General features: G+C 45.2%; 91 protein-coding genes, 1 pseudogene, 1 riboswitch and 1 other annotated feature (2 of these 94 cut by a window edge). Of the genes and pseudogenes, 78 read left to right on the top strand and 14 right to left on the bottom strand.

From position 1 onward, the window contains the following. From H8704_RS00985 to recR, 9 genes are all read left to right on the top strand, one after another. A protein-coding gene (locus H8704_RS00985) for a hypothetical protein (RefSeq protein WP_249296947.1) crosses the window boundary here: on the top strand, positions 1-399 show its final stretch. The gene continues 963 nt to the left of window position 1, outside the view; the window shows 399 of its 1,362 coding nt (coding positions 964-1,362); its start codon lies off the left edge, out of view; the stop codon is at positions 397-399. Between the two features lie 131 nt (positions 400-530). Further along, positions 531-1,241, top strand: coding sequence for a zinc metallopeptidase (locus tag H8704_RS00980; protein ID WP_022465149.1), 711 nt, complete (start codon positions 531-533; stop codon positions 1,239-1,241). A gap of 127 nt (positions 1,242-1,368) precedes the next feature. After that, positions 1,369-3,162 (top strand): L-fucose isomerase, encoded by a 1,794-nt coding sequence (locus H8704_RS00975; protein WP_249296946.1) that lies wholly within the window; start codon positions 1,369-1,371, stop codon positions 3,160-3,162. A gap of 181 nt (positions 3,163-3,343) precedes the next feature. Beyond that, positions 3,344-5,584, top strand: coding sequence for a glycogen/starch/alpha-glucan phosphorylase (locus H8704_RS00970; protein ID WP_249296945.1), 2,241 nt, complete (start codon positions 3,344-3,346; stop codon positions 5,582-5,584). Positions 5,585-5,596: 12 nt separating this feature from the next. Beyond that, positions 5,597-5,797, top strand: a complete 201-nt coding sequence (locus H8704_RS00965; protein ID WP_022465146.1) for a hypothetical protein — start codon at positions 5,597-5,599, stop codon at positions 5,795-5,797. 47 nt (positions 5,798-5,844) lie between these two features. After that, positions 5,845-6,918, top strand: coding sequence for a 6-phosphofructokinase (locus H8704_RS00960; protein ID WP_022465145.1), 1,074 nt, complete (start codon positions 5,845-5,847; stop codon positions 6,916-6,918). A gap of 129 nt (positions 6,919-7,047) precedes the next feature. Beyond that, positions 7,048-8,619: a DNA polymerase III subunit gamma/tau gene (gene dnaX, locus H8704_RS00955; RefSeq protein ID WP_249296944.1), complete on the top strand. Its 1,572-nt coding sequence runs from the start codon at positions 7,048-7,050 to the stop codon at positions 8,617-8,619. A 17-nt stretch (positions 8,620-8,636) separates the two neighbouring features. Beyond that, positions 8,637-8,987 carry a YbaB/EbfC family nucleoid-associated protein gene (locus tag H8704_RS00950; RefSeq protein ID WP_249296943.1) on the top strand — a complete coding sequence of 117 codons (351 nt, stop codon included), beginning with the start codon at positions 8,637-8,639 and terminating at the stop codon, positions 8,985-8,987. 36 nt (positions 8,988-9,023) lie between these two features. Beyond that, positions 9,024-9,620 (top strand): recombination mediator RecR, encoded by a 597-nt coding sequence (gene recR / locus H8704_RS00945; RefSeq protein ID WP_118677179.1) that lies wholly within the window; start codon positions 9,024-9,026, stop codon positions 9,618-9,620. Here recR and yyaC read toward each other — a convergent pair. Further along, positions 9,561-10,160 (bottom strand): spore protease YyaC, encoded by a 600-nt coding sequence (gene yyaC, locus H8704_RS00940; protein ID WP_118677177.1) that lies wholly within the window; start codon positions 10,158-10,160, stop codon positions 9,561-9,563. The genes recR and yyaC overlap by 60 nt on opposite strands. Before the next feature lie 197 nt (positions 10,161-10,357). On the opposite strand from yyaC, the gene H8704_RS00935 reads away from it, so the two are divergent. The 18 genes from H8704_RS00935 (at position 10,358) to nrdD (ending at position 36,473) form a co-directional block, all read left to right on the top strand. Further along, on the top strand, positions 10,358-11,578 hold the full coding sequence (locus tag H8704_RS00935; protein ID WP_249296942.1) for a LysM peptidoglycan-binding domain-containing protein: 1,221 nt from the start codon (positions 10,358-10,360) through the stop codon (positions 11,576-11,578). 85 nt (positions 11,579-11,663) lie between these two features. Continuing rightward, entirely contained in the window at positions 11,664-12,827 is a 1,164-nt protein-coding gene (locus H8704_RS00930) for a DUF5711 family protein (protein ID WP_022465139.1), read from the top strand. A 131-nt stretch (positions 12,828-12,958) separates the two neighbouring features. Further along, complete coding sequence (rpsL, locus tag H8704_RS00925) at positions 12,959-13,372, top strand: 30S ribosomal protein S12 (protein ID WP_022305277.1); 414 nt, start codon at positions 12,959-12,961, stop codon at positions 13,370-13,372. A gap of 155 nt (positions 13,373-13,527) precedes the next feature. Then, positions 13,528-13,998, top strand: a complete 471-nt coding sequence (gene rpsG / locus H8704_RS00920) for a 30S ribosomal protein S7 (protein ID WP_022305278.1) — start codon at positions 13,528-13,530, stop codon at positions 13,996-13,998. Between the two features lie 24 nt (positions 13,999-14,022). After that, positions 14,023-16,140 carry an elongation factor G gene (fusA, locus tag H8704_RS00915; RefSeq protein ID WP_022465138.1) on the top strand — a complete coding sequence of 706 codons (2,118 nt, stop codon included), beginning with the start codon at positions 14,023-14,025 and terminating at the stop codon, positions 16,138-16,140. 147 nt (positions 16,141-16,287) lie between these two features. Next, positions 16,288-17,475: an elongation factor Tu gene (tuf, locus tag H8704_RS00910; protein WP_249296941.1), complete on the top strand. Its 1,188-nt coding sequence runs from the start codon at positions 16,288-16,290 to the stop codon at positions 17,473-17,475. Positions 17,476-17,770: 295 nt separating this feature from the next. After that, entirely contained in the window at positions 17,771-22,912 is a 5,142-nt protein-coding gene (locus H8704_RS00905; protein WP_249296940.1) for a leucine-rich repeat protein, read from the top strand. A gap of 276 nt (positions 22,913-23,188) precedes the next feature. Further along, positions 23,189-23,286: riboswitch (SAM riboswitch) on the top strand. A 99-nt stretch (positions 23,287-23,385) separates the two neighbouring features. Next, entirely contained in the window at positions 23,386-24,573 is a 1,188-nt protein-coding gene (gene metK, locus H8704_RS00900; protein WP_022465837.1) for a methionine adenosyltransferase, read from the top strand. Between the two features lie 94 nt (positions 24,574-24,667). Next, positions 24,668-26,233 carry a ribonuclease Y gene (gene rny / locus H8704_RS00895; RefSeq protein WP_022465838.1) on the top strand — a complete coding sequence of 522 codons (1,566 nt, stop codon included), beginning with the start codon at positions 24,668-24,670 and terminating at the stop codon, positions 26,231-26,233. Between the two features lie 134 nt (positions 26,234-26,367). Further along, the gene (locus H8704_RS00890; protein ID WP_249296939.1) at positions 26,368-27,741 is read left to right on the top strand and encodes an ASKHA domain-containing protein; all 1,374 of its coding nucleotides are present in this window, start codon (positions 26,368-26,370) and stop codon (positions 27,739-27,741) included. Positions 27,742-27,775: 34 nt separating this feature from the next. Continuing rightward, entirely contained in the window at positions 27,776-28,567 is a 792-nt protein-coding gene (proC, locus tag H8704_RS00885; protein WP_249296938.1) for a pyrroline-5-carboxylate reductase, read from the top strand. Positions 28,568-28,752: 185 nt separating this feature from the next. Next, a complete protein-coding gene (locus H8704_RS00880; protein ID WP_249296937.1) occupies positions 28,753-29,427 on the top strand; it encodes a M23 family metallopeptidase in 675 nt (224 codons plus the stop codon). Positions 29,428-29,445: 18 nt separating this feature from the next. Continuing rightward, on the top strand, positions 29,446-30,249 hold the full coding sequence (locus H8704_RS00875; protein WP_118677161.1) for a GTP pyrophosphokinase: 804 nt from the start codon (positions 29,446-29,448) through the stop codon (positions 30,247-30,249). 85 nt (positions 30,250-30,334) lie between these two features. Next, entirely contained in the window at positions 30,335-31,843 is a 1,509-nt protein-coding gene (locus H8704_RS00870; RefSeq protein ID WP_022465842.1) for an RsmB/NOP family class I SAM-dependent RNA methyltransferase, read from the top strand. A gap of 24 nt (positions 31,844-31,867) precedes the next feature. Then, entirely contained in the window at positions 31,868-32,437 is a 570-nt protein-coding gene (locus H8704_RS00865; protein ID WP_118677159.1) for a hypothetical protein, read from the top strand. A 22-nt stretch (positions 32,438-32,459) separates the two neighbouring features. Next, entirely contained in the window at positions 32,460-33,449 is a 990-nt protein-coding gene (locus H8704_RS00860; RefSeq protein WP_249296936.1) for an RluA family pseudouridine synthase, read from the top strand. 61 nt (positions 33,450-33,510) lie between these two features. Beyond that, positions 33,511-34,044, top strand: coding sequence for a Holliday junction resolvase RecU (locus H8704_RS00855; RefSeq protein WP_249296935.1), 534 nt, complete (start codon positions 33,511-33,513; stop codon positions 34,042-34,044). Between the two features lie 251 nt (positions 34,045-34,295). Continuing rightward, the gene (gene nrdD, locus H8704_RS00850; RefSeq protein ID WP_249296934.1) at positions 34,296-36,473 is read left to right on the top strand and encodes an anaerobic ribonucleoside-triphosphate reductase; all 2,178 of its coding nucleotides are present in this window, start codon (positions 34,296-34,298) and stop codon (positions 36,471-36,473) included. A 133-nt stretch (positions 36,474-36,606) separates the two neighbouring features. Here the strand turns inward: nrdD and H8704_RS00845 are convergent, their stop codons facing one another. Next, entirely contained in the window at positions 36,607-37,521 is a 915-nt protein-coding gene (locus H8704_RS00845) for a putative ABC transporter permease (protein WP_249296933.1), read from the bottom strand. Between the two features lie 125 nt (positions 37,522-37,646). After that, positions 37,647-37,891 (top strand) — a binding site (T-box leader). Between the two features lie 105 nt (positions 37,892-37,996). Here H8704_RS00845 and H8704_RS00840 point away from each other — a divergent pair. Further along, positions 37,997-39,655 (top strand): annotated as a pseudogene (locus H8704_RS00840) (2-isopropylmalate synthase); the annotation flags it as partial. A 144-nt stretch (positions 39,656-39,799) separates the two neighbouring features. On the opposite strand, the gene H8704_RS00835 reads toward H8704_RS00840, so the two are convergent. Continuing rightward, on the bottom strand, positions 39,800-40,981 hold the full coding sequence (locus H8704_RS00835; protein WP_249296932.1) for an MFS transporter: 1,182 nt from the start codon (positions 40,979-40,981) through the stop codon (positions 39,800-39,802). Positions 40,982-41,641: 660 nt separating this feature from the next. On the opposite strand from H8704_RS00835, the gene galT reads away from it, so the two are divergent. Beyond that, positions 41,642-43,141 (top strand): UDP-glucose--hexose-1-phosphate uridylyltransferase, encoded by a 1,500-nt coding sequence (gene galT, locus H8704_RS00830; protein WP_249296931.1) that lies wholly within the window; start codon positions 41,642-41,644, stop codon positions 43,139-43,141. A 170-nt stretch (positions 43,142-43,311) separates the two neighbouring features. Here the strand turns inward: galT and H8704_RS00825 are convergent, their stop codons facing one another. Together H8704_RS00825 and H8704_RS00820 are read right to left on the bottom strand one after the other, a co-directional pair. After that, entirely contained in the window at positions 43,312-44,037 is a 726-nt protein-coding gene (locus H8704_RS00825) for a LytR/AlgR family response regulator transcription factor (protein ID WP_249296930.1), read from the bottom strand. 1 nt (position 44,038) lies between these two features. Then, positions 44,039-45,373 (bottom strand): ATP-binding protein, encoded by a 1,335-nt coding sequence (locus tag H8704_RS00820; RefSeq protein ID WP_249296929.1) that lies wholly within the window; start codon positions 45,371-45,373, stop codon positions 44,039-44,041. Between the two features lie 276 nt (positions 45,374-45,649). Between H8704_RS00820 and H8704_RS00815 the strand changes: the two genes are divergently transcribed. Genes H8704_RS00815 through H8704_RS00800 form a run of 4 tightly spaced genes read left to right on the top strand, consistent with a single transcriptional unit; the run spans position 45,650 to position 48,821 of the window. Next, on the top strand, positions 45,650-46,438 hold the full coding sequence (locus H8704_RS00815) for a hypothetical protein (protein WP_249296928.1): 789 nt from the start codon (positions 45,650-45,652) through the stop codon (positions 46,436-46,438). Between the two features lie 13 nt (positions 46,439-46,451). Next, the gene (locus H8704_RS00810; protein WP_118677140.1) at positions 46,452-47,369 is read left to right on the top strand and encodes a hypothetical protein; all 918 of its coding nucleotides are present in this window, start codon (positions 46,452-46,454) and stop codon (positions 47,367-47,369) included. A gap of 33 nt (positions 47,370-47,402) precedes the next feature. Then, on the top strand, positions 47,403-48,050 hold the full coding sequence (locus H8704_RS00805; RefSeq protein WP_022465857.1) for an ATP-binding cassette domain-containing protein: 648 nt from the start codon (positions 47,403-47,405) through the stop codon (positions 48,048-48,050). 36 nt (positions 48,051-48,086) lie between these two features. After that, the gene (locus tag H8704_RS00800) at positions 48,087-48,821 is read left to right on the top strand and encodes a hypothetical protein (protein ID WP_022465858.1); all 735 of its coding nucleotides are present in this window, start codon (positions 48,087-48,089) and stop codon (positions 48,819-48,821) included. On the opposite strand, the gene H8704_RS00795 is transcribed toward H8704_RS00800, so the two are convergent. Next, on the bottom strand, positions 48,775-49,476 hold the full coding sequence (locus H8704_RS00795; RefSeq protein WP_249296927.1) for a TMEM165/GDT1 family protein: 702 nt from the start codon (positions 49,474-49,476) through the stop codon (positions 48,775-48,777). The two genes, H8704_RS00800 and H8704_RS00795, sit on opposite strands and share 47 nt — an antisense overlap. Positions 49,477-49,829: 353 nt before the next feature. Beyond that, complete coding sequence (locus H8704_RS00790; protein WP_249296926.1) at positions 49,830-51,047, bottom strand: HD-GYP domain-containing protein; 1,218 nt, start codon at positions 51,045-51,047, stop codon at positions 49,830-49,832. 584 nt (positions 51,048-51,631) lie between these two features. On the opposite strand from H8704_RS00790, the gene H8704_RS00785 reads away from it, so the two are divergent. The 6 genes from H8704_RS00785 (at position 51,632) to H8704_RS00760 (ending at position 58,645) form a co-directional block, all read left to right on the top strand. Continuing rightward, positions 51,632-54,034: a GH36-type glycosyl hydrolase domain-containing protein gene (locus H8704_RS00785; RefSeq protein ID WP_118677130.1), complete on the top strand. Its 2,403-nt coding sequence runs from the start codon at positions 51,632-51,634 to the stop codon at positions 54,032-54,034. A 421-nt stretch (positions 54,035-54,455) separates the two neighbouring features. Next, positions 54,456-54,908 carry a hypothetical protein gene (locus H8704_RS00780; RefSeq protein WP_249296925.1) on the top strand — a complete coding sequence of 151 codons (453 nt, stop codon included), beginning with the start codon at positions 54,456-54,458 and terminating at the stop codon, positions 54,906-54,908. 86 nt (positions 54,909-54,994) lie between these two features. Beyond that, a complete protein-coding gene (locus tag H8704_RS00775) occupies positions 54,995-56,221 on the top strand; it encodes a hypothetical protein (RefSeq protein ID WP_249296924.1) in 1,227 nt (408 codons plus the stop codon). A gap of 15 nt (positions 56,222-56,236) precedes the next feature. Next, positions 56,237-57,109 (top strand): hypothetical protein, encoded by an 873-nt coding sequence (locus H8704_RS00770; protein WP_249296923.1) that lies wholly within the window; start codon positions 56,237-56,239, stop codon positions 57,107-57,109. Between the two features lie 44 nt (positions 57,110-57,153). Beyond that, entirely contained in the window at positions 57,154-57,825 is a 672-nt protein-coding gene (locus H8704_RS00765; protein ID WP_022464929.1) for an ATP-binding cassette domain-containing protein, read from the top strand. Next, positions 57,797-58,645 carry a hypothetical protein gene (locus H8704_RS00760; protein ID WP_249296922.1) on the top strand — a complete coding sequence of 283 codons (849 nt, stop codon included), beginning with the start codon at positions 57,797-57,799 and terminating at the stop codon, positions 58,643-58,645. Before H8704_RS00765 ends, H8704_RS00760 begins: the two co-directional genes overlap by 29 nt. A 120-nt stretch (positions 58,646-58,765) precedes the next feature. Here H8704_RS00760 and H8704_RS00755 read toward each other — a convergent pair whose 3' ends face one another. After that, entirely contained in the window at positions 58,766-59,548 is a 783-nt protein-coding gene (locus tag H8704_RS00755) for a PocR ligand-binding domain-containing protein (RefSeq protein WP_249296921.1), read from the bottom strand. A gap of 186 nt (positions 59,549-59,734) precedes the next feature. Here H8704_RS00755 and galA point away from each other — a divergent pair, with 186 nt between their 5' ends. From galA to H8704_RS00680, 15 genes are all read left to right on the top strand, one after another. Next, a complete protein-coding gene (gene galA / locus H8704_RS00750) occupies positions 59,735-62,491 on the top strand; it encodes a beta-galactosidase GalA (protein ID WP_022464926.1) in 2,757 nt (918 codons plus the stop codon). A 45-nt stretch (positions 62,492-62,536) separates the two neighbouring features. Further along, positions 62,537-63,826, top strand: a complete 1,290-nt coding sequence (locus H8704_RS00745; RefSeq protein ID WP_249296920.1) for an L-aspartate oxidase — start codon at positions 62,537-62,539, stop codon at positions 63,824-63,826. Then, entirely contained in the window at positions 63,819-64,673 is an 855-nt protein-coding gene (gene nadC, locus H8704_RS00740) for a carboxylating nicotinate-nucleotide diphosphorylase (RefSeq protein WP_022464924.1), read from the top strand. Before H8704_RS00745 ends, nadC begins: the two co-directional genes overlap by 8 nt. A 41-nt stretch (positions 64,674-64,714) precedes the next feature. Next, a complete protein-coding gene (gene nadA, locus H8704_RS00735) occupies positions 64,715-65,641 on the top strand; it encodes a quinolinate synthase NadA (RefSeq protein WP_249296919.1) in 927 nt (308 codons plus the stop codon). 23 nt (positions 65,642-65,664) lie between these two features. After that, a complete protein-coding gene (gene hydE / locus H8704_RS00730) occupies positions 65,665-66,735 on the top strand; it encodes a [FeFe] hydrogenase H-cluster radical SAM maturase HydE (RefSeq protein ID WP_249296918.1) in 1,071 nt (356 codons plus the stop codon). A gap of 121 nt (positions 66,736-66,856) precedes the next feature. Next, the gene (uvrA, locus tag H8704_RS00725) at positions 66,857-69,712 is read left to right on the top strand and encodes an excinuclease ABC subunit UvrA (protein WP_249296917.1); all 2,856 of its coding nucleotides are present in this window, start codon (positions 66,857-66,859) and stop codon (positions 69,710-69,712) included. A gap of 12 nt (positions 69,713-69,724) precedes the next feature. Beyond that, a complete protein-coding gene (gene yfbR / locus H8704_RS00720; RefSeq protein ID WP_249296916.1) occupies positions 69,725-70,309 on the top strand; it encodes a 5'-deoxynucleotidase in 585 nt (194 codons plus the stop codon). An 87-nt stretch (positions 70,310-70,396) separates the two neighbouring features. Further along, positions 70,397-71,164 carry a class I SAM-dependent DNA methyltransferase gene (locus H8704_RS00715; protein WP_249296915.1) on the top strand — a complete coding sequence of 256 codons (768 nt, stop codon included), beginning with the start codon at positions 70,397-70,399 and terminating at the stop codon, positions 71,162-71,164. Positions 71,165-71,239: 75 nt separating this feature from the next. Continuing rightward, entirely contained in the window at positions 71,240-72,118 is an 879-nt protein-coding gene (gene hslO, locus H8704_RS00710) for an Hsp33 family molecular chaperone HslO (RefSeq protein WP_022464918.1), read from the top strand. 15 nt (positions 72,119-72,133) lie between these two features. After that, positions 72,134-74,377 carry a hypothetical protein gene (locus tag H8704_RS00705; protein WP_249296914.1) on the top strand — a complete coding sequence of 748 codons (2,244 nt, stop codon included), beginning with the start codon at positions 72,134-72,136 and terminating at the stop codon, positions 74,375-74,377. Positions 74,378-74,415: 38 nt separating this feature from the next. Further along, entirely contained in the window at positions 74,416-75,363 is a 948-nt protein-coding gene (locus H8704_RS00700) for a cohesin domain-containing protein (RefSeq protein WP_249296913.1), read from the top strand. A gap of 17 nt (positions 75,364-75,380) precedes the next feature. Next, positions 75,381-77,822 carry an ATP-dependent Clp protease ATP-binding subunit gene (locus H8704_RS00695; protein ID WP_249296912.1) on the top strand — a complete coding sequence of 814 codons (2,442 nt, stop codon included), beginning with the start codon at positions 75,381-75,383 and terminating at the stop codon, positions 77,820-77,822. Positions 77,823-77,895: 73 nt separating this feature from the next. Then, a complete protein-coding gene (locus tag H8704_RS00690; RefSeq protein ID WP_022464914.1) occupies positions 77,896-78,309 on the top strand; it encodes a hypothetical protein in 414 nt (137 codons plus the stop codon). Positions 78,310-78,312: 3 nt separating this feature from the next. Continuing rightward, on the top strand, positions 78,313-79,686 hold the full coding sequence (gene radA / locus H8704_RS00685; RefSeq protein WP_249296911.1) for a DNA repair protein RadA: 1,374 nt from the start codon (positions 78,313-78,315) through the stop codon (positions 79,684-79,686). A 77-nt stretch (positions 79,687-79,763) separates the two neighbouring features. Beyond that, the gene (locus H8704_RS00680) at positions 79,764-80,111 is read left to right on the top strand and encodes a hypothetical protein (RefSeq protein WP_249296910.1); all 348 of its coding nucleotides are present in this window, start codon (positions 79,764-79,766) and stop codon (positions 80,109-80,111) included. Between the two features lie 80 nt (positions 80,112-80,191). On the opposite strand, the gene H8704_RS00675 is transcribed toward H8704_RS00680, so the two are convergent. Continuing rightward, positions 80,192-81,358, bottom strand: coding sequence for a THUMP domain-containing class I SAM-dependent RNA methyltransferase (locus H8704_RS00675; protein ID WP_249296909.1), 1,167 nt, complete (start codon positions 81,356-81,358; stop codon positions 80,192-80,194). Between the two features lie 126 nt (positions 81,359-81,484). On the opposite strand from H8704_RS00675, the gene H8704_RS00670 reads away from it, so the two are divergent. The 5 genes from H8704_RS00670 to H8704_RS00650 all read left to right on the top strand — a co-directional run bounded on the left by H8704_RS00670 (position 81,485) and on the right by H8704_RS00650 (position 86,973). Then, the gene (locus tag H8704_RS00670) at positions 81,485-82,150 is read left to right on the top strand and encodes a response regulator transcription factor (RefSeq protein ID WP_249296908.1); all 666 of its coding nucleotides are present in this window, start codon (positions 81,485-81,487) and stop codon (positions 82,148-82,150) included. After that, a complete protein-coding gene (locus H8704_RS00665) occupies positions 82,147-83,178 on the top strand; it encodes a sensor histidine kinase (protein WP_249296907.1) in 1,032 nt (343 codons plus the stop codon). The genes H8704_RS00670 and H8704_RS00665 overlap by 4 nt, the downstream gene beginning before the upstream one ends. A 124-nt stretch (positions 83,179-83,302) precedes the next feature. Next, positions 83,303-84,160 carry a CPBP family intramembrane glutamic endopeptidase gene (locus H8704_RS00660; protein WP_249296906.1) on the top strand — a complete coding sequence of 286 codons (858 nt, stop codon included), beginning with the start codon at positions 83,303-83,305 and terminating at the stop codon, positions 84,158-84,160. Beyond that, positions 84,135-84,917, top strand: a complete 783-nt coding sequence (locus H8704_RS00655) for an ABC transporter ATP-binding protein (protein ID WP_118560740.1) — start codon at positions 84,135-84,137, stop codon at positions 84,915-84,917. The genes H8704_RS00660 and H8704_RS00655 overlap by 26 nt, the downstream gene beginning before the upstream one ends. After that, complete coding sequence (locus tag H8704_RS00650) at positions 84,892-86,973, top strand: ABC transporter permease (RefSeq protein WP_249296905.1); 2,082 nt, start codon at positions 84,892-84,894, stop codon at positions 86,971-86,973. Before H8704_RS00655 ends, H8704_RS00650 begins: the two co-directional genes overlap by 26 nt. A 4-nt stretch (positions 86,974-86,977) precedes the next feature. On the opposite strand, the gene rsmH is transcribed toward H8704_RS00650, so the two are convergent. Then, a complete protein-coding gene (gene rsmH, locus H8704_RS00645) occupies positions 86,978-88,036 on the bottom strand; it encodes a 16S rRNA (cytosine(1402)-N(4))-methyltransferase RsmH (RefSeq protein ID WP_249296904.1) in 1,059 nt (352 codons plus the stop codon). A 289-nt stretch (positions 88,037-88,325) separates the two neighbouring features. Between rsmH and H8704_RS00640 the strand changes: the two genes are divergently transcribed. The 3 genes from H8704_RS00640 to H8704_RS00630 all read left to right on the top strand — a co-directional run bounded on the left by H8704_RS00640 (position 88,326) and on the right by H8704_RS00630 (position 90,604). Next, on the top strand, positions 88,326-89,357 hold the full coding sequence (locus H8704_RS00640) for an ATP-binding protein (protein WP_249296903.1): 1,032 nt from the start codon (positions 88,326-88,328) through the stop codon (positions 89,355-89,357). Positions 89,358-89,513: 156 nt separating this feature from the next. After that, positions 89,514-90,095: a ferritin family protein gene (locus H8704_RS00635; protein WP_249296902.1), complete on the top strand. Its 582-nt coding sequence runs from the start codon at positions 89,514-89,516 to the stop codon at positions 90,093-90,095. 122 nt (positions 90,096-90,217) lie between these two features. Further along, positions 90,218-90,604 (top strand): hypothetical protein, encoded by a 387-nt coding sequence (locus tag H8704_RS00630; protein WP_249296901.1) that lies wholly within the window; start codon positions 90,218-90,220, stop codon positions 90,602-90,604. A 251-nt stretch (positions 90,605-90,855) separates the two neighbouring features. Here the strand turns inward: H8704_RS00630 and H8704_RS00625 are convergent, their stop codons facing one another. Beyond that, positions 90,856-92,184: a sensor histidine kinase gene (locus H8704_RS00625; protein ID WP_249296900.1), complete on the bottom strand. Its 1,329-nt coding sequence runs from the start codon at positions 92,182-92,184 to the stop codon at positions 90,856-90,858. Between the two features lie 50 nt (positions 92,185-92,234). Then, positions 92,235-92,906: a response regulator transcription factor gene (locus H8704_RS00620; protein WP_022464901.1), complete on the bottom strand. Its 672-nt coding sequence runs from the start codon at positions 92,904-92,906 to the stop codon at positions 92,235-92,237. A 250-nt stretch (positions 92,907-93,156) separates the two neighbouring features. Between H8704_RS00620 and H8704_RS00615 the strand changes: the two genes are divergently transcribed. The 9 genes from H8704_RS00615 (at position 93,157) to H8704_RS00575 (ending at position 105,160) form a co-directional block, all read left to right on the top strand. After that, positions 93,157-95,415 carry an ABC transporter substrate-binding protein gene (locus tag H8704_RS00615; protein ID WP_249296899.1) on the top strand — a complete coding sequence of 753 codons (2,259 nt, stop codon included), beginning with the start codon at positions 93,157-93,159 and terminating at the stop codon, positions 95,413-95,415. Further along, the gene (locus H8704_RS00610) at positions 95,402-96,334 is read left to right on the top strand and encodes a carbohydrate ABC transporter permease (protein WP_022464899.1); all 933 of its coding nucleotides are present in this window, start codon (positions 95,402-95,404) and stop codon (positions 96,332-96,334) included. Before H8704_RS00615 ends, H8704_RS00610 begins: the two co-directional genes overlap by 14 nt. A 15-nt stretch (positions 96,335-96,349) precedes the next feature. Continuing rightward, a complete protein-coding gene (locus H8704_RS00605) occupies positions 96,350-97,198 on the top strand; it encodes a carbohydrate ABC transporter permease (RefSeq protein WP_249296898.1) in 849 nt (282 codons plus the stop codon). A 4-nt stretch (positions 97,199-97,202) separates the two neighbouring features. Then, the gene (locus H8704_RS00600; protein ID WP_249296897.1) at positions 97,203-98,813 is read left to right on the top strand and encodes an HlyD family efflux transporter periplasmic adaptor subunit; all 1,611 of its coding nucleotides are present in this window, start codon (positions 97,203-97,205) and stop codon (positions 98,811-98,813) included. Next, positions 98,810-99,673, top strand: coding sequence for an ABC transporter permease (locus tag H8704_RS00595; RefSeq protein ID WP_249296896.1), 864 nt, complete (start codon positions 98,810-98,812; stop codon positions 99,671-99,673). The genes H8704_RS00600 and H8704_RS00595 overlap by 4 nt, the downstream gene beginning before the upstream one ends. Before the next feature lie 68 nt (positions 99,674-99,741). Further along, positions 99,742-101,499: an ABC transporter ATP-binding protein gene (locus H8704_RS00590; protein WP_249296895.1), complete on the top strand. Its 1,758-nt coding sequence runs from the start codon at positions 99,742-99,744 to the stop codon at positions 101,497-101,499. Between the two features lie 21 nt (positions 101,500-101,520). Further along, positions 101,521-103,263 carry an ABC transporter ATP-binding protein gene (locus H8704_RS00585; RefSeq protein ID WP_249297096.1) on the top strand — a complete coding sequence of 581 codons (1,743 nt, stop codon included), beginning with the start codon at positions 101,521-101,523 and terminating at the stop codon, positions 103,261-103,263. 25 nt (positions 103,264-103,288) lie between these two features. Further along, positions 103,289-104,131: a Cof-type HAD-IIB family hydrolase gene (locus H8704_RS00580; protein ID WP_249296894.1), complete on the top strand. Its 843-nt coding sequence runs from the start codon at positions 103,289-103,291 to the stop codon at positions 104,129-104,131. A gap of 84 nt (positions 104,132-104,215) precedes the next feature. Continuing rightward, on the top strand, positions 104,216-105,160 hold the full coding sequence (locus H8704_RS00575) for a glycosyl hydrolase (RefSeq protein WP_249296893.1): 945 nt from the start codon (positions 104,216-104,218) through the stop codon (positions 105,158-105,160). A 72-nt stretch (positions 105,161-105,232) separates the two neighbouring features. Here H8704_RS00575 and H8704_RS00570 read toward each other — a convergent pair whose 3' ends face one another. Continuing rightward, positions 105,233-105,973 carry an AraC family transcriptional regulator gene (locus H8704_RS00570; RefSeq protein WP_249296892.1) on the bottom strand — a complete coding sequence of 247 codons (741 nt, stop codon included), beginning with the start codon at positions 105,971-105,973 and terminating at the stop codon, positions 105,233-105,235. A 247-nt stretch (positions 105,974-106,220) separates the two neighbouring features. On the opposite strand from H8704_RS00570, the gene H8704_RS00565 reads away from it, so the two are divergent. Beyond that, the gene (locus H8704_RS00565) at positions 106,221-107,252 is read left to right on the top strand and encodes a glycoside hydrolase family 5 protein (RefSeq protein ID WP_249296891.1); all 1,032 of its coding nucleotides are present in this window, start codon (positions 106,221-106,223) and stop codon (positions 107,250-107,252) included. A 119-nt stretch (positions 107,253-107,371) separates the two neighbouring features. Next, positions 107,372-108,730, top strand: a complete 1,359-nt coding sequence (locus H8704_RS00560) for an MATE family efflux transporter (RefSeq protein WP_249296890.1) — start codon at positions 107,372-107,374, stop codon at positions 108,728-108,730. Positions 108,731-108,903: 173 nt separating this feature from the next. On the opposite strand, the gene H8704_RS00555 is transcribed toward H8704_RS00560, so the two are convergent. Further along, entirely contained in the window at positions 108,904-111,873 is a 2,970-nt protein-coding gene (locus H8704_RS00555) for a sugar-binding domain-containing protein (protein WP_249296889.1), read from the bottom strand. A 215-nt stretch (positions 111,874-112,088) separates the two neighbouring features. Here H8704_RS00555 and H8704_RS00550 point away from each other — a divergent pair, with 215 nt between their 5' ends. The 5 genes from H8704_RS00550 to H8704_RS00530 all read left to right on the top strand — a co-directional run. Next, positions 112,089-113,189, top strand: a complete 1,101-nt coding sequence (locus tag H8704_RS00550; protein WP_249296888.1) for an N-acetylmuramoyl-L-alanine amidase — start codon at positions 112,089-112,091, stop codon at positions 113,187-113,189. A 62-nt stretch (positions 113,190-113,251) separates the two neighbouring features. Further along, positions 113,252-113,854 carry an XTP/dITP diphosphatase gene (locus tag H8704_RS00545; RefSeq protein ID WP_249296887.1) on the top strand — a complete coding sequence of 201 codons (603 nt, stop codon included), beginning with the start codon at positions 113,252-113,254 and terminating at the stop codon, positions 113,852-113,854. A gap of 16 nt (positions 113,855-113,870) precedes the next feature. Next, entirely contained in the window at positions 113,871-114,380 is a 510-nt protein-coding gene (locus H8704_RS00540) for a metallophosphoesterase family protein (protein WP_249296886.1), read from the top strand. A 156-nt stretch (positions 114,381-114,536) separates the two neighbouring features. Beyond that, positions 114,537-115,007 carry a MarR family winged helix-turn-helix transcriptional regulator gene (locus tag H8704_RS00535; RefSeq protein WP_249296885.1) on the top strand — a complete coding sequence of 157 codons (471 nt, stop codon included), beginning with the start codon at positions 114,537-114,539 and terminating at the stop codon, positions 115,005-115,007. 100 nt (positions 115,008-115,107) lie between these two features. Next, positions 115,108-115,343 carry the start of a citrate/2-methylcitrate synthase gene (locus tag H8704_RS00530; protein WP_022464884.1) on the top strand. The gene runs 1,174 nt beyond the window's last position, so the window shows 236 of its 1,410 coding nt (coding positions 1-236); its start codon is at positions 115,108-115,110; its stop codon lies off the right edge, out of view.

Raw genomic sequence — 115,343 nt, 5'->3', positions numbered from 1 at the left:
GCTTCTATGGCAGGACTTGTGGATTATCTGAACAATGATGCTGCCGGGACAGAAATGGCACTGCAGGAAAGATATGTCAGACAGGACTATAATAAGGGACCGATCACTGTGGCGAAGGCTGGCTATGCACAGGAGCTCTGGCAGAAGGTACAGATGGTAAAAGCATCCACGACAGAGCAGGAATGGAAAGAGAAAATAGAGGGCTACTGGAAATCTGAAAAAAACATTTTCAATATTTATCAGATCAAAAGAGAAACGGTATTCAGTGAGCCCTGGGAAGCAGGCTTTGCACACTTTGGACTCCAGACCTTAGAGCAGGTCACGGATTACAATTGTTTTTACTCATTTGCGGAATATGACAAACCCTCAAAATGGTTATACGCCTGGATCCGCAAATGAGAGCCGGAGCGATTTATTTTTTTTTAAGAAAGAATTATAAATTGGTTCTTGTTTTTGGGGGAAGAATATGATAGGGTATATCACAAATTCGATGTACAGATTGTTTTGTTTGAGATAAGGAGGAATGACATATGCCAATGGGAATGGGTTATGGGTATTATTGGGATCCCACATATGTACTGGTGATCATTGGTGCGCTGATCTGCATGATCGCATCTGCCAATGTCAGCGGCACATATAAAAAATATAATCGTGTGAGAAACAGCCGGAATATGACAGGTGCGCAGGTGGCGGCACAGATCCTGCAGGAAGCAGGCTTAAGCAATATCCGCATCGAGCATATCAGCGGAGACCTGACAGATCATTATGATCCTTCAGCCAAGGTTCTTCGATTGTCGGACAGCGTATACGGATCTACGTCTATCGCGGCTGCCGGGGTGGCAGCTCATGAGTGTGGCCATGCGATCCAGGATAAGGTGAATTATATTCCGATCCGTCTGCGCAATGCCATTGTACCGGTAGTGAATCTGGGATCGAAGCTTTCATGGCCGGTGATCATTCTCGGACTGATCCTGGGAAGAGCGGGTCTGCTGCAGATCGGTATTATTTTGTTTGGCCTGACCCTGTTGTTTCAGGTGGTTACTCTTCCGGTAGAGTTTAATGCATCCGGCAGGGCATTGCGGATACTGGACCAGAGAGGAATTCTGGGGCATGAGGAGATGAGAGGAGCCAGAAAGGTACTTGGGGCAGCGGCTATGACATATGTAACTGCAACCATTTCTACTTTGCTGCAGTTGCTGCGTCTCGTTCTTCTGTTTGGAAACCGGTCTGATAATGATTAAATAAAAATGCACAAACTACAAAAAAGTTTGTGCATTTTTTTGTATAATGTTGTACAATAAAAGAGCAGGCGGAAATAACCGCCAAATTTATATCATCAATAAATTATTTTGAAAGGATGGAGATGGAATGGCAGAAAACAGAATGATTGGGGACTATCCTGTAATTGGAATTCGTCCGACGATAGATGGACGAAGAGGACCGTTGAAGGTACGTGAGTCACTGGAGGCTCAGACCATGGGCATGGCAAAAAATGCCGCAAAACTTTTTGAGGAGAACCTGCGTTACTCCAATGGAGAGCCGGTAAAGGTTGTGATCGCAGACACAACGATCGGACGTGTTGCAGAGGCGGCTGCCTGTGCTGACAAATTCCGCAGAGAAGGTGTTGATATTACATTGACAGTAACTCCATGCTGGTGTTATGGCTCTGAGACGATGGATATGGATAAAAATACTATCAAGGCTGTTTGGGGCTTTAATGGTACAGAGAGACCGGGTGCGGTATATCTTGCCGCTGTACTTGCAGCTCATGCACAGAAGGGGCTTCCGGCATTTGGTATTTACGGTAAGGATGTTCAGGAGGCAGATGCCGAGGAGATTCCGGAGGATGTAAAGGGGAAGCTTCTTCGTTTTGGCCGTGCAGCGATCGCAGCGGCAACCATGCGTGGAAAGTCATATCTGCAGATTGGTGCCGTTACCATGGGAATTGCCGGTTCTATTGTGAACTGTGAGTTTATCGAGGAATATCTCGGTATGCGCGTGGAGTCTGTGGATGAAGTAGAGATCATCCGTCGTATGTCAGAGGGAATCTATGATCACGAGGAGTTTGAGAGAGCACTGTCATGGACTGAGTCCCACTGCAGGGAAGGATGGGACAAGAATCCGGATTTCGTAAAGAGAAACGACGAGCAGAAGCAGCGTGACTGGGAGTTCGTTGTAAAAATGATGTGTATCATCAAGGATCTGATGAATGGAAATAAAAATCTTCCGGAAGGCAGAGAAGAGGAGGCGGTTGGACACAATGCCATCGCTGCCGGTTTCCAGGGACAGAGACAGTGGACGGATTTCTATCCGAACGGAGATTTCGCAGAGGCACTCTGCAATTCTTCCTTTGACTGGAACGGTGCAAGAGAACCATACATTCTGGCAACAGAGAATGATACTCTGAATGGTCTTGGTATGCTGTTTATGAAGCTTCTTACCGGTCGTGCACAGATCTTTGCGGATGTTCGTACATACTGGAGTCCGGATGCTGTCAAGAAAGCTACCGGTTATGAGCTGGAAGGTATCGCAAAAGAAGCAGGCGGTTTCCTGCATCTGATCAATTCCGGAGCAGCTTGTCTGGATGCTTGTGGAGAGGTGAAGGACGAGAACGGCAATGGCGTGATCAAGCCATTCTGGGAGATGACAGAAGCGGATCAGAAGGCATGTCTGGAGGCGACCGAGTGGTGTGCTGCTGATAACGGATACTTCCGTGGTGGTGGATTCTCTTCCAGATATCTTACCAGAGCAGAAATGCCTGCAACCATGATCCGTCTGAATCTGGTCAAGGGCTTAGGACCGGTTCTGCAGATCTGCGAAGGTTATACTATCAATCTGCCGGATGAGATATCTGACAAGATCTGGAAGCGTACCGACTATACATGGCCTTGTACATGGTTTGCTCCGCGTGTTACCGGTGAGGGTGCATTCAAGACGGCATACGATGTGATGAACAACTGGGGGGCAAATCACGGTGCCATCAGCTATGGTCATATCGGTGCAGATCTGATCACGCTGGCATCCATTTTGAGAATCCCGGTATGCATGCATAACGTACCGGAGGAGGATATCTTCCGTCCATCTGCATGGAATGCATTCGGTATGGATAAAGAGGGACAGGACTACCGCGCATGTGCCGCATACGGACCTCTTTATAAATAGTTTCAATTTTGACCGTAGAATGAAAGTATGGTATACTTATCTGTACGTGGGACAATATGGCCGGTACAGATGGGTATACCATATTGTTTATTAAGAGAAAATGTGCACATGGCAATTTTTGCCGGGAAATTTATGCCTGCACTCCAGGGTTTGCGGGCAGAGAAAGGAATGTAAGAGGATTATGTTTGAACAGGAGATCGAAAGTATTGCAGCAGGCGGTAGTAATGAGGAGATTTATTACAATCTGCTGAATCTGACCAAAAGAGCCATTGACCAGAAGGGACGGATTGAGGGAAAGAAAAAAGTCTATTACATATCGGCAGAGTTTCTGATCGGAAAGCTTTTATCTAACAATCTGATCAATCTGGGTCTTTATGATCAGGTCAATGAAGCACTGAAAAAGCATGGAAAGACCATGGCTGATATTGAGGAGATTGAGCCGGAGCCATCACTGGGAAATGGCGGACTTGGCCGGCTGGCTGCATGCTTTCTGGATTCCATCGCAACGCTGGGACTGCCGGGAGACGGTGTGGGACTGAACTACCATCTGGGATTGTTTAAACAGGTATTTGAGCAGAATATGCAGAAGGAAACACCAAATCCATGGATTCAGGATCAGAGCTGGCTTCGCCGGACAGATGTAGGATATCCTGTTATTTTTCATAATAAGACAGTCCAGTCTGTTATGTATGAAATCGATGTTACAGGCTATGATAATAAGGTGAACACCCTCAAGCTGTTTGATCTGGACAGTGTGGATGATTCTATTGTTCAGGGAGACGGAATCTGGTTTGACAAGGATGAGATCACAAAGAATCTCACCTTATTCCTTTATCCGGACGACAGCGATGTACAGGGGCAGCTGCTGCGTATTTATCAGCAGTATTTTATGGTCAGCAATGCCGCACAGCTTATTATTGATGAGGCACTGGCAAAGGGAAGTACTCTTTATGATCTGCCGGATTACGCCGTTGTTCAGATCAATGATACCCATCCGACTATGGTTATTCCGGAGCTGATCCGTCTGTTAGTGAATCGTGGAATCGAGATGAACGATGCGATTGGTATTGTATCCCGAATGTGTGCCTATACCAACCATACCATCCTTGCAGAGGCTCTGGAGAAGTGGCCGATGTGGTATCTGGAAAAGGTCGTACCGCAGCTTGTTCCGATCATTAAGATGCTGGATGTAAAGGTAAAGGAGAAATATTCTGATCCAAGAGTTGCCATTATTGATGAGAATAATACCGTTCATATGGCACATATTGACATTCATTACAGCACCAGCGTAAATGGTGTGGCATATCTGCATACGGAGATCCTGAAGAATTCTGAACTGAAGCCGTTCTATGATCTCTATCCGCAGAAGTTTAACAATAAGACAAACGGTATTACATTCCGCCGCTGGCTGCTTCACTGCAACCATCCGCTGACAGATTATATTACAGATAAGATCGGCGCAGACTTTAAGAAGGATGCGTCCAAGCTGGAGGATCTGTTAAAGTATCAGGGTGACCAGAAGGTCCTGGATGATATTTACGAGATCAAGCGCCGGAAAAAGAAAGAGCTGGCAGCATATCTTAAGGAAAAGGAAAACATCACAGTGGATGAAAATTCTGTTTTTGATGTACAGGTAAAACGTCTCCATGAGTACAAGCGTCAGCAGATGAACGCATTGTATGTGATCCACAAATACCTGGATATCAAGGCCGGCAACAAGCCGAAAACACCGGTGACAGTTATTTTTGGAGCAAAGGCGGCACCGGCATATACCATTGCAAAGGACATCATTCATCTGATCCTCTGCCTGTCTGAGCTGATCAATAACGACCCGGAGGTAAGTCCTTATCTGAAGGTTGTTATGCTGGAGAATTATAATGTCTCTTATGCAGAGAAGGTGATCCCGGCAGCAGATATTTCTGAGCAGATCTCTCTGGCATCCAAGGAGGCAAGTGGAACCGGCAATATGAAATTTATGCTGAACGGTGCTATCACTCTCGGTACAGAGGACGGAGCTAATGTCGAGATCCATCAGTTTGTGGGAGATGACAATATCTATATTTTTGGTAAGTCCAGTGAAGAGGTCATTGAGCATTATGCCAAGGCAGACTACAGTGCAGAAGCTATCTACGATGCAGATCCGGAGATCGCAAAGCTTGTGGATTTTATTATCAGCAAGGAAATGTTTGCCGTAGGCAATAAAAAGAGCCTGATCCGTCTGTATATGGAGCTTCTGACAAAGGACTGGTTTATGACATTACTTGATGTAAAAGAATATATTCAGGTGAAAGAAAAAATGCTTGCAGATTATGCAGACAAAAAAGCATGGGAAAAGAAAATGATAGTAAACATTGCGAAGGCAGGATTTTTCTCATCCGATCGTACGATCGCACAGTATAATGAGGATATCTGGCATCTGTAGGAGCAAATAAAAATGATGCTTACGTCGATCATATCTCCGGGCGTAGCAGGTGTTGTACTTTTAGTGGTACTGGCAGGTGGATATCTGATGAACAGGATCATTCAGAAAAAGTACGGCTATACGCCGGAGCGGGAGAAAGAATTGGAAGAGGCAAAGGAAGAGGCTGTCTCTGACGATAGATCACACCCATCGTGTGAAAAGAAACGTTACTGAGGTGAAAGAATTGATGGCGCTATGGGAGCGCAGAATTGGAGGAAAACGTGAAAAGAATTGGTTTTTTGACAAGTGGCGGTGACTGTCAGAGTCTGAATGCAACCATGCGAGGTGTAGCCAAGACATTGTATCAGGCAAATCCGGATGTGGAGATTTATGGTATCTTAGAAGGATATAAGGGACTCATTTATGGCAACCGCCGTAAGATGGAGCCAAAGGATTTCTCAGGAATTTTAACAGAGGGTGGAACTATTATCGGAACCTCCAGACAGCCCTTCAAGAAGATGGGAGAGCCGGATGAGAATGGTCTTGATAAGGTAAAAGCTATGCTGGACAATTATAAAAAATGGAAGCTTGACTGTCTGGTGATCCTGGGAGGAAACGGTACGCATAAAACAGCCAATCTTCTCAGTGAGAAAGGATGCAATGTGGTTACTCTACCAAAGACCATTGACAATGATATCTGGGGAACGGATATTACATTTGGTTTTCAGAGTGCAGTAAATATTGCAACAAATGCCATTGACTGTATCCATACCACGGCAGCTTCCCATGGACGTGTCTTTATTGTGGAAGTAATGGGTCATAAGGTGGGCTGGCTGACACTTCATGCCGGTATTGCAGGAGGCGCAGATATCATTCTCCTGCCGGAGATTCCATATGATATCAATTCGGTGGTAAAGGCTCTGGAGAAAAGAAGTGCCCAGGGCAAGCGTTTCTCTATCCTAGCGGTAGCAGAGGGTGCTATTTCCAAGGAGGATGCAGCACTGAGCAAGAAAGAGCTTAAGGCAAAGAGAAAGAAAATGGCATATCCTTCTATCTCTTATGAGATCGGTGCGCAGATTCAGGAAAAAACAGGCCAGGAAGTACGCATCACGGTTCCGGGCCACATGCAGCGAGGGGGAGAGCCATGTCCTTACGATCGTGTTCTTTCCACACGTCTCGGTGCAGCGGCAGCCCAGTTGATCATAAAGGAGAAGTACGGTTATATGGTAGGCATGGTGAATGGAGAGACCGTACCGGTGCCGCTTTCTGAGGTGGCAGGAAAGCTGAAAATGGTAGATCCAAAGGCTTCCATTATTCAGGAGATTAAAGAAATGGGTATTTGTTTCGGTGACTAGCACAAAAAGAACTTCCAGAGCAGCAAAAAATGCTGCTGGGAAGTTCTAAGGTTTTGTACAGCAAATTTGTCCCCCAGGTACAAATTTGCGGGGCTGTTGCAGTATAGTAACTTTGAATAGGAGACAGTTATGTCATATACGGCATTATATCGGAAGTTCCGGCCATCAGGCTTTGATGAGGTCAAGGGGCAGGATCAGATCGTGACCACACTGCGGAATCAGATCAGGACAGAGAGAATTGGTCATGCATATCTGTTTTGCGGTACTCGCGGAACCGGTAAAACATCGGTGGCAAAGATCATGGCGAAGGCAGTAAACTGTGAATCGCCGGTAGACGGCAGTCCATGTAATCAGTGTGCTATGTGTCAGAAGATCAACAGCCAGACCTCTATGAATGTCATAGAAATTGATGCGGCGTCCAACAACGGTGTGGGAAACATTCGCGATATTATTGATGAGGTGCAGTATTCTCCCACGGAGGGACGTTATAAGGTTTATATTATTGATGAGGTACACATGCTTTCCACAGGAGCGTTTAATGCTCTTTTAAAAACACTGGAGGAGCCTCCGGAATATGTGATCTTTATTCTGGCGACCACAGAGGTACACAAGATTCCGATTACGATCTTGTCCAGATGTCAGCGGTACAATTTTAAACGGATTACCATAGACACCATACAGGCGAGATTAAGGGAACTGGTGGATAAAGAACAGCTGGAAGTCGAGGATAAGGCACTTCGTTATATTGCCAAGACAGCGGATGGTTCTCTGCGTGATGCGCTGAGTCTGCTGGATCAGTGTATTGCCTTCTATCTGGGACAGGCGTTGACCTATGATAAGGCATTGGAAGTGCTGGGAGCTGTGGATACGGCGGTGTACAGCCGGATGTTCCGATATGTGGCAGACTGCAATGCTGTGGGCTGTCTGGAGCTTGTGGAAGAAATGATGGTAAGCGGCAGGGATCTGACGCAGTTCATTAACGAATTTATCTGGTATATCCGGAATCTTTTGTTGATCGGAAGCTCGGAACAGGGAAGTGAGCTGGTAGATGTTTCCAGTGAACAGCTTGCCGGTCTTCAGGAAGAAAGTACCATGTTGTCCCAGGAGACTATGATCCGGTATATCCGGATATTATCGGAACTATCCAACCAGATCCGTTATGCAGTACAAAAAAGAATTCTCATCGAGGTTGCATTGATCAAGCTTTGTAAACCACAGATGGATCACGAGCAGGATCTGACAACGATCCTGAATCGGCTGGAGGTTGTGGAGAAGCAGCTGGAAAACGGAGTGCCGGCAGCAGCTCCGGCGGCACCGGCTGTTGTGGAACAGGCGGCACCGGCAGAGGAAAAGCCGAAGATCTGTCCAAAAGCATTGCCGGAGGACATTCAGGCACTGCTTAAGATATGGCCTCAGGTCTGCAGCCAGTGTGGACCGGTGGAAAGACTGGCGTTGCAAAATGCCAAGAGGACTTTAGGGGACAATGGAGCTCTGGTGCTTCAATTTTCAGATCCTACGGATGGTGGAATATTCCAGCAGGATGATGGAAAACGTCTGGAGGAGCTGGATACCATTATTCAAAATGTTCTTGGAAAACAGGTGGAGCTTCAGATCAGGGTTGTTTCCGAAAAGGTTCAGGAGCAGTACGAGGATATTGGAAGTATTGTTCATTTTGATGGAATAGAAATTATAGATGATTAGAAAGGCAGGAAATAAAAATGGCTAAGAGAGGTGGATTTCCGGGAGGAATGCCGGGAAATATGAATAATCTGATGAAGCAGGCACAGAGAATGCAGCGTCAGATGGAAGAGAAAACAAAGGAATTAGAGGTGAAAGAATTTGAAGCTTCTGCAGGTGGCGGTGTTGTAACGGTAAAGGTTTCCGGCAAAAAAGAAGTTTTATCCGTAAAGCTTTCGGAAGAGGTTGTTGATCCGGACGATATTGAGACATTAGAGGATCTGATCGTTGCAGCAACCAATGAGGCGCTCCGTAAGATGGAAGAGGAAAATGCACAGGTGATGCAGCAGCTGACAGGTGGTCTTGGCGGCATGGGTGGCGGATTATTCTAATACCACAAAAATCATACCGAAGGGAAAGTGACCAAAATGGATGTATACAGCAGTCAGATCACTGCTCTGGTGGAACAATTGTCCAGACTGCCGGGAATCGGTGCCAAATCTGCACAAAGGCTGGCGTTTCATATTTTGAATATGCCTGAGGACCAGGTGACGAGTTTATCCCAGGCTATGACTAATGCCAAGAAGAATGTGCATTATTGTAAAGAATGTTGTACTTATACAGATCAGGAGCTTTGTCCGATCTGTGCCAGTGATAAAAGGAATCATCGTATCATTATGGTGGTAGAAAATCCGAGAGATCTGGCAGCCTATGAGAAGACCGGAAAATATGATGGGGTATATCATGTACTTCATGGAGCGATTTCTCCGATGCTGGGAATTGGCCCGGCAGATATCCGGCTGCGGGAACTGATGGTTCGTCTCCAGCAGGATGTGGATGAAGTCATTGTGGCCACCAATAAAAATCTCGAAGGAGACGCAACCGCTACCTATATCAGTAAGCTGGTGAAACCGACAGGGATCAAGGTGAGCCGGATCGCCAGCGGAGTTCCGGTTGGCGGTGATTTAGAATATATCGATGAAGTGACGCTCCTGCGGGCTCTGGAGGGAAGAACAGACATGTAGTGCGCGGAGAATGCCATGGGAAATGAAGCCGGCAAGCTCGGCAACCGTCAGGAGTTTTGTTGTTTGCAGAGTCAGGTGGTTATTTGTGCTGGAATGATTGACGATTCCGGTGATATGGATATCGCCGGCAGCAGGAAGCTTGTGGCTGACCCCAATGCCGGGACGGAGGCTTCCGGTTCCAAGTGTTACAAAGCCGATATGTTCCGGTACGCCGAGGGAGGCGTCGATCGCAACAATAAAAGGATTTGAATAACGGTTGTATATGGAGGACAGTGTATCCGACAGATTACCGGCATGGACGGTGTGACGGAGACTTCCATATACGGCCGTTTTTTTTGTACAGTGGGAAAGGGACAGAGAAGTGATCAATTGATGCCCTACCAGAGGACCAAGACTGTCCCCTGTTGCGCGGTCTGAACCGATGCACAAAAAAACAACTGGTCTGTTTCCGGTCTGGCAGATCATTTCCTGAAGAGAACTGCAGAATTTATTGAGACTTGTTGCGGCAGAAGGGGCGAAATAAAGTGTTGTATTGGTCATAGCAATTTCCTTTCCTTGTATGTTGTTTGAACTTGTACTATAAGTATGCCCCTGAGCAAAAAAACTAAACCTCCATTTTTAGATTCTCCTGTCGAAATATTTCCGGCGAAAAAGCAGAAGAAGTCACTGCTTCGACAGGAAACATCACTGCGTACATGTTATATTAACCGAAAAATAAGTAGTGAGGTGCGAGGCTGATGGAGGAAACGATCAATGGAACCAAGGAAGAAAAAAACATTTATAAATACAGCGAATTTCCGAAAAATGTTCGCCAGATAGGTGTCCCACTTCCGGGACAGAAGATATATCTGGAGGATTATGTGATTACATATCTGAAGCAGAGCTTTGTCCATGCACAGGAACCGGTTGTTGTTCTCCTGTTAGGAAAGAATGGGGAGGAAAAGGCGGAAAAAGCAGCATTTATATACGGGGCGATCGTACTGGAAGAGACCGGAATATTGGAGAAGGGCGAAATTCCAAAAGAAACGTGGGATCAGGCATATGAGACGATCCGCCGAAATTTTCCCGGGGCTCTGGTTCTTGGATGGGCATGCGGTGTGCCGATGTGGAGCGGTAGTGTGGACAGCCAGGTGCGAAAGCTTCAGAAGGCAGAATTTTCCAAAGAAAACAGTACTTTGTTTTTATGGGATTTAAGTGAAAAGGAAGAAAAGATATTTTTATGGCAGAGAAATATGCTGAAGGAAATGTCCGGGTATTATGTTTATTTTGAAAAAAATCCACAAATGCAGAATTTTATGCTGGATGACAGCAAAGAACCGGAGAGCATTGACGGCGATTATGAAGACACCGTGACAGTGTCTATGCGTCATGTAATAGAAGAAAAGGAAGAACGTAAAAAGAATCTGCAGCTGTTGGCATATTGTGGGGCAGTAGCGGCGGGGATCGCTCTGTTGTTTGGAGTGCATACCATGCTGGACAGCACCGCCAGAATCCAGAAAATGGAACAGACGGTGGATACGTTGACGGAATATGTGGGAAAACAGCAGGAGGATGTAGCCGCTATGTCGAGACAGGCTGCAGATACGGTGCAGCAGATCCCGTTTCAAAGCGCAGAAAACACTACGGATACGCCGAAGCCGTCTGACGCGGGAACTGTGTCAAAACGGAAAACAACCGGACAGGTTCAGCCGGCACAGGAAAAGAAACAGAAAACGTTCCTGCCTTCCAAAGGAAAAACGGGTTCCGGGGAAACAGATGTGAAAAGGGCGGAGCGGACAAGCACACGGACGGAACAACAAAGCTATATTGTGAGAAAAGGGGATACCCTGTCGCAGATCGTATGGAAACAGTATCACGATCTTTCTTATGAAAAGAAGGTTAAAAAAGCAAACGGTCTTAAGGATGCCGATGCAATCTATGAAGGCCAGTGTCTTGTACTCCCGAAATATAAAAAATAAAAGGGGGAGGTTGTATATTCAATAAAAGTTATGTAAAATAAGTGGTAGTCCTATGGACTATCACTTTTTAGATTGGAGCGTAAATATGTCGGAGGAGATAAATACATCAGAGCTTAAAAAGTCCATTTGGCATAACCGGATGTTTATTGTCATCTGTATTGCAAGCGTCATTGTTGCTGTGGGCATTTTTATTCTGCTGGTTAATGGATATATCAATAAACGTTATACGGGGTATGAGGTCCTGAAGGAAGGACAGAGACAGGATGCCGGGGCGGAAAAGTATCTCACCTGTGGGGATAATTTCGTCAAATACAGTAAAGACGGTATTTCCGGGGTTGATATCAATGGAAAAACATTGTGGACCGGAAGCTATGAAATGAGCAATCCGGTGGTTGTTATGCAGGGACAGTATATTCTGGTGGCAGATATCGGAGGAAAGGATGCCGTGATATATAACGGCAAGCATGAGGCAACAGAGCTGTCGGTGGATTATGAGATCAAGCAGGCGGATGTGTCCGGTCAGGGACTTGTTGCTCTTCTGTTAGAAGACACCTCTTCAGATATGATCAATATTTACAATCCTTATGATGTATCCTCAAAGCTGCTGGTGAAAATACCGACGAACGTGGATGACGGTTATACGGTCTGTATGGCGATCTCGCCGGATGGAACCAGCGTGGTAGCTTCTTATATCTGCATTGTGGAAGGCAATGCGGAGAGCAGAGTGGTTTTCTATAATTTTTCCGATGTGGGGAAAAATTCCGATTGTATTGTCGGAGCCAAAAACTATCAGAAGGCATTAGTGACGGATGCACATTTTCTGTCGGACGATCAGGTGGTACTTTTTTCGGATCGGGGCTTTTATGTCTGGAAGGGAATGAAACAGCCCAAGCAGATCATACAGAAAAAGGTGCGTCAGAATATTAAAAGCGTTTTTTACGGCAAGGACAATATCGGAATGGTATTGGAGACCGGAAAGAAAAAAATACCGTACCGGATGGAGATTTATAATCTGAAAGGAACCAGGATTTCCTCCTTTGATTTTGCGGAGGATTACAATGATATCACTTTGTCCGGAAATGAAATTTTATTCCGGTCGGCCAAGGAGTGCGGGATATTCCGGTTAAACGGTGTTCTTCGTTTTCACGCGACCGTAGAGGAAGGAATTGATTACTTTTTCCGCAGTTCAAAAAGGAACCGGTACTATCTCTTCAATGACACGGCGATACAGGAGATCAAACTCAGATAAAATTTTAAAATTACAAAAAATTTGAAGAATAAAGGCTTGACAAACACGCACGGTGATAATATACTTATCAAGTGCGTGTTTTTGCGTACTTTTTTGCGTATTTTAATTATGATCACAGGAGGTGAAAATTAATGCCAACATTTAACCAGTTAGTAAGAAAGGGAAGAAAGGTTTCTTCAAAGAAGTCTAATTCTCCTGCACTTCAGTACACCTACAATTCTTTAAATAAGAAGACTGTAGCTCAGAGCTCTCCACAGAAGAGAGGTGTTTGTACTGCAGTTCGTACTGCTACACCTAAGAAGCCTAACTCAGCTCTTAGAAAGACCGCCAGAGTTCGTCTCTCAAACGGTATCGAGGTTACAACTTATATCCCAGGTGAGGGTCATAACCTTCAGGAGCATAGCGTTGTACTCATCCGTGGTGGAAGAGTAAAGGATTTGCCAGGTACCAGATATCATATTATCCGTGGTACACTCGATACAGCCGGTGTTGCAAACAGAAAGCAGGGCCGTTCTAAGTATGGAGCAAAGAGACCTAAGAAGTAATCATTCACTAATTTGGGGATGTGCCGGATTAATTTTTACTGATTAACCTGGTGCGGACACAGAAATTCGTGAGTACCGATGAATTAATGATGACAATACGCTGATGCAGTGTCGGCTGTGTAGTATTGTCAAATAATATTAAGGAGGGAAGTAACGTGCCACGTAAAGGACATATACAGAAAAGAGATGTATTAGCAGATCCTGTCTACAAGAGCAAGGTTGTTACAAAGCTGATCAACAATATCATGTTAGATGGTAAGAAAGGTGTTGCTCAGAAGATCGTTTATGGTGCATTTGAGCAGATCGCTGAGAAGTCCGGTAAGGACGCTCTCGAAGTATTCGAGGAGGCTATGAATAATATCATGCCACAGCTTGAGGTAAAGGCAAGACGTATTGGTGGTGCTACCTATCAGGTACCTATCGAGGTTAGACCTGACAGAAGACAGGCACTGGCTCTTCGCTGGCTGACTCTGTTCTCACGTAAGAGAGGCGAGAAGACAATGAAGGAAAGACTTGCTAACGAGATTCTTGATGCATCAAACAATACTGGCGCTGCCGTTAAGAGAAAAGAAGATATGCACAAAATGGCAGAGGCAAACAAGGCGTTTGCACATTATCGCTGGTAAGATTCATAGAGGAGGTAAACAACCTTGGCTGGAAGAGAATATCCACTTGACAGAACAAGAAATATCGGTATTATGGCTCATATCGATGCGGGTAAGACCACTTTGACAGAGCGTATTCTTTATTATACCGGTGTAAACTATAAGATTGGTGAGACTCATGATGGTGCGTCTACGATGGACTGGATGGAGCAGGAGAAAGAGAGAGGTATCACAATTACTTCCGCTGCTACCACTTGCCACTGGACACTTGAGGATCATCATAAACCAAAGGCTGGTGCTTTAGAGCATCGTATCAACATCATCGATACTCCGGGCCACGTAGACTTTACTGTAGAGGTAGAGCGTTCTCTGCGTGTACTGGATGGTGCTGTCGGTGTATTTGATGCAAAGGCCGGTGTTGAGCCACAGTCAGAGAATGTATGGCGTCAGGCAGACACATATAATGTACCACGTATGGCGTTCATCAATAAGATGGACAAGATGGGTGCAGACTTTTTCATGTCTGTTCAGACAATCATTGATCGTCTGGGCAAGAATGCAATCCCAGTACAGATTCCTATCGGAAAGGAAGACGACTTTATCGGTCTGATCGACCTCTTCGAGATGGATGCATACTATTATAAAAATGATGAGGGTACTGACATCGAGATTACAGAGATTCCTGATGATCTGAAGGATCTTGCACAGGAATGGCATGACAACCTGATCGAGAAGGTTTGTGAGCTGGATGATGATCTCCTTGAGAAGTATCTTGAGGGTGAGGAGCCATCTGTTGATGAGCTCAAGAAAGCTCTCCGTAAGGGAACGATCGCTTGTGAGGCAGTTCCGGTATACTGCGGTTCTGCATACAAGAACAAAGGTGTTCAGAAGCTTCTCGATGGTGTTATCGAGTTCATGCCTGCACCAACAGATATCCCTGATATTACAGGTGTTGACGAGGAGGGTAACGAGGTTATCCGTAAGTCATCTGATGATGAGCCGTTCGCAGCACTTGCATTCAAGATCATGACAGATCCGTTCGTAGGAAAACTCGCATTCTTCCGTGTTTATTCCGGTACACTGAACTCCGGTTCTTATGTACTGAATGCAACAAAGGATAAGAAAGAGCGTGTCGGACGTATCGTACAGATGCACGCAAACAGCCGTAGCGAGATTGACAAGGTTTATTCCGGAGATATCGCTGCAGCCGTAGGTTTCAAGACTACCACAACTGGTGATACCATCTGTGATGAGCAGCATCCGGTAATTCTTGAGTCTATGGAGTTCCCTGAGCCTGTTATCGAGCTCGCGATCGAGCCTAAGACAAAGAATGATCAGGGTAAGATGGGTGAGGCTCTTGCAAAGCTTGCAGAAGAGGATCCTACATTCCGTGCTCATACAGATACAGAGACAGGTCAGACAATTATCGCCGGAATGGGTGAGCTTCATCTGGACGTTATCGTAGACCGTCTCCTTCGTGAGTTTAAGGTAGAAGCAAATGTTGGTGCTCCACAGGTAGCATACAAAGAGACAATTACAAAGGCTGTTGATATCGACAGCAAGTATGCTAAGCAGTCCGGTGGACGTGGTCAGTACGGACATTGTAAGGTTAAATTTGAGCCAATGGATCCAAACGGTGAGGAGACATTTAAGTTCGAGTCTACCGTTGTCGGTGGTGCAATTCCAAAAGAGTATATCCCAGCTGTTGGCGAGGGTATCGAGGAAGCTGCACAGGCAGGTATCCTTGGTGGATATCCGGTACTTGGTGTGCATGCGAATGTATGGGATGGTTCTTACCATGAGGTCGATTCATCCGAGATGGCATTCCATATTGCCGGATCTATGGCATTCAAGGATGCTATGAAGCAGGGTAACCCTGTTCTCCTTGAGCCGATCATGAAGGTTGAAGTAACTATGCCTGAGGAGTATATGGGCGACGTTATCGGAAGTCTGAACGCAAAACGTGGTCAGATTGAAGGTATGGACGATATCGGTGGTGGAAAGATTGTTCGTGCATTCGTACCACTTGCTGAGATGTTCGGTTACTCAACAGAGCTTCGTTCCAGCACACAGGGACGTGGTAACTACTCAATGTTCTTTGAGAAGTATCAGCAGTGTCCAAAGAATGTTCAGGACAAGGTGCTTGCTTCTAAAGAAAAATAATTTTAGAAAATGTTAGTAAAAATGTGTCTCATAGTATAAAAAGCACTTGAAAATTCCTGTAAAGTGCAATATAATAATGCCCATAGCGTGAAATTTGTCCGTGATGGGCAGACTATGAGTCGTATGAATTAAGGAGGATAATTAAAAATGGCTAAAGAAAAGTTTGAAAGAACCAAACCCCATTGTAACATTGGTACCATCGGTCACGTAGATCATGGTAAAACAACACTTACTGCTGCAATCACAAAGGTACTTGCTGCAAGAGTTCCTGGTAACTCAGCTGAGAACTTTGAAGATATTGATAAGGCTCCAGAGGAGAGAGAGCGTGGTATCACAATCTCTACTGCTCACGTTGAGTATCAGACAGAGAAGAGACATTACGCACACGTTGACTGCCCAGGCCATGCCGATTATGTAAAGAACATGATCACTGGTGCTGCTCAGATGGATGGTGCTATCCTCGTAGTAGCTGCTACTGATGGTGTTATGGCTCAGACAAAGGAGCATATCCTTCTGTCCCGTCAGGTAAACGTACCTTATATCGTAGTATTCCTTAACAAGTGTGATATGGTTGACGATGAGGAGCTGATCGAGCTCGTAGAGATGGAAGTAACTGAGGCACTTGAGGAGTATGGTTTTGAAGGCTGCCCAATCATCAAGGGTTCTGCTCTTAAGGCTCTTGAGGATCCAAACGGTGAGTGGGGCGACAAGATCATGGAGCTTATGGATGCAGTTGATGAGTTCATTCCAGATCCAGAGCGTGCTACAGATAAGCCATTCCTGATGCCTATCGAGGATATCTTTACAATTACCGGTCGTGGTACTGTTGCAACTGGTAGAGTAGAGCGTGGTGTTCTCCATCTCAACGAGGAAGTTGAGATCGTTGGTGTTAAGGAAGAGGTTCAGAAGACTACTGTAACAGGTATCGAGATGTTCCGTAAGCTTCTTGATGAGGCTCAGGCTGGTGATAACATCGGTGCTCTTCTTCGTGGTATCAAGAGAGAGGATATCGAGAGAGGTCAGGTACTTGTAGCTCCTGGTACAACTACTTGCCACAAGAAATTCACAGCTCAGGTTTATGTACTGAAGAAAGAGGAGGGTGGTCGTCATACTCCTTTCATCAATAACTATCGTCCACAGTTCTACTTCAGAACAACTGACGTAACAGGTGTATGTAATCTTCCTGATGGTGTTGAGATGTGTATGCCAGGCGATAACGTAGAGCTTACTGTAGAGCTCATTCACCCAATCGCTATGGAGCAGGGTCTTAACTTCGCTATCCGTGAGGGTGGACGTACAGTAGGATCTGGTAAGGTTGCTACAATCATCGAGTAATCTTTGATCAGATTCACATCAAACTAGATTTTATAGGGCTTTCCTAAGAATAGGGGAGCCCTTTTTTAGTGCATAGGAAAATGCTCGTAACGTAGAGGGAAGAAAGTTATTTATCTCTTATGGGGATTATTATGTGTGCGGAATGAAATGTTTAATTGACGATGATATATAAATTTGTTATTATTAAAGATAGCAATTTGTGCGAATTATGCCGGAAAATGGCGTAATAGTCAGACAAAAGGCAAAGCAGACAAAAGTCTGCAGTCATTGCTCAAAGGAGCAGAAAGGAGATCACATGAAAAAGAATTTTGGAAAACAAGTGAGAAGACGCTGTATGAGCGTTGTTCTGGCTTCCGCTCTTGTTATCTGTACACCGGCGGCCGATACCTTTTCAGCAGCAGGGATCATACCGGGGATAATGCAGAAGGCAAAGGCGGCATCTGGTCAGATTGATGACAATCAGAAGCTGAATAGCGATATTATTGCAGATGCCACATTGCTTGCGTATCTGAGGGACAAGACCGGCAAGGGGGATGCCGCTACAGTAAAGGATCTGCGGAGTGCTGATCTGAAGGAGATTGTCGTTCCGGCAGATGTGCATGATCTGAAAGGCTTAGGATATGCATTGAGTATGACAACGCTGGATCTGAGTCAGTGTAAGGCAGTAGAAATTAACGAGGATGAGTTTAACGGATGTACGGCATTAACAACCGTATCCCTTCCGGCTTCGGTAGACCGGATTGGAAAGAATGCGTTTAATGGCTGTACTTCTTTAGAAGGAATTGATCTTTCCAATATTGATTATTTTGGCGCTTCTGCTTTTGGTGGATGTTCGAAGCTGACGAATGAATCGATCGGAACCATGAAGTCTACAGTCAAGGAAATTGGAACAGCCGCTTTCAGTGGATGCAAGGCGATCACAGAAGCAAAGGTTCCTGTGATCACCGGTGAGAATGCTCATATGGTACCGGCACAGATGTTTAACAACTGTGAAAAGCTTGAAAATATTATCTTTTGCGATGAAAAGCTTACGGGAATTCAGGATCAGGCATTCGCAGCAACGGGAGCACTTACCTTTGGCACGGATCGAACCAATAAGCTTCCGGATACCATTGAGTCTGTGGGACAGGGTGCGTTCTCTGCAAGTAAGATCACCTCGATTGACCTGAAGAAAACCAAGATGACCTGGATCAGTGAAGATACTTTTATGAAGAGTATGCTGGCAGAGATCGAGCTTCCAGAGAATCTCACGGATATCCGTGATGAGGCGTTTGAAAGCTGTCACATTGAGAAAATTGTAATGCCAAATACCGTGGAAAAGCTTGGAGAGTCTGTTTTCCGGTATGCCGGCAGTTTATTGGATGTTAAGTTATCCGTAAATATTACGGAAATACCAAGATATGCGTTCCAAAAAGCGGGAACCGAGCAGTTTACAGGAGATATTGACAATATTACAAACTGGGATGATCTGCTGGATAACATGGATGGAATGAAGGTTACCTTCAATGGAGAAAGTTCCCAGAGTAAACTGAAAAAGATTGAGGGCAGTGCTTTTAATGCAAGTACGATCTGTAATGAGGACTTTCTGGCAGGTCTGACCCAGCTGGAGTCAATTGGAGATAATGGATTTTCATATACAGATTTTAAAAAGGTGACAATTCCTGCCTGCGTTACGACGCTTGGTGAGTCTGCCTTTGCAGGCATGTATATGATGAAGAAAGTGGTATTTGCCAAAGACAGCAAGGTGACAGAGTTTCCAAAGGAATTGTTTGGAAGCAGTAAGGCAGCCACTAAAAAGATGACCTATGCGGATCTGGTGTTAGAATCTGTACAGCTTCCGGATGGGCTGAAAAGTATTGGTGAGGATTGTTTTGGAAACTGTTGGGCTTTGAAGACCATTGGCTATAGTGATAAGATGGTGGAAGGGGAGCTGCATTTTCCTGAGACCTTAACGACTATTGAGCAGAAAGCCTTTGAGAGCAGTGGATTTTATGAGATTACAGCATATGATGAAAATGGTGTAGGATATGCCGATCAGAAAAAATATTGTTTACCGGTATATCCGGCAGGATACACCAGTGTATATATTCCGGATTCGGTAACTTCTATTGGAAATGGTGCATTCCAGAAATGTCCGATGATGAAGGAAATTTATTTTGGTGATGGATTAACGGAGCTGCCGGCAGATGTTTGTGCAGGCTGCGGCTCTTATCCGTATAAAGAAAATGCAACAACAAAGATTACAGAAAAAGAATGTCTGGTGACACCGACACCGGTTCCGTCCGGGGAGACGGGGAAACTGGGAGAAACTACATATCATCCGATTGAATTTATTGGTTTACAGAAGGTGAAGCTTCCGAAGAATCTTGAGAGCATTGGAAATAATGCATTCAAAGAGTGTTATGCATTAAAGGGCTTTTGTGATGACAGCTCCAAGGAGGTTAATGAGTATCTTAACGATAAGCTCACAGAAATTGGAAACAATGCGTTTATGTCCTGCAAGAGTCTGAGCAAGATTACTTTTCCATCTTCTCTTGAAACAATCGGAGATTATGCATTTGCCCAGACATCTCAGGATGTCAGCTGCACAGTAACATCTTTGAGTACCCTGAAAAATGTTTCGTACTATCAGCAGTATACAGGATTGAAAGACGTGAGTTTCCGTTTTGCGAAGAATCTGCAGTCCATTGGTAAATATGCATTTCAGAGATCTGATCTGAGCAATATTGATTTTCTGTCCGATAAAATTGAAGAACTGCCGGAAAGTGTTTGCGAAGATTGTTACAATCTGGAAACAGTTTCCGTTCCGGAAACAGTCAAGAAGATCAATCAGAATGCATTCAAGAATACATATAAGCTGGATAGTATGAAGGTTCCTCTTTCCGCAGAATGGTCGGATAAGATCTTTTCCGGTGTGGCAGGCTTTGCAAAGAGAACAGTCACAATTCTGGCAAATCCGGCAGAGAAAGATAAGAGTATTTATAACCAGCAGGAAAATGAAGTAGATTTTAACTGTGTTAAAAACTTTAAAGATATGACCGTTACAGTCACAGATGGAATGAAGGATCAGAATGATAAGACAAGTGATCTGTTGAATAATGATTCCAATGAGTTTGTAAAAGTCAAAAAAGAAGAGGCGGCAGATGGGCAGTTCCAGGCAATCAGTATGTTTGGCAAAAAAATGGGTGATGCCAAGGTGCGTGTATCCGGTACGATCCGTCTGGAGGGAAATATTCACGCAGAGAATAATACCACGGCGTTAAATGATGCGTGTCTCGTTCTGCAGGTATCACAGCTTTACAATATTCATGTAACACAGAATCCAATCGATATTTTAGAGTTCTCAGCGGATCAGCTGGCAAGTGAGGCAGGGGATCCGGTACTGTATCTGCAATATGGTGCTGCAAAGACAACCGGGCTCAAGGCATCTTATCTGGCAGAGGACAGCAGTCAGGAGACCACAGATTCTATCGAGTGGAGTATTGATAATACAGAGATTGCCTCCATTGAGGGGACACCGCTTCCGGCACAGACAACGACACCGGATGGAGCCAAAAAGGGAATGTCTACGGTCAATATACGTCCGGGTGCAATAGGGGATACCAAGGCTGTAGTAAAAAGCAGTTCAGGAAAAACCGGGGAGTGCAAGATACGCGTCCGAATCGCTATGGACCAGATTGCATTATCAAGACGTAATGTGGGAATAGATGTCAATAAAGAATTTGATCTTTCCGTTGACGAGACAAAGTATAGCAAAGATAATGCGGAGCTTTTGGAGAAAAATCCGGGATATCAGGATGTTTATCGTTATACTTCCAGTGATGAAAAGGTAGTAACGGTTGATCCGACAACCGGTAAAGCGAAGACGGTGGGAGAAGGAACAGCGACAATCCGTGTAACAAGTCTGGTAAGCGGAAAAAGTGATACATGTACCGTAAAGGTTCAGGAGGGTTATGTACCTTCCGCAGATTCTGTCCAGCTTTCGGAAACACAGCTGCAATTATTTGTGGGAGATGACGGAGTGAAGCTGACAGCCCGGGTTCTTCCGGAGGAGTCTGTACAAAACGTAACCTGGAGCAGTAGTGATCAGAGTATTGCGACAGTCTCAGAGGATGGTTTGGTCACACCTGTGAAGGCTGGAAAAGCAGATATTACCGCAAAAGCAGAAAACGGAAAGAGTGCAGTATGTCGTGTGGTAGTCAGTACCCATGTTGATTCCGTTTCACTGGATCAGACAGAGATGACAATGTACACAGGACAGACAGTAAGCTTAAAGGCTCAGGTATTGCCGGAGGATGCCACAGATAAAACCATGAGCTGGACCTCCGGTGATGAGGCTGTTGCAAAGGTGGATACCAGTGGACGAGTAACTGCTGTAGCCAAAGGAACAACAACGATCACGGCAGAATCCGTTGACGGAAAGAGTGCATCCTGCAAGATTACGGTAATGACACCGGCAGCATCAGTAACCTTATCACAGGAAGATATCGTTATGAATGTAGGAGAACAGACAGCTCTTACGGCAACGGTACTTCCGGAGGATGCAAGCCAGAGTGTAGAATGGATCAGCAGCAATGCATCAATTGCTACTGTTGCAGGTGGCATTGTGACTGCGATCAAAGAGGGCTCTGTAAATATTACTGCAAAAACAGCAAATGGTAAGACGGCAGTCTGCAAGGTAAAGGTTAAGATTCCGGTAGGATCCGTCAGCCTGGACAAAGCGGAATTATTGCTGGAGATGGGTGGAACCGCAACACTGAAAGCGGAGGTTCTGCCGAAGGAAGCAACGGACAAAAAGATTACCTGGACCTCCAGTGATGAAAATATTGTAACGGTTAACAGCTCAGGCAGTGTAAAAGCAGTAAAGACCGGTACCGCTACCATCACAGCAACAGCAGATGGAAAGAGTGCAGTATGTACCGTAAAGGTTGGGGCTGTCGTGGAATCGGTTACTATTTCAGCAACAGAGCAGACCGTAGCAATGGGTGGTACAGTGACGTTAACAGCAGGTGTTGTACCGGCAGACGCCAATCAGACGGTTGAGTGGACCTCCAGTGACGAAACCGTTGCAACCGTAGTAAATGGTGTGGTAACAGGTCTGAAGATCGGTACCTGCAACATTACGGTAAAAGCCGCAGGAGGAAACAAAATGGCTGTCTGCAAAGTGACAGTAACGGCACCGAAGGTAAAACTTCTTGCAGCAAAGAACGTCAAGAAGAGAGCAGTTAAGATAAAATGGAAAAAGATTGATGGCGTTGCCGGATATCAGGTAGCTGTGGGAGGCAAGAAAAAGTTCACTACAAAGAATTCAATCAAGATCAAGAAGCTTAAGAAAAAGAAGAAATATGCTGTAAAAGTCCGTGCATATACAGTATCGGGCGGAAAAAACGTATATGGAATGTGGAGTAAAGCAAAAAAAGTTAAAATTAAGAAATAATATGAAATTTTTGGTAAATTAGGGTTGCAATTTATTTCAGTTTGGGTATACTAATAATTAGTAATGCGACCTAGTGATATGACGAATATCATGCATTACTATTCCCCCCTCTGAGAATAAAATGTCAGTAAAGAGCTGTTTTCTGCTAGAGCAGAAAACAGCTCTTTTACCATTCAGATGAAAAATCCCCTCATTATGTTCGTTTGGTAAAAATTACGGGTTGACGAATACATAGAGGACGTGTATTATAGATAAGTACAAAGTGAATATTACGAACTCTTATTAAGAGTGGTGGAGAGTGAAGGCTCTGTGAAACCACGGCAACCCCCATCAGTGGAAGGTGCCAATCTGAGCGAGAAATCGAACAATAAGAGGAGTTGAGTTGATCAAGTCCATCTTTTTGATGGTCTTTTTTCTTTGTTAAAATTTTTATAATAATACGTTATGGTTTTGATTTTTTAAGGAGGTACAACATGGAGAAAAGATTATTTACATCTGAATCAGTGACAGAGGGACATCCGGATAAAATATGTGATAATATTTCTGATGGTATTTTAGATGCGCTGATGGAACAGGATCCGATGAGCCGTGTGGCGTGCGAGACGGCGATCACCACAGATTATGTATTGATCATGGGAGAGATCACCACGAAGGCAAAGGTCGATTATGAGAAGATTGCCAGAGAGACGATCCGCGAGATCGGATACGATTCCGATGAGAAAGGTTTTAACTGTGATACATGCCGTGTGAAGGTTCTGTTAGATTCTCAGTCACCGGACATCGCTATGGGTGTGGATAAGGCGTTGGAGGCCAGAGAGAACGAGATGTCAGATGAGCAGTTGGAGGCAATCGGTGCAGGAGATCAGGGAATGATGTTTGGATATGCAACGGACGAGACGCCGGAGCTGATGCCATATGCGATCGCACTGGCACATAAGCTGACGAAACAGCTTACCAAGGTTCGTAAGGATGGAACGCTTCCTTATCTCAGAGCGGATGGAAAGAGCCAGGTAACGGTAGAGTATGATGAGGATGGCAAGCCGGTCCATGTCAATGCCGTTGTAATCTCCACCCAGCATGCAGAGGATGTCACACAGGAGCAGATTCATGAGGATATTCGTAAATATGTGATCGATCCAATCGTTCCGGCAGAATTTATCGATGAAACCACAAAAGTATTTATTAATCCGACAGGACGTTTTGTGATCGGTGGACCAAACGGAGACAGCGGTCTGACCGGCAGAAAGATTATTGTTGACACCTATGGCGGATATGCCCGTCACGGCGGTGGAGCATTCTCCGGTAAGGACTGCACGAAGGTAGACCGTTCTGCAGCCTATGCGGCCAGATATGTTGCAAAAAATATTGTGGCAGCAGGACTGGCAAAGAGATGCGAGATTCAGCTTTCTTATGCGATCGGTGTCGCACAGCCGACATCTGTTATGGTAGATACCTTTGGAACCGGTAAGCTGGATGACCGGAAGCTGGTAGAAATTATCCGTGAAAAATTTGATCTGCGTCCGGCAGGCATTATCAAAATGCTTGATCTGCGCCGCCCAATCTATAAGCAGACAGCGGCTTACGGGCACTTTGGAAGAAATGAACTGAACCTTCCATGGGAGCAGACAGACAAGGCAGAGGAGCTTCGCAGTTATATGTAATTCGCTTGACATATTGTTATAAACAGTATAAAATTAAATCGTTGTATTGTGCTTAAAATATACAACGAAATCATATAAGGAGGTGTCCTATTCGATGTCACCAGTAGCATATATTATTATTGCTATTGTTGTTCTATTGGTTGGGATTATCGTTACCGCGCTTGTGACCAAAAAAGTGGCTGTAGACAATTATATCAAGTCTGAGGAGCAGCAGCTTGGATCAGCACAGGACAGAGCAAAGAAGATTGTTGACGATGCTCTGAAAAATGCAGAGACTACAAAGCGCGAAGCATTGCTTGAGGCGAAGGAGGAAGCGATCAAGACAAAAAATGAAATTGAACGCGAGTCCAAGGAACGCCGTGCAGAACTTCAGCGATATGAAGAACGAGTATTGTCGAAAGAGGAATCTCTGGATAAAAAGTCAGGACAGCTGGAAAGAAAAGAGGCAGCCCTTAATAAAAAGGATGCAAGTCTTGATGCCCTCAAGGAGGAGTTGGAAAATGCCAAAGCAGAGAATCTGCATAAGCTTGAGGAGATTTCCGGTTTAACTTCTGAACAAGCGAAAGAATATCTTTTAAAATCTGTTGAAGAAGACGTAAAACATGAAACTGCAGTTCTTATAAAAGAACTGGATCGTAAGGCGAAGGAAGAAGCGGATAAGAGAGCAAAGGATTATGTAGTAAATGCGATTCAGCGGTGTGCGGCTGATCATGCGGCAGAAACTACAATCTCTGTTGTCCAGTTGCCAAACGATGAAATGAAGGGAAGGATTATCGGTCGAGAAGGTCGTAATATCCGTACATTGGAACAGCTGACAGGTGTTGATCTGATCATTGATGACACCCCGGAGGCCGTTATTATATCTGCATTTGACGGAGTAAGACGAGAGGTAGCGCGTGTTGCTCTGGAGAAGCTTATTGTAGATGGTCGTATTCATCCGGCACGGATTGAGGAAACAGTCATTAAGGCTCAGAAGGAAGTGGAGTCAATGATTCGTGAGGAAGGTGAGGCTGCGACACTGGAGGTTGGTGTTCACGGCATTGATCCGGAGTTGATCCGTTTACTGGGAAGGATGAAGTTCAGAACCAGTTATGGTCAGAATGCATTGAAGCATTCAATCGAGGTGGCACATTTGTCCGGTCTGCTTGCTGCAGAGCTGGGTGAAAATGTGAGAATTGCCAAGAGAGCTGGTTTATTACATGATATAGGTAAGGCAGTTGATCAGGAGATCGAGGGAACACATATCCAGATCGGTGCAGACCTGTGTCGCAAGTATAAAGAGTCAAAGGTTGTTATCAATGCCGTGGAAGCACACCATGGTGATGTAGAACCAGAGTCCATCATTGCATGTATTGTTCAGGCCGCAGATGCGATTTCCGCAGGCAGACCGGGAGCACGCCGTGAGACACTGGAAACCTACACAAACAGATTAAAACAGTTAGAGGATATTTCGAATAGCTATGAAGGCGTAGAAAAATCATATGCCATTCAGGCTGGACGTGAGGTACGTGTAATGGTCGTACCGAGTCAGGTAAGTGACGATGATATGGTACTTATGGCGAGGGATATTTCCAAGCGGATTGAGTCTGAATTAAAGTATCCGGGTCAGATCATGGTAAATGTGATCCGGGAATCCAGAGTTACCGATTATGCAAAGTAGACACAACAATATCTAGAATTAGAAATCGTCACGGATTCATATCCGTGGCGTTTTTTAAATCATAGATTAATGATCAATACGAAAAAATAAAGCTTGTGCATCAGATATTATCAGAACAGATCAGAGGTGAAAATATGCAGATTGTCCGAATGGCAGAATCGGATACTATTAAGGGAAGAGGCAGAAAGGGACAGCCGAAATCAGATAGCTGTGCCGTAAAAATGGCTGGTGCTGCCTGTGGTCTGGCGGTGGATATAGGAACTACTACAGTGGTTATGGGATTGTATGATCTGGATTCCGGTGAGAGACTTGCCGGGCTTCAGGAAAAAAACAGTCAGACGCTTTTGGGGGCAGATGTGATGATGCGGTTAATGCACTGTCAGAGGGGTTCTCAGCATACGTTGGAACAACGGATCCGGGAGCAGATTCAGAATATGGCGGAGCAGCTTTGTGACGGATTTTGTGCATTGGAACAGATTAAAACGATTGCGGTTGTGGGAAATACAACTATGTGTCATATTTTTCTGGGACAGGATACATCCGGTCTGGCGGGCAGCCCATTCTGTCCGGCTTACCGGGGAATATACCGCTGCAAGGGCAGTGATATTGCTCTTCAGGAAATGAAGGATACGGATGTGATCGTACCGGCCGGAATTGATGCTCATGTGGGGGCGGACGCCGTGTCTATGATCTGCGCGCTGCAGCTTCCGGAAACAAAGGAGACGATACTGGCAGTAGATATTGGCACCAATGCCGAAATCGCACTGAGTTGTAAGAGAGAAATTTCGGTCTGCTCTGCCCCGGCGGGACCGGCCTTTGAGGGGGCACAGATCTCGCAGGGGATGCGGGGAGAACCGGGAGCAATTGCGGGGATGCATATTGCCCGGCAAAGTGGTAATATATTATTGGAAGTGATTCCGGATGACAGAAGAAATGTATATCCGGTGAGGGGAATCTGTGGATCGGGATTGATCGACAGCATTGCTTCTCTGAGACAAAGTGGTATTCTGCAGCCGGACGGTTATCTTCTTTGCAATCCAGAGGAAGCGGACAGACTGGGGATTCCGGGATATCTCAGAGAGAGGATTACAGAGAAGGGCTTTCTGGTGTATCTGGATCCCGGGGGGCAGCAGGTATGTCTGACACAGAAGGATATCCGGCAGTTTCAGCTGGCCAAGGCCGCAGTGCAGGCCGGGATACGCATGCTCCTGGAGCAAAAGGGACTTGCCCTGCAGCAGGTGGACAGAATCTATATTGCCGGTGTTTTTGGAGGACATATATCCAAGAAAAGTGCTGTGCTTACCGGGCTTTTTCCGGATATTGCCCCAGAAAAGCTTGTGATCGCAGGAAATGCTGCGGGAGAGGGAGCGGCAAGGGCATTGTTGTCAGAGGTTTTTTTGCGGCAGACCGAGCAGGTTGGCACAGAGGCGGCACATATTGAGCTGGCACAGCAGGAAGCCTTTCAACAGGAGTTTTTAGCATCTATGGAGATTGTTCCGTGGAATTAAGGCTGCAACAGAAGCAGCAGAATGGAGAATGATTATGAAAGTAGGTTTTATTGGAGCAGGAAATATGGCATCCGCTATGATCGGTGGAATGCTGCAGAAGGGACTGTTGCAGAAGGAGGATATTATTGCATCCTCGGCAACACAGAAGACAGCAGACCGGGTGGCGCAGGAGTTTGGCATCCGCACGACGCTGGATAATAAAGAGGTGGCCAAGGCAGAGATTGTGATCCTTGCCATTAAGCCGATCTATTGTGAGGGAGTGATCCGGGAGATCAGAGATCAGATCGGAGAAAACCAGATCGTGGTAACGATCGTTGCAGGCAGATCATTACAGTGGCTTTCAGATACTTTTGGCAAGCCGGTGAAACTGATCCGGACGATGCCAAATACTCCGGCATTGGTTGGAGAAGCAGTTACGGCATTATGTCCGGGAGAGCTTGTCAGTGAAGAAGAACTGGAGGAGGTCTGCAGACTGTTCCGTGGCTTTGGAAAAGCCGAGGTCGTTGGAGAACATTTGATGGATGCGGTGGTTGCCGTCAGCGGAAGTTCTCCGGCCTATGTTTTTATGTTTATTGAGGCTATGGCAGATGCAGCAGTGGCAGAGGGAATGCCGCGGGCGCAGGCATATCAGTTCGCGGCACAGTCAGTTCTTGGCAGTGCCAAAATGGTACTGGAAACAGGAAAGCATCCGGGAGAGCTCAAGGATATGGTATGTTCTCCGGCCGGTACAACCATTGCAGGAGTATGTAAGCTGGAGGAAAAGGGATTTCGAAGCAGCGTAATGGAATGCATGAAGGCATGCGCAGATAAATCCCGCAATATGTAGTTTTTGAAAAATAGCATGTTCCAGGAGCTATGTTTCTTATGCAGGGAAAACCGGGCTGGAGCATCCGCACTGTTTGTGCAAAAGACAGAGAGATTGACAAATGCAAACCGGAAGAATAATTGCAGCAGGAACGCCGTATTTATAAAGGAGACCTTTTGGGCAGATGCCCGGTAAGGAGCTTGTCCATGAGGACAAAAAAGCAATGGCGGTATGTCAGATATTTACGGATCATATTATGGGTTAGCGTTTTATTTTTGATGCTGTTTCTGGATGTTCGGTGTGCCGGATACATTGTAACCTGGCAGCAGGAGATGGAACAGGTATGTCAGGTTCAGCAGGGTCTGCAAAAGCAGAACGCAGAAAGGCTGCTTCGCCCTCTGCTGGAGGAGGTAGAATGTTTTCCGGTCCAGAGAGCGAAGGGGCAAAGTGTGTCCTGGGGCTTTGATGACGGTTATGGAGAGGGGCGGAGCTATGGGGGCAGACGAAGCCATGAAGGCATTGACATTATGCCGGTTTCTGATGATCGGAAGCAGATACCGATCCGGTCTGTGTCGGATGGCGTGGTAGAGCAGCTCGGCTGGCTGGAGCTTGGCGGATACCGGGTGGGGATACGGACGAAGTCCGGATTATATTTCTATTATGCCCACCTGGAGGAATATGCTCCGGGACTGCAAAAAGGAGACAGGGTACAGGCAGGAGCCCTGCTTGGTTATATGGGAGATACCGGATATGGGCCGGAAGGAACGAGAGGAAAGTTCCCGGTACATCTTCACTTTGGTATTTACTATGACAAAGATGGAGAGGAATGTACGGTAAATCCATATTATCTGCTGCAATATCTGGAGAAAAATAAGGTATAATGATAAGGGGACAAAAACATGGAAATTCAATTGTGGAGAGAAATATTAGATCCATACAGACAGGCGGTGGATGAACTGACCGTTAAATTCGATCATATGATTCAGGAGCATCATAATGCGGGAATTTACTGTCCGATCGTGCAGGTCAGCGGCCGTGTAAAAAAGATATCAAGTATTCTGGAAAAATGCCAGCGTAAAAATGTACCGATGGAGGAGCTGGAGGAAAAGATTGAGGACATTGCCGGAATACGAATTATCTGTCAGTTTGTAGAGGATATTGAGAGAGTTGTGGAGATCATTCGTAAGAGAAGTGATATGATCATCAAAAAAGAAAAGGATTATATTTCAAACAGTAAGGAGAGCGGTTACCGTAGTTACCATGTGATTGTTTATTATACGGTTCAGACAATTAATGGCCCGAAAAATCTGGAAGTGGAGATTCAGATCCGTACTCTTGCCATGAATTTCTGGGCGATCATTGAGCACTCTCTGCAGTATAAATATAAAGAAAATATGCCGGATGAGGTCCGGGGGCGTCTGCTGCGCGCGGCAAAGGCGGTGGATGCACTGGATATGGAAATGTCCTCTGTCCGGGATGAGATTATGGATGCCCAGAATTCCAATCGGAGAAAAGCGGGCATCGTGAGTGATATATTAAATAATATTGAGAATTTGTACCGTACCATGAATAAACGGGAGGTAGGGAAGATACAGGATGAATTTTTCCGGGTTTATCAGGCGGATGATATTGCACTTTTAGAGCGGTTCAACCGGCAGCTGGATGTTCTGTCAGAGTCGTACCGGGCACAGAGTCTGAGCTGATGATGCACGAAAGACGGAAATGTTCTGTCAGAATGCAGGAAATACAGAACCGGAACGGATAAGATCACGGAAAGGACCAAAGGAAATGAGGACAGAAGAGTTACCGGAACAGTTTCTGGAGAGTATGAAAAGAATGCTGGGAACAGAATATCAGGACTATATCAGTAGTATGAAAGAGGATACCCGCACAGCACTTCGTGTAAATACCAACAAAATAACGCCAGAGCAGTTTATGGATATTTGTCCATTTCATGCAGAGCCGGTGCCGTGGAATGAAAAGGGATTTTATTATAATGCGGATGTGGATATGCCGTCGAAGCATCCCTATTATTATGCAGGACTATATTATATTCAGGAGCCCAGTGCTATGATTCCGGCCAGTCTGCTTCCTGTGGAAGAAGGAGACCGGGTGCTGGATCTGTGTGCGGCTCCGGGAGGAAAGGCAACAGAATTGTCCGCAAAGCTTCACGGGACCGGTCTTTTGGTGGCAAATGATATCAGTGTGTCCAGAGCAATGGCACTGGCCAAAAATTTGCAGATTTCAGGAACTAAAAATGCGGTAGTGACAGCAGAAACACCGGAAAATCTGGCGGCTGTACTGCCGGGCTTTTTCCATAAGGTATTGATCGATGCCCCATGCTCCGGAGAAGGAATGTTCCGGCGTGATCCGGGAATGGTGAAAAGCTGGTGTATCCATGGACCGGAGTATTATGCTGCGCTTCAGGCAGAGATTTTGGAAAGTGCCTATGTTCTGCTTGCACCGGGAGGAGATATGGTATATTCTACTTGTACCTTTTCTCCTTTAGAGGATGAAGGAATGATTCAGTCCTTTCTGAAGAAGCACCCGGATATGACTATCTGTGAGGTGCCACGACATCCGGGTTATTCTGAAGGCAGACCGGACTGGGTGCCGGATGGCGATTCTTCTCTGGAAAACTGTGTCCGGATCTTTCCACACCGGGCAGAGGGAGAGGGGCATTTTGCGGTACTTTTGCATAAGCATGGGAAAGCAGGAGATACATGTGATGATCCGGAGATGTGGGACATAAATGGGACAGATATGAAGTCAGACCGGATTTCTGAAGCTTGTCCGGATGGAAAAAGAAGACGAAAACAGTCCGGAAAAAAGAGCAGAAATCATATATCTGCATCGGATTCACGGGAAAAGAAGCAGAAAAACCAGGAAGGGATAGAAGACTTTTTTCAAATGCTTCTGCCGGAGACAGGAATTGAAATAAAGAAACTGTCCCGAAAGAAGGACATTTATGTTGCAGAGACTTTGGCAGCAGGACAAATGAAGGGACTTCGGATCGTGGCAGGCGGATTGATCGCTGGCAATGACAAAAACGGGCGGTTTGAGCCGTCTCCCCAGCTTGCACTTGCACTTCGGGGAGAGGATTATTTACAAAGGATCGATCTGCCGGCGGAAGATGAGAGGGTGATCCGTTATCTCAAGGGAGAAACGGTTCTGGTAGACAAGCCGTATAAGGGATATGTTCTGTTCTGTGTTGATGGTTATCCGCTAGGCTGGTGCAAGGGCAATGGTTCCGGCACCATGAAGAATAAATATTATCCCGGATGGCGTATGCAGTAAATCGTTAAAGAAATGGAGACTATTATGTTAGAAAAAGGAAGCTTTGAGTATATCAAAAAAAAGAAAAAAAGAAAGATCATTATGGTGGTTGCGATCATCGTCATTGCAGCAGCTATTTTTGGAATCGGACTGCTGCTCAATAAAATGTCACGAGCCAATATATTTACTGTGCTGGCAATTCTCTGTGTGCTTCCATGGGCAAAACAACTTGTAGCGTTGATCGTGTTATTCCCGTATCACAGTGTCAGCAGAGAACGCTATGATAAGGCCCGGAAATGTCTGGAAAACAGTGGAGTACAGGGGGCAAAGCTGTATACAGATCTGGTGATCACTTCACCGGATAAGGTAATGAATCTGGATTTTGCCGTGATAGGTGCAGGTCATGTGATCGCATTGATCGGTAGAGACGGTCAGGATGTGTCATATATCAGGGAATATCTCACCAATGGAGTGCATCAGTGGGGAGATTTTCAGGTACAGATCGTGACCAGTGAAAAACTTTTTTTTAAGGAAGTGGAGCGCATGCAGGAGCATGAGGTGACAGCGGAGGAAGCGGAAAATGTGGATTCTTATATCCGCTCCCTGATCGTCTAATATAGAAAGGCATGGTTATCATATGCGTGTTTTAAAGGTAAGTGCTCAGGAGGAAGGACAGAGACTGGACCGGATGCTGGACAAGTATATGCAGTTAGCACCCCGGAGTTTTTTTTATAAAATGCTTCGCAAAAAAAATATCAAATTAAATGGGAAAAAAGCGGATGGCTCCGAAAAGGTAACAGCGGGAGATGAGATTACGCTTTATCTGGCAGACGAAACCGTTGAGAGCTTCCGAAAGCAGACTCCTCAGAAGGCTCAGAGAACAAAGAATACTGGAAGAAAGTCTATGAATATTCCGGTCATTTACGAGGATCAGGATATTCTGGTGCTGAATAAACCTGTGGGCGTATTGTCCCAAAAAGCCGACAGAGATGATTATTCTCTGGTGGAATGGCTGGAGGATTATCTGGGAAAGGATGCCGCACAGACATTTCGTCCCGGAATCTGTAATCGTCTTGACCGCAATACCAGTGGCCTGGTGGTGGCGGGCAAGAGTATTCATGGACTCCAGTGGATGAACCGCCTGTTCCGGGAAAGAAATCTCAAAAAGTATTATCTTTGTCTGGTGCATGGTGCAGTTAAGGGGGAGAAAAAGCTTCACGGGTTTCTGAAAAAGGATCCAAAGAAAAATATTGTGACTGTGCTAAAGAGTCCGGAAAATGGGACAGTGGAGATTGAAACCCGGTATCAGCCGTTACAGGTAGTATTCTGGGAGGGTGAGTCATATACTTTGCTTAAGATTCATCTGATCACCGGAAAGTCCCATCAGATCAGAGCACATCTGGCAAGCATTGGATATCCGGCTGTAGGAGACGTAAAATATGGCCGAAAAGGAAAGGCTGAGCAGAAGTTCCGTCTGCGGAGCCAGCTTCTCCATGCCCGGCAGCTGGAGCTGCCAGAAGAAGAATATCTGCCATCTCTTTATTGGAATAAAATATTTATTGCAGATCTGCCGCGTAAGTTTGCACAGGTATTGGAAGATATGGGGGTTGATATATCAGATATCTGATCATTTGATGTCAGAGCAAAAGTACAACGAATTTTATATTTGATAAAAGGAGGAATTTCCCATGGCATCATGGAATTCCAGAGGGCTTCGAGGTTCCATGCTGGAGGAGTCCCTCAATATGACGAATGAAAAATACCGCCGGGAAAAGCTGGCGCTGGTGCAGAAGATTCCAACGCCGATCACGCCTATGGAGTTTGATAAAGAGCATCATCATATTACGCTCGCTTATTTTGAGCAGAAAAGTACCGTGGATTATCTGGGAAATGTGCAGGGGGTGCCGATCTGTTTTGATGCCAAGGAGTGTGCCACGGATACCTTTCCTCTGCAGAATATCCATGAGCATCAGGTGGAATTTATGACAGAGTTTGAGGAGCAGGAGGGCATCGCCTTTCTGATCATTTATTTCAGTGGATGTAATCTCTGTTATTATGTGCCTTATCGGGATATGATGCGTTTTTGGGACAGAGCTCTTGGGGGAGGACGGAAGAGCTTCCGGCGGGAGGAGTTAGACCAGGAGTATCAGATCCGGGTGCAGGGAGAGGTGTTTATTCATTATCTGGAGGCATTGCAAAAGGATCTGGACAGCCGGGAATAAATACAGAACGATGTGCTTTAGATGAAAAAAGTTACATACACTATATATTGTGGTTAGACAAGCGTAGAATACAATATATTGTCGAATTTCTATTGACACACATTTTCATATATGCTAACATTGTAACCGTGGCTCACACATGAGGAGCCACGGTTTATTGTATAAATAATATTTTATATGATATGGGGTGCCAAAGCGGCAAAACGCTGGTTTTGCCCTGAATTATCTTAATGTAAGGCAGGTTGAGGAGAATGAAAATCATAAAAAGAAGTGGTACAGAGACAGTCTTTGATATTACGAAGATCACTGCGGCTATTATGAAGGCAAACAAGGAGGTGCCTGCCAGCGAACGTCTTTCTCTGCAGCAGATTCAGGAGATTTCTGATAATGTGGAGCAGATGTGTCTGGATATGAAGCGGTCTCCTAATGTGGAGGAGATTCAGGATATGGTAGAAAACCAGATCATGAATAACCGTGCTTTTGCATTGGCCAGAAAGTATATCACATATCGTTATACCAGGGCACTTGTGCGTAAATCAAATTCCACAGATGATCAGATCATGAGTCTTCTGGAATGTAATAACGAGGAAGTAAAGCAGGAAAATTCCAACAAAAATCCAACGGTAAACAGCGTGCAGCGTGACTATATGGCAGGAGAGGTCAGCAAAGATATCACAAAGCGTTTTCTTTTGCCGGAGGACATTGTCCATGCTCATGAGCAGGGGATTATCCATTTTCACGATTCCGATTATTTTGCACAGCATATGCACAACTGCTGTCTGGTCAATCTGGAGGATATGCTGCAGAATGGCACGGTCATTAGTGAGACAGCCATTGAAACGCCCAAGAGCTTTTCAACGGCATGCAATATCGCTACGCAGAGTATTGCCCAAATTGCCAGCTCCCAGTACGGTGGTCAAAGCATCAGTCTGGCACATCTGGCTCCTTTTGTCGATGTCAGCCGTAAGAAATTCCGCCGCATTGTCCGGGAGGAGTTTGAAGAATCCGGCGTAGATGCCACAGAGGAGCAGATCAATAAGGTGGCAGAGCTTCGTGTGTTAGATGAGATCAAAAAAGGTGTACAGATGATCCAGTATCAGGTGATCACATTGATGACTACCAATGGTCAGGCACCGTTTGTCACTGTTTTTATGTATCTGGACGAGGTGCCGGAGGGACAGGTGCGGGATGATCTCGCACTTGTGACAGAGGAAATCCTGCGCCAGAGGATTCTTGGTGTCAAAAATGAAAAAGGTGTTTATATTACACCGGCATTTCCGAAGCTGATCTATGTTCTGGAGGAGGACAATGTAACCGAGGGAAGTAAGTACTGGTATCTCACAAAGCTGGCAGCAGAATGTACTGCCAAGAGAATGGTGCCGGATTATATTTCCGAAAAGAAAATGCTGGAGCTTAAGATTGATAAAAACGGAGAAGGACACTGTTATCCATGTATGGGATGCCGGTCGTTCCTGACTCCTTATGTAGATGAAAATAACAAGCCAAAATATTACGGTCGTTTTAATCAGGGCGTTGTCACCGTAAATCTTGTGGATATCGCATGTTCTTCCGGTGGTGATACGGATAAGTTCTGGGAGATCTTTGATGAGCGGATGGCACTCTGTAAAAAGGCATTGATGTGCCGTCATAACCGTCTGAAGGGCACTCCGTCCGATGTGGCACCGATCCTCTGGCAGTACGGAGCACTTGCACGTCTGCAAAAGGGTGAGACCATAGATAAGCTGCTGTATGGTGGATATTCTACAATCTCGCTGGGATATGCGGGACTTTGTGAATGTACCAGATATATGACAGGCAAATCCCATACCGATCCAAGTGCCACACCATTTGCGCTTGAGGTGATGAGAAGGCTCAATGCAGCATGTGCCAGATGGAAAGAGGAGGAAAATATTGATTTCAGTCTTTATGGCACTCCTCTGGAGTCCACGACTTATAAGTTTGCAAAATGTCTTCAGAAGCGTTTTGGTGTGATCAAGGGTGTTACAGATAAGAATTATATTACCAACAGCTATCATGTTCATGTCACAGAGCCGATCGATGCCTTTGAAAAATTAAAGTTTGAGTCACAATTTCAGGAGCTTTCTCCGGGAGGAGCCATCAGTTATGTGGAAGTGCCAAATATGACAGATAATATTGATGCCGTGTTAAGTGTGATGCAGTATATTTATGAGCATATTATGTACGCAGAGCTCAATACAAAGAGTGATTACTGTCAGGAGTGTGGCTATAACGGGGAGATCCAGATCGTGACCGACGACGATGGAAAGCTGATCTGGAAATGTCCAAATTGTGGCAACACCGATCAGGATAAAATGAATGTGGCGAGACGTACCTGTGGATATATCGGAACACAGTTCTGGAATCAGGGAAGAACTCAGGAGATCAAGGAAAGAGTGCTTCATTTATAAAAAAATTAAAAACAAACAGATCATAGAAAACGAAAAGCTCCGAAAGGTGAATGTTTCCACCCTTCGGAGCTTGTTTGTTTTATAATCTCAGCAGCTGAAAATGTTTCATTTGCCTTTAGATATTATAAAATTATTATTTCTCAGAATGTTCTTTTTCTGTAATCTGCAGCAGGAAATCCTTCAGCAGGATCTTCACCGGCTTACGTCCCGTTTTTCGTACAGACTCAGGAATAAACTTCAAGGTAGGGAATGCCTGCATAATACGTTTGTTTCCGAAAAAAGGATTCTTTTTCTGGAAAGAGGTATGACGTTCTTTATATTCCCTGAAACGCTGTTCAATCTCTGCAAGTTTGGAATCCTCGCCGGAGTAGGTTTCTTTTAATTCTTCCAGACGTTTTAAGAAGCCCTCGGCTCGTTCATTTTGTGTATGAATTTTGGAGAATATGATCTGGCGCAGAGAGGAAAAACGCTCTTCTTCCAGTTGGGTAATTAACTCGTCCCGAATATGGTACAGTGTTTCCAGCTGATTGCGGAAGTTTATCGTCGTGATCACGGTATAAATAAGATCGGCTGCCATCACTACCGTTACCATAGTCAGCAGGATCAGACCTGTCTGTCGGGGAATGCTGTAGATAATGGAATTTAATGCCGGTTGTAAAAAGTCAAAAGCAAGCAGTGATAAAAATCCCCAGAACATGGATGGAACCAGAGCGATACGCCCCTCATAATTATATGGATCATCGCTGTAATCCCACCACTGTGCATGGAACATCTTTTCCATTCCCCAGGATGTGAAATACTCGATGGCCGTTGCCAAAAGCATGCCTCCCAGATATAACAGAGAAGGGTGGGGAGTCAGCGGCCGCAGAAATACATATACGATCGTTCCGCCGAAACCATAAAGGGGCAGCAGGGGACCGATCAGAAATCCGCGGTTTGTCAGTTTATGCGCTTTGATGGAGCAGAAGGAACTTTCGTAGATCCATCCGAAAAAGCTGTATAAATAAAAGTCCATCAGTATAAAATACCAGGATAATCCAAGAAACATATGTGTCACCTCATCATTTGTCTGTATTATTTTGCGTAATAATGATAAATATGATACAGTAATTTTTTGAAAAAATCAAATTTAGGGGTTCCCAATAAGAACGGTTTGTGTTATAGTAATTGGTATCAAAAGCTGGGAAGAGGAATAGTAGCTGTTCAAACTTCATACAGAAAGCTGTTGGTTGATGCGAAACAGTTGAATGTCAGACAGTGAACTCGCCTTGGAGCTGCCGGTTGAACCATAGTAGATCAGGACGGATTCCCACCGTTACAGGGGAAAGGTATTGGATTCGTATTTCTTGTACCTGTGAGAGCATGAATGATTCATGAATAAGAGTGGTACCGCGTGAGAATATTCTCCCGTCTCTAAGTATAGAGGCGGGTTTTTATTTGCTGTAAACCTTTATAGGATGGCAGCAGATAAAACTCCGTGTTAAGAAATAGAACAAAAAGATTTAAAATGGAGGGTTAGAATCATGAAGGGATTTGAAAAGTATCAGAAAACATATTTTATGCCGTCAGAGGCAACTTATGACTGGGTAAAAAAGGACAGCATCACAGAGCCGCCGGTATGGTGCAGTGTGGATCTTAGAGATGGTAATCAGGCATTGATCGAGCCAATGAGTCTTGAGGAAAAGGTTGAGTTTTTTAAGATGCTGGTTAAGATCGGTTTCAAGGAGATCGAGGTTGGATTTCCGGCTGCATCCGAGACGGAATACAACTTTCTGCGTACTTTGATCGACCGGAAGCTGATTCCGGATGATGTGACGGTGCAGGTACTGACACAGGCAAGAGAGCACATTATCCGCAAGACCTTTGAGGCGGTTGATGGTGCACCAAATGCCGTTGTTCATGTATATAATTCCACATCTGTGGCACAGAGAGAGCAGGTATTCCGCAAGTCTAAAGAAGAGATCAAAAAGATCGCTGTGGACGGAGCAAAGCTTCTCAAGGAGCTGGCTGCAGAAGTAAAGGGCAATATCCGTTTTGAGTACAGCCCGGAGAGCTTCCATGGCACCGAGGTAGAGTATGCGGTTGAGGTGTGCAATGCCGTTCTGGATGTATGGCAGCCACAGGCAGATGCCAAGGCGATCATCAATATTCCGTCTACCGTGGAAAATGCGATGCCTCATGTATTTGCAACACAGATCGAGTATGTCAGCAAGCATTTGAAATACAGAGACAATGTTGTTCTTTCCCTGCATCCACACAATGACCGTGGCTGCGGTGTGGCAACGGCGGAGCTGGGTGTTCTGGCCGGAGCAGACCGTATCGAGGGAACACTTTTCGGAAATGGTGAGCGTACCGGAAACATGGATATTGTTACCATGGCAATGAACATGTATTCCCATGGAGTCGATCCAAAGCTGGACTTCTCCAATATGCAGGAGATTGCCGATACATATGAGCGACTGACCAATATGCAGGTATCTATGCGTCAGCCATATGCAGGAGAGCTTGTATTTACTGCATTCTCCGGTTCTCATCAGGATGCGATCTCCAAGGGGATGGCATACCGTGAGGAAAAGAACTGCGAGTACTGGACTGTACCTTATCTGCCGATCGATCCAAAGGATGTGGGACGTACCTATGATTCTGACGTTATCCGTATCAACAGCCAGTCCGGCCGTGGCGGTGTCAGCTATGTATTAAAGAACAGCTTTGGTCTGATCCTGCCGGATAAGATGAAGGAAGAGGTTGGATATCTTATGAAGAATGTATCCGATCACCGCCATGCAGAGCTGTCTCCGGAGGATATGAGAGATGTATTTAAAGAGACTTATGTGGATGTTGACAAGAAGTTTGATGTATCCGAGTGTCATTTCAAACAGAAAGATGGTATCGGAGCGGAGGTAACCATCGTCGCAGACGGTAAGGAGACCGTTGTGGATTCTCACGGAAACGGACGTCTGAATGCAGTAAACCATGCGATCAAGAAATACTTCAATCTGGACTATGCATTGGATGTATATGAGGAGCATTCTCTTTCCAAGCGTTCCGATGCACAGGCAATCTCTTATGTGGGGATTAAGCCTGCCGGTCAGGAGAAGCTGTACTGGGGTGCCGGCACCGATGATGATATCATCAAGTCTTCCATTGACGCACTGGTCAATGCAGTGAACCGTTATATGGAGAATAAACAATTTTAGCTTATTTGTGAGACTGCATTTATAAAGGATCCATAAATGGTAATATAAAAATGGACTGTACTAATTTTGGTACAGTCCATTTTTTGCACATTGAAATTTTTTGTTAAAATTTATCCATACAGATAAAGATTATTTCTCATACTTCCGGCACATGGTCAGTCCGGCGATCATCAGTACCGGAAAGATAATTGCAGACAGAAGACCGAGCTTTAAGTTATCCTGCAGTGCGGAAGAGACAAAACCAACTGTAGTGGGACCGGCAGAGCATCCGATGTCTCCGGCCAGAGCGAGCAGGGCGAAGATGGTTGTACCACCCTGAGGACAAACCTTTGAACTGATACTAAAGGTTCCCGGCCACATAGCAGCAACGGAAAGACCACAGACGCCGCAGGCAGCCAGAGAAATTGCCGGGAGCGGAGAGAACGTCACGACCAGATAGCTGACGATACAAAGGCAGGCACAGGCTCCCAGGTATCCGGTCAGTGAAAAACGTTCCGCAACATGGGCGTGAAGAACTCTGCCGGAGCCCATCAGGATTGCAAAAAAGCATGGACCTGCAAGATCTCCCACGGTCTTGGAAACGTGTAGACCGGTTTCTGCCAGGGCAGATGCCCACTGGCTCATGGCAAGCTCTGAGGCGCCGCTGCACAACATCAGTAAAGCGAGAACCCAGAATACCTTTTCCTTTAACAGACCGGTGATGGACATGCCCCGCCCTTCGTCAGCCAGAGAATTGATCGGTACAAAACAAAAGTAAATGGCATTACAGGCCGGAATGACTGCCCACATGGCGGAAATGATTCTCCAGGAATCCAGTCCCAGCAGGCGGAAAAGCAGCGTGGATACCAGAACTACCAGCACAGAACCCCAGCAATAAAAGGAGTGCAGCAGACTCATGGCAGCTCCCTTTTTGTCGGTAGGGCAGGCTTCCACGATGGGACTGATGATCACCTCGGTCAGACCACCGCCAATGGCATAAATGACGACGGCGATACTGATACCGAGATAGGGATCGGAGGTCAGCTCCGGTAAAATGCCAAGAAGGATCAGACCCACAGCGGCAAAAATATGAGCCAGTACGGCATTTGGCCGATAACCGATCCGGTCTGTAAATTTGGCTGAAAACAGATCCACCAGAATCTGGGTGACAAAATTAACCGTGACCAGAAGACCGATCCGCGACAGGGAGATGCCATAAGTCCGGTGAAAGGTAACAAATAATAAAGGGGCGAAATTATTGACGATCGCCTGAGTGATATATCCGATGTAACTGGCGGCAATGGTATGCCGGAAATCATTACGTATATTCATAAAAACCTCCTGTGTATTAGTTTTTCACGTTTAGAAAGTGAAGCGGTACCACTTTGTTATAACAACATTATCATAATTCGTTCGGTAAAACTGTAAGAAAATCGCTCATTTATAACAATATTTTGATGAAAATGGAGAAATATATGTAACACGGACGAGGGGCATTTTGGGGGAGATATGAGTTGTCAGAACGAAAAGAATGTGGTAAAATCTTGTCGTGGAACAGTCGTGTTACAGGGTGCGTTGACCTCATTCCAAAAGAATGGGGGTGATGCCTATGAAAAATCATTTTGATTTTAAGGATTTGATGACCTTTGGTCTTTTCCTTTTGGCATTGCTTACATTCGTTTTTTCGTTTTGTAAGTAGCCTTACATAGCAAAAACCACCCTGATACTTTGGACGGTTAAGGGTGGCTTTGCTATTCTGATAATCGGTCAACCTCCTTGTAGGCGGTTGTTCCTTTTCTAATTGCATTATAACATCGTTTATGGTACTTGTAAACTGTCAATTTGGCAGTTTTCACTGTACCATAAACGTACTAATAGCGGTTGAAGCGGAAAATACCATTGATTATATGTGATGAGAAATGAAATATAAATAACGAGCTATAGTATAAGTAAAAAACACGAAAACGAGTTTGAGTAATAAAGGAGATTACCATGAGTGATATTAATAAAAGCATCAGAGAGCTTGTGAACTATGGATTACATACCGGATTAGTTGTGCCGGAGGATGCGGTGTACACCATCAACCGTATTCTGGAGATATTGAAGCTGGATGAGTATCAGGAGCCGGAAAATGCCTGTCCGGTACCGGATCTGGAAAGCACTCTTGGCAGTATTATGGACTGGGCATATGAAAATGGTGTTTTGGAGGAAAATACCGTGGCATACCGTGATCTGTTTGACACAAAGCTGATGGGGGCATTGGTGCCGGCTCCAAGCATGGTGATCGCAAAGTTTGGGGAGTTGTATCGCCAGTCTCCGCAGAAGGCAACGGATTTCTATTACAAATTCAGCCGGGATACCGACTATATCCGCCGTTACCGTATTGCAAAGGATATGAAATGGACAGCGGAAACAGAGTATGGAACTCTCGATGTGACCATTAATCTGTCTAAACCGGAGAAGGATCCAAAGGCGATCGCCGCTGCAAAGAATGCAAAGCAGTCCGCATATCCAAAGTGTCTGCTGTGCCGGGAAAATGAAGGCTACGCCGGAAGATTGAATCATCCGGCAAGACAGTCTCACCGTATCATGCCTCTCACGATCGAGGGAGAGAAGTGGGGATTTCAGTATTCTCCATATGTATATTACAATGAGCACTGCATTGTCTTTAACCAGAAGCATACGCCGATGAAGATTGACGAAGCTGCATTCCGGAAGCTGTTAGCTTTTGTAAAGCAGTTCCCTCATTATTTCCTGGGTTCCAATGCGGATCTTCCGATCGTGGGCGGTTCCATTCTGGCACATGAGCATTTCCAGGGAGGACATTATGAATTCGCCATGGAGAGAGCACAGGTAAAAACACCTCTTACGATACCGGGCTATGAGGATGTGGAAGCCGGTATTGTCAACTGGCCGATGTCCGTGATCCGTATCCGTCATGAGGAGAGTGACAGACTTGTTACATTGGCGTCCCATATTTTGGACACTTGGAGAGGCTATACCGATCAGGCGGCATTTATCTTTGCGGAGACCGAGGGAGAGCCTCACAATACTATCACGCCGATTGCCCGGATGAGAAACGGAAAATACGAAATGGATCTGGTGCTGCGAAATAATATTACGACGGACGAGTATCCTTTGGGAGTATATCATCCGCATCAGGAGCTTCATCACATCAAAAAGGAAAATATTGGTCTGATCGAGGTTATGGGACTTGCGGTTCTGCCGGCACGTCTGAAAAATGAGATGGCAGTGCTGGGAGAATATATCGTGCAGGGTAAGGATATCCGCAGTAATGAGACGATTGAGAAGCATGCAGACTGGGTAGAAACATTTTTGCCAAATTATGATTCGGTGACCGAGGACAATGTGGAAGAAATCCTTCAGAAGGAGATCGGTATTGTATTTAAGAAGGTGCTGGAGCATGCCGGCGTATACAAAAATACGGCCGAGGGACAGGAAGCGTTTAAGCGGTTTGTAAAAGCACTGTAAATGGCAGGACGGCGGATCATTGATAGATGGGTCGTCGGTATCTCTGTATCGGACAGGAGTTGTTAGGAAATGTTTTGTGTTGCGCTATGCGATGATTTCTGAATTGAAATTTCTATTATGGCTAATATGATCACCGAGATTTGAGTTAGCATAATTAGAAATCATGTTGATCATGGATTACCTCCTGTTGTAATATATTTTATATATTTCGTTTTTACATTTGTAACATACCGGCGGCTTATAGTCTGGGTGGTTTTATTCGACAGATAAATGGTATTGCCGTCTATTTTTGTGATGTGACTTAAATTAACGATACAGGATCTGTGGCATTGTACAAATATGTCAGGAAGATGTGCGGCGATTTCCTGAATACCGGCATGATCTGTAAAGGATTCTGTTTTTGTCATTAAAATGATGTCGTGTTTGTCCGCACAAATGGCAAGTATTTTTGAATATGGAAGGGCCTGGATCTGTTGTTTGTTTTTCAGAATATAACACTCAGGAGAATATTTTAAAATAAGTGCAGACAATACTTGTTCCAGAATCTTTTGATCGATGGGTTTCAAAAGAAAATTGAATGCCTGTACATTATATCCTTCAAAGACATACTCCCGAAAAGCCGTCAGAAAGATAAGATCACCGGAGTAGTTTTCTTTTCGGAGTCGGACAGCAGTCTCCATACCTGTTTCGGCATTTTGATCTTCTGTATTTAACTGGATATCTAAAAAACAGGCATGAAATGTCTGCTGTGTGATAGCACGGAGGAGTGACGGACCATTGGTGTATTGATAAATATGGAAAACATGCCCATGACAGGTCGCCCAGGTAGTTAATAATTTATACAGTTCTTTTGATTGTTTTGGATCATCTTCTAGTATTGCAATATTTAACAGCATGTCAGCCTCCTGGTGTTTTATCGGTATCTAGTGGTATCATAATATCTATCTGAAAGATTTCTTTCGTGCTTATTGTAACATATCCTCCGGCAGCTTCGGCAATTGATTTGATTCGTTTCAACCCAATGCCATGTTCGTCAGAGCTGTTTTTTGTTGATCTTAATATTCCATTTTGAATATTGTATTGGCCGGAACCGTTGTTTTCAGCATGAATGAAAAGAGTATCCTGATAGGGCTTGATCACGCATTTGAAAAATGGAGCTTCTTTTGTTTGTTTACAGGCTTCAATGGCATTTGTGCATATATTACTTAACAATGAACATAAATTGATGTCGGATAAGGGAAGCTGATCGGGAAGGTGGATCATATATTCCGTGTGGATACCGTATTGACCGGCTTCGTGTATATATGTGGTTAAAACGGCATCTGCAACAGAATTACCGGAGTTGATGATCTGATGGGATGCATTTAAGCTGTTTTTAAATTGCTGCATATAATTTGAAAGGTCTGTGTAATTTTTTTCTGCTAAAAGCTGATTTATGACATTAATATGGAAAGACAGATCGTGTTTCATTACTCGTAACTCTTTATTCATTTGGTGAATGCTTTCAAATTCTTTTTTCTCCAGTTGCTGAATCTGCTGTAAACGGCTGTATTCGATATTTTTGTAGCGGGTAACACCCAGACGGTAAATAAAGATCAACAGAGCCAGATAGCATAGGAGGAAAAAAATGCAAAATATCGTTAACTGATTCTGAAATGTCTGTGGAATATGGAGTTTATTCAGTTTTATGGTGACCGTTAAAATGGATTCCGCAATAAAAAGGTAGACGATAGACAAAAAGAAAAAGCTGAGCTTTTCTGTAAGGTTCAGGAAAAGTTTGTTATTATCAATATGGCAGCAAACAAACACAAAAAAGGAAAGAAAGACAATGTACATCAGTGTGCTGGCATATCGCAGAATACCACCTGCCAGCAGATCAGCGATTTCTAAATGGAATAAATGTATCGGAATAAGAATACCGATTTCTTCTGACAGCATGGCGAGGATCATAAACAGTACATTCCAAACAATTAGAACGATATTCTCATTGGAAAAGAAGATTTTTGAGGCAATAATATTGATTAACAGAGAAATTAAAAAGACAACCTCACTACTAACATGAGCCAGATTCATAAAAAACACACAGAAAGCCAAAACGAATAAGGTGATATCCCACAAAAGAGTTTTATGGATGATAGAATTTCGAAATTCAAAGCGTGTTTGGGCAAGGTGCCCAAATAAAGCAATCTCCAAGAGATCAATAAAAAATTCCCATAGATAATTTACAGTCATAAAAATTTCCCATTCCTTTCTATGTTCACAAATTTTGGGATAGTTAGTAGTATCTGGAGTCATTGTACCACATTTTTATAATAAATTATAAATCGCCATGACCGCTTATGCAGTTTGGATGACCGTTCGTGCATGATACAATTGAAAAATTGATTTTAAATGATTATATTAACACATAGATCATTTTAGTTTTTGCCAGAAAATTTTATCTTTTGCCAGATATCTTGCATTGGACAATGGGGATGACTAAAATGATGTCAATAAAAAGAAAGCATAATGCAGAAAGGATGTGATGCAGCAATGATCCGTCAGGAGATCCGAAGAGTTTTATTGTCGCCGTTTTTTTACATATCTATCGCGATATTATTTGCAGGAAGTTTCTTTCCGGCATTATATGACATATCAAATCATTATGATTTGTCTTACCTTATGGATAGTACCCTGGCAGGTTATGGAACAGCGTTGATGCCGATTTTGTCAACACTTGCAATAGCGGACAGTTATTTGATCGAAGAGAAGGATGGATATCAATATGCGGTGATGGCAAGAACAACAAAGCTGAAATACTGTCTGTCGAAGATAGGGGCAGCAATAGGGACAGGAGTGGCAGTTGTATTGATCACGAAAGGATTGCTGCTGCTTTCCATGACAGTTTCATCTCTTGTCATTTTTGGAAAGGTTGTGCTTGGCAGTGAGGTTGTAGATTCTGCTTGCGCCGGAACCAGTTACTGGATTGATCATCATAATTATATTATGTTTATTGGTCAGCAGATTTTATATGATTGTATGTATGCATCCATATTTCCCGGTTTATCTCTGGCGGTTTCTACCATTGCCAAAAATAAATACGTTGTTATGTTGTTTCCTTTTATTTATGCAAACGTGACGACCTTGTTATTTATAGGCTTACAATGGTACTATTTGGCACCGATGATATTGGATGCACAGGGGAGAGCAAGCTCTTTAATGTTCGAAGGTTTACCATACCGGATTTTTGTGATACTGATATACTGGCTTGTGTCCACGGTTTTTTTTATCAGAGGTGTCTGGAGCAAAATGAAGTAGGAGGGAGAAGGATATGATTCGCTATATTTGGCAGGAATATGTACATAAAACATTGTTGTCAGCCCGCTTTATCGTCGTTGTATCATCACTGTTGCTGATGATGATCATGTTATTCCAGGGAATGAGTGTCCAGATGAAAAAAATGGGATATCAGGTTGGCGTATTTGAAATGCTTCCGTCGTTTTTATTTTATAATACAGGAACAATAATCTATTTTGGAGTGTTTCTATTTTTAATTGCTGTTTTACCACGGTGGGATGGGAGTATGAATGAAATTCTCCGATTGGGGAAAAGAAAGTGGTTTTTTGCCCAGTATATTTATATTTTTTTCACATCAGTAATCTATTTTCTGATTTGGACGGGAGGATTTATTCTGGCACTATTTCCGAGAATTATTTGGAATAATGAATGGAGCAGTCTGGCAAAGATGGCAATAGATCCGCAGCAATCCGTTTTTTTCTGGATGAATTTAAACCTTAATGTTAATCTGCAGTTTTCAGATTTAATCATGAATATTGGAAGCCCGGGAAAAGTATATCTTTTAACATTTATGCTGACCGTGTTGGGATCATTTTTTATAGGGATATTTATGATTACTGTAAATATCTGTTTTCGTCGTGGTGTGGGAACTGTTCTGGCATATCTGATGGTAGGAGTTCAGACAATGTCCGGGATTCTGGCCATGCTTTTTGGAAAAAATCTGATTCATTTTGAGGGATACAAACAAGTGAAAAATCTGCTGGAGAGGATGCAGTATTACATTAGTCCATTGTATCAGAGCGATCTGTTTACCATGGCAATTCATAATGCACGCCCTATTGCACAGCGTATCGGGATTGGAGTGATCTATTTTGCGATACTGATCCTGCTGGTAACTCTGTTTGGCATGTGTATGATCCGAAAAATTGATCTTTGTAAAGAAAATGCATAAAAAGCAATAAATCGCTTGGAAAGGAAGAAAAATATGGTTAAGGTGGAAGGACTGGAAAAAAAATTCCGGGAAGAGATCATTCTGACCGATGTTAATATGTCAATGGAACAGGGGAAGATATATGGTCTGGTGGGAATGAACGGCAGCGGAAAAACTGTGCTGATGAAGTGTATCTGTGGGTTTTTGCAGCCCACGAAGGGGTCTGTTACGGTGGACGGAAAGGCGATAGGAAAGGACATAGATTTTCCGCAGAGTCTTGGTCTGATGATCGAGACACCGGGGTTTATTCCTTATATGTCGGGAAAAAGTAATCTGAAAAATCTGGCATTGATCCGTAATCAGATCAGTGATAAGGAGATTGACGAGGCAATGGAGCTGGTGGGATTGGATCCAAAACTGAAAAAGAGGGTTTCCAAGTACTCTCTGGGAATGCGTCAAAGACTGGGAATTGCACAGGCGATCATGGAACATCCAAGACTTCTGATACTGGACGAACCGTTTAATGGATTGGACGTGCAGGGTGTGGAGGATATGCGAAAGCTTTTTTCAAGGCTGGCAGGGGAAGGCGTAATGATCCTGTTGGCATCCCATTATGATGAAGATATACGGACACTTTGTGAGGATGTATATCTGGTGAGGGATCATCATGTGACAAAGAAGGAGAAAGAGGAAACAAAGTAGAACCATTATGGAACGTGTTGAAGGATATGAAATAAAATGAGAGATAAAAGAGAAATTGTTTTTTGGAGCAGTGTGATATTTCTGGCACAGATCCTTCTGATGCTGGCGCAGATGACACAATATGGGGGAGAAGATCTGTACCAGCCTCTGAAATTTTTATACGGGGATGGCTATGGCAGAGCAAAGCTGCATAACGTGGAGCAGTATATGTGGCTTTTGGAACTGTCCCTGTATTGTATTGTGACTGTACGGAAAATAGTACAGTATAAAGAAGAGGATTCTTACATGATGATTGTGCGCTATCCGGATTTTCGTTCTTATTATCGTGCAGCATATGGAACCTTTGTAAAATATACCGTTCTTTATCAGATTTTTTTGTTTCTGGGAACTCTGGCAGGAACGGGGGTGGTAAGGCTGGGACACAGCGTACGGGGAGTATGCTGGCAGCCGTTTTTACTTTCACAGGGCTGCATGTTTTTGGGAAATCTGTGTTTTGGAATTATTATGTTTTATCTGATCCTTCATTTCAATGCGGTTAAGCTGGCAGTGGTGTTATATCCGGGACTACCGGTGATAGCAATCGTGCTTCGGGAGCGGATTCCAGAAGCTGTCAGCAACTGGAATCCCGGAAGCTGGCTGATGGCTGCGCGGAGCAGCAGGATGGTATCCGGGGGATTTCCGGTTGGCATTGTATTTCTGATTGAAATAATTATATTTACAGCAGTCAGTATTTTATCCGTGGAGAAACGTCTTTGTGTACCCGTTTCATAAAAACCACGACACTTGCCAAAATGAAAAGTATGGCAATGATCATAGTGACAGGGAATACTGCCGGATGATTCTTGCCAAGTAAAAGACCAAGACCTTCATGCATCGTGAGATTTCCAAAGATGGCAAAGATGAAAAAAGCCAGTGTGTTCAGCAGGCCGTCCGGAGTTTTGCTTTTCAGAAGATAACCGATCAGCATACCAAGGATATCGGCGGCAAAAAGACCGATGGAGCAGGCAAGCCAGACAGTGACAGCGGCACTCATACCTTCATTGGCACCGAAAGTGATAGCCGTAAGCTGTGTTTTGTCTCCAAGCTCTGCCACAAAGAAGGTGCAGAAAACGGTGAGAGGAGCAAAACGGGATACATTTTCTTCTTTTGCCTCCTCTTCCTCGTCGTTATCTCCCCTCAGCGATGTGATGGCAAAAAAGAGGAAAGCGGCTGCGGCAACCAGACGGATCAGCCAGGTAGGGATCAGCTCGCTGACAAGACCGCCTAAAAGTACGGCAAGTCCATTGAGAACCAGAATGGCGGCAGCCGTGCCGATAATGATATCCCGAAGTTTAAAGCGGGAAGTGAGGGCAATAAGCATAAGCTGGGTCTTGTCCCCCATTTCGGCGATAAATTCTGTGAACATGATCTGCAAAAATAAAAGCATAAGAAATCTCCTTTCCAGAATAAAAAGGGCAAAACCAGCGTTTTGCCCTCCAAGAATTGCTTCGCAATTCTCGTTGGCATCACACTACGTTACGAGCATTTTCCGATATATTAAAAAAGACCTATGACAGTGCAAAAATACACTGCCATAAGTCTCATCATTTAAAATATTACCGGATGACCAATGCACCAGTATGTCGATAATATTATACATTTCAAAACGGATCAATAGGTCGATCCGAAGTATCATGTACCGATTACTCCCTCGTGACGTAGTTCCGATTGTAGCATAGTTGAAAAAAAACGTCAATAAAAAGTGAAAATAACTTTCAATAAGAATGGTATTTCGTTGTTTTATTGTTCTTTTTGAAAGCAGAGATCAACCTGAGTGACGATATCCGGATCAAGCCAGCCCTTGTCTGCCATATCCTGCAGAATGCTGCAGGTTTTTTCATGGGACATGCCTTGCTTATAAGGGCGGCTTTCTGTTAATGCCTGATAAATATCCACACAGGACATCATACGTTCCGGAACACTTAATTCATCAGCAGAGCGGCCGAAGGGATAACCGGTTCCGTCCAGTCTTTCATGGTGAAAGGCTGCCCAGTCACGCAGCTCTTCAAAATCATCAATTTCAGATAATATATAGTAGGTATAAGCAGCGTGATGCTTCATAATTGTAAATTCTTCATCGGTCAGCCGGCCGGGTTTCTCCAGAATTTCGTTTCCTACGGCAACCTTGCCAATATCATGAAGTGCTCCGGCAAGATACATTTTTTCGGAGGTTTCCTGCTCTAATCCCATAAAGAGAGATAATTTTCTGGCATGTTCCGCTACTCCAATGGAGTGTGTGCTGGTGAATGGGGATTTATAATCGACAATCTGTGCAAAAAAATCAGCTAGGGATTTTATTTGTGTAAAGTTAAGATCTTGTTTGATGCGTGGAACCTTTGCCCAGAGCCTTGCATCAAGATCATCGTCCCCAAGAGTCAGAAAATGTTTTTCGGGAAATGCCTGAATAAAGGCATGAACACATTCCTCATCAGCAATCGAACCGTTTATTTTGAGGAGAAGATCATTTGCCCGCTGCCAGGTATCGGTGGTAAAGCTTGTGGCACGGCACATGACATCCAGAAGATCACATAAATGTATGATCCGGGCAAAAAGAGGGATTTCGTCCCATTTTTTATGAAAAGGACCACTGCCATTGGCATTTTCGTGATGGTAAAGAATGACATTAGTAACGTCCGTGTGGAATGGAAGCTTAATGACATTATCTTCTCCAAAGGAACAGTGCAGGCCTAAATTTGGAAACTGCTGTGAAACGGCAGCCTGGGCAATGTCGCTGTGAAGCTCCTCCTGAATATACTGCGTCAGCGCATTGTCATGGAGAAGGGCACAGGCGGCCAGATCCTGCAGGGGCTTTCCGGAAATGCCTATCTGTTCTGCCGTGCAGATACTCATATATGCAACACGTTTGGCGTGTTTATTGGTTACGTGAACTAATTCGGCCTCGACACAGTCCAGTGCGTAGGAGCAGGCGGCGAATAATCCTAAGACATCTAATTTCATAAAATTCCTCCGTAAATATCCTTTGTTATGACCATATTATCACGGAAAGGGAGGATTCACAATCGTGAATGTGCACTATTCACGGAGTTCCCACCACAGCCCCCAGACCGCCGCAAAAACAGCGGCTAGAGTCCGCCGCAGTCAGGCGTCCCCTGTCTGCGGGTGTGGGTGGAAACAGCCTGCACGGCTGATTTTCCAAACAAACTACCACTTGTAAGCAAGCTTGTGTGAAGTTTGTGATAGGTTTCATATGACTTTCCGTTAGACAGCACTATTCACGGAGTTCCCACCACAGCCCCCAGACCGCCGCAAAAACAGCGGCTAGAGTCCGCCAAAGTCAGGCGGTCCCCTGTCTGCGGGTGTGGGTGGTAACAGCCTGCACGGCTGATTTTCCAAACAAACTACCACTTGTAAGCAAGCTTACGTGGTAGTTTCCTTGAAAAATCTATCCGTGAATAGTGACAAGATATCAAAATACTGTTAGAAAATGACGTTTATGTTGTTGACACCTTTTTTAAGGGTGTCGTATAATGGGGATATGAGAAAATGGCGAAAGCCGTTACTAGAAAGAGGAGGATATTTTCATGAATTATGGTTACTTTGATGAGAAGAACCGCGAGTATGTGATCACCAGACCGGATACACCGGCTCCATGGTGTAACTACCTTGGTTCTCCGGAGTATGGTGCGATCATTTCTAACAATGCGGGTGGTTACAGCTTTGTAAAGAGCGGTGCGAACGGCCGTATCCTGCGTTATCACTTCAACAGCGATGATACACCGGGACGTTACATTTACATCAGAGATGATGAGACTGCTGATTTCTGGTCTGCTTCATGGCAGCCGGTTGGCAAGGATCTGAACGAGTACAAGAGTGAGGTTCATCACGGTACTGCATATACAACAATGTTTTCTGAGTATGCAGGCATCAAGACTCAGGCAGATTATTATGTACCCCTTGGAAAGGTTTATGAGGTTTGGAGATGTAAGGTGACAAATACCACAGACAAGCCACGTAAGATTTCTGTATTTGGTTATGCGGAGCTTTCCAATGATGATAATTACAATCAGGATCAGGTAAACCTGCAGTATTCCCTGTGTACTACCAACACATTATTCCTTGGCAACAAGATCCTGCAGCAGATCAACCTGAACTGGTATAAGGGTCCGGACGGAAGCAACGGTAAAGAGCGTTTCTTCGGCATGGCAGGTCAGAAGGTTACTTCTTACAATGGTGATAAGGAAGCATTCATTGGTATGTATCACGATTATGGCAATCCGGTTGCTGTAGAGCGTGGTGAGTGTGACGGCGTTCTCAACTACAATGAGAACAGCTGTGGTGCACTTCATACTGCACTGGAGCTTGCTCCGGGCGAGTCAAAGGAGCTTGCATTTGTACTGGGCCGTTATAAGGCGTCTGATGCAGACAAGATCCTTGCATGCTACGAGGATGTTTCTGTCTGTGACAAAGAGATTGCCGAGTTAAAGAATTACTGGCATTCTAAGCTGGATAATTTCAAGATTGATACACCAAGCCCTGCTTTCAACAGCATGGTAAATACATGGAATGCATATCAGTGCTTCCTGACCTTTACATGGTCAAGAGCTGCATCCTTTATCTACTGTGGTGAGCGTAACGGATATGGATACAGAGATACGGTTCAGGATATTCAGGGTGTCATCCATACAGATCCTGAGGCTGCACTGGACAAGATCCGTTTCATGCTGTCTGCTCAGGTAGACAATGGTGGTGGACTTCCACTGGTTCGTTTCGATCATGATGAGCGTGCCGGTCATGAGGGTACACCGGATGATCCGGATTATGTAAGAGAGACAGGACATCCTGCATATCGTGCAGATGATGCACTGTGGCTTTTCCCTACTGTATTTAAGTATGTTTCAGAGACAGGTAATCTGGCATTTATGGATGAGGAGATCACCTGGTCTAACGTAGATAAGAAAGCAACTGTTTATGAGCATCTGCAGAGAGCGATCGACTTCTCCATGAATCATCTGGGACCACATGGTCTTCCGGCCGGTCTTCACGCTGACTGGAATGACTGTCTGCGTCTGGGTGCACAGGGTGAGTCTTCCTTCGTAGCAATGCAGTTATATTATGCATTCTCTATCATGCGTCTTTTCGCACAGAAGAAGAATGATACCGATTATATTGCTTATCTGGACAAGACCCAGAAAGAGATCGGTGACAAGATCAACAAGCTCTGGTGGGAGGATGACCGTTTCAACCGTGGCTTCAAGGATACCGGAGAGCTTATCGGTTCCAAGAAGGATCCGGAGGCAAGTATGTGGCTGAACCCACAGTCATGGGCCGTTATTTCCGGTCTGGCTACCAAGGATCAGGCAGAGAAGGCTCTGGAGTCTGTAGACCGTGAGCTGAATACCGCTTATGGTGCAAAGGTAATGGCTCCTTCCTATGTAGATCATTACTTTGATGGCGCACTGGCTGGTCTGTTCCCTCCATCAACAAAGGAGAATGGTGGTATCTTCTCCCAGACACAGGGATGGATCATTCTTGCAGAGTCTCTGATGGGACATGGAAACAAGGCATTCCAGTATTTCGAGGAGAGCTCACCTTCTTCACAGAATGACAAGGCAGAGATCCGTAAGCTGGAGCCATATGTACACGGACAGTATACAGAGGGTGATGAGAGCCCATTCCATGGACGTTCTCATGTACACTGGCTGACAGGTACCGCATCTACATGTATGGTAGGCTGCGTAGAAGGTATCTGTGGTATCCGTCCTGATCTGGATGGTATCCGTATCGCTCCTTCTATTCCGAGTGACTGGAAAGAGTTTACCATGGAGAAGAATTTCCGTGGAAGCAAGCTTAAGATCAAGGTTGAGAATCCAAACGGTGCAGAGAGCGGCTGCAAGGAATTCTATGTGAATGGCGAGAAGTTCGAGGATAATTACATCCCGGCTGACAAGCTGACTCCTGTGACCGAGGTTCGTCTCGTTATGTAATTTAATATGATGCAAGGGGCAAAAGCAGATTGCAATTCCGGGCATCGGCATTATAATAAAAATCAGGCTCCACACATGGCGTACGCTGTGTGTGGAGTTTTTTGTACTCAAAAAGTGTAAGTGATGATTAATAAAAAGTAAAAATGAATTGACAATAAGAAGTATCAATGCTACTATTGTATATAAAGTATAAAACGAAATATAATCGTGCCGAGTTGTTGTTTTATTGGGCGAAGGAGGTGAGAGAATGTGTTATTATATAATACACAGAGAAAAAATTGTAAAAAGCGTTCTTTTTCTATAAAAAAGTGGTAGATATAGAAAAAAGAACGCCGATAAACAAACGGTTACATTATAACAGATTAATGAAAAAAATCAATATACTAATTAAATTTTTTATGAATAAAGAAAGGAACGAAAAATGAGAAAAATATTTTGGAAAAATGTAGTCATTGCAGGTTTATTGGCAGCGTTAAGCCTGACAGGCAGTATGGCAACAGATGTGAAGGCTGATTGTAAAAATGAACTTTATACATATCAATCATCAAAAGATGGCAATTTTAATACTACGGATTGGAGAGCTAAAGATCATGGAGGTTCAGAAATACCTAAGGGATATGTCTATGCGATTGCTTCTGAGGGGCAGGCATCATCTATTATGATTAGAAAACATACTTCTAATAATAGAAATGTAGAGGCTTCTAATGGCTTTGTGACAGTTCCATATTTGACCCATTCATGCATTCGTAATAATTTTGTCGCAAATTCAGATAAAGAGGTGCGATTACGAGTACGTATTAACGCAAATTCAGGAATTACCAGTGGATTTTGGAGTCCGGATACATCTCAGTCATATCCATACGTTGTAGGTTGATAAGGTTACGAGACGGAAAATTTGAAAGACAAAAGAGTGGGCGGCCAAAATTATTTTGGCCGCCTCTATAAGAAAGAGGCGAAGGAATGCAAAAGAAGAAAAAGCACTGGAAACGATATCTGTTTATGATAATCTTGCTGGGAATATATGCGATCCGTGTTATATTCGTTAATGCAGACAATGACAAGGCAAGGGTTCATTATGTAAACGAGAAGGAAACTGCCCGGACTAAAAATATGGAGATATCTATCAGTGATGCGACACTTTATGATACGCCGGCTTTTTTGGCAAAGTACAGGAATACTACGCAATATTTTTCAACATGGAGTATGTATTATCGAAATGCGGGACAACTGGATTCATTTGTGAAGGATAAGTATATTTTATGTGCACGGATGACTCTTAAAAATTGTTCTCAAAAAGTGAGAGATATTAATCTGACGACGTTCCATATCTATATAGGAGAGGGGTATCATAATGGGGTTCCGCAGGATCTGTTTAGCAGTCTGAACGGATTTGGTGGCTTGTCTATTCAGCCGGGACATGTATTTTCTTTTACGCTTGTCTATACATTAAATGAGTTAAACATTAAAAAAGAGATATATGATGACCTGGCAAATCAGGATATATCGATTTTGGTGTCTGGATATCCCAATATTCAACGTATTCGTTTAAATTCCATTAAATACGAGAAAGCAAGCGAAAAACAGAGAGATTATTACGACCAGCTGGTGGGTGTGGGATATGAACCAATTGAATGGGAAGAAGACACTAAGGAGGGAACCATGCAGGAAATCGGCGGAACCTATTGCGAAAAAGGAGTGACATTTTCTGTAGATTCCTATGATATTTCCAGAAAAGTGGATGTAAAAAAATTAAAGGGTGATGATAAAGAGACACTGCAGCATTATTTGGACAAAAAGGGAAATGTGATTCGGGGGTTGAATGAGGAGGATGCGGTTATTGTATGGATCAGATTACATGTAAAAAATCTGTCGGGACAGGAACAAATAATACCGATTCAGCCCGGTTTAGTAAAATACAATGGACATGAAACGGATGGCAATATCTATGCAGAAGCAGGAGAACATCTTCAGTTTCTCAATAACAGCAGTTTGTGTAAAATTGAGGAGGGGACAGACTCGACTGTACTATTGGGGTATTTGGTGGAAGACAATGTTTATGCGAAAGACAAAGCAAAATGGAAACCTGAGAAAAGAGCGCTTTATCTGAATTTTGCCATTGGAGCATATGAGGATGTAGATTTTAAAAAGGGAGAATATTCCTATGGAAAATTTCTGCGTGTTAAATAGAAGGAGGGGATAAGGGTGAAAGAAATGATCCGGTTTGAAGCAAAACGATGTGCCGGAAGCAGAGAAACGAAGCTGGTTGTGTTGTTTTCTTTTCTGATCGCACTGGGACATTTTTTGTCGTTTTGTATATGGTATGTGGGATATCGACAGGGAGGAGTTATGGGGGCGGAAGAGCTGAAATATATGGCAGATAACCCCGATTTCAATACCGTATATCCGGCATGCCTGTATGAAGGATTTATTGGTGGAGAAGCATACACATTTTGGAACAGTGTCTATTTCTATATTCTTCCGGTATTAGCGGCATTGCCTTTCGGATGGTCGTATTTTCAAGATGAGACCACGGGGTATTTGAGGCAGATATACAGCAGAGTCAGCAGATCACAGTATCTGACGGCAAAAATGATCGTTACATTCTGCTCAGGGGCTGTGGGAGGAACATTGACCTACATATTAAGTTTTGCTGTCAATGCATTGTATCTTCCGGCAGTGAAACCGAATGAAGTGGCACAGCACAACTTTATTACGAATAGAATGTTTATGGCAGAGTGGTATTTTTCAAAGCCGTGGCTGTATTTTGGAGTGTATCTGCTGATCATTATGTTGTGTGGGGGTTTGCTGGCAGTGAGTTCTTTGTTGATTTCCTTTGTTGCACGGAACCGCCTGATCATTTGTATGTTCCCTTTTATTTTGTATCTGTCTGCAGACTATTTACTGATGGAGTTGGGATTGGAAAAATATTCTATTGCAGGAATTATTAATCCGATGATGGCAGATTCAAAGGTGGATATGAATTTTCCTCTTATTGCAGGGATTTTTGGAATATTACTACTGTTATGTGTTTTCTCTTTTTGGTGGATAGGATGTCACAGAAAAAAGATCATTTAAACGTTAAAGACGGAACATGCTGATTGTTTGAAGAGGAGAAATTGATGAATATTACAATAAAAAACCTGACGAAGAAAATAAAAAAAGAAACCGTGTTAAAGGATATCAATCTGGAATTTCATGGAGGAAAGATTTATGGTCTGCAGGGAAAGAATGGCTGCGGAAAAACGATGCTGATGCGCTGTATTGCCGGTCTGGTCCATCCGGAACAGGGAGAGATCATTATTAATGGGAAAGTGCTTCATAAAGATATGAGTCTGCCGGAAAGTATAGGACTTTTAATTGAAAATCCGGCGTTTCTTCCACAATATACAGGATTGCAGAATCTGAAGATACTGGCAGATCTTCAGGGAGGGATTTCCTATGGTGAATTGGAGGAACTGCTGGAAAAAGTGGGCTTAAAGGATTGTACCAAAAAGAAGTTCGGAGCATATTCTCTTGGAATGAAGCAAAGGCTTGGAATTGCTGCAGCGATTATGGGGAAGCCGGACATTATCATTCTGGACGAGCCGATCAATGCAATTGATGAAAATGGTGTGGAGGAAATCCGTCAGTTGATCCTGGGCTTGCGGTCAGAGGATAGAATTATCATTATCGCATGCCATGACCGGGCAGAGATGGAGCTTTTGGCAGACGAGGTTATTGTGATGGAGAACGGAGAAGTGATAGAAGAAAAGGGGTGGAAGAATGCAGATGTGGAAAATGTACAAGCATGATCTGACAGAGGGGATTGGAAGACGGTCTGTTTATCTGGTGCTTCCTGTTATGATTTCTTTGTTTTCCTGCATTGGTATGCATTACAAGCTTGTACAGTTTCAGCGTATCAATGAAAAGCTGGGAAACGGTACCTGGATGGATTACTGGATGTATTTTATCCAGGGAGGAAAGCAGTATAAGTTTTCTATTTTTAATTTTTTTGAAATGCCGGTTCGGTGGATCTGCTTTTATGTACTCTTTTTGGTCTGTTTAAATAATTATCCCATGAATGATCTGAAAAAAATGGGCACACAGATCATTATCCGGTCAGGCAGCAGGCTTCGCTGGTGGATTTCGAAGTTTTTGTGGCTGGTGACCTATGCAGTGGTATATACCGGAATATGTATGCTGGTTGTTGCTTTGTATACACTGGCGAATGGTGCAAGCCTGAATCTCCATTTGACAATGTCTGTGGCGATGGTCTTTACCAAAAAAAGTTTTTTACTGTGCAGTCTGTTGAGGCTGTTATGTATTGCGGTAGTGCAGCCGGTTTTGCTTTTAGTTCTGTTGGGGACGATTCAGATGGCATTATCAATGAAAATTTCAGAAATCAGCGCATTTATAATCCTGTTTGCGGGTATGGTGATCTCAACATATAAAAGAAACCTTGTGCTTTTCGGAAACTGGGGAATGCCGTATCGCATGTTTCCGGCAGCCAAACAGGGATTGGACCCAAAGCTTTGTCTGGTCTTGTTGTGTGGTTTCATAGTTATTTTGTTTGTTGCCGGTTATTTACTATGTAATAAGAGAGATATCCTGGAGGAGAGGCGCGATATCTGAAGATAAATATAAATTTGGATAACAGATAAAAAGTTATCCGGTCCAATACTAAAACAGGGTCTGCATTTCAGGTGTTACACCGGAAATGCAGACCCTGTTTTGTATGTATTTAATCTGCTTTTACTGCTCAAATAATGCGGCAATATCATTGACAGACTTTGTAACCTCGGCAACAGATTTTTCGATATCACCGTAAATGGTAGCTGACTGGGAAGAAAGCTCGCCCATGCTCTTTGCAACAACGGCAAATCCGACGCCTGCCTCGCCGCTTCTGGCTGCCTCGATGGAAGCGTTCAGAGAAAGCATTTTCTGCTTGTTGGCAATGGATTTCAGAGAGTGTGTATTGGCATTAATATCCTGAATGATATCAATAGTGAGCATTACTTCATTATGAAGCTGAGTAAAGCGATCGCCGTTCGTGTAACGGAAATACTCCAGATTTACTAACTGGTTGACGATCTCTCCTAAGAGTTCAGCAGATGCCCGGATTCGTTTTTCGGTGCTTACCGGTACCTGGTGAACTGCCTGCACATAGGCATCCTCATTTATGCCAAGCTCACGGGCAGTCTGACGGAATTTTTCGTCCTCCGGTTCCTGTGGCAGAACCTGTCCTCCGATAATAGCTCCGACCTTTTCATCGTTCAGCATAATGTCAATGGCAAAGTCCATCAGCCCGGCATGACAATAATAAGTGCCGGTACATTCATTGTCACATTTTACACAGCGGCGGTTGCCCTCTACGGAATTACGTGTATATTTCATACAGAAATCTGTGAAATTGCTGCCTTCTGTGATGTACTCGCCGTTTTTTCCAACCGCAATTGCAGCAAGTCCTGTCGCATCGGAAAAAGCATCTTGAATTTTCTGCAATTTGCCTAAGTCCATAAAATCTTTTAACTCCATATGTATTCTCCTTTTCTCATTTATTCGTCTTGAAAGGCGTTCGCTGATAATTTAGATCATTAACTGTATTTTACTACAAAGGGAGTATAATTGCAATTATTTCAAGGGAATGATCTGCTGTTTTTCTTGACGTTATGATGGTGGTATGTTTTAATGATTAGAAGAAGATGCGGAGGTGTTTGGCATATGAGTACGAGAGTTTCTTTGTCTATGGACAAGGATTGGAGTTTCCATCCGGGAGACGTAAAAGAGCCGCTTCAGATGACTCATAGTTATATATATAATACTTCAAAAGCCGGAGCCTGTCCCGGAGTACCACAGGAGGACTTTGACGCAAGAGAATGGGAGACGGTCAACCTGCCTCATGACTGGGCTGTCAGACAGCCTTTTTCAGAGGCTTCGGCGGCAAACTGGGGATATAAATCCGGTGGAAAGGCATGGTACCGGAAGGTGTTTGCAATTCCGGAAAAGTACCGGGATAAGGAGCTTACCATAGAGTTTGAGGGGGTTGCTACCCACGCCGTTGTATATTTTAACGGTTCCGTGATCCATCGGAATTTTTCTGCTTATACACCATTTCAGATCGATATTTCAGACCGGGCACATTTTGGCTCCAGACCCAATGTGCTGGCAGTGTTTGTGGATGCAGATGTCTGGGAGGGATGGTGGTATGAAGGAGCAGGCATATACCGCCATGTCTGGCTCAACATCAAGAATCCCATCCATATTCCGCAGTATGGACTTTCCATACGGATGGAGGAGACTTCGGAGAATACATGGAAAGTAAATTTATTTACCAATGTGTGTAACCAGACGGACAAGGACACAGAGGTAAGGATCTCCACCACGTTAGTTGACCCGGATCAGGAGCTGGAGGTCAATATCAATAATGAAGGCGTGATCTGTGAGGCCGGGGAGGAGTCCCAGGTGGAGACAGAGTTTACCATAGAGGATCCCAAGGTGTGGGATATAGAGGAACCTAATATATATGAGGTGATCACCAAGGTTTTTGTGGAGGACGAGCTGGTGGATTCGGACAGGACCGTTTGTGGTTTTCGTACGATTGCTATGGATCCGGAGAAGGGATTTCTTCTCAACGGTCGTCCGGTGAAGTTATTTGGAACCTGCAATCATCAGGACTTTGGAGGGATAGGAGTAGCGGTGCCGGATTCGTTACACGAGTACCGGATCGAGCGGTTAAAGGCAATGGGCTCTAATGCTTACCGATGTGCTCATGGACTGCCGCATAAGGAGCTTCTGGACGCCTGTGATAAAATGGGTATGCTTGTGATTGATGAGAATCGCAATTTTGAAACCTCGGAAGAAGGATTGGAGCAGCTTCGGACCATGGTGCTTCGTGACAGAAATCATCCATCGGTCATTATGTATTCGATCTTTAATGAGGAGCCTTTGCAGGGAACGGAGGAAGGCAGGCGTATGGCGCATACCATGCGGGAGGAGATCCGTGCGCTGGATGATACAAGATTTGTGACGGGAGCGATGCATGGAGGCATTGATCTGGAGGAAAGTGCTGTGGATTCTCTGGATGTATGTGGTATTAATTATCAGACAGAGCAGTACGACAGCTTCCATAAGAAGCATCCGGATATGCCGGTGTTTGCCAGTGAATCCACATCCTCGTTTTCTGTAAGAAGCTGTTACGAGGACAATGAGGAAACGCATATGATCAGCAGCTATGATGAGCATGCAGCAGACTGGGGCAGAACGGTCCGGCAGACCTGGAAGGACATTATGGCGAGGGATTTTATGGCGGGAGCTTTTATGTGGACCGGTTTTGATTATCTTGGAGAACCGACACCGTATACATGGCCGTCTGTTTCTTCTTATTTTGGAATGATGGACACCTGCGGTTACGCAAAGGATGCCTTTTATATGGCAAAGGCAATCTTTTCCGGAAAGCCGGTGTGTCATGTGCTGCCACACTGGAATCATCGCGGAAAAGAAGGACAGATCATCCGGGTGATGTCCCACACCAACTGCGAAGAAGCAGAGCTTATAGTGAACCGCAAATCCTACGGAAGAAAGAAAATTGATCTTTTTGAGCAGGCAGAATGGCAGGTGCCATATCAGCCGGGATATATTGAACTGATCGGATACCGGGACGGGATCAAGGCAGCCCATGATGTGAAAATCACCACGGGAGAGCCGGTGCGGTTAAAGATTGTGCCATGGCACCGTGGAATGTATAATGATGGCAGGGATGCGATGCCGGTGAATATTTATGCCGTGGATGAAAAGGGACGTGGAGTACCGGATGCTTCCTTTGAAATCGACATTAATGTAGAGGGTGGTGTGATCCTTGGAACCTGCAATGGTGATCCTACCTGTCATGAGGATTTCGGATCAGGTCACAGGAGTCTGTTTAACGGCAGATGCCAGGCAGTTGTTCAGGCGGAGGAGGGTGCCAGTCAGATGGTGATCTCTGCAGTAGCTCCGGAGGTGGAGTTTGGCAGCCTGATGATTCCTCTTTCTACGAGAAAGACGGAGCCTTTTGTGGAAAGCATCCGCCAGCAGTATCTGACCGGTTGGAAGATGACAGCGGAGCTTTACGAGGAGAAGCCGGACGTCAATATGCATGTGGACGAGTTTGACATGAATACGTGGATGGATGTGCAGGTAGATGAAAAGGCGGGAACCCCGGCGATTTTTGAAGATCAGGAAGGAAAGTATGGTATATATCGTATCAGAACCCATATTCCGGATAGGATCAACGGCAGGCTGCCGGTGCTTCATTTTGAAAGTGTCTGGGGACAGTGCAGCGTTTATGTAAATGGTGAGCTGCGGGCGGAAACCTCCAATGAATGGCCGGGGCCGCTTGATGTGGACATGCAGGAAAAGGATACCGGCACGGCGGAGATCCGTGTATTGGTAAAAAGCCTGAATTTTCATGCCGGGCTTCACTCTATGGTGGTTTTTCGATAAAGATGTATGAATTAATTTAAAATAAAATCAGAAATGAGGATTATTATGAACAGACAGACAGATGTTGTGATCGTAGGTACAGGGGCAGCAGGACTTTTTTGTGCTCTGAAGCTTCCGACACAATATAAGGTACTGATGCTCACAAAGGACGAGGTGGATCAGAGTGACTCCTTTCTGGCACAGGGCGGAATGTGTATGCTGCGAGGCGAGGAGGATTATGACAGTTATTTTGAGGATACAATGAAAGCAGGTCATTATGAAAACAATAAAGCATCCGTTGATGTTATGATCCGTTCTTCCAATCAGATTGCACAGGATCTGATCGGTTATGGTGTGGATTTTGAGAGAGATGGAGATGAACTGGCGTTTACCAGAGAGGGAGGCCATTCCAGACCCAGGATTCTTTTTCATGAGGACATTACCGGAAAGGAGATCACCAGCAAGCTTCTGGCAAGAGCACAGGAGAGAGAAAATATCACGATTCTGGACCATACCATGATGTTGGATATTATCTGTGGAGAGGATGGCTGCGAAGGACTGGTGATCCGGGAGGCAGATGGAACGCTTGGAACTGTACAGGCAGGATATACGGTATTTGCCTGTGGTGGACTGGGAGGGCTTTATAAGCATTCTACCAATTTCCGTCACATTACCGGAGATGCGTTGGCAATCGCACTGCGTCATGGAATCGAAATGGAGCATATTGATTATATCCAGATCCATCCGACGACTCTTTATTCGGAGAAGCCGGGACGTCGTTTCCTGATTTCTGAGTCTGTCCGGGGAGAGGGAGCAATCCTTCTCAATAAAAAGGGAGAGCGTTTTGTGGATGAACTTTTGCCGAGGGATGTGGTGACGGCAGCGATCCATAAGCAGATGGCAGAGGATGATATGCCATATGTGCGCCTTTCACTGGAGAGGATTCCTGAGGAGGAGATCCGCAGTCATTTTCCAAACATCTGTCAGCGGTGTCTGGAGGAAGGATATGATGTAACAAAGGAGCCGGTACCGGTGGTGCCTGCACAGCATTATTTTATGGGCGGTATCAAGGTGAATCTGTCCAGTATGACTTCCATGGAACGTCTTTATGCGGTAGGTGAGACCTCCTGTAACGGAGTTCATGGTGCAAATCGTCTGGCAAGTAATTCTCTTCTGGAATCTATGGTGTTTGCGGATCGTTCCGCAAAGGAAATTACAGAGAAAAAACTGCCGGAGCCAAAGGATATTGCAGGAATGACAGATCTGTCAGCCTATGGGGATCTGGAGAAACTGAAGGCAGATTATAAGCAGTTAGTTTTAAATGAAATTGAAAAGGAGAAAAAGAGACATGAGTGATACAACATTTATGAAGATGAATGCGGACCGTTATATCCGTCTGGCGTTGGAGGAGGACATTACAAGTGAGGATATTTCTACCAATTGTGTAATGCCGGAGTACCAGAAGGGACAGGTGGATCTGATCTGTAAGCAGGATGGAGTGATCTGTGGTCTGTGGGTTTTCCAGAGAGTATTTGAGCTGCTGGATGATACGGTTGCTTTTGATATGAAGGTGAAAGAGGGAGACTTCGTTCATGCGGGAGATCTTATGGCTGTTGTTACAGGAGATATCCGTGCGCTTTTGTCAGGAGAGAGAACAGCGTTAAATTATCTTCAGAGAATGAGTGGAATTGCCACATATACTCATGAGATCGCTAAGCTTTTGGAGGGCAGCAGCACGACACTTCTGGATACACGAAAGACCACGCCGAATATGCGTCTGTTTGAAAAATATGCCGTAAAGGCAGGCGGTGGCAGCAATCATCGTTATAATCTGTCGGACGGCGTAATGCTCAAGGACAATCATATTGGTGCGGCTGGAAGTATTACAAAGGCAGTCCGGATGGCAAAGGCATACGCATCCTTTGTGCACAAGATCGAGGTTGAGGTGGAGACACTGGATCAGGTAAAGGAAGCGGTAGAGGCAGGTGCCGATATTATCATGCTGGATAATATGACACCGGACAAAATGAAAGAAGCTGTAAAGCTCATTGACGGCCGGGCTTTGACAGAGTGCTCCGGTAATGTTACAAGAGAGAACATTCAGAATATGATCGACGTGGGTGTAGATTATGTGTCCAGTGGTGCACTGACACACTCTGCTCCGATCATGGATATTTCACTGAAAAATCTTCACGCAATATAAGGATGCAACGGATACGGATTTCGTCAGAAAAGAGGAGAAAAATGCAGGAGACAAATATAGAACAGTTAAAAAAGGAGATACTGGAGTTAAAGGAAAAGCAGGATGCAGTTATTCTTGCGCATTATTATGTAGATGGTGAGGTACAGGCGATTGCGGATTATGTAGGTGATTCTTATTTCCTGAGCAAGCTTGCCATTGAATTGAAGGAGCAGACAATTATATTCTGTGGTGTATCCTTTATGGGAGAGAGTGCCAAGGTGCTTAATCCCGGCAAGAAGGTCGTGATGGCGGATGAATTTGCAGACTGCCCGATGGCACATATGGCAGAGGTGGCAAAGATTGAGGAAGTGCGTAAAGAGTGGGATGACATTGCCGTTGTCTGCTATGTGAATTCCACCTCTGAGCTGAAAGCACATTCGGATGTCTGCGTGACATCTTCCAATGCCATTAAGGTGGTGCGTAATCTCAAAGCAAAAAATATTTATTTTATTCCGGATGAAAATCTGGGCCGTTATGTAGCGGAGCAGCTTCCGGAGAAGCATTTTATTTTCAATGACGGTTTCTGCCATGTACATAAAAGCATTCATGCGGATGAGTTATTAAAGGCAAAGGAGGCACATCCGGAGGCAGAAGTGCTGACCCATCCGGAATGTACCGGAGATGTGCTGGAGCTTTCGGATTTCATTGGAAGTACCTCACAGATCATAGACTATGCGACAGAGAGTGCTGCAAAGGAGTTTATTATTTGTACGGAGATGGGTGTCTTTTATGAACTGGCACAGAAGAATCCGGACAAGAAGTTCTATTCAGTAGGACATCGTCAGTTTTGTCCAAACATGAAAAAGATTACATTAGAAAAGGTAAAAAATGCTTTGGAAACACTGCAGCCGGAAATGATCGTGGACCTGGAAATTGCAGAAAAATCCTGCAAGCCATTGGAGAAAATGTTGGAGCTGGCAGCAAAGTAAAAGGTCAACGGAGGGTATCCAATATGTTTGGTTTGATTGATAAGCTGGAGAAAGAGGAATGTCTGGAGCGTGAGGAGTGGATCACGCTCCTTTCTGCGTACGGAGATGAAAAACTGCGGGACTATGCGGCACAGAAGGCAAGAACCGTGGCACAGGGGGTTTTTGGAACGGATATTTATGTCCGCGGTCTGATCGAGTTCAGTAACTACTGTAAAAACGATTGTTATTACTGTGGAATCCGCCGCAGTAATCTGGGGGCAGACCGTTACCGGTTGTCGATGGAGGACATTCTGGCCTGCTGTGAGGAAGGCTGGGTGCTGGGATTTCGTACCTTTGTCCTGCAGGGGGGAGAGGATGGCTTCTACCGGGATGAATGGTATGAGGAGCTGATCCGCGAGATCAAACGGAAATATCCGGCATGTGCCATTACATTATCTGTGGGAGAGAGGACAACAGAGACATATCGCAGATGGTATGAGGCGGGAGCAGATCGTTATCTTTTGCGTCATGAGACAGCAGATGATGCCCATTACCGCACGATGCACCCGGAGGAAATGTCTCCGGTCCACAGGAAGGAATGTCTTTATGCCCTGAAAGAGATCGGTTATCAGGTGGGCTGTGGTTTTATGGTGGGATCCCCGGGACAGGGATCGGAGCAGCTTGCACAGGATATGGAATTTATTCACGAACTGAAGCCTCATATGGTAGGGATCGGACCTTTTGTACCGGCAGCGGGGACTCCCTTTGCGAAGGAGACGCAGGGAAGTCTGGAACTGACTCTTTTTATGCTGAGCTTATTGCGTCTTCAGGAAAAAAGAGTGTTGCTTCCAGCGACCACGGCACTGGGAACCATTCATCCTCTGGGACGGGAAATGGGGATACAGGCGGGGGCTAATGTCGTGATGCCTAATCTATCACCGGTGCCAGTGAGAAAGAAATATGCCCTGTATGATCACAAGATCTGTACCGGGGAGGAGGCGGCAGAATGCCGTGGTTGTCTGAACCGCCGTATGGAATCCATCGGATACCGGATCGTTACGGACCGTGGGGATTCTCCGTATTGCTGCGAAAGGCCGGAAACAGAAATATTTTAATGATTGGGAGTTTTTGTCAGAAATGGTAAAATCGAACATATGTACTTGAAAAACGAAATAAATCATGCTATGATAACGTATCAGAAACAGACGGTTATCATGTAGAAAGGCATGGTTTATTATGGCAAAACATAAAGAATTACAAAAATATATAAAGATCCGCAAGGCAGCAGAGCACAATCTCAAGGAGATCGATCTGGACGTGCCGAGAGATGAGTTTGTCGTGTTTACAGGACTTAGCGGTTCTGGAAAGTCCTCTTTGGCATTTGATACGATCTATGCAGAGGGGCAGCGTCGTTATATGGAGTCGTTGTCTTCGTATGCACGTCAGTTTCTGGGGCAGATGGAGAAGCCGAATGTTGATTCTATTGAGGGGCTTCCGCCGGCGATTTCCATCGATCAGAAGTCCACAAACCGGAATCCGAGGTCTACGGTGGGTACGGTGACAGAGATTTATGATTATTATCGTTTGCTATATGCCCGGATCGGAATTCCCCATTGTCCAAAGTGCGGCAAGGAGATTTATGCACAGACGGTAGATCAGATGGCAGATGAGATCATGGAGCTTCCGGAGGGAACCAGGATCCAGCTTCTTGCGCCTGTTGTGAGGGGGCGTAAAGGCCAGCATGTCAAGGTGTTTGAATCTGCCCGTAAAAGCGGTTATGTGCGTGTTGTTGTGGATGGTCACTTATATGAATTGTCTGAGGAGATCTCCCTGGAGAAAAATAAAAAGCATAATATAGAGGTTATGGTGGATCGTCTCGTGGTGAGAGAGGGGATCCGGAAGCGTCTTGTGGATTCCATCGAAAATGTACTCAAACTGTCTGACGGATTGATGATCGTTGACATTCCGGGAGGCGAACAGATGAGCTTCAGTCAGAGCTTTTCATGTCCGGACTGCGGGATCAGTATTGACGAGCTGGAGCCTAGAACCTTCTCCTTCAATAATCCGTTTGGAGCGTGTCCGGTCTGTCATGGTATCGGTGTCAAAATGGAGTTTGATGAGGCACTGATGATCCCGGATCCGTCCCTGAGTCTGGCAGAGGGGGCACTGGTGGTCAATGGCTGGCAGTCAGCAAAGGACACCAGCAGCTACAGCAGGTGTATACTGGATGCGTTGGCGGATTCTTATGGATTTGATATCAATACTCCATATCAGGAGCTTCCGGAGGAGATCCGTCATATGCTGATGCACGGTACCGATGGCAGAGTGGTCAAGGTGAAGTACCGTGGACAGAGAGGTGTCGGAGTATATGATGTTGCATTTGAGGGGGTCATCAAAAATGTCCAGAGACGTTACCGGGAATGTGGATCTGAGCGCATGAAAAAAGAATATGAGAGTTTTATGCGGATCACGCCATGTGCAGAGTGTGGAGGCAAACGTCTGAAGTCTGAGGCTCTGGCCGTAACTGTCGGGGACAAAAATATCGCTGAGGTGACAGAACTTTCTATCAGCAAGCTGATGGATTTTATGCAGGGTCTGGAGCTGACACCACATCAACTTGCCATTGGAAAGCTGGTGCTGCGGGAGATTAAAGCACGCCTGCAGTTTCTGCTGGATGTGGGGCTGGAGTATCTGACTCTGGCGAGAGCCACAGGATCACTGTCCGGAGGTGAGGCACAGAGAATTCGTCTTGCAACACAGATCGGTTCTGGTCTGGTAGGTGTGGCATATATATTGGATGAGCCAAGTATTGGTCTCCATCAGAGGGACAATGACAAGCTGATCCAGACGTTGAAGAAACTCAAGGATCTGGGCAATACGCTGATCGTGGTGGAGCATGATGAGGATACTATGTATGCGGCAGATTATATTGTGGATATCGGTCCGGGAGCAGGAACTCATGGAGGTGAGGTGGTTGCTGCCGGCAGCGTAAAAGATATCATAAAGTGTAAGGAATCTGTGACCGGAGCATATTTAAGCGGCCGGATCCGGATTCCGGTACCGTCAGAGCGGCGGGAGCCGACGGGGTGGATCACGGTCCGCGGAGCCAGAGAAAACAACCTCAAAAATATTGATGTTTCGTTTCCGTTGGGTGTTATGACATGTGTAACCGGCGTATCCGGATCAGGAAAGAGCTCTCTGGTCAATGAGATATTGTATAAGGAGCTTGCAAGAAAGCTGAACCGTGCCCGTTTTATTCCGGGGAAGCATGACTGCGTTGAGGGGCTGGAGCAGCTGGATAAGGTGATCAATATTGATCAGTCGCCGATCGGCAGGACGCCGAGATCAAATCCGGCCACATACACCGGAGTATTTGATATGATCCGTGACCTTTTTGCTTCCACTCAGGAGGCAAAGGCAAGAGGCTACAAAAAGGGGCGTTTCAGCTTCAATGTCAAGGGAGGACGATGCGAGGCATGCCAGGGTGACGGTATCATCAAGATTGAGATGAATTTCCTGCCGGATATCTATGTGCCATGTGAAGTCTGCGATGGCAAGAGATATAACCGGGAAACTTTGGATGTAAAGTATAAAGGGAAGAATATATTCGAAGTGCTTGATATGACAGTAGAGGAGGCGATGAGCTTTTTTGAGCCGATTCCGTCAATCTACCGCAAGATCAAGACATTATATGACGTGGGACTTTCTTATGTGAAGCTGGGACAGCCGTCTACGACGCTGTCCGGAGGTGAGGCACAGCGTATCAAACTTGCTACGGAACTCAGCCGCAGAAGCACCGGAAAGACAGTTTATGTGCTGGACGAGCCGACGACCGGTCTTCATTTTGCAGATGTCCACAAGCTGATCGATATCCTGCATCGTCTGGCAGAGGGGGGCAATACTGTTATTGTTATTGAACACAATCTGGATGTGATCAAGACAGCCGACTATATTATTGATATTGGTCCGGAGGGAGGAGACCGGGGAGGTACCGTGATCGCCCAGGGCACACCGGAGGAGGTGGCAAGGATGCCGCAGTCCTATACGGGATACTACATTCAGAAGATGATCGACAAAGATAAAAAGCAATAGAGGAGGCTATGGATGGAATCAGAAAATACATTTTTTGCTATGATGGCAAGGATGAAATTTATTAACCGCTGGGCTTTAATGCGCAACTCTTACGAAGAAAATATCAGTGAGCATTCTATGGAAGTGGCTATGATCGCCCATGCACTGGCAATTATTGGAAATAAACGTCTGGGCAGGCGGTATCCGGCAGAAAAGATTGCCATGATCGGTTTGTACCATGACTGCACAGAGATCATTACCGGGGATATGCCGACGCCGATCAAGTATAAAAACGACAAGATACAGGAGGCCTACAAGGAGATTGAGGCAGGGGCGGCAAGACGTCTCCTGCAGCGTCTTCCGAAAGACCTGAGAGATGCCTACGAGCCATACCTTTTGGAAACGGAGACGGATGAGGAGGAACGGCGGCTGGTGAAGGCAGCGGACAAGCTTTCCGCACTGATCAAATGTATTGAGGAGCAGAAGGCGGGCAATCAGGAGTTCCTTAAGGCAAAGGAGACATTGCAGAAGGCAGTGGAGGCGTTGGATTGTCCGGAGGCAGATATATTCTGCCAGGAATTTCTGCCGCATTATTATAAGACTTTGGACGAATTGTAGGTTGCGATATCCGCTCTTGTATGCTAAAATTAAATTATCTATCTGGAATTTCAGGTGTAACAGCAACAGTGAGTGGAGACGAAGAACATGAGTGAAAAGCCATATAATGAAAATGCCTATAACGGATTTGCTTATTGTTACGATCTTTTTATGGATAATATTCCATATGACATGTGGGCAGAGTATCTTTATGGGATTTTTCGGGAACAAGGAATCACAGAGGGCACACTGCTGGAGCTGGGATGTGGTACGGGAACCATGACAGAGCACATGAGATCGAAGGGCTATGACAGTATTATAGGACTGGACTGCTCGGAAGATATGCTTATGGTAGCAAGGGACAAGGATATCCCGGATGTGTTGCTGATACAGCAGGATATGAGAGAACTGGATCTGCCTTATCAGGTGGATGCGGTTTACTGCGTGTGCGACGGAATGAATTATTTATTGGAACCACAGGACCTGCAGAAGGTGTTTGACAGGGTGAAACGCTTTCTGAAAGCCGGTGGTGTTTTTGTATTTGACATGAAAACCAGGCACTTCTATCAGGACGTGCTGGGAAACCGTATGATTGCAGAGAATCGTGATGATGCCAGTTTCCTGTGGGAAAATGAATATCACGAGGATACCGGGATCAATGAATATCTTTTGACAGTATATCAACTGGAGGACGAGGAAAGAGATCTGTTTTCCCGGTACGACGAGCTGCATTACCAGAAAGCGTATGAGCCGGACGAGGTGAGGCAGTTGATTCAGACAAGCGGTCTGGAGTGTTGTGAAGTATATGAGGCATTTACGAAAAAGTCTGCGACTCCGGATAGTGAGCGGGTATACTTTGTAGTAAAAAATAAATAACCTAGGAAACACAGAGTTATTTTTAGACGAAATAATATTTCTGCATTTTGCAGAGAGTGACAGGAGTGAAGAACAATGGCAGAAAATAAAGATTATATTGTAAGAGCAACTGCAGCAGAGCAGCAGCTTCGTGTGTTTGCGTGTACCACAGGAGGACTTGTGGAGAAAGCACGCGAGATTCACAATCTGAGTCCGGTGGCGGCTGCGGCGCTGGGAAGACTGCTTACGGCAGGAAGTATGATGGGTTGCATGATGAAGGGCGATAAGGATGTGCTGACACTTCAGATTGAGTGTGGCGGTCCTATTGGCGGTATTACCGTGACGGCGGATGCTGCAGCTAATGTCAAGGGATATGTAAAGAATCCCCAGGTAATGCTTCCGCCGAACAGCAAAGGAAAGCTGGATGTTTCCGGGGCAGTTGGACCGGGATTTTTAAATGTGATCCGTGATATCGGCCTGAAAGAGCCGTATAATGGTCAGACACATCTGGTATCCGGAGAAATTGCAGAAGATCTGACATATTATTATGCTGCCAGCGAGCAGGTACCTTCCTCTGTGGGACTGGGAGTTTTGATGGAGAAGGACAACCATGTAAAACAGGCCGGAGGATTTATCATTCAGGTTATGCCAAATGCGGATGATGCCGTGATCGACCGTCTGGAGAAACGGCTGGGAGAGGTCGATTCGGTGACAAAGCTTTTGGAGCAGGGCATGACACCGGAGGATATTATTCGATATCTGATGGATGGGATGGATATTGATTTCCTTGATACAATACCGACACAATATCATTGTAACTGCTCCAGAGAGCGCGTATCCCGCGCCATTGCAAGTATAGGCAGGAAAGATCTTCAGGAGATGATCGATGCGGGAGAACCGGTGGAAGTGAACTGTGATTTCTGTGGTTCACATTATTTATTTGATACAGAGGATTTAAAGCAGATGCTGAAATAAGAAATGAGGGAGAAAATGGACAGAAGGTATAAAGGATTGATCATTGCCGGCATATTTTTGCTGGGTGTCGTTGTATTCTGCAAGGTACAGCAGAGAGGCGGCATTACATATGCTACTGCTGTGGGTACCGTGCGCACCGGAAAAAGCCTTAATGTCCGCAAGGGACCTGGGACAAATTATGCCTGTCTGAAAAAAGGCAGAACAACGGTAAGACTGAAAAACGAAGAGCAGGTTACGATTCTGGCACAGAACAAAAAATGGTATAAGATCCGTTTAAAAAAGCAGTCCCAAAAGCTGGTGGGATATGTTCCTATGAAAAATCTTGCTGTTATGAGCGGTGATATGAATTCTGAGGTATATGGAACGGCATACCCTTCTGCTGTGCTGGTTCGAAGCAGAGCTGTCCGTAGTGGAAGCCTTATGAGAGTGGATGGTGCTGCCGTCCGTCTCTCCAAAAATAAAAAGGTCCATATCCTTTCGGAATCCACAATGTATGGTGTGAAGTATTACAAAGTATCCTTTACCTACAATGGAGATAAAACAGAAGGATATGTGCCTGCAGATTCGATTAAAGCAGATTATCAGTCAGCGATGCCGGGAGTAATCTCGACCTCCAGACAGGTTACATTAAAGAAAAAAGCCGGGTCAACAGAGATTGTGAAGGCCGATGGAACTTCGATCATTATGAAAAATGGTACAGAGGTTCTGATGCTTTCTGAGAAGATTGTTTCCGGTGTGAAGTATATTTGTGTGGATGTTACATATAACAAAGAGGTATACCGGGGTTATGTGACGGCAAATCTGGTCCGCTTCAAAACAGTCCAGGTTGAGGATGTGGTGAATGGTGAGCAGGAAAATCTTTTTGTGGAAAAGACAACTCCGGCACCGGCAAAGACACCGGAACCGGAAAATACAGCAGCTCCTTCTTACAATAGCACAGACAACAGTACGGGAAGCACAACGGTTCTTAATGACAAAGAGTTCAAACAGGAAATGATCAAACAGGGCTTCCCTAGCAGCTATATTACTGCACTGCAGGCTCTTCATGAGAAGTATCCAAAGTGGAGCTTTAAGGCTTATCAGACGGGAATTGACTGGTCTACAGCTGTAGATAACGAAGGCAGAGTAGGACTGAATCTGATCTCCAACAGTAAATCCGGTGATTGGAAATCCCAGGAGGAGGGAGCATATAATGCTTCCACAGGAACATATATACCGTTTGATGGTTCTACATGGGTAACTGCTTCTGAGAAGGCAGTCCGTTACTATATGGATCCAAGGAACTTCCTGAATGAGAGTGGCATTTTCCAGTTTGAGAGCCTGGAATATCAGAAGGGTGCACAAAATCAGAGTGGTGTAGAAAATGTACTAAAGAATACACCGATGTACAAAGCATCCTATGAATATGTGGACGATACCGGAAAATCCGTAACGACGACATATTCCAAGACATTTATGGATGCAGCAGCTCTTTCAAGTGTTAGTCCGTATCATCTGGCATCCCGTGTGAAGCAGGAGGTTGTAACAGGATCAACCAGTATGAGCTCTTCCGTATCTGGTACCGTGAAAGGGTACGAGGGAATTTACAATTTCTACAATATCGGTGCCAACAATAGTACGAAAGCAGGAGGCGCAGTAGCGAACGGTCTTGCGTGGGCCAATAAGGATACTACATATCTGCGTCCATGGAATACGCGGTATAAGGCGATCGTTGGCGGTGCACAGTATCTGGGCAGTAACTACATTAATATCGGACAAAACACATTATATCTCCAGAAGTTTAATGTGACGGCCAATAATACTTATAATCATCAGTATATGTCCAATATTGAGGCTCCGTGGAGTGAGGCATTAAAGACAGCGGAGGCGTATGGTACAGACAAGGCAGATATGAGTCTTGTATTTTCCATTCCGGTATATTCCGGTATGCCATCAGTGGTATGTCCGATGCCATCGGGAGAGACACAGCAGACAGTCAGTACCAACAATTATCTCAAGTCATTATCGGTGAAGGGATATTCCTTTCAATCACCGTTTAAGTCCGGGGATGATGGTCACGAGGCATATAGCCTTAAGCTCAATAAAAGGGTCAGTTCCATCCGCATCAATGCCAGTCCGGTCAGTTCGGCGGCAAAGGTGTCCGGCAGCGGTAAAAAGAAGCTGGCACCTAAGGTCAAATCGAAGACGTATGTTGTGAAGGTCAAAGCGGAAAGTGGGGATGTCAGAAAGTACAAAATTAAGGTAAAACGTAAAAAATAAAGTTGCATTGATAACAGAAAATGATAAGGAGCACAGCAATGAAGAGCAGATTCAGAAAATGGTTTATATTTTTATTTCTGGTATTTGCGGGGTGTCCCATGATGAAAACGGAGGCACAGGCGGCTGTTGCCCAGATTACCATTCAGAAATCCCAGCAGGATATTGTCAAGGGAGATGTGTTTTATGTGATCGTTACCGTGACTTCTGATGAAGAGATCAATGGTTTTGAAGGATATTTTTCTTACAATCAGAATGTCATGCAGTTTATCACGGGAGGGAGTATTGCAAGCGGTAATGATGATGAAATACACATCAAAGATCTGGACCGGGATACCGGGACACAGAAGATAAAATATTCTTTGCAGTTTCGGGCAAGAAAAGCAGGGACAAGCTCCGTGGCATTGAAGCGGTATCGCCAGATAAAGAAGGCGGAGCAGGATACCAGATTATCTGTTGGGTCGGCTTCGTTGGAAATCGAAGTGATTTCCCAAAAAGAATATGAAGCAAAAATAAAAAAACAGGAAAAACAACAGGCTCCCGTACAGGCAGAGGAAGAGCAGGTGGAGGAAGCCACAGAGTTACCGGAGGTTTCTATGCCGGCTATGAATCCGTCAGATCAACCATTGGACTGGACAGACAGTGGGGATGATGCTGTCACAGATGCTGCTACGCAGCCGGCAGCAACGTCTGGGGAGGCAGAAAATCCGGAGGAGTCAGGAGGTCTGACAAAGGGAATATGTATTGTGATTCTTTGTCTTGCTGTGGCAGGATTTATAATTGTTGCAGCTTTGCTTGCCAATACATTAAAAGAGGCCGGGGCAGATAAAGAGACAGAAGAAGCGGACCCGATCGAATCTCCGGAGAGACCGGATCAGGCTGTGGAAGATGAAAACTGGGATGAAATGGATCCCGCTGATCAGGAGAAAAGATTGAATGAGATAGAAAAGCGGCTGGAAAAAAAACGCCGCTGGTTGAGAAAAGAGTAAATGGAGGATTTGGAAGGATGCAAAATCGTTTTACAAAAAAAGCCCGGAAGGTGCTGAACGATGCACAGGAAATAGCCAAAGAGCTGGGACATAATTATGTGGGAACAGAACATCTGCTGGTTGCTTTAATCCGGGACTCCGGTGTGGCATCAGAGGTGCTGCGTGCCAATGGGGTGGAGGAACAGAAAATATTAGATCTGATTGATGAGACGATCTCTACAGATTCCGGTGTTTTGGTGGCTAATGAGGGACGTTTTACTCCGCGGGCACAGAAAATTATGTCAGCGGCCTGGGAAGAGGCAGATCGACTGGGAATATCAGAGGCCGGAACAGAGCATCTTCTGATCGCACTTTTGAAGGAAGCGGATTGTATTGCCGTACGTCTGCTTAATACAAAGGGAATTAATGTACAGAAATTATATGTGGATGCATTGACGGCATCCGGTCAGGATATGAATGCTGCCAAAAATGAATATATGAAGCAGAAAAGCCGGAAAAATAAATCGGCTACGCCGGTATTGGATCAGTACAGCAGAGACCTGACTGCACTGGCAAGGGAGGCCAGGCTGGATCCGGTGATCGGAAGAGAGCGGGAGATTGAACGGATCATTCAGATTCTCAGCCGCCGTACCAAAAATAATCCATGTCTGATCGGCGAACCTGGTGTGGGTAAGACTGCTGTTGTAGAGGGACTTGCCCAGAAGATCATATCTGAGGATATTCCGGAGATTCTGTCAGGAAAGCGGGTGCTTACGCTGGATCTGTCGGGAATGGTTGCCGGTTCCAAGTATCGTGGTGAGTTTGAGGAACGTATCAAGAGATCTCTGAAAGAGGTTATGCAGAGCGGCAATATTCTTCTGTTTATTGACGAGATCCATACGATCATTGGAGCAGGTGGAGCAGAGGGGGCGATTGACGCAGCCAATATTTTGAAGCCGGCTCTGGCGAGAGGTGAGATACAGCTGATCGGAGCTACCACCAGAGAAGAATACCGCAAATATATTGAAAAGGATGCAGCTCTGGAACGACGTTTTCAGTCAGTCGTTGTGGAAGAGCCTACGGAGGAAGAGTCCATAGAGATTCTGAGGGGACTGGCGCCTAGATACGAGGAACATCATCATGTGAAGCTGACGGAAGGAGCCATTACAGGAGCTGTGAGACTGGCAGCGAGATATGTGAATGATCGTTTTCTGCCGGATAAGGCGATTGATGCCATTGATGAGGCCTGTGCCAGAGCGGGGCTTAAGAGATATGTGATCTCACCGGAGCTTCGTGGCATGGAAGAGGAGCAGGTGCAGCTTGAGAAAGATAAGGAGCAGGCAATCCGCGATAAAGACTACGCCCATGCCGGAGAGATTAAGAGAAAACAGGAGGCATTAGAGAAAGAGATTGCCAAGATCCGGAGTGCGCAGGAAAAGCACCGGGAGGCAAGTGAGCTTTGTGTAACGGAAAATGAGATAGCGGCAGTGATCGCAGATTGGACAAAGATTCCGGTACAAAAGCTGCAGGAAGAGGAAATGGAACGGCTGAGAAGTCTGGAGGATATCCTTCACAAGAGAGTTGTGGGACAGGAGGAAGCGGTTACGGCTGTTTCCAAAGCAGTCCGGAGAGGACGTGTGGGTCTGAAGGATCCAAAGCGTCCAATCGGTTCCTTTTTATTCCTTGGCCCGACAGGTGTTGGAAAAACAGAGCTTTCCAAGGCACTGGCGGAAGCCGTGTTCGGCAAAGAGGATGACATTATCCGTGTTGATATGTCAGAATATATGGAGAAGCACAGCGTGTCCAAAATGATCGGGTCACCGCCCGGATATGTAGGATACGAGGACGGAGGACAGTTAAGCGAAAAGGTACGCCGTCATCCATATTCTGTGATCCTGTTTGATGAGATTGAAAAAGCACATACAGATGTATTTAATATTCTCCTGCAGATTCTGGAGGATGGTCACGTTACAGATGCACAGGGGCGTAAAGTCAGCTTCAAAAATACTATCATAATAATGACATCCAACGCGGGAGCACAGAGGATCATTGAGCCAAAGCATCTGGGCTTTGGAATGCAGGAGAACGCTGAGGAAGATTATCATAAGATGAAGGACGGTGTGATGGAGGAGGTCAAGAAGATCTTTAAGCCGGAGTTTATCAATCGTATTGATGAGATACTGGTATTCCATACATTAACACAGGAAAATATCCGGCAGATCGTGAAGATTATGCTGAAGACCTTAAATAAGCGGACGGTGGCACAGATGAATCTTTCTCTGGAAGTGACAGAGGAGGCCATAGCGCATCTGGCGAAAAGCGGCTTTGACAAAAATTATGGAGCACGTCCGGTACGCCGTGCGATCCAGACACAATTGGAGGACAAGCTGGCGGATGAACTGTTAGACGGTACCATTGCTGCAGGCGATCATATCAAGGTAGATTGTAAAGAGGAAAAGATCACATTTTCAAAGCTTTAACAGTAGAAAAAAATAATGGTTTATGGTATGCTAAACATACGATAAAACCACAAAAATACGGGAGGATAATGAAATGGCAGTGATTACAGAATTGATCCGCAAGGAGGCAGACGGCACACTCAGCTTTGGTAATTTTGATTTCGATACCAAGCAGAAGAAGTCAGATTTTGAGTACGAGGGAGACCTGTACAAGATCAAGACCTTTAAAGAGATTACAAAGCTGGAGAGAAACGGAATGTTTGTCTACGAATCTGTACCAGGAACTGTGGTAACCAATATGAAGAGTACAGAGGATCAGATTGAGTTCAACGTAGAAGGATGGGAGGATTCTTCCATTACTCTGGAGCTGGAGCCGGAGACAGAGTACAAGGTATTTGTAGATGGAATTGATGTTGGCAGAATGAAAACAAATCTGGGTGGCAAGCTCAATGTCAGCGTAGAGCTGAATCCGGGACAGACATCACAGATCAAGGTGAAAAAGTTATAATTTATGGCAAAGGCAAAAAGTAAGACTACATTCTTTTGCAAGGAATGTGGATATGAGTCATCAAAATGGCAGGGACAATGTCCGGGCTGCAAAGCGTGGGACAGCTTTGTGGAGGAGCCTGTGGTACGCACCTCCACAGGAAAAGCTGTGGCGCGAAAAGAGATCCGGGAACCATCCAGATTATCAGAGGTACAGTTTTCAGAGGAAACGAGGATCATCAGTGGGATTGAGGAGCTGGATCGGGTGCTGGGAGGCGGTATTGTTGTAGGCTCTCTTGTGCTAGTTGGAGGAGATCCCGGTATCGGCAAATCCACCCTGCTATTGCAGATGTGTCAGAAGCTGGTGCAGCAGAGCCGCAAGGTTCTCTATGTATCCGGGGAAGAGTCTGAGAAGCAGATTAAAATGAGAGCAGAACGTCTGGGAGTATTTCAGTCGGATCTGCTGGTTATGAGTGAGACAGATCTGGATATTGTTGCGGAAACCATCACCAGATCGGCACCGGATGTTGTGATCATCGACTCCATACAGACTATGTACCGGGAGGAGATTGGCTCTGCTCCCGGCAGCGTGGGACAGGTTCGCGAGACCACAAGTACGTTGCTGCGCCTTGCAAAGGGTATGTCTGTTTCTATTTTTATTGTGGGCCATGTCACCAAGGAAGGTGTTGTAGCGGGGCCGAGAGTTCTGGAACATATGGTAGATACGGTTCTTTACTTTGAAGGAGATGGTGGGGCGTCCTATCGTTTTCTTCGCGGTGTGAAAAACCGGTTTGGTTCCACCAATGAGGTGGGTGTTTTTGAGATGCGCGGTTCCGGTCTGGTGGAGGTATCCAACCCGTCAGAGTTTATGCTGCAGGGCAAGCCGGAGGATGCACCGGGATCTGTCGTCGCCTGTTCAATGGAAGGGACAAGACCGATTCTTGTAGAAGTACAGGGGCTGGTATGCCAGACGAATTTTAATTATCCCAAAAGGACGGCGGCAGGGATTGATTTTAACCGGGTGAATCTGTTGCTTGCTGTGTTGGAGAAGCGTCTCGGTGTCCGGATGAATGATATGGATGCCTATATCAATGTGGCGGGTGGGATGCGTCTCAATGAACCGGCAGTCGATATGGGAATCGTGCTGGCTATTTTATCCAGCTACCGCAATCAGGTAATAGACGGAAAAACAATCTGTTTTGGTGAGGTTGGTCTGGTAGGAGAAGTCCGTGCAGTCAGCATGGCAGAGGCAAGAGTGCAGGAGGCAGCAAAGCTGGGCTTTGAGAGATGTATTCTGCCGGAGGTGAACAGACGCCAACTGGATCTGGAGCAGATGGATCTGAAAGGATTAAAGCTGATCGGAATTTCCAATGTGTATGAACTGTTGGAGATTTTGTAACCACGGACAAACGTGGTTGTATATAAATATCGGTTGCTGCCCTGCAGGGCGGCGAAATAAGGAGAAGAATGGAAAATATGGAATGGAAAGAAACAGAAAATACGACACAGAGTGTGGTGGAACGCATGGAAACATCAATGTGTTCCATGGAACAGATGTCCTTTGATGCAATTAATATTACTGACTCTCTGGTGACATTGACCAGTAAGGCAAAGGAATATGCCTCTCTGATGAAAAATGGTGATGCAAGAGAGCGAGAGGACTCTTTTGAGGAGATTGAAAAGATTCTGGACAAGGTATTGGAAACGGCTTTTCAGGTGAATAATGTTTCCCATGAGCTGGAACAGGAAGTGATCTATCAGAGAGATACCACAGCCAATATACGCCAGATCATTGATTTTTTATATAGTATGGCAGATGTATAATAAAAGCTGATCCGTTAACGGATCAGCTTTTATTTTTCTATATTTAGATCGTATGGTTTTATTTTTTCTTTTACTTCGGGTTATTGGTCAGAATGTTCATTTTTGTTTCTGCGTGGCGGCTTTGGTCCCATGTATTGATAAAAGTATGTCTTCATCATACCATTGTAGATCTTACGGTTTTTATCAGCCTTGCGTCCCAGATAACGCTCTGCCTGATCAAATGCCGTGATCAGATAGAAGGACCAGCTGTCCAGATGAGAGAATGCTTCCCCAATCTCACGGTAAAGTGCCGGCATATCTTCCTCCTCCTCAAGACGTTTACCGTAAGGAGGATTTGTAATGACAAAGCCATATTTTTTACGATGGCTGAGCTGCGATACCGGTCTTTGCTGAAAATGGATCAGATGATCAACCTCGGCGAGTCTTGCATTTTCCATAGCAGCCTTAATGGCTCCGGAATCAATGTCATAGCCCTGAATGTCCATTTCAATGTCCCGGCGGATCTGGTCTTCAGCCTCGTTTGCGGCGTCATACCATGCTTTTTTGGGAATCAGATGCATCCAGTCCTCGGCAGAAAAGGAACGATTCATACCGGGAGCGATATTGGCTCCGATCATGGCAGCCTCGATCGGAAAAGTACCGCTTCCGCAGAAAGGATCTACCAGAATACGGTCCCATTTCCAAGGAGTCAGCATGATCAGGGCTGCAGCGAGGGTTTCGGTGATCGGTGCTTTTACTGTGGCCTGACGATAGCCCCGCTTGTGCAGGGAGTCTCCGGAGGTGTCCAATCCCACCGTCACCACATCCTTCATAATAGTGACCCGGAGAGGAAAGCTGGCACCATCCTCCGGAAACCAGTTTACGTTATATTTCTTTTTCAGACGGTCTACCATTGCCTTTTTCATAATAGACTGGATATCTGACGGGCTGAAAAGCTTACTTTTGATAGAGGTTGCCTTTGCTACCCAGAATTTACCATCTTCCGGAATAAACTGCTCCCAGGGAAGTGCTTTGGTTCCTTCAAAAAGCTCGTCAAAGGTTGTTGCCTTAAAGCTTCCGATCTTGATCAGGATACGTTCTGTGGTGCGCAGAAAAATATTGGCGCGGACAATGGCAGCCTCGTCTCCGGCGAAGGTAACCTTTCCGTCCTCGACTTTCAGAATATCGTATCCAAGTTTTTGTATTTCGCGTTTTAATACCGCCTCCATTCCAAAATGACATGGGGCGATCAGTTCATAGTCAGCCATAATAATCTCCTTTATTGAGTAAATACTGGATTTCGGTGATATCTTATCATATAATGGGGTTTAGCACAATGATTTTCAGGAAAAGGAAGAGTAAAAACACTACAATAGTAGAAAAGAGGTTGCGGGATGCATATTTTTGTGGCAGAGGATGAGAAAACGATTCGCAGAGAATTGACCATATTATTGGAAAATGCAATGTATCAGGTCACGGCACCGGAGAATTTTGAAAATATACCGGATCAGATTACAGAGGCATCACCTGATCTGATCCTGCTGGATGTGAACCTTCCGGAAATGTCCGGGTTTGATATCTGCAGCATGCTGAGGCAGAGGGAAAATTCTTGTCCGGTAATCTTTTTGACAAGCCGGACGGATTCCATGGACGAATTAACCGGAATGCTTCGGGGTGGTGACGATTATATTACCAAGCCGTATCAGGCACCGATCCTTCTGGCAAGGATTGCAGCAGTATTAAAGAGAACCCATAGAAATACAGAAAAGATAAGCTTTATTTATAAGGATGTGCAGCTTGACATTTCAAAATGTTCCATTTCCTGCGGAGGAAGGGAGATGGAGCTTACAAAAAATGAAATGAAGATATTACACCTTCTTTTTATGCATGCCGGAAACTATGTGGCAAGACAGGATCTGATCGAATATTTATGGGAGAATCAGATTTTTATTGATGATAATACCCTCAGTGTTCATGTGACCCGGATACGGGAAAAGCTTCGGGAGCTTGATCGTGATAATTTTATACAGACGAAACGAGGGATGGGGTATCGCATATGAGATGGAGAGATTATTGGAAGGATAAGGCGCTTTTTCTGATCTTTGTAGGCTGTTGTATGGCGGTTACCTGCATTTTTCTGAGGCTTACCGGTTATGAAAAGGGCAATGTTATCCTATTACTGTTGTTTTGGACATTACTTTTGCTGTTTTGGATGTGCCGGGAATATATGGAACGCAGGAAATATTTCAAAAAGACAGCAGAAATTTTGGATAAAATGGATCAGAGGTATCTGCTGGGAGAACTGATGCCGCCGTCATGGCGTCTGGAGGACAGAATCTATCAGAATATGATCCGCAGATCCAACAAATCCGTCATTGAGAAAATAAGAAAGCTGGAGGCGGAACAACAGGAATATAAAGAGTATATAGAAAGCTGGGTACATGAGATCAAAACACCAATTACAGGGATCAGTCTGCTATGTGAAAATGGAAGGAAAGAGGAGACCGGTGCCCCGGAGAGATTCCGGCAGATCAGCATGGAGAATGCAAAGCTTGAAAATTATGTGGATATGGTGCTTTATTATGCGAGGTCGGAGCAGGTCTATAAGGATTATCTGATTCAAAGCTGCCATTTGCAGGAGATGGTGTACGACGTTTTAGAGCGGGACCGCTTTCTGTTGATCCGCAATGGAATCCGGGCAGAAGTGAATTGTGATGAGGATGTTTTTACCGATAAGAAATGGCTGGGTTTTATTGTCAATCAGATCGTATTAAATAGTGTCAAATATAAAAGAGACAGCTCACCCTGTATTTCCTTTTTGGCGCAAAAGACAACAGATCATACCTGCCTGATTATTGAGGATAATGGGATGGGAATACAGGAAAAGGATCTTCCCCGCATTTTTGAAAAGGGATTTACCGGGGAAAATGGGAGAAACCAAAAGAAATCCACGGGCATTGGTCTGTATCTGTGTAAAAAGCTTTGTGACCAGCTTGGGCTGGAAATATATGCACAGTCAAAAGCGGGCAGCTATACCAAAATCATTTTACAATTTCCACAAAATAATTATATTTCAGAGGTACGTTAAGGTCTTAGAGAAATCTTTCGAAATCGTAAGATTTCTTTAAGCTTTTTTTATATGAACACCGGCGGGGATGAAGTATACTTCTGAAAAGAAAAGAGATACAATTTGAAAGGCAGGTTGATAAAACATGGAAAGAAAAAATAGTTGGATCAGTGATTTTCTTATTCCGGTAGGGTATACTGTTCTGGTTTATGCAATATGGGAAGGAATTGGATTTTTTGTATCTTTTGTTGTTGGAAAAATGACAGGAAATTGGATGGAATCTTTAAATAATACATACGTTGTTATGCTGTTACAGGAAATTTCGGTATTTCTTATAATGTATGTATTATTTCACAAAAAAGTGGATTTTGTGAGGAACGGCAAAAGTAGTGTTTCTTTGCTGTCAGCATTTGCAATGATTATTTCCCCCCTGATTCAGATCGGCGATGATCTGGTGGCAATTTTTTATGGAAAAAGAGTATTTTCTCTATTCTCCGGGAAAGGAATCCAATTTTTTGTGATCTGCTGTATCGCATGTTTAAGCATTGGACTGCTGGAGGAATTTGTTTGGAGGGGAATCATCTTAAATGGATTTTTATCGGCCTGGAAAGACAAGAGAAAAGGAATTTATTTTGCGGTATTGATATCTTCCCTTTGCTTTGGCCTTTGTCATTATATGAATCTGCTGGCAGGACAGGATTTTTTGAGTACCACAAAACAGGTAATTTCCGCAGTGTGTATGGGCGTGTTTTTATCAGCGCTTTATTTGCAGACAAACCACTTGGTATTTCCGGTTCTGGTACACGGATTATGTGATTTTTCCAACTTCCTAATGAATGAAATCCTTGGGTGGGACTACTCTGTCTGGAAATATGATGATATATTACAATGGATATTAGCCGGAGGATATCTCCTTACGGGAATGTATTTTGTTTATCGTTATATAAAAAATCAACAGGAAAAGGATGGTGAGACATTTGAAGGATTGTATCAGAGTATGTGATGTGGAAAAATATTACGGTAATGGACAGAATATTACAAAGGCCGTGGACAGGGTAAGCTTTCAGGTGGAAAAGGGAGAATTTGTGGGCATTATGGGAGCGTCCGGTTCCGGAAAGACCACCTTATTAAATATGATGGCAGCGATCGATCATGTGACATCGGGGCATATTTATTATGATGATCTGGACATTACAGAAATGTCTGCAGATCAGTTGTCGGAATTTCGCAAGGAAAACCTCGGCTTTGTTTTTCAGGAGTACAATTTATTGGACACACTGACATTGGAGGAAAATATTATCCTTGCTTTGACGGTACAGGGAAAAAGGAGAAAAGAGATTCAAAAAATCTGTCAGGATATGATGGAACTTCTGGAGATTGAGGATGTAAAGGATCAATTTCCGTATGAGGTATCCGGCGGTCAGAAGCAAAGATGTGCCTGTGCCAGAGCTATGGCAAATGACCCCTCTCTTCTTCTCGCCGATGAGCCTACCGGAGCGTTGGATTCCCATGCTTCCCAGGTACTTTTAGAGACCTTTTGCCGTTTAAATGAAATGCAGAAGGCAACGATCCTGATGGTAACTCACGATGCATTTTCTGCAAGCTATTGCAGCAGGATACTTTTCTTGCGGGATGGGAAGATTTTTCATGAACTGATCCGCGGAGAAAGGAACCGCAGAGCATTTCTTCAGGAGATTCTGGATGTATTGTCGTTGATGGGAGGTGAATCGTCTCATGATACGAAGACTGGCTTATCGTAATATGAAGCGTTTTGCCGGGGATTATCAGATCTATATGATCACGCTGGCGGTTGTGGCAGCGCTTCTGTATGCATTTGACAGCTTATTCTGGGATAAGGAGCTGGGAAGGTTTGACCAGATGAATCAGATGATGATGATTATGGTGGGGCTTGCTACAGGCTTTGTTGTGATCATTACGGCGTGGTTGATTTACTATATTATTCATTTTATGATGGAAAGACGCAGCAGGGAGTTTGGAATTTATCTGCTGTTAGGAATGAAAAAAGGACAGGTTGCCCGTGTTTATATCCGGGAAAATATAATGCTGGGAGGTATCGCATTTCTTGTGGGATCTGTCCTGGGGGTGTTTTTTCAGCAGATCTTATGTTCTGTGATTGATTCTATGGTACGGATTCCCTATTCCTTCCGGCTTTCGTGGGATTATCGTACATGGCTTATGACCTTTGGATGTTATGCGGGCTGTTATCTGCTGGCATTTTTCCGATGCGGTTTTTCTTTCCGCAAAATGAACATTAATGAGCTGATGAAACAGGACCGGAAAAATGAGGAGATCGTGGAAAAGCATGAAGAATGGAAGCGGATCTTACTTCCCATGGCAGTGATATTTCTGATCCTGTTCTGGGGGATGTTTACTCATTTGAATTCGACGGGGGAGATCATATTGTTTCTGATCGGTCTGGTTCTGACAATCTATCTGTTTTATACAGGAGTGTCTGCCTGGATCATCTGCTATGTGAGAAGGAAGGGAAAGGGAATTTATCAGGGACAGCGATTATTTTTGCTGCGCCAGTTTGCATCAAAGATCAGGACCATGCAGTTTACCCTTGGAACCCTGACTTCGTTATTTACTCTGGCACTTCTGGGGGCGAGTGTGGCATTTATGTTCTGTGATTATGAAAATACGGCATTAAAAGCGAAGTTTCCGTTTGATGTGCTGATCTACAGTGATCAGGTTCAGGATGATTTTCAGGATGAAAAGGAGGTACTGCAGCAGGAGGCGGATGTAAAAGAAATGCTCCGGTATCGTATATATACGGATCAGAAGGATCAGGTAAATACCTGGATGCTGACGCATCTGGAGCAGTATAGCACCATGTATCAGAATAAAAATGGGAAACCTGACCGGAAACGGGTTACAAAAATGTTAGAAAATGATGGAACCTATTGCCGGTATGATACTTATATGGGGAAGACTGATTATAACCGTCTAAGGAAAATGCTGGGATATGAGCCGGTACATTTTGAACCTGACCAATATATCGTACAGACCAAGAAACGCTTACAAAAGGACGTTGCTTCTATTGGAAAAGATCTTCATTTAACAGCGGCAGATGAAAAAACAGAGCTGACCTTTGCGGGAGTTCAGGCAGAGCCTTTCTCGCAGGATGGTCATAACGGAGGAGATTATATCGTCGTGGTGGGAGATAAGGTGCTTCAGAGAATGAAGCCGTATTATTCTGAGCTTGCGGTGGATCTGAAGGGAGAGACGCCACAAGGGCTGGAGCAGAAGCTGGATGCCCTGGCAGATCCCGATGACCGTGATTTTTCCGGACATACCGTATCATCCTTATCCGGAAATAGCTGCAGCGGTTCCGATACGGTACTGGTTTATACTGCTACCAATCTGGTACGGGATAATCTGATACCGGAGTTAAAGATGCTTCTTGCGTCCATGATCGTTCCGTTGTTTTATATGGGTCTTGTCTTTGTCTGTGTGGCATTAACGGTATTGTCCGTGCAGCAGCTTAGCGATTCGTCGAAATATAAATTCCGGTATGATGTGTTGGAAAAAATCGGTCTGTCCAAAAAACAGGTCAGATCACTCCTGCTGCGGCAGATGGCAGGTTACTATTTGTGCCCGGCACTACTGGCATTGGTGATCAGTGGAAAAATGGTTTTGTGTATCAGTGGAAATTTTGTCCGTGGGACAGGCGTGTCAGGCTGTGTGTCTACCTATTTTGTAGAGGGAACCCTGCTGTTTATGGGAATCTATTTAGTTTATTTTGCCGTGACATTTCTCTGTTTCCAGAGATCAATATTTTTAAAAGAACGGTGAGCAGCTAGGCCTTAACTGCCCAGCGCATTTTGGTGGAGCGTGCCCGTGGGTTCTGTGCACATTCCTGTGCAGAAGGGCGTACCACATCCTTGGAGTATTCACTGTAGATACCTGCCTTATAACCGGTCTTGAGCGCCTTTTTTACCAGTTTGTCCTCTCCGGAGTGGAAGGTCAGGATGGCAGCTCTGCCGCCGGGCTTTAAGGCGTCCGGCAGCTTTTCCATAAATTCATAGAGCACCTCGAATTCATTGTTGACATCGATCCGGAGTGCCTGAAAAACACGCTGGCATGTCTTTTTGACCGTGTCCTTTCGATCCTTTTCCGGAAGGAAGGATAAGGTTTCCTCGATGATCCGGTGAAGCTTCGTGGTGGTGTCCACATGGTTGCCACGGCGGATATAGTCTGTAATTGCCCTGGCAATTTCATCGCTGTATGGCTCATCGGAGTTTTCATAAAACATGCCTGCCAGTTCATCCCGGCTGATAGTTTCCAGTCTCTGTGCCGCGCTGATCCCCTTTTCCTGATTTAGTCTCAGATCTAACGGTCCATCCATCTTGAAAGAAAAGCCGCGCTTTGGATTGTCGATCTGCATGGAGGATACTCCGAGATCTGCTAGCAGGAAATCAAAGCCTCCGGCTTCACGGGCAATCTCATCAATGGTGCAGAAGTTTTGCAGCCTGATGGTCAGGATGTCATCGCCAAAGCCCAGATCGGCCAGCCGCTTTCTGGTTTTGGCAGACTCTTCCGGGTCCACGTCTGTTGCATATATATGTCCATGGCCATTGAGTTTTGTAAGCATGGCTCTGGTATGGCCGCCATATCCCAGTGTCGCATCAAAGCCGGTCTGACCAGGCTGTATCTGCAGAAAATCAAGGATTTCAGGCACCATAATAGAAATGTGCATTCCCGCAGGTGTATTTCCCTTACGGATCACATGCTCGATGGTATCCTGATATTTTTCCGGATTTAATTCTTTATATTTCTCTTCAAAGCGTTTTGGATATTTTCCTTTATAGCGGACACGGCGTTTATGTGGTGTCCGCTGTTTATTTTCATTTTCCATAGAGATCTCCATTTCTGATCGTTTATCACAAAGGGGCGAAGTGGAACCGCCCTCCGGAGTGAAGTATTTGGCTTTTGTTGCAAGCATAACACGGCGGTCAGGGGATGTCAAATGGGAGAAAGGGCATTATCGGGGATTCTCAGTATTCTTAAATTTGGACTTACTTTATTGACAAAAACAGTAAAGAACAGTAAAATAAAACAAAAACAGTAAAAGAGAGTAAAGAACAGTAAAAAGAATTCTAAACAGTAAACGACAGTAAAACAGAAGGAAAGGAACGGCGAACGATATGCAGAATCCATTTACTCTGACATTTGGAAAAAGTCCATTGGAGCCGGTGGAACGTCCGGTGCAGACCAATGAAATTATTGATACATTTACGGCAGAACCGGTAAATCAGCAGATGTTTTTAATAACGGGTGTACGTGGCTCCGGCAAGACAGTAATGATGACAGAAATATCCCGGAAGCTGCGGACCAGAGATGAATGGGTCGTAATTGAACTGAATCCATCGGTTGATCTGCTGCAGGGAATGTTGTCAAAGTTAAACAGCAATCCGGTCTGTGCAGGGATTATTAAATCCGCAAAAATTGATCTTTCCTTTTGGGGATTTGGTGTTTCCATAGAAGGTGCAGCCCCCATTACAGATGCGGAGACGGCGATCATTGCCATTTTAGAGAAGATGAAAAAGAACGGAAAGAAATTGCTGGTAACCATTGATGAAGTGACCAATAACGAATTTATGCATGTTTTTGCCGGTTCCTTTCAGATTTTCGTAAGGCAGGATCTTCCGATATTTTTATTGGCAACGGGCCTATATGAAAATATTGATGAGCTGCAGAATGAAAAAAATCTGACCTTTTTGTATCGTGCCCCAAAGATCCAGATGAAGCCGTTAAATCAGCAGGCAATCATTAAAAAATATATGAATATCTTTCAGATAGAACGGGAACAGGCAGCTCAGATGGCAGAGCTGACAAAAGGGTATCCCTTTGCATTTCAGGTGCTTGGTTATCTGACATGGAATAATCGTGGCAATTACCGGGAGGTGCTGGAGGAGTATGAGCAGTATTTAAGTGAGTTTGTGTATGACAAAATATGGTCAGAGCTTTCCCGGAAGGATCGTGTTGTTGCCAGGGGTATTGCCGAAACAGACAGCGGAAAAATAAAAGATATCCGGGAGCATCTGGGGATGGAAACGAATCAGTTCAATCCATATCGGAAGCGATTGATCAAAAAAGGAATTCTTTCCGGCGAAATGAGAGGATATGTGTATTTTACCCTGCCTCTTTTTGAAGACTATGTCTTGGAAAATGCTTAGAAAAAGTATTTCATTTCGATTCATAGGAATTGAGGGATGTGTTAATGTTCTGAAAGGGTTTCTGAAGCGGGAAAGGACGCTGTTACAAAACTGCAGCTGACGGAGCAAAAAAAGGCACAGGAAATTAATTCCGTCATTCAGAAGATCCAGCAGTCCGTGGATACGCTGAGTGAGGTTGCCATGAGCAGCTTTGACTACGACGCTTTTGTGAAGGATAAGGCGTATGCGGATACATATACCAAGAGTGTGCAGAAGTCGGTGTTAGACTTTGCAAATCACACCAATGGAGCAGTTACGGCGTATCTTCGATATAATCCGAAGTATTCCAATCCCACATCCGGAGTTTTTGCACAGCGCCCGTCTCTGGATCAGGATCTGGAGTGTCTGACACCGACAGACTTCTCTATGTATGATGATTTGGAGCAGACCGTTCTTGGGGATTATGAGAACTTTGCCAAAATGGGGCAGCAGTATCACATGGATGCGGACACTTTCCGGGATATTATGCAGGAAACCAAAAATGCCGTGGAAGAGCTGGAAAAACATATCGGTCAGATTGGCAGTACCGTAGCAGATATCAATACCATGGTAGAACAGTCTTCCGATGGGATCAGCGGTATCGCAGAAAAATCCGGAAGTACCCAGAATCTTGTTGAGGACGGATATGAAAAGCTGCAGGAGTGTAACCGGTCTGTGGACGTTATTAAGGAGTTCGTGGCACAGTTCCATTTGGATTAGGGTAAAAGAGAAAGAATGAGTTTTTAAAAATGCCGTGGGTTTAGTCATCATGGGGATTTGGTATAATTTAACAGCTAGCATACCGGACGATGCTGTTTTCACTGGGAACAGAAAATTTTATTATGGCTTATGCCAGAGAGCCGCTATTATGGTGCGCAGGTCAGGTGATCGGATGGCTTTTGGTACCTGTGATGAGTACCAATGAGGAGGTGATCCTCAGAAGCTCCATTCCGGTGGAATTACAGGGACGTGTTTATGCGTGTCGAAATACACTGCAGTTTTTCACGATTCCGATCGGTATGTTTTTTGGTGGTTTTATGGTCGACAATGTTTGCGAACCGTTTATGGTCCGATATGGTCATTTGTCATATTTAAATATGCTTTTTGGTTTTGGTAAGGGTTCCGGGGCGGCACTTATGATGTTTATTCTTGGTGTAAGTGGAAGCCTGATCTGTATTATTATGGGAAGGAAACTGAAGAGGTATCAATATAGAGAAGATATGTTGTGAAAAAGCTGCAGACATTTGTAATTTGGAGGATGCGGTTGCCACAGGTGCTTCGGAATTTCTATAATCCCAGCGGTTCTGACGGTGCTGGGATTATGTGGCGTCAGGGTTTTCCGGATCATAGCGGTATTTTCGAACCATCGAACATTTCGGGCGATTTTAACGGCATATACGGTCAGTCTGTCGGTAACGGCACTGCTGATTCTGATGACACTTGTAGTCTGCAGGCCTTCACGGAGAGCGGTAATAAAGGTCTATAATGGAAGCTCCATAAGAAATAAAGTGCCGGTTTCCACAGGAAATTTTTGCAGCTCTGTAACGTCCGAAGCCAGCACCTCCGGCTCTGTAACCCGGATGCTGCCGTGATGGGCGCGAATAATTTCTTTTGCCATACAAAGTCCCAGACCGAAATGTTCATGATCGGTATGGGACTTTTCTGCGCGGTAAAACCGGTCAAAAATACGCTCCTTTTCCCCGTCGGGAATGGAAGAACCTGTATTGGCAACGCCAAAGGTGATCCGGTGAGAGCGGGCTGGCATCAGAAAAAGGAGAATCGTACCGTTTTCCGGAGTATAAGAAACTGCATTGTCCAATAAAATGGACAGTAACTGATGGATACGTTCCGGGTCTGTACGGCAGAACGGGATATCTTCCTCCGGCAGGGAAATACGGAGGGACAGCTTCCGGGAAAGAGCAATGGATTCATATTTCTCGAAGCTATCCAAAAGCAGCTCGTCCAGTGATGTTTCCTGCAAATGAAGCTTCATTCCATGGGCATCGGCATTGGCAAGGAGCAGCATATCGGAAATCAGGTGCTGCATACGCCTGCCCTCCTCCTGCATCAGGCAGCAGAAGTGGTGGCGCTGCTCCGGTGACTGTGTTTTATCCAGGGTTTCCATACCGGATAATATTACGGTAAGAGGAGAACGCAGTTCATGGGAAGCGGCAGCGATAAATTCCTGCTGTTTTTGACGGCTGGTTTCCACGGGAAGCAGAACCCGTCTGGTAAAATGCCACGAAAATACAGAGAGAATGATCAGGGTGATCACGTCCGCAGCAAGGATCAGTACATAGAGGGAGTACAGGTTATGCTGCAGATGTGACAGATCATAAAAAATAACAAAGCTTAATCTGTCCGTATTCTGGGTCAGATATCCCACGGAAGTATAATAGCTGTGGCTGTTTTCCCGCAGGGAAAATTCTTCATGATAAGCACTCTCGCCGGAATTATCATAGAAAATATCGACCTGGGATTTGCGGATTGCTTTTTCCCGCAGGGAGGCCTGACGTTTATTGGAGGCATCTTCATGTAACTGCTCATAGTAAAGGGGTTCTCCGTTATCGTACAGATAAATGGAAAAACGGTATTCATTCTGCATCTGGTTTAACCATTGGTGGGAAATGTACTCCTGACTCTGCAGGCTGGTCAGGATAGTATTTAACTGTTTTTGAAAGGAGCTGCGGTCCGTCTGGATTATGGATTGTCTGGCATAAAAAAGACACAGAAGACTCAGGACCACAAGGATCGTACCGATCGTGGCAGTACAGAATATGGTGAGCTGGCGATGAAGTTTATCAAACATAAAAATAACCTTTCCTAAAAAATAAAAAGTGCTGTGCAGCTACTGTCCGATTATTGGGATAGCTTGTATCCGCTTCCACGGATCGTCAGCAGGGAGAGTGCACTTCCGGTCTGTTTCAGTCGTTTCCGGACAAAATGAACATAGGTATCCAGATTGCTTTCTTCCACCGGAGCATCGGTTCCCCAGACTTTAGAAAAAAGAATGGGACGGTGGATTACGGTATCCGGACTTTGCAGCAATACCTCCAGAAGACGTCCTTCCCGGCCGGAAAGCTGCAGACTGCCGGTGGGACCATTCAGCTCCCGGAGCTGTGTATCATATGTGATATCTCCATAGGATAAGCGGTGGGCATCATCATAGGTTTTATTCCGGCGGCCGATGGAACGGATCCGGGCAGAAAGCTCTTCAAAGGCAAAGGGCTTTACCAGATAATCATCGGCTCCACAGTCCAGTCCTTCGACCCGGTCATATAACTCTCCCAAAGCGGTGATCAGGATCACAGGGGTATCAATGCCCTTTTGTCTTGCTTTTTGCAGGACAAGAAGACCGTTCATGGTGGGAAGCATCCGGTCTAAAAGCACAAGATCGTGGGCGTTTTGTAGAAACAGGTCAAGTCCGTCCAGCCCGTCATGGCATACTTCCACCTCATGATGCTCCTTTTCCAGCTGGAATCGCAGAAGTTCACAGAGATTTTTATCATCTTCGATCAGTAATATTCTCATAATAATGGTACAATCCTTTCTGGTACAGTCCGTCAAGATCCGGACTGCAGGCGCAAATATAAAATTAAGATATGTATTCAGTATATCAAAAAAGTCTTTAAGAAATCTTTAAAAAAATTTTTTATTTCCAGATGTTTTTCAAGAAAATTTAAAAGTTCCTCTGGTATGATAAGAAAAACAAATGAAAAATAAATATGTGTCCAGAGGATTGATTGATCCTGCGGACACAGGGAAAGGCGGGTTTGCTTATATGAGTCAAAGAAACGGGATAATGTCGAGAGTGCTGGCAGTGGTACTGGTATTTACTCTTTGTCTGGCCATGGGAGGCTGTGGTGACAAAAAGAATTCCGGCGGTCATACCACGGACAAAAAATCAGAAACTCAGGCGAAGGGGCGTTTTCTGGAACAGGAACGAAAACTGCCAAAAGAGGTGACTACCTTATTGTCGGCCGTGGAGCGCACCGATGGCGTTGTGGAAGCGTTTGGCTATAGCGATGAGACGGGAGAACAATATATTCTGACCACAAAAAACGCAGGGAAAAAATGGAAAGCCCGGAAGATAAAAAGTTTTCCGGTATACAGCTATGATGGCGTGTCCATTGCAAAGGATGGTACGATCGCTGTAGCAGGCATGTTTCAGGCTGACAGCAACAAGGTGGGACTGCGTTTGATCTCGAAGACCGGCCGGATCAAAGAAGTGCCACTGAATCTGCCAAAGTGGAGGAAGGAAGAAAATTTTACCAATAATATTGCATTTGTAGGAGATAAAATTTATCTTGTGGAAATGAATAATAAAATTTTTGAGCTGGATCCCCGCAACGGAAAGCTGAAAAGCTTTTGCAGTGATGAGGATGGAAATGTCAGAGGAGTTTTTGCGGCAGGACAGGATGTGGCGATCGTGAGAACCGATTCCACTGTTGTATTTGCCGATTCGAAAACCGGCACCATACGGGAGGAAAATAAAAAGCTGCAGAGGATTTTTGAAAATCTGGATGGAGGAAATCAGGACAATTCGTTTCCGGTAAACTTTTCTGCCAATGAGAAGAATGAGACTGTGATCGTCTGTCACAAGGGAATCTTTTTTGTCAAAACGACAGGCGGTGCCGTGGAGCAGATTCTGAATGGCGATATAGTAAGCCTCAGTGATGGAAGTATGTATTTTAAGTCTGTCATCCAGCTTGATGCCAGAAATTATATGGTCTTTGCCGTGGATTCCCTGGGGAATGATAAATGCCTGTATTATCATTATGATAAGAACGCTTCCACAGTACCGACAAAGCAGATTACAGTGTACGCTTTAGAGGACAGTCATGTACTACAGCAGACGATTTCTTATTTTCAGAAAAAAAATCCGGATGTTTATGTAAAAAAACTCATTGGTCTGTCCGGCAATAACAGTGTGACAGCCGATGATGCCATTAAGGCACTGAACACGGACATCATGGCCGGGAAAGGTCCGGATGTACTGGTGACCGATGGGCTTCCGGTGGAGCGTTATATTGAGAAGGGAATCCTTACGGATATGAGTGCGGAGATTTCCGGGACGCAGGGAGAGATGTTTGAGAATATCCTGCAGGCATATCAAAAGGATGGCAAGGTATATCAGCTTCCGCTGCAGTTTTACTGTGCAGTGGCAGAGGGGCCGAAGGATTTTGTAAAGGCTGTGGGAAACATTCAGAACATGGCGGAGGCTGCGGATAAACTAAAAAAAGAGAAAAAAACAACGGTATGGCCGGTTCTGGCATCCTCTAATCTGTTAGAAACCCTGTTTGATGCCGACAGCAGTACCTGGGGAACCTCGGCGGAGGAAATAAATGCGGGAGTGAAAAAATATTTGGAGACCGCCAAAAAGCTCTATGATATGGATAATGACAGAAAAGAAAATCAGAAATACCGCGCCCGGCTGGAGGAGACTCTGGATTCGGTAAAATCAGACGGAGAACTTTACAGTACAGGAGAAAACGAAAATGTCGGGAGGATTTCCGGAGAAAATCTCTGCAGTATTCAGACACTGGTATCTCTGCAGGAAGTACAGAATATATACGGGATTGAGAAAAAGGCAGGAGGAAGCTATGGATTGTTAGGCAGTGATCATCCATCCTTTGTCCCATATGTTGGACTTGGTCTGATGACGAAGGGGAAGGAGAATGACAATGCAAAAGAATTTATCCGCACGGCATATACCGCACAGGCGCAGGAGGCGATGAATGCGGCATTTCCGGTGAATAAAAAGGCATATGAAAAAAAGATCAAGGGACTGGAGTCCTATTATATGGGAATGACAGGGGAGGATGGTTCCGAGATCAGTTATCATGCAGCAAAATTATCTTCTTCCCAGCAAAAACAACTTACACAAATGTTAGAAGGTTTAACGACACCAACGATCACTGACCGGGTGATTCGGGAGCTTGTGATGGAACAGGGGAAAAAGTATCTGAGGGAAAAAACTACTCTGGAGGATGCGGTAGATGAGATCACAAGGAAGGTGGAGCTGTATGTTTCGGAGTAAGCCGGCGCATATCCGCAGAAGACAGTGGAAGGGAATTCTTTTTGTACTGCCGGGCTTTTTGGGAGTGATGCTTTTTTACCTCATTCCCTTTCTGGATGTGATGCGTCGTTCCTTTTTTCAAATGTCCGGAAACCGCTTCTGTGGTCTGGATAATTACAGAGCAGTTCTTAACAATCAGGCATTCCGGCTGGCAGCCCGCAATACGATCCGGTTTGTGGCAGTCTGCCTGCCGCTGTTACTGGTAATATCTTTTGTTTTTGCCGTGATATTGACGGGAATGTGGCGTCATCTCCGGAAAAGCCGGTGGCTTGCAGGGGATGAGGAGCGGGTGGCAGATTGGATGGGGATATGGAAAGGGATTTATCTGGTTCCCTATGCGATTCCGGCGGCAAGCATTGTTGCGCTATGGGAAATGGTTTTTGCCGGAAAAGGATTTTTTAATGGTGTCCTGCATCTGTTTGATCTGTCCGGTGTGGATTGGATGAATACGGGGTATGCATTCTGGGTATTGGTGTTTAGCTATGTATGGAAAAACCTTGGCTACAGTATTGTGTTGTGGATGGCGGGACTGATGACGATTCCCCAGGGGATTTATGAGGCGGCACAGATTGATGGAGCAGGAGAACGGACAATACTGTTTCGGATCACATTACCTATGATACGCCCTGTGATATTTACGATTGTCATTCTGTCCTTTCTAAACTCCTTTAAGGTGTTCCGGGAGGCGTATCTGGTGGCGGGAAATTATCCACAGGAGAATATTTACCTGCTGCAGCATCTGTTTAATAACTGGTTTATGGATCTGTCGGTGGACAAGATGGCGGCAGGTGCCGGAATCCTTGTGGTAGTCGCAGGAGCATTGACGATGCTGTTACAGAGAAGCTGGGAAAAGTCTTACGATTCAAAGTTTGCGGGTTGAGAAAGGAATGAGAGAATGAAAAAAGTAGTAACCATGGGGAAATTTCTGTTGCTTGTCGTGGCAGGGCTGATCACGGTGGCACCGGTGTTTTTTCTGCTGGGGGGAAGCCTGATGGGAGATCAGGAATTAGCAGAATTACTGGCTCCGGCGTTTTCCGACAGTGATGGATATGCGGCATGGCACTGGCTTCCGCTTTATCCCACACTGCGCCATTATGTACAGCTTTGTCTGGATTCACCGGAGTATTTTCAGATGTTCTGGAATACCATGAAGATCACAGTGGGAGTGCTGGCAGGACAGATCATTGTTGGGATTCCCGGTGCCTGGGGGCTGGCAAGATATTCCTTTCCGGGCAAAAGGGCTGTTTATCTGCTTTATATTTTGCTGATGCTTCTGCCCTTTCAGGTGACAATGCTGTCAGAATATCTGGTGCTGGACCGCTTTCATCTGCTGGATACTCTTTGGGCTGTGATCCTGCCGGGAGCATTTTCCACCTTTCCGGTGTTTTTGATGTATCGTTTCTTTTGCAGTATTCCGGAGGAAATGCTGGAGGCGGCACGGATTGATGGGGCGGGAGAATGGAAAATATTCATAAAGATCGGGATTCCCATGGGAACCTCCGGAATTTTGTCAGCACTGGTGCTGCAATGTCTGGAATGCTTTAGTATGATCGAGCAGCCTATGGTATTTCTGAAGGAGAAAAAGCTGCAGCCGTTGTCTTTATATCTGCCGCAGCTGCAGAAGGACCACTTGGGGTTTACCCTTTGCAGCTGTTTTGTGACAATGATCCCGGCATTGCTGATCTTTGGCATGGGGCAGAGGTATATGGAGCAGGGAATTACAGAGGCTGCGGTAAAGGAGTGAGAATATGTTATCAAAGCTTACAAAGAATAAATGTGCAAAAATATTGGCTGGTTTTATGGTGTTTATGTTTGCAATGACTGTAATCTCCAGAGGGGCAGCCTCTATGACTGTAGCACAGGTAGCGGCGATCCATCCGGGTACCCGGAGTCTGGAGACGATCGTGACAGGGGAGGGAACTATGGAGCAGCAAACAGAAAACGGGTTCTGGACTCTGGCCGGTCTTGTGTTGGAAAAGGTATATGTACAAAAGGGGCAGAAGCTTCGCAAGGGGGATGTGCTGGCAAAAGTGCAGGCAAAGAGTCTGGAGGAAAAGATACAGACTCTGCAGAAAGAGATCCGGGGCTTAGAGCTGCAGAGTGAGGAGGCACAGGATACCATTCGCCGGAACAGACAGGAAAAAAGAGAGACAATAAAGTCCCAGAAAAAACAGAACAGAGAGCAGTATCAGCAGAAGAAACAGGAGCTTACAGCAGCGGTGGAGACTGCTTCCACGGAGTATGACAATGCAAAGGAAACTGCACAGACAGAGAAACTGCAGGCGGCAAGAGCTGTGGAGGATGCCGCAAAACCGGTGGAGGTTGATGGAACACTGGCGGCGGGCAGACTGGAGCTTGCCCAGAAGCAGAAGAAGCTGGACCGGTTAAAGGAGCAGAAGCAAAAGGGCAGTGAAGGGGAAAATACAGAGGATGATATCAGTGCATTGGAGGATGAGATTGCTTCGCTTCAGCTACAGCTTCAGACACAGGAGCAGACGCTGCAGCAAAAGCGGGCAGATCAAAAGGAGACATTAAAACGTGCCAGAGATGATTACCGCCGTACCGTGTCAGAGAACCGCCGGAAGGTAAAGAAGGCGAAAGCTTCTTTAAAGAAAGCAAGGAATAAGCTGGCAGAGTGTCATCCGGAAAAGGGAACAGAAGCAGAAAGGGAAATAAAAACGGAAATCAATTATACCAAAGAGCAGAATGATCTCCAGATCAGAGAGAAACAAAAAATGCTGCGTCAGCTACAGGAGCTTGCCGGAGCAGGGGGAGCGGTCCGGGCAGATCAGGATGGCGTGGTTACGGCAGTTCATGTGAAGTCGGGAGATGTGACAAATGAATCCGCTGTGCTTCTGTATGCGGGAAACGGGGAAAAGCTTCAGTTTACATCATTGATGGAAAAGAGAGAAGCAAAGAAGCTTTCTGTGGGGGATGAAGTGACATTAAAGACAGCAGAGAAAAAAATAAGGGGACTAACAATATCGTCCATAGAGGAACAGCTACAATCTGATGGCACGGAAAAAAGAAAGGTGACTGTGCAGGTTCCTCAGGGAAAGTGCAGAATCGGTCAGGTGGCGGAAATGACGGTACGAAAGGAGTCCGGTCCCTATGATGTGACGATCCCGTTGACAGCACTTCATACAGAGCAGGGAAAAAACTATGTCTATGTGATCCGTTCGGTGAAAACGGTGCTTGGAAAACAAAAAACAGCATCCAGAGTGGATGTGACTGTTTTAAAAAGAAACGGAAGCTTTGCAGCAATCAGTGAAGATAATCTGTCCCAGGAGGATCAGGTGATCACAGAAGCTACCCGGATCATTCGTGCAGGGGACAGAGTCCGCCTGCAGGAGGGATGATGCGCCGGGGTGGTTTCCTGTGGATGGCGGCCTGTCTGGCGGCAGCAGTTTTGTCTGGCATATGGAGTCTGAAAGCAGGAACGGAAGCGGACAGCACGGAGCATTATCTGACAGCGGATCTGTCACAGCCGGTAACGGCAGCGGAGGCCCCAAAGACACTGGCGGGGAAGCAAAAATGTGTGACGATCTGGGGAGCAAAGGAGCATATTACTTTATCCCAGACGGAAACCGGCCGGGAAACAGAGGCAGAAATGCTTGTGCTTTGTGGTTCCTCTGAGTGGGTACTGCCGGGAGCGGCAATTCTTTCTCCGTCCGATAACCGGGGATGTCTGCTGGGAAAGAAAACGGCAGAGCAGCTTTTTGGAGGTACTGATATTGCAGGAGAGAAGGTAGAGCAGGGGGGACAGTGCTGGCTGGTGCGAGGTGTGATCCCCAATATTTCCGATGCATTTGTGGTGGAAGCAGGGGACAGGATGTCCAAAATGCATCTAAACAGGATCACATTTTCTCACCGGCCGCAGGTTCTGACCCGGATCAGAGCACAGGCATTTTTGGATCAGAGGGGACTGGCAGGAACGTGGCTGCGGTTTGATCTGGCCCATGGAACAAGGATGTTTCAGGAGCTTTTACCGGGGCAATGGTCTGATTTTTCCGGCTGGAAGAGTAACTGGAACACACAGCAGAGTGCCTTTTCTATATTGCGCCGGATTCATAAAAATAATATTGAGCTGACCTGGGAAAGCCTGCTGATAAAAAAATTATTGTGGGAGCTTTTGGCGATTATCTTCTTTTCTATCTTTTTGTCTAAATGGATCACGAATGCCTTTTTTGGTATGGATAAAGAACGGATGGCATATTGACCAAACGTCAGATACACGATACAATAAAAGTTGTGTCTTTTGGGCATATTACTTTTAGGAGGCATCTGATGAAAAAACTATTGAAGTATATTACGGAGTATCAGAAGGAATGTATCCTGGGCCCTTTGTTTAAATTGCTGGAGGCATGCTTTGATCTCACCGTTCCCATGGTTATGGCATGGCTGATCGACAGAGGTATTTCCCAAAACAATGTGCCGTACATCTGGAAGATGGGTGGTCTTTTGCTGGTGCTGGCGGCGATCGGTCTGACCTGCTCCATCACGGCACAGTATTTTGCGGCAAAAGCGGCGGTAGGCTTTGCGACAAAGCTTCGTCATGCGGTGTTTGAGCATATTGAGTCGTTGTCCTTTACCGAGATGGACGAGGCGGGAACCTCCATGATGATCACGAGAATGACAAGTGATATCAATCAGGTTCAGTCAGGAACCAACCTGGCACTTCGTCTTTTCCTCCGATCTCCGTTTATTGTATTTGGTGCGGCGATCATGGCATTTACCATTGATGTAAAGGCGGCACTTATCTTTGCGATAGTCATTCCGCTGCTCGCTATTGTCGTGTTTGGCATTATGCTTATGACCATGCCTATGTACCAGAAGGTGCAGGGACATCTGGACCGTCTGCTGGGGGTGACAAGACAGAATCTGAGCGGTGTACGTGTGATCCGAGCATTTAACAAGGAGCAGGCAGAGAGAGAAAGCTTTCGTCAGGAAAATGATCTGCTCACCAGAATGCAGCTTTTTGTGGGACGTATTTCCGCACTGATGAATCCGGTCACTTATATTATGATCAACGGAGCTTTGGTGGCACTGATCTGGACCGGAGCGGTCCGTATCAATATGGGAACTCTGACACAGGGACAGATCGTGGCGCTGATCAATTACATGTCACAGATTCTGGTGGAGTTAGTCAAGCTTGCCAATACTATCATCATGACTACAAAATGTGTGGCATGCGGCAATCGTATCCAGTCCTTGCTGGAGGTAAACAGCAGTCTGGAGGACGGGAATGTATCCTTTGAGCCGGGGCAGGACAAGAAACCGGCACTTGTGGAGTTTGACCATGTGGCATTGGCATATAAAGGTGCGGGAGAAGCGTCTCTGGAGGATATCACTTTTACGGCAGAGCCGGGTCAGACCATCGGTATTATTGGTGGTACCGGTTCCGGAAAGACTTCTCTGGTGCATATGATTCCGAGATTTTATGATGCCACAGAGGGAAGTGTACGAATTAACGGACAGGACGTAAAATCGTACAGACTGGAAGAACTGCGGCAGAATATTGGTATCGTAATGCAGAAGGCGGTGCTGTTCCATGGCTCCATCCGTGAAAATATCCACTGGGGTAATCCGGATGCAGACGATAAACAGATCAATGAGGCATTGGAGCTCGCACAGGCATCTGAAGTGGTTGCCGGTAAGCCGGAGGGACTGGATTACGAGATCGAACAGGGGGGGAGAAACCTTTCCGGAGGACAGAGACAGAGATTTACCATTGCCAGAGCGCTGGTGCGAAAGCCTTCCATTCTGATCCTGGACGACAGTGCTTCGGCACTTGACTTTGCAACAGATGCAAAGCTTCGAAAAGCCCTTGGTACATTGAAAAATACATCAACGATATTTATTGTATCGCAGAGAACCTCTTCTATCCAGCAAGCGGATAAAATTCTGGTACTGGATGACGGACAGCTTGTGGGGATGGGAACCCACGAAGAACTGCTCGAAAACTGCAGTGTATATAAGGAAATTTATGATTCCCAGTTTAAGAAACCGGGGGAAACAAAGACGCAGAAGGAAGAGGTGAGATAAAAGGTGGCAGGAAAAGAAAAAATGACCAGAGATGACCAGAAGAAGACTCTGAAAAAAGTAATGAAATATATTAAAAAGTATCGGGTTCGTGTAGTGATGTCGCTGATCTTTGCAGCGGTGACGGTGATCACAACACTTTATCTTCCAATCCTTACAGGTAATGCCGTGGATCTTATGGTAGAGAAGGGAAAGGTTGATTTTGCCGGCTTAAAGCCGATCGTGAAAACGATGCTGATCGTGCTGGCAATTACAGGTGTGGCACAGTGGATCATGAATATCTGCAATAACTATATTACTTATCACGTGGTTCAGGATATCCGGAAAGATGCCATGGACCGGATTCAGATCGTGCCTCTGAAGTATCTGGATGGCCATGCGGCAGGTGATATTGTAAGCCGTGTGATCGCAGATGTGGACCAGTTTGCCGATGGTCTTCTGATGGGATTTACCCAGGCATTTACCGGTGTGATGACGATTGTTGGGACTCTGGTGTTTATGTTGCAGATCAATGTATGGATCACGCTTGTGGTGATTCTGGTGACTCCGTTGTCTTTTTTTGTGGCAGGCTTTATTGCCAAAAAGTCTTACACCATGTTTCAAATGCAGTCAAAGGAAAGAGGAGCCCAGACGGCTTTGATCGACGAGATGATCGGCAATCAGAGAGTGGTACAGGCATATGGTCACGAGAAACGCTCTCTGGAGCAGTTTGATGAGATCAACGGCAGACTGGAGAAGTATTCTCTGAGAGCCACCTTCTTTTCATCTATTACCAACCCGGCCACACGTTTTGTCAACAATCTGGTGTATGCGGGAGTCGGTATTGTGGGTGCATTTTTTGCCATTCACGGAATGCTGTCTGTGGGACGACTCACCAGCTTCTTAAGCTATGCAAACCAGTATACCAAGCCGTTTAATGAGATCTCCGGTGTCATTACCGAACTGCAGAATGCGATCGCCTGTGCTGCCAGAGTGTTTGAACTGATGGAGGCAGAGCCGCAGGAGCCGGACAAGCCGGATGCGATCGAGCTGACACAGGTGAAGGGTGCGGTGGAACTGAAAAATGTTTCCTTCTCCTATGTGTCGGAACAGAAGCTGATCCGGGATTTTAATCTTACCGTAAAGCCGGGACAGCGTGTGGCGATCGTCGGACCAACCGGATGTGGAAAAACTACGGTGATCAATCTGCTGATGCGTTTCTATGATGTGAATAAGGGTGTGATCGCAGTGGACGGCACCGACATCCGCAATATGACAAGAGCCAGCCTGCGAAGCAATATCGGTATGGTGCTTCAGGAGACATGGCTTAAGGATGGGACGATCCGGGATAACATTATCATGGGAAGACCGGATGCAACCGAGGAGGAGATCATTGCAGCAGCAAAGGCAACTCATGCCCACAGCTTTATTAAACGTCTGCCACAGGGCTACGATACGGTGGTTCGTGAGGATGGAGATAATCTTTCCCAGGGACAGAAGCAGTTATTATGTATTACAAGAGTTATGCTTTGCCAGCCTCCGATGCTGATACTGGATGAGGCAACCTCTTCGATTGATACCCGTACGGAGATACGGATCCAGAGAGCATTCGAAAAGCTTATGAAGGGAAGAACGAGTTTTATTGTGGCACATCGTTTGTCAACGATCAAAAATGCCGATATTATTCTGGTGATGAAGGATGGTAACATTATTGAGCAGGGCAGCCATGAAAGCCTGCTTGCACAGAACGGATTCTATGCAAACTTGTATAACAGCCAGTTTGCGTAGGGTGAGAAAGGAACCGTGAATAGAAATGGATAAAAAAGTATTGGTGCTGGATTTAGATGGCACATTGACCAATTCAGAAAAGAAGATCACGCCGGAGACAAAGGCGGCACTGATGGAGATGCAGGAGAAGGGACATACCGTGGTCCTTGCATCCGGGCGTCCCACCGCAGGGATCACGCCTTTAGCAAAGGAGTTAAAATTAAAGGAGCATGGAGGATATATTTTATCCTTTAATGGTGGAAAGATTACGGACTGCAGCAGTGATGAGGTGATCTACCAGAAAACACTGCCGCCGGAGCTTGTGCCGGAATTGTTCTCTCTGGCAAGAAAGCTGGATATTGGTCTGCTTTCCTATGATGAGGATAACAATATCATCACCGGAATGCATTATGATGAGTATATTGATGTGGAGAAGAATATCAATCATCTGCCGGTGAAACAGATGGAAAAGGTCGAGGATTATGTGGATTTTCCATTGAATAAATGTCTGGGAACAGCCGAGCCGGAGATGGCAGCGGAAGCAGAGAAGATCTATGCCGAAAAGTTTGGGGACAAGCTCTGTATCAGCCGGAGTGAGCCGTTTTTTGTGGAGATCACCCCAAAGGGCATTGACAAGGCGGCTTCTCTGGAACGTTTCTGTAAAATGACAGGAAATAAAAGGAAAGATATGATCGCCTGCGGAGATGGTTTTAATGATCTGTCTATGATCAAATATGCCGGTCTTGGAGTGGCCATGGAGAATGCCCAGCCGGTGGTAAAGGATGCAGCAGATTATGTGACAGCCTCCAATGATGAGGATGGTGTGGCAAAGGTGATCCACAAATTTATCTTAAAGGATGATGTGTCCGAAAATGCGGACATCATATAACAAAACTTTATGTGTACAAAGTGTCTGTGAAATTGGACAGAGCAGGAATGCAGAATCAGTAATGAAAACAGGAGGCATCTCAAAATGCAGAAACCGGTGAATCAAAATGCCTCTCCGGAGGCAGCAGCTCTTTTAAATTATCTGGAACAGACAGCAGGACATGGGATTATTACGGGACAGCATACCCAGACAAATCCTATGGAGGAGATTACATATATCCGGGAGATTACCGGAAAGCAGCCGAAGCTGAGAGGTTTTGAGCTTCTGGCATATTCTCCCAATATCAATGAGGCAGATGCCGGAGAGGCATGTCTTACCGAGGTGTACGAAAACAGAGACACATTAAAAACAGCCATGAAATGGGCAAAGGAATCCGATGGGATCGTAACATTTTCCTTTCACTGGTTTTCTCCTTTAGGAGGCAGGGACAAAAGCTTTTATGCGGAGCATACTGATTTTGATCCGGCAAAGGTACTGGTCGAAGGGACACCGGAGCGGGAGGCGTTTTATCACGATATGAAGGTGATCGCCGGTTATCTTGAGGAGTTTAAAGAGGCAGGAATCCCAATTCTCTGGAGACCGTTTCATGAGTCAGACGGAACCTGGTTCTGGTGGGGGTCTAAGGGACCGGAGGTTGCCAGGGATCTGTATCTGTTGATGTATGATTATTATGTGAATGAATGTCATCTGGACAATCTGCTCTGGGTATGGAACTGCAGACTGCCGGAGGGATATCCGGGGGATGCGTTTGTGGATATTGTTTCTGTAGATATTTACCTGCCGGAATATGCGCCCACAGACTATGCGAAGGAATACGAGGAGCTGATCCGGGCGACCAGTACCAATAAGGTGGCGGCTCTGGCTGAGGTGGGTTATATGCCGGATGTGGATATGCTGGCAGAGTCCCATACACCATGGGCATATTATATGACATGGTCCAAGGAGTTTTGTATCGGGGAGCAGTACAACAGCAAGGAAAATCTTCGCCGTATGTATAACAGCGCATATGCGGTGTATAATGAACCCTAAAGGGTTCATATTAGAAGTTGCTTCGCAACTTCGATTTGCATAATTTTAAGATATCGTATTCCAGATGGAATTTCAATGCCTGGAATAGTCAGTGAGATCCTCGTTTCGCCGGTATTGCCCCGGTGTGACACCATATTCCCGGTGGAAGCAGCGGATATAATGGCTGCAGGAGGCAAAGCCCAGAAAGGAACTGATATCGGTACAGCTAATGGTGCTGTTTTTCAACATATAGCAGGAGGTTTCACATTTTTTATGCAGGATATACTGTTGCAGGGTATATCCTGTTTCTTTTTTGAAAAGCTTCGATAAATATTCCGGGTGAAGTCCCAGTGCTGCTGCAACTTCCCGGCTGGAAAGAGGGTGGGACATATGTTTGACAATGTAATCGATGCCATGCCGGACATGATAGGAAAGGGCTTTCCCTTGACGAAGCTCATGCATGGCGTTGGTAAAAGCAGTGACAGCCTTCACCTTGATCCCGGCGAGCTCCTCCTGACTGGTACACTGATCCACCTTTCGGATCAAGAGGTCACTGAGGGTAAAGGACTGCTCCGGTTCCAGTCCCCCTTCAATGCAAAAACGGGTGATCATAGCGATCAGAATGACATGATGATACTTCATATTCTGCAGAGGATTTGCAGATAATGTTCCCATATGTTCCCAGTTCTGATTGGCGATATCTCCCTGCAAAATGTCCGGATTGCCGGAGGCAATATCCCGGTAGAAGGCAAATTCCTCCTCCAGGGAGATATGAAAATATTCTTCCTCCTGCTGCTTGGCGAGGAGATTCCGGAGTTCCTTTTTAACATTCATGGGTATGAAAGCTCCTTTCTGTGGAAAGTAATTTTATGATGCCATGGTTAAGCCGGCAGATAGTAATTTGGATGTAAACATATATTACTATCTGCTTTTGACCCTGATATCATATTATATCGGTATTATGATATATTTATCTGTTTCATTGTATCATATCCGGCTAAATAATACTATGATGAAGTTGTAAAAAGAAAACAGACAATGCTTATATAAATGCAAGAAAAAGAAAGGAAAGGTGATCACGATGAGAAAATGGATCGGATATGAAAAGGGTGTCAATCTTGGCGGCTGGTTATCCCAGTGTGATTACAGCAAGGAAAGGCTGGAGCATTTTATTGAGGAGGAAGACATCAGACGTCTTAGTACCTGGGGGTTGGACCATCTTCGTCTGCCAATGGATTACAATGTCCTGCGGGAGGAAAACGGAGCATTTAAGGAGGATGGTTTTGGTTATGTGAAGAGTGCTGTGGAGTGGTGCCGGAAATATGGGCTGAATGTCATTTTGGATCTTCATAAAACCGCAGGTTATTCCTTTGATAAAAATGAGCAGGAGCATGGTTTTTTTGCGGAGGAAAGTTATCAGGAGTATTTCTATACCCTGTGGGAGGAGATTGCCCGGAGATTTGCCGGATATGGAGATCAGGTTGCCTTTGAGCTTCTTAATGAAGTGACGGACGAGAAGACTATGGATGCATGGAAGCAGATTTCAGCAGAATGTATCCGCAGGATCCGTGTTATTGCTCCGAAAACAAAGATTATGATTGGTGGCTACTGGAATAATAGTGTTACTGCAGTAAAGGATCTTCCGATGCCGGCAGATGAGAACATTGTTTATAATTTTCATTGCTATGAGCCTCTGATCTTTACTCATCAGGGAGCGGGCTGGGTTGATACCATGCCTGCGGATTACCGGATGTCCTTTGATAATGACATGTCCGTGTTTATGGACAAGACCAAGGAATATCTTCCAGACAATGTGATCATGCTGGAGCCGGCAAAGGACATTGCCCATGCTCTGGACAGTGAATTCTTTGAAAAGCTGTTTGCAGAGGCTATTACAGTTGCTGAGGAGAGAAATGTACCATTATATTGTGGGGAATATGGAGTGATCAATCTGGCATCTCCGGGAGACACTCTGAAATGGTATCAGAGTATTCATGCTGTTTTTGAAAAGTATGGTATTGGAAGGGCGGCATGGAGTTATAAGGAGATGGATTTTGGTCTTATTGATGAACATATGGATCCGGTACGGGAGGATGTGATCCGGGAGCTGTAATGCCACAGTATCTGAAAAAGAAATTGGTATAGGTATAATATACAATTTTTGATGATATCCACACTTTCTATTTGATATAAATTGTGATACAGTGTTAGGGAATGTGGAGGCAAAAGATCATGAAAACCGCAGCAAAAGAAAAAGAGATGGATATGTTAAACGGAGGGATTGCAGGAAAATTAATTCTGTTTTCCCTTCCGTTGGCGTTTAGTAGTATTTTACAGCAGCTTTTTAATTCTGCAGATGTTGCCGTTGTGGGACGATTTGCGGGAGATCAGGCATTGGCGGCCGTGGGAAGCTGCGTGGCACTGGTAGGTATCTTTGTTAATCTGATCGTAGGACTTTCGGTGGGACCAAATGCCGTGTTAGCCAGTCTGATCGGTCAGAAGAAACGGGAACGGATTCCGGGTATGCTTCATACGGTTTTAACCTTCGGAGCAGTTTTGGGGGTATTTCTGATGCTTCTTGGTATGCTGACGGCCCGGCTTGTTTTGGAAGCATCCGGCACACCGGAAAGCGTTATGGCAGAAGCCTTATTGTATATCAGGATCTATTTTTTGAGTATTCCCTTTATGCTGATCTACAATTTTGGGTCAGCAGCACTTCGAAGTTTTGGAGACACCAGACACCCAATGTATTATCTTCTGGCATCCGGGATCGTCAATGTGATACTGAATCTGGTCCTTGTGATCTGCTTCCGGCTGGGAGTATCCGGCGTGGCGATCGCTACGGTGATCTCCAATATATTGAGCGCATCTCTTGTGATCCATTGTCTTCATTGCAGACAGGATGAGTTTCAATTTCGTTTTCACCATATGAGGATTAAATGGGCAGATTTGAAAAAGGTGCTGATCATTGGCATCCCGGCGGGAATTCAGGGAGCCATTTTTTCTATCTCTAATGTGTTTATCCAGAGCGGCATCAATTCCTTTGGAGAGGATGCCATTGCCGGCTCCTCTCTGGCTTTAAATTTTGAATATTTTACATACGATATTGCCAATGCATTTGCGCAGGCGGCAGTAACCTTTACCAGCCAGAATTATGGTGCCGGAAATTTCAAGCGGTGCCGCAGGATCTTTTGGCTGTGTATGCTGTTTGGAATCGGTTTTACGGAGATATTGAGTGTTGTATTTATTTTGTGGAAGGGATTCTTTGTCAGCATCTATACCACAAGCCAGGCCGTTGCCGCTTACGGCATTATTCGGATGGAGCGCGTCTGTGCCCTGGAGGGACTGACTGCAACCTACGAGGTGGAAAGTGCTGCCATGAGAGGCATGGGCAGATCTCTGGAGCCGTCTGTTGTGACTATTCTGGGAACGGTGGTCTTTCGAATGATCTGGCTGGTAACGATCTTTAAGATGGTTCCGACCTTTGGAATGCTGATGAATGTGTATGTGGCTTCATGGATATTTACCGGAGGCGTGTTGTTTGTGATCTATTATATGTATAGCAGGAAGGCGTTTGCACAGCGGATGTAAAAGGATTTTGACACACATTTCCGCTCAAAAAAAATGAGCGATGTTTGAGCGAAGTTTTTTTGAGAAAAATATAAAAAATTATTGATATTAAAGAAATATGAAAAGAGCAGTATCAAAATAGGCTACGGCAAAATGTCGCAGCCTATCTCTCGTTTATTCTGTTTACTTTTCCATCATTCCCCTACAAATGTTTTCCGCAGCTTCTTCATATCCAGTGTCTGCTCCGGCCGGAATGCATCCGAGCTTACATAAGAGATCAGAGACTTGATAAACTGATCTACCTCCGGAAGATGTGTGACATCGCGGTGGCTGATGATCTCGCCTGCTGCAGTAATGGCATCATCTCTGGTTGGTTCTGTAAGATTGACAAGCTCGCTGAGACGGATCGTGCAGACCATCAAGGAGCCGGTTCCAACCTGTCCCTCAAAGAGGATACCAAGCTTATGGTTACGATCAAAGTTATCCATCATCTGTATGATTGGGCGGTAGCTTTTGTCTGTCGTGTCATCCAGAATTGCACAGTCACAGTGGGATACCAGCTGATACCACTGTGGTGTTGCGTAGGTGTGGGAAGGAAACTGCTTTAATGCCGGATGCTCATTCTGGATCAGCAGGCCCATGGTACCTACGGCTACCGGTTTTTTCATCCACTCACAGATATCGCGGAACATTGGATAGCACCAGAACTCCGTACAGTAGAAGCCCTTGAGGCTCTCGACTGTCTCCTTTGGCAGATAAAGGACACGTTTGCCCTCGGTAAGCATTGCTTCTGCCTGGTCAAAGTCATTTGTAATATATGTTTTCTCAGCGCCTTCGCCCACCGATGCCACGTTGGCAAGATCCAGATGATCATTGTCGGCAGGATAGAGATATAGCTCATATTCGTTGGAAATGCCGGTTCCCTCAATGAAGAGAGAAAGTACCGCTGTTGTGGCATCATTGATGGCAGGAACCGGAATAGAGATATCCTCCAGCTTCACCAGTCCGAGAATGTCAGACGGCAGAGGGATTGTTCCCACGGCTGCCTTTGTGCCATCCTGCAGGGTGAAGCGGTACGTGACAGACTTGCCTGCGAGACTCTCCGGGCGGTAATAACGGAATGCAGTGGAGAACTCAAATACAGAGCCTGCTGTCAGGACATAGCTGTCAAATTCTGCCATCAGGATCGCATCGGAGCAATAGCCCGCCCATTCCTTTGTGGTCACAAGACCCTTGTTGTCCATAAAAGCGTCCAGGATACCCACCAGAGCAGTTCCCTGTCCGGAGAAATCCTGAATATCCAGAATCTGATAACCGGCAAGATTTTTTGTGCGGGCAGCAGCCTCCAGTTCTTCTTTGTAGCACTGAACGGCAAGCTTACCACTGTTGTAGAAAAAGTCATCTGCCTGATCAAGCATGCCCTTTTCTTCTAGATGATCCCGGAATACCTCAAAGTTTCTGGCTTTTAATACACCGGTATATTTATCAATCTCGTGGAAATTCGGAAATACACAGTACTGACCGATCTCATGAGATACCACAGGAATCTCCGGCATCAGCACCTCGGTATTCTCGGCAGCTTTTACTTTCTTGACACCGGTGCCGTACTGGATTTCAATCTCTGCAGCCTCATCTCCGCTGTCAGCGGCAGCCTTGGATGGCAGGATCGCTTCGTCATAGTTTTTGCGGGTCGCAGGCTCGGCAGACTGAATATGTCCCAGCGGTGCGTCGCACATACCATAGGAGCCACGGAACAGACGGTTCTTGCTCAGGCGCACGCCAACGAAGAAGTCCTCTTCCGGCAGAATGACCGGTGTGTGCTGGAAATTGTTAGAGCCCTGTGTATATAAGTGACGGGTATCCACAGCCTTGTATGCGGCGAGGATCTCTGAGATCCGTTCTTTGCTGCCCCAGAGCTCATTGCCCAGAGACATCATACAATAGGAGGCGTGGTTTCCGAAATATTTCATCATACGGTAGCCTTCTTCAATGAGATAGGACTGTTCGGTTTCATTGTGGCCTTCCTCTCCCGGAGCTGTCATCGTACCCCAGAACGGAAGCTGTGGCTCCATATAGATACCCACCAGATCAGCAGCAGTAAATGCGGCATCCGGAGGACAGCAGGTATGGAAACGGTAATGGTTGATGCCATAGCTTTTGGAGATGGACAATACCTTGATCCATTCCCCAACTGTAGCAGGAACGGCACCGGTCAGTGGGAAGATCAGACCGTCATGCTTGCCTCGCAGAAATGTCTTGCGGCCGTTGATCAGAAAATCATGTCCCTCGGTAGTAAAATCACGAAGTCCGAAAGTGGTGGTGACAGTTTCGGTGCTGTCTGCGAAGGAGACGGTCAGTTCATAGATGACCGGGGTATATTCACTCCAGAGTACCGGATGCTCTCCCAGATCATATGTCACAGAATATACTGCTTCTCCTGCCGGAAATGGAATTTCAAAGGACTGGACAGGGGTAATCAGATCTTTGAGTCCGTCACGGTCACGAAGTTGTGAATGGATCTCAATGGTGTGGGAAGCATCCGAACCGGAAGCGTTTACGGTAGTCATTTCCAGTGTCACAGTACCGATTTTTGTATCCGGAAGTGTCTTGATATGGGAGATATAGCAGGCTTCGTGAATGCGAAGAGAAATCTCACCAATAATACCGTTCCAGTTTGTCTGTGTATCCGGGGAGGTCAGATGACCGCCCTTTGTGGGATAAGCCAGTGGATCGGCGTCCCCTTCCTCCGGCTTTTGAAGATTGGCAACCAGTATGGTCAGACGGAAGTCCTGTCCGGTCACGGCCTTTGTAAGGTTGTAAATATGTGGTGTATTCAGACTGTCATAAGTACCGATCTGTATATCGTTGACCCATACCATAGTTACACGGGTACGCTCCAGATAGAGCAGGATCTCCCTGCCCACATCCTCCGGTTCCAGATGAATCTCCTTGGAGTACCATGCATATCCCTCATACAGATAAGGATCTGTCAGAGTTCCTGTTTCCATTTTGTCAGAAAATGTTCCCTTCTGTGCCATAGAGGTGGTACCCGGCAGAGAAATCGTATCATCGAAATTTTTTGTATAAAATGCTTCGTGGATGCCGGTACAGCCTGTGTCAAGCTGGAAATCCCAGACACCCTGTAAATTCATAGTCTTTGTCATAATTTTCTCTCCTGTTATAAAATGATCCGTAATACTGCAGTGAAAACTGCAAAACATAACTATTTTATTATACAGGGTGAGGGAATCTCTTTCAACTAAAAAGACAAAGAAAAGTGTTGTAATTTGTGGTTTAATGTAATCTATGGTACAATATCTTCAAAGGCAAAAGGGAATCTTTTGCCGGTTCTTAAAATTCAAGAGAGGAATTAATATAGATGGAGATGTGGGAATGGCGCAGACTTGCGTTTCGCAGTGCGGGTCTGCTGGTGTTTGTCCTGTTGATCACGATTGCCGGAAATCTTTCGTCACAGAAGAGTTTCTGGCAAAAGGAGAACGGCAGCGGGCAGACGGCACAGACACAGAAGTTGTCCAATATTGAGCATGTGGAAGCACATGTTATGAAGCAGGATGAACTCAGCCGGCTGGGAGAACATTATATAGAGATCAGCAAAACAGTAACAGGACAGGCCATCTCTGTGCGGCTGGATAATGATTATGTGGAACGGACCATGACATTGACTATGAAAGGAGCCTCCGTCAGGGGATATGGAAGGACTTCGATAAAATATCATGGTGGAGACGGAAACTTCCGAAAGGAAGAAGTGATCAAAAAGCAGAAGGTATCCCAGACACATAAGACGGCACGATTCACTTTTTGTATGAACCGGATCTATGAGCCGGAGCTTTTGGAGTCGGAGGATGCCTGCTATATTGTACTTCGTCGTCCGAAAGAGGTATATTCCCACGTTGTGGTTATTGATGCCGGACACGGAGGAGATGATGAAGGAACGGGTTCGGTGGACTGGAAGTATCGGGAAAAGGACTCGGCACTTAAAATTGTGGGATGTCTGAAACAGATTCTGGATGGCACCGATATCAAGGCATACTATACCAGACTGGACGACAGGGATATTTCCAAAAGGGACAGGGTCAGGCTGGCGAAGGATGCCGGAGCAGATGTATTGATCAGTGTTCACTGTAATGCCTCGGATGCTTATGACACGACGGCAAAGGGAGTGGAAACATTATATTCCGGCAGAAAGAAAACCACAGCAGGAAATCTGTCCAGCAGGCAGCTTGCAAAGGATATTCTTGATGAGGTTTGCGAAACGACCGGCAGGCAGCGTCGTAAGGTGATACGGAGAGATCAGCTGTATCTGATGCATCATGCGGATGTGCCGGTTACCATTGTCGAGGTGGGATATATGACCAACCGGTCAGATATGAGATATCTCAAAAAACAAAAGAACCAGAGGGAGATTGCACAGGGAATTTATAACGGATTGTGCAAAAGTCTGCAGAGGATAGAAAAGTAGGTGTCCTAAAAACAGGACAGAGCTATTGATGAAAAGAAGATAAAAAGAGAGGAATTATGATCATGAAAAAGATTATTGTGGCAACCGGAAATGAAGGAAAAATGAAAGAATTCCGCCAGATCCTGCAGGGAGAGGATATTGTATTTTCTTCCCTGAAGGATGAGGGCTTACAGAATGTAGAGATTGTGGAGGATGGCAGTACTTTTGAGGAGAATGCACTGATCAAGGCCCGCAAGATTTCTGAGATCACAGGACAGATCGTGCTGGCAGATGATTCCGGGCTGGAGGTGGATGCATTGGATAAAGCACCCGGGATTTATTCTGCACGTTATATGGGAGAGGATACTCCATATACAGTAAAAAATAATTATATCATTGAGCTTTTGAAGGATGTGGAGGGAGAGGACCGCAGTGCCCGTTTTGTCTGTGTGATCGCCTGTGTATTTCCGGATGGCAGAAGCTTTACATGCCGTGGCGTGGTAGAGGGACAGATCGGTTACAGCGAAAAGGGAGAGAATGGTTTTGGATATGATCCGATCTTTTATGTGCCGGAGCTTGGATGTACGACAGCAGAGCTTCCGCCGGAGGAAAAAAACAAGATCAGCCACAGAGGCCGTGCATTGACCGCTATGTATGACAAAATGAAAGAGTATGGGATTGTATAAGAACAGGAGTGGAAAAATGGGAGAAACAGAGCAGGAACAGATCAAAGTGCTGATCGTCAGTGATTCTCATGGACGCAATGATAATCTTAGAAAAGCAGTGGCCAATATGAGAGGAACCCATTGCCGGATGCTGCATGCCGGAGATTTTCAGTGCTCCCCACAGGAGATTTATGATCTGGCAGGGGTGCCGGTAGATATGGTTCGCGGAAATTGTGACAGTAGTCTCAGCGGAGTTCCATTATCCAGAATTGTGGAAATCGGCGGATATCGGATTTTGCTGACTCACGGTCATCAGTATGCAGGCATTGACAGTATTGGAAACATGAGTGAGATGGCGCGGGCCAATGATGTGCAGATCGTCGTCTGCGGGCACACGCATATTCCCCATATGGAAAAGCGTGGAGATGTCTGGGTTGTCAATCCGGGCAGTATTTCACAGCCCCGCCAGCCGGGGCATCAGCCGTCTTATCTGGTGATGAATATCGAGCATGGAACGGTGGATTTTGTACCGGTATATTTAACATAGTGATAGAAAAGAACAAAATTGCGTCGTGTAATTATTTACCGGCGTAATTTTTGTTTAGAAAAGCTTTAGAATTGATCCGGGGAAATTGGATTGACGGAAAGAGCAAATTTTGATATAATAGTTCTAAAATGAACTGTCTGAAGCAGGAAAAGCATTATGTCCGGTCAAGGTCAGGTAATGGGGGAGGGCATCATGGATGACAGAGTGGAACAATTATTAAGTGGTCAGTATTTCAAAAAGTATCAAGAAGCAATGTATTCCGAAATTACTGAAAAATTTAATATGACGCTTATGGAAGTGCGTGTGTTACTTTTCTTTGATAATCATGGAAGCAGCAATACGGCGAAGGATCTGGTCAGGATCTTTCATTATACCAAGTCCAATGTCTCCAAGGCCATTGACAGTCTGCTGCTTCGCGGATATTTAAAGAAACAGTATGATGATCAGGACAGACGGTATATTCATTTGACGGTGCAGCCGGAGGCAGCAGATGTGCTGGAGATGGCGCGGCAGTGTCAGAAGGATATGTTTCAATCGGTTTTCCGGGGGATCAGTGAAGAGGAGTTACAGATTGTACAGAAGGTGGCTCAGAAGATTCACCAGAATATATCGGAAGCGATGCAGTAAGTGAATGGGGAAATGCATCGGCATATGTGGAAGACGGTTTTGTAACCCGAGGGTGTTTTTTGAAAGGAAAGGTGATATTGTGCAGGATAATTTTGAAAAAATGATGAGCGATTTTACACAAAAGTATAAGGATGTCTGTATTCAGAACAATTCCATTGACAGCAGTCTTTTTGCAGAGTATGGGGTAAAGCGTGGTCTTAGGGACAAAAACGGAAAAGGAGTCCTTTCCGGTATTACAAATATTTCTTTGATCAAGGCGAGCGACATTGTAGACGGAAAAGTGAAGCCATGTGACGGACAGCTTTTTTACCGCGGATATAATATTTATGATCTTAC

It is taken from the genome of Jutongia huaianensis, assembly GCF_014384985.1.
Taxonomy (GTDB): Bacteria; Bacillota; Clostridia; order Lachnospirales; family Lachnospiraceae; genus Jutongia; species Jutongia huaianensis.
Note: the sequence above shows the minus strand (reverse complement) of the source record. Positions and strands in the feature narration are given on the sequence as shown.

Excerpts from the sequence above, each read along its gene's own strand:
- H8704_RS00755 (WP_249296921.1), bottom strand. The coding sequence starts at position 59,548 with ATGGAGTTAAAAGATTTTATGGACTTAGGCAAATTGCAGAAAATTCAA.
- H8704_RS00595 (WP_249296896.1), top strand. The coding sequence starts at position 98,810 with ATGATGCGCCGGGGTGGTTTCCTGTGGATGGCGGCCTGTCTGGCGGCA.
- H8704_RS00795 (WP_249296927.1), bottom strand. The coding sequence starts at position 49,476 with ATGCTTTTATTTTTGCAGATCATGTTCACAGAATTTATCGCCGAAATG.
- H8704_RS00555 (WP_249296889.1), bottom strand. The coding sequence starts at position 111,873 with ATGACAAAGACTATGAATTTACAGGGTGTCTGGGATTTCCAGCTTGAC.
- H8704_RS00665 (WP_249296907.1), top strand. The coding sequence starts at position 82,147 with ATGAGATGGAGAGATTATTGGAAGGATAAGGCGCTTTTTCTGATCTTT.
- proC (WP_249296938.1), top strand. The coding sequence starts at position 27,776 with ATGAAAGTAGGTTTTATTGGAGCAGGAAATATGGCATCCGCTATGATC.
- H8704_RS00625 (WP_249296900.1), bottom strand. The coding sequence starts at position 92,184 with ATGTTTGATAAACTTCATCGCCAGCTCACCATATTCTGTACTGCCACG.
- H8704_RS00950 (WP_249296943.1), top strand. The coding sequence starts at position 8,637 with ATGGCTAAGAGAGGTGGATTTCCGGGAGGAATGCCGGGAAATATGAAT.
- H8704_RS00565 (WP_249296891.1), top strand. The coding sequence starts at position 106,221 with ATGAGAAAATGGATCGGATATGAAAAGGGTGTCAATCTTGGCGGCTGG.
- hydE (WP_249296918.1), top strand. The coding sequence starts at position 65,665 with ATGTTTGGTTTGATTGATAAGCTGGAGAAAGAGGAATGTCTGGAGCGT.
- H8704_RS00970 (WP_249296945.1), top strand. The coding sequence starts at position 3,344 with ATGTTTGAACAGGAGATCGAAAGTATTGCAGCAGGCGGTAGTAATGAG.
- H8704_RS00865 (WP_118677159.1), top strand. The coding sequence starts at position 31,868 with ATGTTAGAAAAAGGAAGCTTTGAGTATATCAAAAAAAAGAAAAAAAGA.
- H8704_RS00870 (WP_022465842.1), top strand. The coding sequence starts at position 30,335 with ATGAGGACAGAAGAGTTACCGGAACAGTTTCTGGAGAGTATGAAAAGA.
- H8704_RS00930 (WP_022465139.1), top strand. The coding sequence starts at position 11,664 with ATGTCGGAGGAGATAAATACATCAGAGCTTAAAAAGTCCATTTGGCAT.
- hslO (WP_022464918.1), top strand. The coding sequence starts at position 71,240 with ATGGCAGAAAATAAAGATTATATTGTAAGAGCAACTGCAGCAGAGCAG.
- yyaC (WP_118677177.1), bottom strand. The coding sequence starts at position 10,160 with ATGACCAATACAACACTTTATTTCGCCCCTTCTGCCGCAACAAGTCTC.
- H8704_RS00640 (WP_249296903.1), top strand. The coding sequence starts at position 88,326 with ATGCAGAATCCATTTACTCTGACATTTGGAAAAAGTCCATTGGAGCCG.
- H8704_RS00700 (WP_249296913.1), top strand. The coding sequence starts at position 74,416 with ATGAAGAGCAGATTCAGAAAATGGTTTATATTTTTATTTCTGGTATTT.
- H8704_RS00760 (WP_249296922.1), top strand. The coding sequence starts at position 57,797 with ATGCAGATGTGGAAAATGTACAAGCATGATCTGACAGAGGGGATTGGA.
- nrdD (WP_249296934.1), top strand. The coding sequence starts at position 34,296 with ATGAAAATCATAAAAAGAAGTGGTACAGAGACAGTCTTTGATATTACG.
- H8704_RS00810 (WP_118677140.1), top strand. The coding sequence starts at position 46,452 with ATGATTCGCTATATTTGGCAGGAATATGTACATAAAACATTGTTGTCA.
- H8704_RS00780 (WP_249296925.1), top strand. The coding sequence starts at position 54,456 with ATGAGAAAAATATTTTGGAAAAATGTAGTCATTGCAGGTTTATTGGCA.
- H8704_RS00825 (WP_249296930.1), bottom strand. The coding sequence starts at position 44,037 with ATGCTGTTAAATATTGCAATACTAGAAGATGATCCAAAACAATCAAAA.
- galA (WP_022464926.1), top strand. The coding sequence starts at position 59,735 with ATGAGTACGAGAGTTTCTTTGTCTATGGACAAGGATTGGAGTTTCCAT.
- H8704_RS00580 (WP_249296894.1), top strand. The coding sequence starts at position 103,289 with ATGGATAAAAAAGTATTGGTGCTGGATTTAGATGGCACATTGACCAAT.
- H8704_RS00535 (WP_249296885.1), top strand. The coding sequence starts at position 114,537 with ATGTCCGGTCAAGGTCAGGTAATGGGGGAGGGCATCATGGATGACAGA.
- H8704_RS00630 (WP_249296901.1), top strand. The coding sequence starts at position 90,218 with ATGGCTTATGCCAGAGAGCCGCTATTATGGTGCGCAGGTCAGGTGATC.
- rsmH (WP_249296904.1), bottom strand. The coding sequence starts at position 88,036 with ATGGAAAATGAAAATAAACAGCGGACACCACATAAACGCCGTGTCCGC.
- H8704_RS00560 (WP_249296890.1), top strand. The coding sequence starts at position 107,372 with ATGAAAACCGCAGCAAAAGAAAAAGAGATGGATATGTTAAACGGAGGG.
- nadA (WP_249296919.1), top strand. The coding sequence starts at position 64,715 with ATGCAGGAGACAAATATAGAACAGTTAAAAAAGGAGATACTGGAGTTA.
- galT (WP_249296931.1), top strand. The coding sequence starts at position 41,642 with ATGAGTGATATTAATAAAAGCATCAGAGAGCTTGTGAACTATGGATTA.
- radA (WP_249296911.1), top strand. The coding sequence starts at position 78,313 with ATGGCAAAGGCAAAAAGTAAGACTACATTCTTTTGCAAGGAATGTGGA.
- H8704_RS00615 (WP_249296899.1), top strand. The coding sequence starts at position 93,157 with ATGAGTCAAAGAAACGGGATAATGTCGAGAGTGCTGGCAGTGGTACTG.
- H8704_RS00550 (WP_249296888.1), top strand. The coding sequence starts at position 112,089 with ATGGAGATGTGGGAATGGCGCAGACTTGCGTTTCGCAGTGCGGGTCTG.
- H8704_RS00570 (WP_249296892.1), bottom strand. The coding sequence starts at position 105,973 with ATGAATGTTAAAAAGGAACTCCGGAATCTCCTCGCCAAGCAGCAGGAG.
- H8704_RS00705 (WP_249296914.1), top strand. The coding sequence starts at position 72,134 with ATGGACAGAAGGTATAAAGGATTGATCATTGCCGGCATATTTTTGCTG.
- nadC (WP_022464924.1), top strand. The coding sequence starts at position 63,819 with ATGAGTGATACAACATTTATGAAGATGAATGCGGACCGTTATATCCGT.
- H8704_RS00590 (WP_249296895.1), top strand. The coding sequence starts at position 99,742 with ATGAAAAAACTATTGAAGTATATTACGGAGTATCAGAAGGAATGTATC.
- H8704_RS00905 (WP_249296940.1), top strand. The coding sequence starts at position 17,771 with ATGAAAAAGAATTTTGGAAAACAAGTGAGAAGACGCTGTATGAGCGTT.
- H8704_RS00545 (WP_249296887.1), top strand. The coding sequence starts at position 113,252 with ATGAAAAAGATTATTGTGGCAACCGGAAATGAAGGAAAAATGAAAGAA.
- H8704_RS00965 (WP_022465146.1), top strand. The coding sequence starts at position 5,597 with ATGATGCTTACGTCGATCATATCTCCGGGCGTAGCAGGTGTTGTACTT.
- H8704_RS00815 (WP_249296928.1), top strand. The coding sequence starts at position 45,650 with ATGCAGAAAGGATGTGATGCAGCAATGATCCGTCAGGAGATCCGAAGA.
- H8704_RS00855 (WP_249296935.1), top strand. The coding sequence starts at position 33,511 with ATGGCATCATGGAATTCCAGAGGGCTTCGAGGTTCCATGCTGGAGGAG.
- tuf (WP_249296941.1), top strand. The coding sequence starts at position 16,288 with ATGGCTAAAGAAAAGTTTGAAAGAACCAAACCCCATTGTAACATTGGT.
- H8704_RS00890 (WP_249296939.1), top strand. The coding sequence starts at position 26,368 with ATGCAGATTGTCCGAATGGCAGAATCGGATACTATTAAGGGAAGAGGC.
- H8704_RS00790 (WP_249296926.1), bottom strand. The coding sequence starts at position 51,047 with ATGAAATTAGATGTCTTAGGATTATTCGCCGCCTGCTCCTACGCACTG.
- H8704_RS00845 (WP_249296933.1), bottom strand. The coding sequence starts at position 37,521 with ATGTTTCTTGGATTATCCTGGTATTTTATACTGATGGACTTTTATTTA.
- metK (WP_022465837.1), top strand. The coding sequence starts at position 23,386 with ATGGAGAAAAGATTATTTACATCTGAATCAGTGACAGAGGGACATCCG.
- H8704_RS00805 (WP_022465857.1), top strand. The coding sequence starts at position 47,403 with ATGGTTAAGGTGGAAGGACTGGAAAAAAAATTCCGGGAAGAGATCATT.
- rpsL (WP_022305277.1), top strand. The coding sequence starts at position 12,959 with ATGCCAACATTTAACCAGTTAGTAAGAAAGGGAAGAAAGGTTTCTTCA.
- yfbR (WP_249296916.1), top strand. The coding sequence starts at position 69,725 with ATGGAATCAGAAAATACATTTTTTGCTATGATGGCAAGGATGAAATTT.
- dnaX (WP_249296944.1), top strand. The coding sequence starts at position 7,048 with ATGTCATATACGGCATTATATCGGAAGTTCCGGCCATCAGGCTTTGAT.
- H8704_RS00800 (WP_022465858.1), top strand. The coding sequence starts at position 48,087 with ATGAGAGATAAAAGAGAAATTGTTTTTTGGAGCAGTGTGATATTTCTG.
- H8704_RS00585 (WP_249297096.1), top strand. The coding sequence starts at position 101,521 with ATGACCAGAGATGACCAGAAGAAGACTCTGAAAAAAGTAATGAAATAT.
- H8704_RS00575 (WP_249296893.1), top strand. The coding sequence starts at position 104,216 with ATGCAGAAACCGGTGAATCAAAATGCCTCTCCGGAGGCAGCAGCTCTT.
- H8704_RS00980 (WP_022465149.1), top strand. The coding sequence starts at position 531 with ATGCCAATGGGAATGGGTTATGGGTATTATTGGGATCCCACATATGTA.
- H8704_RS00875 (WP_118677161.1), top strand. The coding sequence starts at position 29,446 with ATGGAAATTCAATTGTGGAGAGAAATATTAGATCCATACAGACAGGCG.
- uvrA (WP_249296917.1), top strand. The coding sequence starts at position 66,857 with ATGGCAAAACATAAAGAATTACAAAAATATATAAAGATCCGCAAGGCA.
- H8704_RS00675 (WP_249296909.1), bottom strand. The coding sequence starts at position 81,358 with ATGGCTGACTATGAACTGATCGCCCCATGTCATTTTGGAATGGAGGCG.
- H8704_RS00540 (WP_249296886.1), top strand. The coding sequence starts at position 113,871 with ATGGGAGAAACAGAGCAGGAACAGATCAAAGTGCTGATCGTCAGTGAT.
- H8704_RS00670 (WP_249296908.1), top strand. The coding sequence starts at position 81,485 with ATGCATATTTTTGTGGCAGAGGATGAGAAAACGATTCGCAGAGAATTG.
- H8704_RS00600 (WP_249296897.1), top strand. The coding sequence starts at position 97,203 with ATGTTATCAAAGCTTACAAAGAATAAATGTGCAAAAATATTGGCTGGT.
- H8704_RS00745 (WP_249296920.1), top strand. The coding sequence starts at position 62,537 with ATGAACAGACAGACAGATGTTGTGATCGTAGGTACAGGGGCAGCAGGA.
- H8704_RS00650 (WP_249296905.1), top strand. The coding sequence starts at position 84,892 with ATGATACGAAGACTGGCTTATCGTAATATGAAGCGTTTTGCCGGGGAT.
- H8704_RS00690 (WP_022464914.1), top strand. The coding sequence starts at position 77,896 with ATGGCAGTGATTACAGAATTGATCCGCAAGGAGGCAGACGGCACACTC.
- H8704_RS00775 (WP_249296924.1), top strand. The coding sequence starts at position 54,995 with ATGCAAAAGAAGAAAAAGCACTGGAAACGATATCTGTTTATGATAATC.
- H8704_RS00880 (WP_249296937.1), top strand. The coding sequence starts at position 28,753 with ATGAGGACAAAAAAGCAATGGCGGTATGTCAGATATTTACGGATCATA.
- H8704_RS00620 (WP_022464901.1), bottom strand. The coding sequence starts at position 92,906 with ATGAGAATATTACTGATCGAAGATGATAAAAATCTCTGTGAACTTCTG.
- recR (WP_118677179.1), top strand. The coding sequence starts at position 9,024 with ATGGATGTATACAGCAGTCAGATCACTGCTCTGGTGGAACAATTGTCC.
- H8704_RS00820 (WP_249296929.1), bottom strand. The coding sequence starts at position 45,373 with ATGACTGTAAATTATCTATGGGAATTTTTTATTGATCTCTTGGAGATT.
- H8704_RS00935 (WP_249296942.1), top strand. The coding sequence starts at position 10,358 with ATGGAGGAAACGATCAATGGAACCAAGGAAGAAAAAAACATTTATAAA.
- H8704_RS00785 (WP_118677130.1), top strand. The coding sequence starts at position 51,632 with ATGAATTATGGTTACTTTGATGAGAAGAACCGCGAGTATGTGATCACC.
- H8704_RS00680 (WP_249296910.1), top strand. The coding sequence starts at position 79,764 with ATGGAATGGAAAGAAACAGAAAATACGACACAGAGTGTGGTGGAACGC.
- H8704_RS00835 (WP_249296932.1), bottom strand. The coding sequence starts at position 40,981 with ATGAATATACGTAATGATTTCCGGCATACCATTGCCGCCAGTTACATC.
- H8704_RS00765 (WP_022464929.1), top strand. The coding sequence starts at position 57,154 with ATGAATATTACAATAAAAAACCTGACGAAGAAAATAAAAAAAGAAACC.
- H8704_RS00660 (WP_249296906.1), top strand. The coding sequence starts at position 83,303 with ATGGAAAGAAAAAATAGTTGGATCAGTGATTTTCTTATTCCGGTAGGG.
- H8704_RS00695 (WP_249296912.1), top strand. The coding sequence starts at position 75,381 with ATGCAAAATCGTTTTACAAAAAAAGCCCGGAAGGTGCTGAACGATGCA.
- H8704_RS00610 (WP_022464899.1), top strand. The coding sequence starts at position 95,402 with ATGTTTCGGAGTAAGCCGGCGCATATCCGCAGAAGACAGTGGAAGGGA.
- H8704_RS00975 (WP_249296946.1), top strand. The coding sequence starts at position 1,369 with ATGGCAGAAAACAGAATGATTGGGGACTATCCTGTAATTGGAATTCGT.
- H8704_RS00605 (WP_249296898.1), top strand. The coding sequence starts at position 96,350 with ATGAAAAAAGTAGTAACCATGGGGAAATTTCTGTTGCTTGTCGTGGCA.
- H8704_RS00860 (WP_249296936.1), top strand. The coding sequence starts at position 32,460 with ATGCGTGTTTTAAAGGTAAGTGCTCAGGAGGAAGGACAGAGACTGGAC.
- H8704_RS00715 (WP_249296915.1), top strand. The coding sequence starts at position 70,397 with ATGAGTGAAAAGCCATATAATGAAAATGCCTATAACGGATTTGCTTAT.
- rny (WP_022465838.1), top strand. The coding sequence starts at position 24,668 with ATGTCACCAGTAGCATATATTATTATTGCTATTGTTGTTCTATTGGTT.